We start from the raw sequence: 98,887 nt of genomic DNA, 5'->3' as shown, positions 1-98,887 counted from the left end.
CGCTGCTGTTGACCATGAGACATCAGCTCAAATTTGTACGCTTGCAATCGCTTCATGCTGTGATTATATACAGCAGTCTGTGTATTCACAAGATAGCAACATCTAGGACAGCTACGCTGTCCGTGCTATTCATCCTCGCCCTGAACGCCGAGGTTTTCCGCACAATTTGATAATTGAAAATATTTAAAAGCAACAGCACTTTCGGTCATTTGCTTCACTTATTGCACTTATTGCACTTGTGAGATTATAGTAATGGCGTGCCTACGTAAATTACTAAACACGTTAAAACAGAACATCACAAGAGAGCACCATGAGCACAATCATCGACAGGGACAGACTTGTCCCGCCTACTTTAAATGATAGCGAAACTGAAATGGTGAAGACCGCAGAGAGAATGATCATGGCTTGCCTTGATCACTCTCGAGCAGCAACTATCACGATAGAAAGTGATGATGGCTCTTGCCCGAGCGTCCAAGTACCAACTCAAATTTTGCGAGTTCTTGGTCAAACGCTTGGGCTTATGGCTCGCAACCACCCAGTCATGCTTGTCCCAGAAAAGCAGGAGCTAAGCACGGTTGAAGCAGCTAACTTCTTGAATGTCTCTCGACCATTTGTCATCAAAGAGATCGAAGCGGGCAGATTAATGCATCGGATGGTTGGTACGCACCGTCGTATCAGATTTGCAGACCTGATGGACTACGCAAAAACGATGCGCATCACACAACAAAAAGCCCTCGACATGAAGGCAGACAACGCACGCGAGCTCGGCCTCGAATATTGACAAGAATAAATAATGGCTGGGCACAATCGATACACCGCACTTCTGGACGCAAACGTTTTGTATTCGGTTGCTATTTCTGATGCCTTAATGGAAGTCGCGGCAACAGGAATTTATGCAGCGAAATGGTCTAAAGCGATTGATGATGAGTGGGTTAGAAATCTGGCTAAAAACAAAAACAGAGCAGAGGCTGACTTTCATGCGCGTCGAGATTTGATGCATGACGCTTGTCCTGACTGGGAAGTACTGGAAGAAGCCTGGAAGCTAATTGAGCCTTGCCTTTCGCTTTCCGATATAAACGATCGGCATGTCCTAGCAGCCGCAATTGCAGGACACGCCGACTCAATCGTGACGATCAACATCAAGGACTTTCCATCATCAATACTGCATCCACTGGGTATTACTGCCCTACATCCAGACGAATTCTTGCTTCAGCAACTACAACTGGAACCCTTGGTTGTCCTGCCCGCATTTAAAGCGATGCGTGCTCGCCTCAAAAACCCTGCCTTCACGCCCGAAAAGTTTGTTGATGCAATGGAGCGTAACGGGTTGATACAGACCGCAAGTTTTTTGGAACAAGCATTGCAATTGATTTAAATGCGAACCATCATGCAACAGCGACACCCGCCGCATGGGCCTGCTCATCGGCGTGATATGACGATCTCACCATCGCCCCCACTGCCGCGTGCTGAAAGCCCATGGCGTACGCTTCTTTTTCGAACATCTTGAACGTATCAGGATGGACATAACGAAGTACAGGCAGATGATGCTGCGACGGCTGTAAATATTGCCCGATCGTCAACATATCCACATCATGTGCGCGCATGTCGCGCATCACCTGAAGGATCTCTTCATCGGTCTCACCTAAACCAAGCATCAGACCTGATTTAGTTGGTGTCTCAGGATGGCGTGCTTTAAATTCTTTTAATAGTTTCAACGAGTGTGCGTAATCAGACCCAGGCCGAGCTTGCTTGTATAACCGTGGCACCGTCTCAAGATTATGGTTCATCACATCAGGTGGGCCACCATCAAGGATTTCGAGGGCGCGATCAAGACGGCCTCGAAAATCAGGCACCAGCACCTCAATACGCGTGAGGGGCGATAACGCCCGAACCTGATTAATGCATTCAACAAAATGGGCTGCACCACCATCGCGCAGATCATCACGATCAACCGAGGTGATCACCACATAATTCAATTTCAGCGCCGCGATGGTTTTTGCAAGATTGACCGGTTCGTCCACATCAAGCGGATCGGGCCGACCGTGGCCCACATCACAAAACGGGCAACGGCGCGTGCACTTGTCGCCCATGATCATGAAGGTCGCCGTGCCTTTGCCAAAGCACTCGCCGATGTTGGGGCATGAAGCCTCTTCGCACACCGTGTGTAAATTGTGCTCACGCAAAATCTGTTTAATGCTGTTGAAGCGCGACCCCGCTGGCGCGACTTTCACACGAATCCAATCAGGTTTTTTTAAACGCTCGGCGGCCACCACTTTGATGGGGATACGAGAAGTCTTGGCCTCTGATTTCTGTTTTTTGGTTGCATCGTACCCAGCATCGGGCTGCGCATCGTACGTGCTCGAAGCAATGGGAGATTTAACCGCGGAATCTGTCTGATCTGTCGACATAGTGTTTCAACGCCTTAATTGTTTATTTTACCCGCAGCCCGCAGTGCTGGACGATCTGTTGCGACAAGGCCTCTGCAACCTCGTCCCAACTCGCCACGACCCCACACGAGGCCATGCTTACCGTCTGCAAACCCTCGTAACCACAGGGGTTAATCCCCAAAAAAGGGGTCAAATCCATATCGACGTTCAGGGCAACCCCGTGATACGTGCAGCCATGGCGAACTTTCAGACCCAAAGCCGCAATTTTGGCAAACTCAACGGGATGAGGCACATAGATACCTGGCGCACCCGCCCTACGACTGGCAGTACTCAAACCAAACTGCTCAAGCGTATCAATCACCGCTTGTTCTAGTTGATTAACCATGTCTTTGACATAGCGTTTTGAGCGTCTCAGATCAGCCAGAACATAAACAACGACCTGCCCCGGCCCGTGATAAGTGACCTGACCACCCCGGTCGGTCTGAACCACCGGTATGTTCGCCGCATTCAGAATATGTTCTGGTTTACCGGCCTGCCCCAGGGTGTAGACGGGGTTGTGCTCGACGATCCAGGTTTCGTCAAAAGTGTCTTGATCCCGTTTGGCCGTGAAATCCTTCATGGCATCCCACACCGTCACATAATCAACTGGGCGGGGCCACCGCACTTAAAGCACCACCTTCACCATGTGATGGCCGTGCACAGCACGGTAGAGCGCATCGAGCTGCTCACGCGACGTCGCTTTGACCGTGAAGGTAAGGCCCATGTAATTGCCGCTTTTGCTTGGCCGAAACTCTATCGTCACCGGATCAAAATCGGGATCAAATTGCTTCACGACCTCAGTTAAGGTCTGAGCAAAATCAGCGTGGTGTTTCCCCATCACCTTGATGGGAAAATCGCACGGATAGCTGATCAAGGAGTCCTGGGCCTCGGGTGCACCGACCTCCTTGGGCGCGTCAGCAGGATGCAGCGCTTTAAAAGCAGTCGGTGCTTTGGGCGCTTGGGTCATTTCAATGCGGCGATCTGTTCGTCGTACGCGGTTCGCAACAGTTTATAGACGGGGCCCGGTTTGCCATCAGCAACTGGCTTGCCGTCGTATTCGACCACTGGCAGCACTTCGCGGGTTGCCGACGAAACGATGAGTTCGTCAGCTGCTTCAACTTCAGCCTGCGTAATGGGACGCAACTCAAAAGGGATATTCGCAGCTTTGGTGAGTTCTTCAAGCAAACCGTAACGAATGCCTTCGAGCACCAGATTGTTTTTAGGTGCTGCCAACAACTTGCCGTTTTGTACCAGCCAGATATTGCATGAGCCGCCTTCAGTCAGGAAACCATCCCTGAACTGCGCCACTTCATCCACACCTGCATCAACTGCAGCTTGTTTAGCCAAGCAATTGCCCAGCAAGGATACGGATTTGATATCGCAGTGCAACCATCGCATATCGGGCATGCTGATGAGCTTCAACCCTTTCTCGCGCACGGCGGCACTGGGTACCGACATGGGTGAGGCCATACCAAATACCGTCGGCGTCACCTCAGGCACGGGGAAAACATGATCCCGCTTAGCCACGCCACGCGTGATTTGTAAATAAACCATGCACATTTCATCAGGCGACTGGGCGATGAGTGTCTCAATCAGTTCTATCCATTGCGCACGTGTTTTGGGTGGCGTGATCCGCAATTTAGCCAAACTGCGATCCAGTCGATCCAGATGTTGAGACATCCGAAATGGCTTGCGGTAATAAACCGGCACGACTTCGTAGATGCCGTCACCAAAAATAAAGCCGCGATCCAGCACCGATACTTTCGCCCCTGACAACGGGCCGAAGGCGCCATTGAGGTATACGGTCGGATCACCCGAAACGCCTTGGATCAACAGATTCTCAACCATACTTATCCCTTTGCCGCGCAGTTATTGCGCAAGTTGTTAATGTCTATTTGCCGATTAATAGAACCACAATTTAACGGCATCAACCATACGGCCAAAAAATCCAGCGCGTGGCACTGCAGTCAAGACTTCAAGTGGCTGGGCACGTAAAACTTTGCCATCCAGCATCAACGTCAAGTGACCTACCTTCTGACCCTCTTCAAGCGGTGCAAGCAAGGGATCGGGACGAGTTGCCATCGGTTTGATGTCGCCTACCTTACCCTTAGGAACCGTCACAACAATCGGTTCAAGGCTACCCAGTTTGGTGCTTTCTGCATCGCCTTTCCAAACCCGCGCTTCAACTACAGGCTGACTCTTGCCGAACAACTTCACCGTATCAAAATTCTGGAAAGACCAGTTCAAAAGCTTCAAACTTTCTTCAGTGCGCGCCGTCCTCGTCTCGGCACCAACCAGCACCGTTAAGACTCGACGATCACCACGCAAGGCCGTCGCGACCAAGCAATAACCTGCTGCATTAGTAAAACCAGTTTTCATGCCATCGACAGTTGGGTCAGTCCACAACAAGCGATTGCGGTTCGTCTGCTTGATCTTGTTGTAGACAAACTCTTTCATCGAGTAGTACTTGAAGTAGTCTGGGTGATCAACAATGAGGGCGCGTGCCAGGATAGACAAATCGCGCACAGTGGTCACGTGCGACGGGTCGGGCAACCCATCCGGGTTGGTGAAATTCGAATTCACCATCCCTAAGCGTCTTGCCTCTTTGTTCATCGACTCGGCAAAGGTTGCAACGCTACCCCCGGTGGCTTCAGCGAGCGCGACAGCGGCGTCGTTGCCAGATTGAATAATCAAGCCTTTCAGTAATTCATCAATCGTCACGGGCTTGCGTGGCTCGATAAACATGCGTGAGCCACCAGTCTTCCAAGCCAGCTGGGATACGGGCACATCTTGCTCGAGCGTCAGTCGCTTTTCTTTGAGCGCATTAAAAACAAGATAAGCCGTCATGATCTTGGTCAACGACGCTGGCTCGACCTTTTGATCTGGGTTGGACATGGCGATGATCTGACCCGTGACCACATCAACTGACACCCAAGCCCGAGCAGAGAGTGCCGGAACCGGGATGGCGGACAATTCACTCACGCTTGCAATTGGCGCTGCTGGTGCTGGCGTCACCGGTGCTGCCGCCTTGACGTTGGTTACCGCGTTTGGATTGACGGTCAGCGCCATCAAAAACGCCGCACAAACTAAAAATCTGGCCAGTGGCTTTTCGCTCTGGACACGCGCAACCAATGATTGAAAAGAATTCGATTCGAACTGTTTATTGGTTGTCATGATGCCTATCCAAACTAAAACGTCATTATAGGCAAGCCTTGATCCGGTTCAGGATAATTTGCCTCAGCACAAGTAACTTGCCATGAAAAAAATGACCTGCCTCTGGGATCACGACGATGGGCATCGCTACTGTACGAGCCCACTCCATGACCTCTGACAGTGGGACGACGTCGTCGTCTTCACCGTGAATGACCAAAGCATCTTCAGGAGCGCGTGCCTCTGCATGCCTGAAACGCAGCGCAGCCGAGCCTGTCAAAATGACCAGATCCGGCAGGTTTTTTGCTTCTGCCGTCCATTTTGCATAGAGTTGCAAGCCGATTGACGTGCCAAACGAGAAGCCGCCTAAAATCCATTTGCCCGCAGCAATATCGGGGTAACGGACCCGAAACTGCTCAACGAGTGCCGCCATATCCAGAAGCTCGCCCTTGCCATGATCAAACTCGCCAGCTGAGCCGCCAATACCCCGGAAATTAGGCCTCACTGCCACCAAGCCCAGCTGGACGCAGGCTCGTGAAATCGTGGTCACCACTTTGTTGTCACGCGTGCCACCTTGGGACGGATTAGGGTGCAAGACCAAGGCCCAGCCCAAGGGCGTGTCGTCAGGCCAATCGAGTGCGCAATCGATAACGCCGGCTAAGCCATCAAACGTTGTTAATTCAGTATGTGCGGGCATTGTATTAAGGCTTTAGTTGATCAGACGCCCATTTTGCCACTTGTTCGGTCGCCTGATCGGTCGCTTGCCGCAAAGCATCTGCACCGCCCGGGGCATCCTGTGTGGCAGCAGGCACTTGAATATCGACCAGGCGCTGATCCAGTACCTTGCCGTCTTTGACCAGAACGGCTTGCAGAGTGAGTGCACCAACGCTAGATGAACCATCTGCTGCAAAAAACTGCTCGAAACGTTGCAAGTTTAAGCGGATCTGAGGCAAATCGCCCCCGACATTCTGAGGCAAAACAGCCCCCTGCAAGGATAGCCGCTCAATAAGGCGCTGGTTTAAGAGTCTGGCTGGCGGCGCAGCCCACTGATAAGTCGCGTACGCTTGCGGCTGCCCTGCATGGCCGACACGCCAGATCACTGCTGTGTCGACGAGCAAGGCAGAGGCTGTCGCTTCTGGGACGACAACCGGTGCGTTTCTCGGCAAGGCCATCTTGTTCATCACGCCGGGGCCAGTACCCAGATCCAGTTGACGAGCGGCCTGACCCAGTTTGCCTGCCGTGCAAGCACAGAGCAAACAGGTCATCGCACACGCTAATCCGACGCAAAACCGACGCCCATATTGTTTAACCAAACTCATCATTTTTAATGTCCTTTTGCTCAACGAGAATTGCCGCCGAATCCAGAAAACCCTGGTTCGCCAGGGCCGGGCAAGGCAGCAGGCGCACCAAACAGTAACGACTGCGGCGATTGCCCCAACTGTCGGGTAGTTGCGGCAAAGCTGCGTGCGGCGTCACCCACGCTCACCGACAATACTGCTAAATCTGGCAGGGTCGAGCTCTGTACTTGGGCCACACTTTGTCTCAACGCGAGCAAACTGCGCGCAGCCTCGTGCAAAGGGCCGTTTGGTGCATTGATTACATTGATCGATTGTTGAGCGCTAGCAGTCAAGGTACTAACTCGATCCACTGTCGTGGTTACCGACTCAATCAACCCGGGCAGCTTTTTAAGGCTCGGGTCAAGGGCTCGCAAGGTGTCATTGAGCGTGCCTGTGGCCACCGCTATGTTTTGCATGGTTTTCTGAAACGCCAAGGCGTTCTCCGAACTTGTGAATTTCTCGAATTGACTAAGTACTCGCTCAGCCGAACTGATCATGCCACTGCCTTGAGACTGCAGTCTTTCCCAGAAGCTTGGGCGCATCGGGATGGTCTGAATATCCTCCGCTGAGGACATCAACCGGGTCGGGACATCCCCATTGTCACGCAGTTCAATGTTCGAGATCCCCGTGACACCTGAGGTCACGAGTTCAGCCCAAGTGCCCAGGGTAATGGGCGCAGCGGGATCGACGCCAATTTTGATACGAACCTGGCCAGGCTTGTTGGGGATAAAGCGCATCGAATCGACCCTTCCGACGGGCACGCCCTGATAGCGCACCTGAGAGGAGGTCGATAAGCCAGTCACCGGCGAAGTCGACACCAGTTCATAGGGGCTAAGCGGGATGTTCTTTTTGCTGATCCAGATGGCGGCAGCAATACCGCCTATCGTGAGGATCAAAGCAAACAAGCCGGCCATCAGCGCGTGGCTACGGTTTTCCATTTATACCTTCCTTGGCGTCCAATCGCCCCAACGTGCGTTCGCCGCGTTCACTATGAAAAAATGCTTTGATAAACGGATGATCAAGTTGCATCACATCCTCGAGACTACCCTGCACCAGCACTTTTTTTTCTGCCAGCACAGCCACCCGCGTTGATAAGTCGCGAATGGTATCCAAATCATGCGTGACCATAATCACCGTAAATCCGAGCTGACGATGCAAGGTGTTGATCAGCTTGACGAACTCGTCCGAGCGCTGTGGATCCAGGCCTGCTGTCGGTTCATCTAAAAACAATAGTTCTGGGTCGAGCGCCAGCGCACGCGCCAGGGCGACTCGTTTAACCATCCCCCCCGACAGGTTGGACGGCATCAAGAGCGCATCTCGCTCTTTCAAACCCATCCAGCTCAGCCGCATCATGACGACATCGCGAATCAGATCTTCGGGCAGATAATGTAGCTCGCGCAAGGGCAGCGCCACGTTATCAAAAACCGATAGCGCAGAAAACAAAGCACCCGACTGAAAGAGCATCCCCCAACGATGCGTCAGGGCAACTCGCTTTGCCCCTTGGTAATCGTGGATTGGTTGACCAAACACGTTGACCGAACCTGACTTGGGACTATCCAAGCCCAGTATTTGCCGCAAGAGCGTTGTTTTACCCGAACCTGAGCCACCGACGAGCGCCAGGATCTCGCCCTGAAAAATTTGCAGAGCCAGATGTTCATGCACCACATGATCACCAAACGCCGTGGTCAAGTCTTTGACGTCAATGACAAGCTTGCCAGCGGGCTTAGCTTCGGCTGCCCGCGTTGGCGTTGGCGTTGGCGTTGGCGTTGGCGTTAGCGTGATCGTATTTGCAGCTGCCGTTGCGGCTGCCGTTGTGGCTGTGGTTGTAGTTGTAGTTGTAGTTGTAGTTGTAGCAACCATGATCACAGATCCAGCTCGTTGATAATGATGGCATAAACAGCATCGATCAGAATAACACCCGTAATCGACGTCACCACTGAAGTCGTCGTGCCACGTCCCAAGCTCTCGGTATTCGGTTCAATTCTCAAACCAAAATGGCAGGCCACCAGTGCGATCCAGATACCAAACGTCACGCCTTTGACATTACCGATCCAGAAGTTGCTGATCCCGATCGCGTCAGGCAGTCGTTGCAGAGACCAAACTATCGATAGCCCGAGCTCGTATTGGGCTGCGAGGATACCGCCGAGCAACGCCATGGTGTCGGTCCACATAATAAGCAAGGGCATGGTGATAGCTAAGGCAATGACACGCGGCATAATCAGACGCTGACCATGCGAAATCCCCATGACCTCCATCGCATCAAGCTCTTGTGTGACTCGCATCACACCGATTTGCGCCGTGATGGCAGAACCTGAGCGCCCTGCGACGATGATGGCGGCCAGAACGGGCCCCAACTCTTTAACGATCGACACGCCGAGCAACTTGATGACGTATTGACCCGCGCCAAACGCGTTGAGCTGCTGCGCCGACAGATACGATAAGACGATCCCGATAAGAAAGCCCACCAGAGCGGTAATGGCGACGGCCTGCGTGCCCGTGCGAAAAACCTGGGCAGAAATTTCACGCCAGGGCCCGTGTTTGGGTCGTAGCAGCATCCCCCAGGCGTTTAAGAGCAAACCACCGAGAAGCGTCAACAACTCGCGACCATTATCGACCGCAACAAATATCGTCTGACCGATATCTCTGATCCAGTCCAACCAATCCAGCCTTGGGATTGGAGGGGGATTCGCAATCGGGTTGGCACTCAACACTTCAAATAAGTCTAGTTGATCCTGGCTCGCCGTCAACTGCGAGGGTAGTTTGCGCTGCCAAGCCTCCCAGATCAACTGGGCTCCAACGGCGTCCATCTGCTCGATTTGAGATAAATCCCAAGCGGTCGAACCCTTGGCTTTGGTCAAGGCACGCTGACGGGTAACGACCTCTTTACGATGCGCAAGCGCTTGAACGTTCCAGTTGCCTGACAAGCGGCAGGCGTCACCGTCGCAAGTAACAGGCGTGGATGGTTTAGGGCTGACGGATATAGCGGTCATTGAATCCTGAGGTTGGGCAGTCACTACCTGATCATAAAACACAAGCTGAGCGATTGTGTGCTCGACCCTACATTAAGTCCCTAAAAGGCATTTGAGGCCTAAAATCGTGACATGCAAATGACATTTCCTACCCCTGCAGCCTTTGAGTCCGAACTTAAAAACCAGCTTAACGGTTTCAGCGAGATTCAATGGGTTCACGCGACAGGATCTACCAACACTGATTTGGTCGAGTGTGTCAAAGCAAGCCGGGGCAACGCACCACAGTCCGACACACCAGGCCGCGGTGCCCTGCTACGTGGATCGCATCAGCAAACAGCAGGCAGAGGCCGTGCTGGGCGCCCTTGGGCCGCAGCTGAAGGTGCCAGCTTGCTGTTTTCGTGTGCGTTTGAAGTGAATCGGCGAATTACTGAACTCGCGGGGCTTTCGCCGGCCATTGGAGTCGCTACCTGCGAAGTGTTGCGAGCGCTCATCAGCCACCCCAAGCAAGCTTCTGAGCAACGTATTGAGCAACCTACCGAGCAACCACCTCTCCCGCAAACAGACGATACCCTGACCAAAGCGAACCGCCTCAAGCTGAAGTGGCCAAATGATATCCAATGGGGCGACGCAAAGCTTGCTGGGATCCTGATTGAAAGTGCAGGGCTTCGCGCCGCATCCGGCGATACTGCACAGTCCAGCCAAGTCGTGATCGGGATAGGTTTGAATTTACGCAATGGGGCGATACTTTCTGCCGCACTTGACCGACCCGTTGCGGACTGGACAGAGATTGCCGGCTCAGCACACGATCCCATCGTACTGGTGAGCCAAATTGCGCACGCGTGGTTACACACAGTTAACACATACGCTGTGCGAGGTTTTAGCGCATTTCAGGCACGCTTTGCTGCGGTCGATGTGCTGGCAGGGCAAGGTGTCAACACCTTTGACCAAGGGCGACTATTATTGACTGGCACCGCTCAGGGTGTCGATGAGCAAGGTCAACTGCTGGTTAATACGCCAACCGGCATCGTGCCGGTATTCGTCGGTGACGTTTCGGTCAGATCTCAAACCGCACAAGGACGTAAACAAAACACATGATTATTCTGCTTGATGTAGGTAATAGCCGGGTCAAACTGGGATGGCAACACCCTTCCATGGGCCGTGAACCAACCGTGCACGCCATTAGCCTGCAGCCTCTGGATGCCTTGACCGGCGCGCTCACCAAATGGCTTGATCGCTTACCGATGCAGCCTACTGCCGCCATGGGCGTCAATGTCGCGGGTAACGTCGTGGCTCAAGCCATTGGCACTGCACTTGCGTCGGTCGGCTGCAAAATCCAATGGATACTGCCAAGTGCCGCTGCGCTCGATGTGCAAAATGGCTACACACCACCCACACAACTCGGTGCAGATCGCTGGGCGGCTTTACTGGGCTTGGCAGGGCATTTTCCTGGGGCACATGCGCCCTTGATTCTGGCTACTTTCGGCACGGCGACAACGATAGATACATTGTCACCCGACAATATTTTCCAGGGGGGGCTCATTTTGCCAGGGCCTGCGCTGATGCGACAATCGCTTGCGCAGGGCACTGCCAACCTGCCGCTGGCTGATAGCGCCAGTAACGACTATCCAAAACACACGCTGCAAGCGATCGCTTCAGGGGTCGTAGCGGCGCAGGCAGGTGCTGTGCTTCGTCAATGTCAGATCGCCCGCAAACACTTTGGCGCAGATCCTATCTTGTGCGTCAGTGGTGGGGGCTGGCTTGAGGTCGAGGTTGAAGTGCGTCGGATGATGCCTGACCTTAACCCTGTTTTCCTGATTAACCCCGTTCTTGACGGCGTAGCCAGACTCGCCAATCAACCAGGCTAACACTCAAACGAGCGGTTCGAGTTGACGCGTCAGTGACCGCGCCCTAAGATAGCTTATGCGTATCGTATTTGTTCTTATTCTGCTGGTTAATTTAGGCGTCTTTGCCTTGGGGCAAGGCGTGTTTGGTGCGGCGCCAGCCGATAAAGGGCGCTCAACCAAAGGTGCACCCGAAGCTCAGTTGAATCCTGAAGCGGTTGTTATTGCCCCAGGGCGTTTTCAAACTCGGTAATCTGCTCGAGCGTTCGCTTCGTCGCACCCTTATGCTGGGCTACCCAAGCCTTGGCTTTTTGACCTCGTTGCTCGAGGCTAACAGGATCGCCCAACCACTCAAAGGCCTGAATCAAGGCTAAGGCTGTGGTTGACTGTGCTGTCTTTTCAGCAGAGTTCGCATCATCACTGTGACCTGTGATTTGCACAGCAACACCTTGCGCAACAGCATCATGCACGGCGTCTTTAAAGTTATAGGTGTGAGGGCCCACTATCACTGGGGCGCCTACAGCACAAGGTTCAATAAGATTTTGCCCGCCAAACGGCGCGAAGCTACCGGCAACAATGGCAATATCGCTGGCGGCGTAAAAGAAGGGCATTTCACCCACAGTATCGGCCAAAATCACCTGTAAATCAGCAATATACGGCACTGATGGACTATCGCGCCGAATCACAGACCATCGCGCATAACGAAGACCTGCCTCATCCAGATGACTAGCTGCCTCGTCAAAGCGCTGCGGATGGCGTGGGATCAAGAAAAACAAGGCTCGGGTCTGTTTCGTCAGCAAGCGTTTCAAGGCTTGGGCAAACAACACGTCTTCACCGTCTCTCGTGCTGGCGATCGCGATCACTGGCCGATCAAGCGCAATACGCCAGTGGCGTCCAGTCTCAATGGCAACCTCAGGCAGTTGAAGATCAAACTTCATATTGCCAAGCACCAGGACATTGCGAACCCCGATTTCGAACAAACGGGCTGCATCTTCTGCTGTCTGCGCCAGGACTAAGTCGAGGCTGGTATAGGCATCCCGCAGGAGCGATCCAAAAAAGCGTTCGATCTGATGAACGTGCTCAAGCGCTTGCTGACTAAAGCGTGCGTTCACCATCAACATCGGGATGCCACACAGCTTGGCCTGAGCGATGAGGTTGGGCCACACTTCACGCTCAACCAACAGGCCTAAGCGCGGGTGGTAACGTTCAAAAAAATCACGGGTTGCCCCCGGGAAGTCATAGGGCACCCATTGCTGTCGCAATTGTCCTGCAGCGATTTCATCAGCAAACAGTCGCGCCCCTTCGGCCCGACCGGTTGGAGTCATATGCGTCAACAAGACGCGGTCACCTTGTGCCAGCAAGCCACGGATGAGAGTCGCTGCGCCGCGAGTCTCGCCCAGACTGACTGCGTGTACCCAAACAGGACGAGGCCCATCCCACGGTTGCGTGTAATGGCCAAACCGCTCAGCGCAAAGGATTTCCCAGTTAGCCCCTGCCCGACGGGCGCGCCAAAACATGCCTGCCCACACAAAAGGGGCAACCAACCACAATACCGCCGAATAAATCGCAAGCAACATAGTTCAATACTAATCGAGGATCTGTGACAAAGCGCCCAGTACCGCCTCACGAGTGGGAGGGCACCCTCTGTCACCCAGACTCGCGGTAAACCCAGCGCCGACCAGAGGAGTGCGCACGGGCGTTGAGGCCTTGTAAATCGCGATAGTCGGTCGCCCTAGCGCGGCAGAGAGATGGGTCAAACCACTATCCAAGCCCACCATCAAAGTCGATGCCGCCAAGCAGCGAGCGACGGCGTTCAAATCCATTCGTGGCAAAACTTCTGCCTGGCTACGGCCAGCAATCAGCGCTTGCGCCCGCTGCGTCTCAGCCTCGTTGCCCGCCAAAACTTTAAGCGACATCCCGGCAACTGCCAAGCGATCGAACACAGCATGCCAATCTTCGACCGGCCACAATTTGTCCTCGCGGCTGGCAGAGGGCATGATGACCGCGTAAGAGGCCTGCTTGCTACGGTCAAGCGCACCCTGCTGCTCAAACGACTGCAAACCAAAATTCGGGGGGCCCTCGAACTCATAGCCAAACGTCGCAGCCGCCAACAGGCGCTGACGGGTCACCGCTGGTTGCCAAAACTTAACCCGATGTCTGACATCGTAAAACAAAGATGCCAAGGGTTCGCGCGCTGAGCTGAAATCCAGTCCGTGACGAACACCAGTGGTCATCCGTACAAGCCAGATCGATTTCAGCAAGGCCTGCATATCGAGCACCAAGTCATAATGCTTAGCGCGCAACTTCTCTCTGAGTGCTTTGCGTTCTTGCCTGACTTCTGCCGACCACCACGACTTGCGCCAGCGGCGATGAGAAACCGCAATGACCTCATGCACGGCAGGATGCCAACTGGGTATCAGCGCCAGGGCTTCTTCAGCCAACCAATCAATCTGAGCCTCGGGCAGCTGTTTCGCGATATCAGAAATCGCTGGCAACATATGCACCAGGTCCCCCAGCGACGAGGTTCTGACAATCAGAATTCTCTTTACCATCAAGGTTTGCCTTGTTGCACCACGACAGGGGTCGTCAAAGGCATCGTTGCCAACACTTGTTTCAAAACCATATCCACACCCATCTGCCAGTTTGGCAACACAATCCCAAAATTCTGACGAATTTTATCGGTGTTCAGCTGCGAATTGAGCGGACGAATCGCGGCAACGGGATAATCTTTTGTGTTGATCGGGCTTATCGCTTGCGGATTTATCTTGATCGCAAGCCCTGCCTCTCTGGCCTTGCTTATCACATAGTGAGCATACTGATGCCACGTGACTGCTCCCGCAGCGACCAAATGATAAATACCCCAGCGCGAGTCATCCGCCGGCGCAGCAAGCATTTCTGTCAACACTTGCGTGGTCGTCTGTGCAATCAGGGCAGCGCTCGTCGGCGCGCCCCACTGATCGGATACCACTTGTAATTGATCCCGGTCTTGCGCCAGACGCAACATGGTTTTTAAAAAATTGCCGCCATGCTGACCCAGCACCCAACTGGTTCTAAAAATAAGATGCTTCGGGCAATATTGGGCGATCAGCTGTTCACCCAAAAGCTTGCTTCTACCGTATACCGATTGGGGATTCGTTGTGTCTGTCTCGACGTATTGATGCGTCAGTGGTTTATCACCCGCAAACACGTAGTCGGTCGAATAATGAACCAGGCAAGCACCGCTGGCGTTGGCCGCTTCTGCCAAATACTGAAGGGCATGCGCATTGATCTGCACGGCGAGCTCAGGTTCGGACTCAGCCTTATCCACTGCGGTATAGGCGGCTGCATTGACGATGACCTCAGGGTGATGCGTTTCAAGCACTTGCTCAATATTCGCTTGAAGGTGCGAGGCGTCGCTCAGATCGAGATCCGGGCGAGTCAGGGCAGTCACCTCGCCCAGGGAAGCCAGCGCAAACCTCAGTTCATGACCGAGCTGCCCGTTTGCGCCGATCAACAGGATGCGTGACGTGGCGATTTACTTGCCTCGGAAAACCGGTGCACGTTTTTCGGCAAAGGCGCGTTTACCCTCTTGATAATCATCGCTGGCAAAACAGCCCAAGACCATCGCATTGATCTTTTCAACATCGATATGCGGAGCAATTCTCTGAAACTCGCGAATCGAGGCTTTCGCGGTTTGCAGAGTCAAAGGCGCATTGGCCGCGACCTTAGCCAAATAGGCATCAAGCGTTGCGTCAAGCTCACCGGGAGCCGCCATATACTGAATCAACTTCATGTCCAGTGCTTCAGCTGCAGTAAAGCGAGCAGCCGACAACATAATATTGATCGCTGTTGGGCCACCAACCGTATTGATCAGATTGCGAATCGCGGTGAGGCGGTAACCCAGACCTAATTTGCCGGCAGGAATAGCAAACGAGCTATCGGGCGATGCAATGCGCACATCGCAGCACAAAGAAATATTCAAACCGCCACCAATGCAGTAGCCCTGAATCCGGGCGATCGTGGGTTTGACGAAGTCATAAATCGCCGCTTGGGCGGCTTCACCTACGCGCTCATATTCGGCCACTGCATCGGCTGCTGTGCGAAGTTTTTCAAACTGAGAGATATTGGCGCCGCTAACGAACGCTTTTTCGCCAGCGCCTGTGAGTACCACGGCACGGATATCCTCATCCGCGGCGAAAGCTGCCAGAGCAATCGGGATACCGACCCACATGTCGTACGAGACCGCATTGTGACGGCCTGGATCGTTAAAGGTAATCCAGCCGATCTGACCGCGTTTTTCGACGATGAGGTTTTCGGTAATGACTTTGTCCAGCAATCTAACAGTTGACATTAAAGCGCTCCAAATAGTGTGCGATATCGCGAGATGCCGTTTTCAAGGTGAGTACGCATGATTTGGCGGGCAGCCGCTGCGTCACGCCTAACGATAGCATCCACGATCTGATGGTGCTCGGCTTCAACCTCGTCGGCCCGGTTGGTGCCCACATTGCCGAAGCGAGTCGTGCGCACCGCATTGTGGATCACGTGACTCAAATGACCCATGATTCGGACCACGTAAGGGTTATTCGACGCCTGGGTCACGGCCAAATGAAAATCCAGCGCTGCCTGCGCGGCCAACTCCCAGTCACCCGATGCCTGATCCACCCTTTTCAGGGCAGTTTGTATCTTTTCAAGTTGTTGGCTCGTGCGATTGGTGGCAGCAAGTGCCGCTGCGCCAGACTCGATCTCGACGCGTAATTGATGCACGTGGATCAACTGTGACATTTCGAGAAAATCATCCTGCGATACATCAAAAGGACGCACAGCCAGATCAGCACAAACAAAGGTTCCCACGCCATGACGGGTCTCGACCAGACCCATCAACTTCAGGCGGGCAATCGCTTCGCGGATGACATTACGGCTCACACTGAATTGAGCCCCAAGCTCTTGCTCAGTAGGCAAGCGCTGACCTGCGGCCAGGCTCTCATTGAGAATTCGTGATCTGAGTTGCTCGGCGATTTCATCCGGCAGATTTTCAGGTCGCCCAACGCTATCAAAAGCAGTTGCGGCTTTTGCCTGAACCGAGCCGAAAGCAGCTTTGGATTGAGTTGTGCGTCGTCCAACCGGCGCTTCGCGTCTTGAAGTGTAGACAGTCGATGTAATCGACCCTTTCGTACTGTACATGTACTTTCCCTCTAATTTTTTCAAGTAATCAGTGGCGCCTTCTCTGCTTCTCGTGAGAAATATTATTTTTTTATTTCTGCTTCTTTTTGTCGCATTATTTTCACTATTCGAGAATTTCTGTCAAAAAATGACAGATGTCGGACATCTTACAAGAAAAAACTAAGTTGTTTCAAGTTCATTAACCATATGACTTTAAGGGAAAAATAAAAAATCAACATGCTCGCTAACATAAAACGATTGCTGAGTCTGTGCGACAAGTGTTGATAACCTGCTTAGAAAGATAGTCGCGGACTAGGTCGCGGCAACTCTCACTCACGATCCACAGGGCTAGCCCAACGCTCGGGCTGGCAGCGCTGTGATGTCTGTATTTGCCGAGATCCGCCCCGAGATCTCTGCAGCGGCAGCCATCACTTGCGGGGCGTAATTTTTGAACTGCGCGGGTTGCACGACCGTACTGGAGGCAGCTAGTGCCAAGCTGCCCAGCACCTCACCTTGGTGATTAAACAGGGGAGCTGCGATCGACACAATGCCAGGGTTGTAATCGCCCATCGTCATGCTGTACCCATTTTGACGGATCACTTTTAAACTGGCTTTAAAGTCATCCCAAGCGTGACCTAAGCCAACCGCCGCGATCGCATCGGTATGGCGCGCATAGAGAATCCGCAACTGATGCAGAGGCAGATAGGCAAGAATTGCCTTAGCGGATGCGCCAGCAACAAGTGGGCGACGTTGGCCGCGTGTGAACAAGCCATTGGGCACGTCCCGCCCGCGTGTCTGTTGAACACACATAATTGAATCGCTGTACAGAATGCAAAGCAAAGCGCTTTGACCGGTGTCATAGGTCAAGCGCAAACCAATCGGTGAACCTGCAATATAGACAGGATCGCTCTCGCGAGTGACGCGATCGAGCTCCATGATGCGGGGACCCAACATATAGGATCCGTTGGCAACCCGGGCCAGATAGCCCGAGGTATGCAAGACCTTGAGATAGCGATAGCACGTAGACGCGGGCGCACCAAGATGCTGTATCAAATCCTCGGAAGACCACACCGCGCGCTCGGTCGTAAAGACATCCAGCATACTCAACATCTTCTCGAGACTACTCATGTTTGATCATCCGAGTGAACTCCTTGCACAGCCAAATAGCGTAGTAAACATTTCATTGCTCTAGTTTAGCGCTCACTCAAAGGTCCATTTCGACAGGGTTGGCTACAGATCAATGACTGGCGTGAGGTCGTTTTCAAGTCCGTTAAACTGCGAGATCCAGGACATTACCCCTTCATCATCCCTTCATCATGATTCTAGTTACCGGTTGTGCGGGTTTTATCGGCAGTAATTTTGTCCATACTTGGCTGAGTCGACACGACGAAACAGTCGTCAATCTCGACAAGCTGACGTATGCGGGCAATCTGGACAATCTTGCCGCCTTTAAACAGGACGCACGACATGTATTCGTTCGAGGCGATATTGCAGATCGGGCGTTAGTCGCGCAGCTGCTTGAACAATATCAACCTCGCGCAGTCCTCAACTTTGCGGCCGAGTCTCACGTTGATCGTTCGATACACGGACCCGGCGAGTTTATTGAAACCAATGTGACCGGCACCTTCAATTTGCTTGAGTCGGTTAGAGCTTATTGGTCTGACTTAAGCGCACAGCACAAACAAGCGTTTCGGTTTTTGCATGTGTCAACGGATGAAGTCTACGGCACGCTTGGGGCAACAGACCCCGCGTTTACCGAAGACCATCCCTTCGCACCCAATAGCCCCTACGCAGCCAGTAAAGCATCGTCAGATCATCTCGTACGCGCCTGGCACCATACCTACGGTCTACCTGTACTGACCACCAATTGCAGCAACAATTACGGCCCCTACCATTTCCCCGAAAAGCTCATCCCATTGATTATTTCGAACGCACTCGCCGGCAGACCCCTGCCCATTTATGGCGATGGGCAACAAGTGCGCGACTGGTTATTTGTCGAAGATCACTGCCTGGCTATTGAAACAGTGCTTGAAGCAGGTCGGCCAGGTGAAACCTATAACGTGGGTGGCTGGAACGAAATGACCAATCTCGAGGTTGTCAACACGATTTGCGCGCGTCTAAATACCCTGCGTCCCCGTGAGGACGGCAAATCCTATGCAGACCAAATCACCTTCGTGAAAGATCGTCCCGGTCACGACCGTCGCTACGCGATCGATGCCCGCAAAATCGAACGTGAGCTGGGCTGGAAGCCTCAAAACACGTTCGAAACCGGTATCGAGAAAACCGTGCAATGGTATCTTGACCATCCGCAATGGGTCGCCAACGTGACGAGTGGTGCTTATCGTCTGTGGGTTGATCAGCAATATGGTCAATCTTGAGTAGGCTGTATGTCGGGTAAACATTTGCTGGTCGCCGTGTCATCCCACGGCTTTGGGCATCTTTCGCAAGTCGCGCCGGCAGTCAATTCGCTAAAGCGTCTGATACCGGATTTGAAAATCACCGTGCGAGGCGCCTTCGATGCCGCTCGCATCCGCGGCCGAATCCCTGATGTCGCTTCAATCGAAGCCTTGGCAGACGATATCGGCATGAGCATGATCAATGCCGTCACGACCGACATTGACGCCAGCACTGTCGCCTTGCGCGAGCTTCACCTTGACTGGGATCGCAAAGTCGATGCCTTAGCCGAGCATCTTGTTAGACAGCAAGTGGATCTGGTTTTAGCCGATGTTCCTTATCTGACCCTGGCAGCGGCCGAGCGCGCAGGCATCCCGACAGTTGCTTTGTCATCACTGAACTGGGCAGATATTTTCGAGGATAGCTTAGGGCATCGAATTGACCCGGCACTCCTGAACCAGATTCGCGGGTGTTATCAATCAGCGCAGTATTTTTTCCAGTGCGCCCCTGCCATGCCTATGCCTTGGTTAAAGAACAAACAAGCCGTTGGCCCGGTTTGCTCACCAGGTCAATCACAGCGCGAGCGTTTGCTTCGCGAGCGACAGCTGCCCGCGGATACCTGGCTGGTTTTGGTCAGTATGGGCGGTGTGCAGTTAGACCTTAATCTTCAAGCCTGGCCCATGCACATCCATGGGCGTCCTGTCCACTACCTCACACAAGCCAATCTTTGCTGGACTCACCCGCACGCAATCTCTGTCGACTTACTCGACTTTCATTACAGCGATCTGATTGCCAGCGCTGATCTGGTCGTGACCAAACCGGGCTATGGCACCTTTGCCGAAGTCGCCTGCTCAGGCATCCCAGTGATTTATCTTGAACGCAATGATTGGCCAGAGACTGCGGCTCTGACTGAATGGCTGCACTCGGTTGCTCACTGTCACAGCGTGACGTATCCGCAGCTCAATAGCGCTGCAATCGGAGCGGTCATGGCTGGCTTATTAAGCGGCGGTCGCTACCCACCCGTTAAGCCCAGCGGCAACGACGAGGTCGCTGCGGTTTTGGCAAAGTTGCTGGGCTCCCTATAATCACTCAATGAACATCTTACTCACCGGCGGGGCGGGATACCTTGGCAGCCACACTGCCATTGTGTTGATCGAGGCAGGTCATCACGTCGTCTTGCTGGACAACTTCAGCAATGCCGACAAAGACGCCGTGACACGTTTAGAACGCTTGGCGGGTCAGCGGCTTTCTTTAATCGAAACCGATGTCAGAGACACTGAGCTGGTACAACAAGCCCTGGTTGATCACAGCATCAATGCGGTGATTCACTTTGCAGGGCTCAAGGCAGTAGGCGAATCCTTTGCAGAGCCAATTGCCTATTACTCAAATAACGTTGGCGGCACACTTAGCTTGCTCGCGGCGATGGTTAATGCCCGGGTCAAGACCTTAATCTTTAGCTCAAGCGCGACGGTATATGGCATCCCGCAATACCTTCCGATAGACGAGCATCATTCTATCTTGCCTATCAACCCCTACGGTCGCACCAAAGCGCAAGTTGAGCAAATACTAGAGGATACGGCGCGTGCGGATGAGTCTTGGCGCATCGCCAATCTGCGCTACTTCAATCCTGCAGGCGCTCACCCGTCAGGTCTGATTGGTGAAGATCCCGACGGCAAACCGAATAATTTGTTTCCATTTGTCAGTCGCACCGCGTCGGGCGAGTATCCCAGAGTGAACATCTTTGGCAGCGATTACCCCACACCCGACGGCACGGCGATTCGTGACTATATCCATGTGATGGATCTGGCAGACGGTCACGTCGCTGCGCTGGATTTTCTGCTGCGCGACGAGCAAGGATTTCACACCTTCAACCTCGGCACGGGACGCGGCTATAGCGTGCATGAGGTCATCGCTGCGTTCGAAGCGGCCGTTGGTCGCCCTATCCCCCAACAACTCTCCCCCAGAAGAGTCGGCGACGTCGCCGAATACTGCGCAGACGTCAGTCGCGCCATACAGGTGTTGGGCTGGCAGGCACAACGGTCATTAAAAGACATGTGCGAGACAGCCTGGAAGTTTCAAAGTCAGCGAAATCAGAGCTAACTTTTAATGCCGGTACCACAAAACCTTAACCCCCTTACCAACGCCTGCTTGTTAACAGTTCGTCACTTGTAGGTAGCTTAAGTTTTTGCGTTAGACTATCTTCGACAAGGCTATCTCTCAAAATAATTCATAAGACCTGTTCGGAGACTTCTCATGCGTCGAGTGCATCGGTTATTTGCTATGGCTGCGGGTGTTGCCGCAATTGCCAGTCTTACAGGTTGCAACACAGCACCCACAACTGTTGCGTCAACAGATCCCTATCCACGTACGACACAGATCTGCGCCGAACTCACTAGCACCATGATCCCCGCAGCAGCAATTGGTTTACCAACGAGCGGGGCAAAGGTGACCTCTGCCGAACTGATTGCCGCAACTGGCACTGGTGCAGCCGCTGTCGGCGCGTATTGCAAGGTCAACGCAGACATCCTGCCGGTTGACAGCAAAGCACCCAACATCAAACTCACGCTTAACCTGCCTGGTAATTACAACGGCAAAGGTCTCATGCTGGGCGGCGGTGGATACAACGGCACAATCCCGGCCACTAACGGCAACATTCCCGCTGGGCCAGCCAACACGCCAGTGCCATTGGCACGAGGTTATGCCACGTTCTCAAGTGACTCGGGGCATCAGGCTGGCGCCTTGGTCAGTCAAGACGGATCGTTCGGTGTTAACGACGAGGCTGCGAAGAATTTCTCCGGTGACGCATTAAAGAAAACACGCGACGTATCGATCTATCTGATCGAGCAACATTACAAAGCCGGTAAACCAGCAAAGATGTATTTTGTTGGTGGCTCAACTGGGGGGCGCGAAGCCCTGGCTGTTGCACAACGCTGGCCACAAGACTGGGATGGTGTTGTGGCACTCTACCCCGCCTGGAACGCAGCCAGTCTGGACCTGCAATTTGGTCGTATCACCCGTGCGCTCGCTGTCGAAGGGGCACATCTGGATCAGGGCAAACGCAAACTGCTCTACGACGCTGCCATGCAGACCTGCGACGCTCTTGATGGTGTCAAAGACGGCTTGATCAGCAACGTGCAAGCCTGTAATGCCAAATTCAACCCCAGCACAGCCAAACTCAATGGCAAACCCCTGCGTTGCGCCGGCGGCGAGGGCTCGTTAGAGGATGCCTGCCTCAACGATGCGCAAATCAACGCGCTTAAGGTTTACAACACGCCGATCACATTTAAGTACAAATTGGGTAGCGGCGAAACTCAATACCCAGGCTTTAACGTCTGGGGTGCCGACTTAGGCCTGGCAGGCGCACACCCTATGCAATCGCGCGTCACGTTTTTGGCAATGAACCTGGGCCAACCTGCAAACCCTATGCCCAACAACGCGCCTTATATGAGTATTTTCTGGGATCAGTGGGTGCGTTTCTTTGTCACAAAAGATACCTCGTTTGATTCGCTTAGTCTGGATCCGCAGCAGCCTGGCAAGTGGCAAGCTCGCATCAGTGAACTGACAGCGATGCAAGATGTCAACAAAACTGACCTGTCAGCGTTTCAGGCACGCGGTGGCAAACTGCTGATCGCACACGGCACAGCCGATGTGCTGGTCAGCACGCGTGCAACCGAGCAATACGTGGCGCGCTTGCAAACCACCATGGGCAAAGACCAAGTCAAACAATTTGTGCGTTACTACGAGATCCCTGGTTATGGGCATGCTTTAAGCACCGTGTACAACGCTGCCTGGGATTCGTTGGCCACTCTTGAGGGCTGGGTTGAAAAAGGCCAAGCCCCGCAAAACCAGATTGTTGCCGATACGATTGGCGTACCGGGTCGCACGCGGCCTTTATGCGAATACCCCACCTGGCCTCAATACAAAGGCGCAGGCGACGTTAATCAGGCTAGTAGCTTCGAGTGCCGTCTTAAGTAACCGACCACGGGTTTAACGCTAATCCAAATTCGCTGCTTTAATCAGGTCTTTTGACGTCTCAATGCGGAGATCTATCTCAGCCCCTTCCGCTGGCATTGCCAAAAGATCTGATATACACATTTCGATTTTCCTTGCCTGCGCATTTTCTTGCCACTCAGGTGACATTCGTGACCGTAGCTCAGAGAATTTTTTACTCATTAATTAAGCCCTGTTTTTTCATTTGATCTGGCTTTTCGACATGCCAACTCATGACAAGTTTATAGTTTTTATAAATTAATTGGCTGACTGAACCGGTCCGATGATGAGATCAAATTGATCGATGCTGCTTTTGAAACAACCTTCACGGTCTTCCTCATGGGTACTAAGTCAAATACAGGGGATACGTCTTTTAACAGATGAGGGTCACGCCTTTAAGCTATTGCTTGTCACCATTGCAGACCAAGATGATGTTTGCGGCACGGTCGCTTGTCCAAGGGTCGAGGTTTTGCTCCGTTTGCTTCAAGTTTTTTGTCAAGACGTCGAGGCAGGCTGTCACCCAGGTTTGATTGGTTTTCAGACCACGCTCTGCTCTGATTTTTACCTTTGTCATCACGTCATCTTGGCTGGTGCAATCCACGTTGACGTCACAGCGCAGTTTGGCGCTGCCGTTATACCGATCATCAGCGTCAGTGTCTGACGAGAACGTCGTGCCTTCACACGCGACAAGCTCTGTCGGATCAGTCAATTCGTTTTTGTATTTTTTAACGCCATCCATCGCTGAGCGAGCGTCCATCAAAACTGCACGTTCAGTCTCGGTGATCTTGCCCTGCCGGTCACGCTCAAGCGTCAACTCAAGTTGCGTGGCGAAGACTTTGGATTCATGAAGCGCTTTTTCGATCAAAGGGGTCGCCCAGTAATTGATCAAAAACACGACGTGATCCGCATCGACTGCTTTGATATCCACCTCAGGCTGTCGGGCAGCTTTATCGACCAAACCGTTATTGACAAAATAGCGGCCTTCAGCCTTGTCATAGACGCTATACGACCCGCCGCCTTGTTGGCAATCCAGGGTGGGGCTGAGTTTCCAGCGTTTGGTGAGCAGTTCATCCAGCAAGGACTGTCGCTCACGCAGTATTAAGGTCGCCTCGGAGACAGAGGTGGCGGGCGCAGGCTCTGTTACGGTGTCCGCTTTTAGTTCGGCTTTAAGTTCAGTCTTGGGTTCGGTTTTGGGTTCTGTTTTAGGTTCAACCGGGGCGCTCGGTTTTTCTTCTGTGAGCTTTGCGGGCTCTTTCTGTAAAACACCCTTTGCCCAGGTGCCAGTGACCCGAACAGTGCCATCAGGCCGGTACTCAGTACCTGCACCATCACGCCGACCGTTCTTGTATTCACCGACATACTTAGTGCCGCTGGGGAAGCTGTATGTCCCCTTGCCGTGCGCCACCCCATTCAAAAAGTCACCAACGTACACTTCGCCATTGGGATTGACTCGCTTGCCGAAACACTTGGTCCAGGTCGCCAGATCGTAATCGCCCTGGCATGCAGGCAGATTGCCAGTTTGAGCGACAACGGCTGTGTGCCCAAGGATTAATCCGCATAGCAGTAACGAGCAAGAGACAGAGAGTGCGTTTGTATTTTTTTGCATTACTTTTTTTGTGCCCGCACGAATATTTTCGCTTGTGTTGATTTTATCGGTACCTACAAACAAATATTTCTTTGCTTCAACAACTCATTTTGCAGCAAGACGCCCAGGATGGATGACAGATCCTCAAGCCGTAGTCCTGTCTTAAAGGCAAAATCCTTGGCGCGGTTCAATTCAGCATCGGTGAGTAGCTGGGTGAAGCATTTGTCTGCAACACGCATCGACTCAGTCTGAATATCGTATGACGTTGTTGGTATGTTTTTACCGACTAGACCTTCCAACTTCGAAAACTCTCTTTGCAAAACTGCATCAAGGCCAATAACACCGTTTGCCTGGATACCAGTCTCAGTAAGACTGACAGGGCTTCTAGCCATGACAACTGGGTTTTTTAGTGTGTTGCAATAAATTAAATCTACTTTCGCTGTGATGTGCGCAATACTTTGATAGAGACTTTGATGGTTGATCTCTGACGATTCGATTTTCTTGGAGTGATTTGAAAAGGTTTCTGTCCACTTACCAACGCGATAAACAATCCAAAAAGAAACACACAAAATAGCTATCAGCACAAACACACTACTGTTTAACTGTTCAATCATTTTTCCAACTACTGCATCCATCATTATTTGCAACCCTGAAGCCAACTTAGAAGTGCGCAGGAATATATCAGAGACTTCCTCAGATTTATTCAACTGTAAAAGGCGGGTGGATCAGATTGTCACGCTACCTTTGGCACCTAAACGAGGAGCTCACTAGACACACTACTTTTTAATTCTCGTAATTTTATTACCCTGCACGCCCAACCCAGCCATCAGGCCTTTTTGGCCAAAAACGAAAGCATAAATATCATCCTGCAGATTCATCGTCGTCTTTTGCATCGCCATGCCCTGATCCATCACGACCACGCTGGGGCCGACACCCACTTCGAAACCTTCAGTCGAATCAAGGGCTTTTAGGGCGGACTCTTTGGTAAAGAACATCACGTAACCGTACTCTTGGGCACCTGCCTGTAAACCAAACGAGGCACCGCCGGTGTTGTAGTAGGCGACGGTCTTGCCGCCACGCATCAACACCCCTTCGCCGTATTGGCCACCTACAACCAAACCGGCCTTCTTGATAGCAGGGAAAACAAGCACTGCGATAGCTGTTTCATTTAATTGCTGCGCTGCAGGCGTTGTACGCACTAATTTATCCAGCGCCGCACGACATGTCCGGTTCAGTTCTGCCGCGGTTTCTGCAACCGCAGTCTGACAAAACAAACCACTGACCATGAGGGCCAACAGTACGAGAGACTGCCGAGAAAATAAAGATTTCATTTTTTTCCTAGATTGATCCAGTTTGGCGATGACTTAGAATAACGCATTGCTTACCGAGTTACCGCCCATTTTATGAAAATCCTAGTCGTCTTTGGGACTCGTCCCGAGGCCATCAAAATGGCGCCGCTCGTTCATGCGCTGAAGGCCACGCCTGCGTTGCAGACCGTCGTCTGCGTCACCGCACAACACAGACAAATGCTGGATCAAGTGCTGGAGCTGTTTCAGATCGCCCCTGACATAGACCTGAACCTCATGCAAGCCGGACAAGACTTGTCGGACGTCACCAGTCGGGTGTTGACCGGGATGCGCGATGTTCTTAAAGCGCAAAAGCCCGATGCAGTACTTGTGCATGGCGACACGACAACCGCACTCGCCACCGCGATGGCGGGTTTTTACGCGGGGATCCCTGTTGGGCATGTGGAAGCGGGGCTCAGAACCCACGATATTCACGCCCCCTTCCCCGAAGAGTTCAATCGGCAAGTCATCAGCAAAATCGCCCAGTGGCATTTTGCGCCAACCGCCTTAAGCAAACAGAATCTGCTGGCAGAAGGTATTAAGGATGCGGCGATTATAGTGACGGGCAACACCGTCATCGATGCCCTGCAGTGGGTGACTCAACGTATCGATCAAGACTCGGCACGACAAGCGCAGCTTGAAGAGACGCTGAATCAGGCGCTCGATTTCAACTGGAAGTCGACGGTAGGCTCTTTACAAGCGGCATCGGTTCAAGAGAAGTCACCGCAGCGCTTTATTCTGATAACCGGCCACCGGCGCGAAAACTTCGGCGAAGGGTTCTTAAACATTTGCCAGGCAATTCATACCCTTGCGCAAACGCACCCCGACGTGCACTTTGTTTACCCCGTGCACCTCAATCCCAACGTGCAAGAGCCCGTCTACCGGTTGCTTAAAGGCCTCGCCAACGTGCACTTGATCGCACCCCAGGATTACGAACCTTTCGCCTATTTGCTTAGGCACGCTTATCTGGTGCTGACCGATAGCGGCGGCATACAAGAAGAAGCGCCCAGCCTTGGTAAGCCGGTATTGGTGATGAGAGAAACCACAGAAAGACCAGAGGCCGTTGAAGCTGGTACCGTCAGACTGGTCGGGTCAAGTACCGCGTCGATTGTTGAGAATGTGAACGATTTGCTGACCCATGCCGGGCACTACGAGGCGATGGCCAAGGCGCACAATCCTTATGGGGATGGGAAAGCTTGTGAGCGGATTGTGGCGGTGTTTAGTTGAACCGCGCACAACTCGTGAAGGGAAGTATTACAGATTGATAGAATATGCCTCTGCAATCCTGCGCATAGCTTGAACCTGATTTGGTTTTTTTAGTTCGACAACCGTCTTTGCAAAGGCTTGCAAATCAGCTTTGAGTTTGTCACCCATTTGTATAGTTTGACCCGGTTGGAGCAACCCCGACAATTGAACAACATCAGCTAGATGTTTATTGATTTTTTTCGAATCAATCGCCTCGCCCCTAGCTTCGCGTTCGGTCATTTCCATCCAAGCAACAGCTTTTAGTGGAATCAGTCTGTCTTCACCTACCCAGGACGGCATTCCGTACTTACTCTTCCGCCCAGTTATGACGAACTGGTAGTACTCGTCATCTAGCAAGATAGCTGAGAGACTAGAGATCTGCTCGTCCATCGGGATAGGTGTCAAGTGACCAGGTGAGATAAAGTTCAATCTGTCGGGAACCCTTGAGAACAGCTCCAACATATGGGGAAACTCATTATCGAGCGGCTTCTGAAATCGATATAAACAAGGCTTTTGCTCTGTATTCCCCTCTTTTTGCTGATAACCGCCAGCTTGCACGAACTCCCAGAATTTTTGGCCAAACTCCCACGTCAGGACCTCCACGTGCAAGACAATGTCCAAATCTTTCGTACCCCTAAATGGCAAGCCCGCCTCGGTCATCGCAATGCTAGCGGCCGTGCCGCCAATTAGGACGTACTGATTTTCAAAATCCTTGAACCAATCCCGAAAAATCGACAACCCTTTCACCATACAAACTTCTCCTCAATTTCATCAAGCGCAATCTGAATCCTATCGTCCTGGTTAGCCCTCAAGCTCAGCCAAAGAGACAAAACATCCACAGTTTTTTCTTTCACTTGCATCCCAGGTGTATAACGCCACAACTGAACGGCAACGCCATCAGCAAGCTCTCGAGGCTCGAAAAAAATTCCCGCGTGTTTAGCTTGTTCTAAAATATCAGCCGTCAGGGCAAGCATCGGTTGCTGTGGCTCGCTAAGCATAGTCATTAGTGCGAGCGCGCTCTCACCAGCCCAACGCACACCACTGAGATCAAAAATCCGACGATCGTAGGTCCACAAGGTTCGAAGTACAGGCGTACGCAGGTGCGGTTTGGCCTTCTCCCAGAGTTCCCGACGAGATCCGCTCAGTTTCAGGTATTTGGCGCGTCCTCGAACTTCTAGCTTAAACAGATCGAGCTGCAGCAACTCCCTTATCCCTCGAGTCGCTGTCATGCCGGTATAGCCCAGCCCAGCAGCCTCCTCGAACGGATGCCAAATCTCGCTTATTGGCTGATGGTGTAGAAACCAAATTACGAGCGCCTGTGTGGCAGGGCTTACCAGTTCTTGTTCACGACGCGATTCGGTCCTGAATCGCTCGCTTAGAATCATTCCCAGCTGCGGAGCGAAAAACTGCCTGTTCGGCACCACAAAGGCTACACCATGCTTGATCAGTTGCTTGCGCTCCCCAGGCCCAATCTCTGGCAACGCCACGATCACTGGATTTTTCAAAAGTTCACGCAACTGTTTTGTATGTTGGTCGATTTGCTGGGCAGCTAACGGCTGCCCTCCTTTGACAAAGGCAAACGTGACCAAGTGCCCTAGCAACTTTCCAGGAAGCACATCATAGAGATCTCGAAGAAAGTAAGGCAATTCGTCTGATTTCTCTCTGGCTGCCAAGCGCATAGCTTCGCCCCCAAGTATCTGGTTCAGATACTTAACAGTCAGTTGGCTTAAGTTTTTTTCTAACATATATTGATAATATAACATTATCGATGTTAGTATTGAAATAATATGTTATATTATTTGATAGCGGACCCAATGCCAAGTAGATATAGCGTTCAACCCTACCGGACTAAGCCGTATGGTTCAAATAGTAGGTGGATCTATTTGTCACACTCCTACCGACAGGTTCATTCAATATCGTTGAATGCTGCATCAAACCTCCAACCCAGCCAACCACTTCGAAGCATCCCTAACCTGCAAACGACCAATATCGGCCTCGACCTTGCAATCACGAACCAGCTGAATCGCTTGTGCTTGCGGCCACTGTTTTGAGAATCGCACTAAAGCTGTATGCGGTCGCGTATCAGTCAGCTTACACTCGACCAGATGGGTCAACGTATCGCCCTCGCTCAAACAAAAATCCACTTCAGCATCATCTTTCGTACGGATGTAATGCAAGTCAACCGAAGCGCCTCGCGTGTCTTGCTGCCACTGCGCATTTTTAAGCAAATGGCACGCAACCAAGTTTTCGAACTGAAGGGCCTCATTACCCACAACCAAACCAGTGTCGTAAAAATAAACTTTAGGCGCTTGTAAGGTGGCACGTGCAATGTTGCGATGCCACGGGCGAACCACAAACACAATGAATAGGGCTTCTAAAACATCGAGATATTTGTTTAAAGTCGCCGGTGACAAATTCAAATCTCGCGCCAGCGATGCAATCGACAAAGGTGAGCCCACGCGCGAACGAAGCATATCAGCGAATATCCGCATGGCATTCACCTCGTGCAAACGCGAAAATTCAATTACGTCCTCGCGTACCAGACCGGCAAAATAATCGGCTCGCCAACGTTGCGCGTCGGTGTCGTTGTCTGCCAATACAGGCTCGGGGAAGCCCCCTCTGGACAACAGGTGAGTAAGCGCGCTGTCGGGCGATACGTCATTGGCTTCGCACCATTCGCGCACTGATATCGGATGCAATCTGAGCCGAAAGTAACGGCCAGCCAAAGACTCGCCCGTTTGTCTACAGGTATCCATGCGCGCACTACCAGTGACTAAGATCGACTGATTCGGCGAACGCCCGTCGTAGACCCCCTTGAGCCAGGTTTTCCAGTCGCGCATTTTGTGGATTTCATCGAACACCAGCAAAGGCGCGTTGTGTCGCCAACTTTGCGCTTGGATTACAGCCCGGTGAGGCATCACATCAAAGTTCAGGTATTGGCCCCCGGAGAATTCATTGAGGAGTTGCTGACTCAAAGTCGTTTTGCCCACTTGGCGGGGACCAGTGAGCACAACCATTTTCTTTTGAAGATCTTGGCGGACTTTATCGTCTAAATAGCGTTTCATTCGACTATTTTATAGCATATTGGCAAAAAGTCGCGACTTTTTATCAATATACTGACGATTAGTCGCAATATTGAGCAAACAAGGTAGACAAGTTAAACATCAGGCGACGCCTTTAAACAACCACCTTAGGCATCAGACTCACGCGCCCGTCTGAGTTTTTCTTCTTGTTCAAGTCGCGTTTCTTCGAGTTCATACATCAACGCATCCATATCCACCACACGATTATCGGCTGCGACTTTGCCAGTCAGTGGTACCCCAACCTTGAGCTCCCCTGCCTCATAGAGCTTCCAGATCTCTTTGCCGTACTGGGTACCCAATAACTGAGGGGCAAACTCACCAAAGTAGGTGGCCAGATTATTCACATCCCGCTCAAGCATGACTGGCGCCTCGTTATTACCCGCCGCATTGACTGCTTGAGGCAAGTCGATAATCACCGGGCCATCTGCCGCAAGCAAGATGTTGAATTCAGACAGATCCCCATGCACCATGCCTTCGCAAAGCATGCGCACGACTTCATTCAGCAGGGATTGATGCAGCTCAAGTGCAAGCGCTTCGGTCATTTCAACATCGTTGAGCCGAGGCGCGGCATTGCCGTCGGCATCTTGCACGAGATCCATCAACAACACGCCGTCAGTGCAGATGTAGGGGGTCGGCACGCGAACACCCGCATTGGCCAATCTAAACAAGGCATCGACTTCAGCCGTTTGCCAGAGCTTTTCCTGGACTTCGCGGCCGTAGCGGCTGCCTTTCTCCATTGCGCGTTGCTGGCGACTGTTTTGCACCTTGCGGCCTTCCATATAGGATGCGGCCTGGCGAAAGCTTCTTTGCTTGACGTCTTTATAGACCTTGGCACAGCGGATATGCTGACCGCAACGGACAATGTAGACCGTGGCTTCTTTGCCGCTCATGAGCTGGGACAAGACCTCGTCGATGAGGCCTTCTTCTAGCAAGGGGGCTAGGCGTTTGGGGACTTTCAAAGCGACGCGCCTTGAGGAAAAACGATAATGGAGTTAGAACTATTCATCGTGTCATTATAGGTCTGGCCTTTAAGCCGCTATATACGCCCCCAATTATTCTATTAAGCGGACTTAGGCGGCGGATAAGACAAATAGGCAAGTCGCTTCACCTCTTGCCGGCCTCGAACGACATTATCAAGAATCAAGCCAGCGAAAAACGATAACGCGGCACATATCATCAACGACGCGCACAAGACAGCCGTTGGAAATCTGGGCACCAAACCAACTGCCAAAAACTCAGTAATTAACGGAATAGCCAAACCGATCGCAAAAGCCGCAAGCAACACGGCCACCATGCCAAAAAAGCTTAACGGGCGTTCATGCGTAAACAATCTGCCTATCGCCCACAAAATCCTGAAACCATCCCGATAAGTTGACAGCTTGCTTTCAGACCCTTCCAACCTTGCACCATAAGGCGTCATGACCTCGCCATAAGGCACTCGCAGTTCGAGAGCGTTCACCGTTAGCTCGGTCTCGATTTCAAAGCCACGCGACATCAGAGGTGTTGATTTTAAAAATCGCCGAGAAAATACCCGATAACCGGACAACATATCCGTGAAGCTACCACCAAAAATTCTCAAAACCGTTTGCGTAAAAAGACGATTACCCCACTGGTGGCCATGACGGTATGCAGCACCACTTAGCTCTGGCGAAGTTTCTCTGCAGCCCACAACCATATCGAGATGTTCATCAATCAGCTTATCCACCATCGGACCAACCGATGGTGCGTCATAGGTCGCATCACCATCCACCATGACATAAATATCAGCATCAACGTCAGCAGCCATGCGTCTTACCACATTACCTTTACCGGGTAGTGCCACATGCAAAACATTGGCCCCTTCAAGCAACGCAATTTCTTTAGTTCGATCGCTGGAGTTGTTATCGAAAACATAAATTTGTAACTCGGGCATAGCGATACGAAAGTCTCTAATGACTTTAGCGATCGCGGCTTCTTCGTTGTAGCAAGGTACAATCAAGGCAACACTTAGACCACGGTAGAACACGGGTTTTTCTCCAACACGCCAATTGGCTAGATGTTTTTTACTGGCTTTATTTACTGGATTTAGATAGATATTATCGTCGTATAACGCCTCAAGACTATGCCTTTCAACACCATCATAAAAAAAATTGGCAATACGACGTGGCATAACACTTACGCACTTTCGTTTTTACTCATTGTCTTTCTCGTTTTTAACTACATTACTCCCCCCCTGCAGTCACCCGACGAGTTTGATCACGTCAAGCGTGCTTATGCGCTGGGTGAGGGCACGATTCTATTTAAACCACTCGGCAACCAATCTTCAGGCACAGAGATTGACGACGGGCTGCTTCAATACATCGCCCTATTTGATCCGATCGGCCTGAATCCTGACAAAAAAATCACTGCTACCGACGTACACAAAGCCAACGAACTTCAATGGCAGAACGCCAAGACCTTCAGTGCTACGGTTGCAACTGCCTATTATTTTCCCCTAATTTATGCCCCCCAAGCTTTGGCGCTGCGCGTTAGCCGAGCAATCAGCCTCTCAATCAATCATTCTTATTATTTGACTCGGCTTACCGCCAGTCTTGTCGTATTGCTGATCCTTGGTTATGCATTTAGCCTAACGACACCGTCCCCTGTCACCCTTGCGTTGATCGCCATACCGATGAGTACCTATCAACTGTCGTCAACAAGTCTGGATGGCATTGCCACGGCATTATCGGTGTTATTAATTTCGATTTTTTTAAAACTGATGCGAGAGCCACCAGGCAACAATAAATTGTTCTGGTTCGCGGTCATCATTTTCTGGCTTCTTGCCTCAAGCCGGCTTCAGTTGCTTCCGCTATTTCTATTATTCGTCGTTCTTTTTGCGCGGGACAAAAACAAGCTGCACCTCTTCGGCTCTTTTATTGCTCTGGGCTTAGTTCTTGTTTGGATAGCGATTGCGAGCGCCCACACGGTTGATCATCGGGTACCAAGCAGTATCTCAAGCGGGCAAATCGCGCTTGCGTATGTAAGCGACCCGGGCAGCCTTATTCAGGTAATTTGGTCGACCTTGACTGATTCAACAACGTTAAGGGGTTGGTTCAGTTCATTTTTGGGAATGCTGGGCTGGCTGACGGCGCCGTTTCCCGGTCGCACTTACGTCTATTTGTTTACAACGATTTTAGTGATTGTTGCCCTATCGTTTTCTTTTGAGCATCTCAAAAGCCACTGGTATCTCAATCTATTATTTGTCTTTATTACTGGCTGTTCAGTGTTTTTAATTCTGTTCGCCATGTTGACAACCTGGACACCGTACCCAAGCCGAGTGATCATCGGTGTTCAAGGCAGATATTTTCTAATCCCGGCAATCTTGCTTAGTTATGGGCTGTTTCCGTCCATATCCAAACTGTCAAATCAAAAATTAGTGCCAACTATCTTTTGCCTGGCTGGCTTCGGTGTTTATTGCCTGTGTATCACCATCAATCTTCTGCTCGTTCGCTATTACATCGCAGCAAACTGAGCAGCCCAATCTGGATCAATTTCAGGCTGGTTTCGTCACCAAACCACAACGATTGCCAATCACCGTTGGTTTGATATTGCGCTCTTCACAAAACTCCATATATGCCTGATAGGCCCCATCGTAGGTCGTATTATTAAGCACATCGTCGATCACGATTGACCCGCCAGCAACCAGTACGTCATACAGCATAGGCAAGGTCTTTTTAATTGGCAAATAAAGATCAACATCTAAAAAGGCCAATTTGACCGGACCTAAGCTGGTGTAATCAAACGTAGAACAATCCGATTTGATCGCGCGCACGAAGGGAAAATTCACAAAGTGCTTTTTCCAGACCTCGAAGTCGTTGTACTCGAACCCTCTGAGATCCAGCAGATTTTTGCCTCGCGATTGCACCTCATAATCGAGATCCGCCTTGGTAAACGATTCGAAGGTATCGATTGCGTAATAAGGCGTTTCATCAGCAAGCTTCTGGTTCTTAATGTGTTCAGCCAAAAATCGTGACGTCATCCCTCTGGCCACACCAATCTCAACGACACAGCCTTCAACATCCTTTACACGCTCAAATTCGTTAATCAAAGTTGCTAGCTGGATTGGCTCAATGCAATAGGGGTAAACCGGCGCCCCAAGACCAAGGTGTTTAAATGCAATGGACTTGAGCGCTTCTTTAACGGGCTTCAACAATGAGGGCATAGGATTTAGTTAGGATAAATGTTTAATTGAGTTAGATTGTAAGAGTCGATGAATAGCATGCCGTGGGACCGAAGCAATGTCGTGCCCGATGAATGACAGGATCAGCTGCATGCCAAGCAAAATTGGCATTGCAGCGATCATCACCGTGCCGGCCGTAGCCAATACAAGTGTTTGAGACGACAAAATCCAGCCATGCAGGCCGAACAACACGCCAAAGAGCATCATCGGCACCCCAAATAGTAATTCGATCGAGCCAATAGACATATCGCGCAAAAAATAGTTATAGCCAATTCTTTTGCAAAAGTTGCGTACATGTTTCACGAGAAACTCACCTGCAATATGCGACACTTTCAGATTGCTGATTTCAGTCTCGTAATGCGCGTCCATGGGGATATCCATCACCATTGCCCTCAGCGTATTCAGCCGAAACAACATGTCTGTTTCAAAAAAATATCGACTGCTGATCTTTGAGAACGGCAGACGACGACAAACATTGGCATGAACCGCTGTATAGCCGTTGGTCGGATCAAAAATAGTCCAATACCCAGACGACAACTTATTAAGCAAAGACAACACGGCATTACCGAAAATTCTAATTCGGGGCATGCTTTTCAAGCTCGCCAAATCATAAAAGCGATTGCCCTTTGTGTAATCCGCCAGACCGGACACGATAGGCTGAACAAAGTACTGAATCAGCGAAGCATCCATCTGGCCGTCACCATCGATTTTGACAATGATATCTGCACCATCATCCAGCGCTGCCTGGTACCCGGACATGACAGCCCCCCCGACGCCTTGGTTCTGTTCGTGAAATAGAACCTTTAAGCGTGGGTCAGTCGCATTTTCGAGAACAATTTGCCCTGACCGCTCGGGGCAGGCATCATCAACCACATAGATCAGCTCAACGATCTCTGGGATAGATTGGCAAACGCCCAAAATGTGCTTAGCCACCCGGAAACACGGGATCACGACAGCGATACGATGGTGTTGTGCGGCGTCGTACATGTAGCCCCTGTATTGAAGCGGGTATGATACAAGTTTATCCGCTTTCGTATCTAGAGCATGACCCGTCACTGTATTTGCTGCTACACCGTCATGGGGGTTGGTCTGCGAGACTGGCACATGACGTGTCCTGCCTGTCATTACGAAAGCGCATCGCTTACGCCGACAATTAACGATTCAAGTCACTCGACTGGCCTAGACGAAACTGCAAGAGCGTCCGGTTTAGTGCGCGTCAGACAACTTAACTTTCGTCAGCTCATCCAGCACATTCTTCAGTACAAGCCCCCAGGATCGACATTACTGGACGTCGGCTGCGCTCACGGATGGTTTCTAGAGGTCGCCGGCGAAGCACTCAAAGTAGAGGGTCTTGAGCCCGATCAGACTATTTACGAGCAAACGGCAAAAAGAGGGTTACCGGTTAGGTTGGGGTTTTTCCCGGAGGCGCTCAAGGCTGGCGATCAATACGATGTCATCACGTTCAACGACGTGATTGAACACATCCCCGACATCCACGCTGCGCTTCAAGCCGTGCAAGGGCATCTCAATACAAATGGGATCCTGTTGCTCAATGTCCCCAACCGGGATGGGATTTTCTATCAACTATCCAAACTGCTGTGCCGATTTGGTTTGAGTTCATTTTTCGAGCGACTTTGGCAAACTGGGCTACCCTCGCCACACGTTCATTACTTTAATAAGAAGACACTCGCCGCACTGTTGAAGCGTGCTGGTTTCAAGGTGCAAACCCACGGCAGATTAGAGACTGTTGTTTTAAGCGGCTTGTATCAGCGAATTTCGTACGTAGGTAAAAGTCACCGGGTGACGAATGGTTTGTTGTTTTTGGCCGTTGCTGCTTCGCTGCCTTTACTCAAATTACTGCCTAGCGATATTTTGTACATCATTGCAACGCCAGATCCCCAGGCGGGTAATTAATCACTCACTTTAGTCAACAATGTCTGGCCGTCATGGCGGTCAATCTTATACAAGCCGCTGGCGGCTCCCACAGACGTCGGATCAAAAATCGCCTGGTTGTTATCCCAGAATTGCTCGTCACCGCGATACAGGGCTAGATAATCAAACCCCTTTAGCAGGCCCTCAAGGGCTTGATTACACGTCCAAACATCACCTTCATCGTACTTCTGTCCGAGGCTCCAGCACCAGGACATAGAGATTGTGTTCGGTAGCATCGCGTAATAAAACATGACGCGTTCGAGGCCGTTCGAGCGCTGAGCAATGAAATAAACCTTGTCGCTGGGCAGGATATGTTGCTTCACCTGGTCTGCGAAACTCTCAATTTGTTGCCTTAAGGCTTTATCAGGGCCTGCAGATTTGATCCCGCCGAGCTCAGTTAAAAACTGACCATGGGTCATCGCTGTCAATACAGTCAAGCAAATCACTGCAATCAAGGTATTTATTTTACGAACCCAGGAATCCGTGCTGTCAAATAACATCACCAACACAAAACTAGCCCAGGCAAGCAAATAGGTCGAAAGATATCGCTCAAACGATGCGAGCCGGATACCTTCATATTCAGTAAAAATGATCAGATAGCTTAAAAGCAGAGCTGCTGCATAGCCCCAAAATCCAACAAATAGGGCACCTATTGTGATCCCGCAAAACAAGCGTTGACCAGGCCTCGCTCGATAAAAGACCAGCAGCGACAATAAGCTCAGGGTCGCGACAATCATCAGAAGGGTCGGATGCCAGGGCGTGAACGGTATTGAGATGGTGTGATAGGCTGTCTCGGTCATGCGGTGCATAAACTCGCCAAGGGTCGTCAGCAATCTTCGCTGATGAGGCTCGTCACGCCACTCGGCCAGGGTTGGGATGGCAAGGGCTCGCGATGCCCCGATGCTTCTTACATACCACGCCCAGGACTGCATCACCACGAACATACAGATAAAGATTGACACAATCTTTAACAAATTTGAGCGCAGCCTGCCAGAGAACGCAACACGCACATCACCCAGTGACTGTCTTTGAGAACGATTCGCGAGCAACAGATTGGTCGCGTAGACAAAGCAGGCCACCAGAGCAAGCAAAATGCCTATTTCCTTTAATAGAAGCAACACGCCCACCGACAAAGCTAAGGCAGCCCAAGTCGCAGCGCTCTGGTCCTCTTTAACTGCGAAACTCAAGGCAGCGACGAAACACATGCCCAACAGCGCGTCAGAGTAGAGACTCGAGAATGAGTAGCCAAACGCGTACATAAGCGTGGCAACGAGAAAAAACAGGGCAATCTTGGTCATCGCCCCAGCCCGCGCCAAGGACGCTATACACAGCACGCCCGACAGCAACCAAATGTCTTGAGCGAATAAGGCGGTTTTCTCAGACCAAGAAAAGAACTGCAGCACGTAATATTGAAACAGCTGCTGAATGGGTGGGTAAGACTTGAGAAAAATCGGCGAATTTTCTTTAAATAACGAGTCGGTCGTGTAAATCAGTTTTGTACTGGCGGCCCAAAAAGAGAACTCATCCCAAAGCAAAAATCTGAAGTCGCCATCAATCGCCCAATAAAACCAGCCAAGCAGCGACAACAAGACGAAAGCCAGACTAACGGGCTGCGCAAAATCAAAAAATCGCTGTCTTGAGCCCACGACCCCAACAGCGAGTAGTCCTAACCCTATTGCGGTGGCGAGCCGGTATCCCCAGGGGAGCAAATCACCAATACCGAAAAAATACAACAAAAGGGCAACAAAACAGCAGTAAATAAAGGGTGCAGCGCCAAAGCCAAGCCTAAGCTTTTCAGCAATAAATTTGAGATAACCCAGACAAGACAGGATTAGCAGCGCAACGTTGAAATACATCATTTTTTGAATTGTACACAGCATAAATTGAGCAAAATCGCCCGCTTAAACGTCACACCACGTATTCACAACCCTGTTTACCGGAAATCAATCGAAAAAGGTAAGTTGGTCAGCTTTCACCGACACCGTTACAATCCAAGCAATTCGCACCAGTTTGAGGTATTTCGCGTGAGCGCACAGCAACCCTACCTAGATAAAACCATTCTGATTACCGGCGGTGCTGGTGCCATCGGAAGCAACCTCGCCCGAGCGTTGGCAGAGGCTGGTGCAGCCAAAGTCATTATCCTCGACGACCTGTCTGCGTCTTACGAATGGAGCATCCCCAATTTGCCAAACGTCCTGTTTGTGCACGGGAGCATTACTAACGATATTGATTTAAAACGTGTTTTTCACGAAAAGCCAGAATATGTGTTTCATCTGGCGGCCTTTTTTGCCAACCAGAACTCAGTAGACTTCCCTGAAAAAGACCTGCTGGTCAGTCAACTCGGCACCGTCAAAATGCTTGAGTATTCAGTCTTGCAAGGCAATCTCAAGCGCTTTGTCTATGCAGGCTCAGGTTGTGCGATTTACGGTGCTCAAGCGCCTTTGCCGCTGAAAGAAGAGTTCATGTCCATGCACTTGACCACCCCTTATCAGATCTCAAAGATGGCGGGCGAGCTCTATTGCAATTTTTACTGGCACCACTACAACCTACCGATCGTTAAGACGCGGTTTTTTAACTCTTATGGCCCGGGCGAAGTGCCAGGCCAGTACCGTAATGTGATTCCCAATTTCATTTACTGGGCGATGAAAGGTCAACCATTGCCCATTACCGGCGACGGCAAAATGACTCGCGATTTCACTTACGTCATGGATATCGTCGATGCACTGCTCAAGGCAGGCATTGAAGAAAAGGCGATCGGTGCTGAGATGAATATTGCGTCAGCTAGCGAAACAGCAATTGTCGATATGGCAGAGATGGTTAACGAGCTAACCGGCAACACTGCAGGCTTGCTGTACACAGACCGTCGCAAATGGGATACAAAATCGCGCTTGCTGGCAAGCGTCGATCGTGCCAAAGACATTCTCGGTTACAACCCTCAAACTACCTTTGAAGACGGGCTTCGCACCACCATCGACTGGTTCAAAGCGAATTGGGACAATATCAGCAGAGATGCTGAATTCCCCCCAGGTATGTCTTCAGCTGTAAAAAATTACGTGTTGCGTCAGGGAACCGATCGTTAATGAAGCAGGTCGTCCAGAGTTACAAGACAGGTGAGGTGGCTCTTCGTGACGTACCGGTGCCTCAATGCGGCACCAAGCGCATTCTGGTGCGCAACCAGCACTCACTGATTAGCCTCGGCACTGAGCGCTCAACGATTGAGCTCGGTCGTAAATCCTTGCTTGGCAAGGCTGCGGCGCGCCCAGATTTGGTCAGACGGGCCTGGGATAAAGCCAAGAAAGAAGGCTTGTTAAAGACCTGGCAAGAAGCCATGGGTAGACTAGATACGCCCACCCCTCTTGGCTATAGCGGCGCTGGCGTCGTTGAACAATGCGGTCTTGCTGCAACCGAATTCTCGCCGGGAGATCGCGTCGCTTGTGTCGGTCAGGGCTTCGCCTCGCACGCTGATTTTGTAGCTATCCCTGTCAATCTTGCCTGCAAAATCCCCAAAGAAGTCTCTTCTGAAGAAGCGGCCTTCGGCATGCTGGGCATTATTGCTCTGCACGGGATTCGAAGCGCTAATTTGACGTTCGGTTCGCGTATCGTTGTCATGGGTCTCGGTTTACTTGGCCTGCTCACGATTCAAATGCTGCGTGCCTATGGGTGCGAAGTGATTGCAATTGACCCCGCCCAAGACAAAGCTGACTTGGCTAGGCGCTTGGGGTTTGCCCACATCACCACCGACTCTGCCGAACTTGATACACTGTGCAATCACGTCACGGGTGGGGTGGGTGCGGATGCTGTCATCATCACTGCATCCACCAAAGATCGGGGCCCGGTAGATCAAGCAGTTCAGTTGTCGCGGCCCAAAGGGCGTATCGTGGTGGTTGGTGTGGCTGATATTCACCCCGATCGCAACGAGCTCTGGCAGAAAGAAGTCGACCTCGTCGTGTCTAAGGCGGCTGGGCCCGGATCCGTTGATCCCGTGTATGAAATCGAAGGCGTCGATCTGCCGATTGGCGAGGTTCGTTGGACTCAAAAGCGCAACCTACAAGAGTTTTTACGCCTTGTCGCTGATAAGAAAGTAGATGTTCAGTCGCTGATTACCCATCGATTTGATATCGCTCAGGCCGAGAGCGTTTATACACAATTCGTTGCTGGTGAGCTTGTGCAGCCCATCGGGGTTTTGCTGACTTATCCTGACCAGGCACTTATCGAGCGGCACTTACCAATCACGTCAGTACTTGCCAACAAAAAGAGCCCAAGCGCCAGCGTGTCAGTCGGTGTGATTGGTGCTGGGTTATTTGGTAAGGCGCTGCTATTACCCGCCTTGCAGTCCCAAACTGATGTCGCGTTACACACCCTCGTGACAGGATCTGGCGCAAGCGTTGAACACAGCGCGAGAAAATTCGGTTTTGCTAACCAAGCCACTGAATCGTCAGCCGTTTGGCAAAATCCCGAGATCGATGCGGTGGTGGGGCTTACCCCACACAGCAATCACGCCAAACTCGTCAGCCAAGCCATCGAACATGGCAAGGCGCTGTTTCTTGAAAAGCCGCTTTGCACGACTGAAGATGAACTCGCTCAATTGCGCGAACAAGCTGCAGCAGCTGAGGCACTGCCCATCATCTTTGTCGGTCATAATCGCCGCTACTCACCCCACACCGTACAGATGCTGAAATGGCTTGCAACGCGTCAAGCACCGCTGGTTTTGCAGATGCGAATCAATACTGGATTTGTGCCGGCATCGCATTGGGTACACAGCGAGGATGAAGGCAGAAGTCGTGTGGTTGGTGAAATGTCGCACTTCATTGACTTGATTCAATGCTTGGCGCGTGCGAGCATCGTCAGGGTTGCCGCCGAACGGATCTCAGGCGACAACAGCAGTACCGTCAACAATGACAACATCGCCCTCAGCTTCAAACTCGACGATGGCTCAGTCGGGTCTATGATTTATTCAGCCTCTGGCGATAAAGCGTATTCACGCGAAATGACTGAAATGTTTTTCGACGGCAAAACCATCGTTTCAAGAGATTTTCGGGTGAGCGAATTGCACAAAGGTGGCAAAACCGAAACCTTTAAAACCAGCAGTCAAGAAATGGGCTACGCGCAAGAGCTAAAAGCCTTTGTTGATTGTGTGCGTGGTAGGACCGTGGCTGATGTGTCGACAACAGAAATGTTTAGCACCATGGATGTCATCTTCGCTATCGAATATGCGCTTGCCACTGGCCAAAGCGTCTCGCCTTCAGCCACGAGGGTGATGTCGGCGTGAACATTCTGCTGGTCACAGACTCTTACCCCCCTGAGATCCGCTCAGCGTCACACTTGATGCTTGAATTGGCGCAAGAGCTTTCGGCTCGCGGGCACAAGGTCACCGTGATCACCACCTGGCCTGAATACAATCTCGATCAAAACGTCACGCTGCGCACCTTTGACGAGTCAGAACTTGAAGGCGACATTCGCGTCATTCGGGTCAAGACGCTGCCACACCATAACGTCAATTACATCCTGCGAGGCTTAGCGCAGTTGATCATGCCCTGGCAGTTTCTGCGTAAACTTAAACAGTACAGAATCAAGCCAGACGCAGTTGTGGTCTACAGCCCCCCTCTGCCGCTAGCTCTGGTCGGTAGTGCGCTGAGAAAGCGGGGTGTTCGCTATCTGCTAAACGTTCAGGATTTGTTCCCGCAAAATGCGATTGACTTGGGCATTTTGCGCAGTCCTCTTCAAATCAAATTATTCAAAGCGCTTGAGAAGCACGCCTATCAAACTGCAGACGTCGTTACGGTGCATTCTGAAGGTAATCGGGCTGTCCTCGAAAACGAGCATCCTGGCATCAGCGGTCACCTTAAGATCTTGCACAACTGGGTCGATATTGATCATCACACCAACGCAAGCGGTGAAACGAATGATCCGACACACGACTATCGAACTAAATGGGGAATCACCCATCGCAATGTCGCCGTGTTTGCGGGGGTGATGGGGCCGTCGCAGTATCTTGATTTGATTTTGAATATTGCCGAGCAAATGCAAGATCAAACCGACTTGCTGTTTTTGTTAGTCGGGGATGGTAAAGAAAAGCAACGATTGCAAGCCTTGGCACAAAGCAAAGGCTTGAGCAACGTACGGTTTGAAGGCTTTGTGTCGCGCGAGGCTTATCCGAAGTTACTGGATGCCTGCACGATTGGTTTGGTGTGCCTTAGCCCGCAAAACAAAACACCAGTGGTGCCCGGTAAGGTTTTAGGGCATATGGCCGCTGGGTTACCCGTTGCTGCGTTCTTGCAATTGGCAAGTGACGGGCATCAGTTGATCATTGATGCTCAGTGCGGGGTGTCTGCAGACTCATCAAATACTCAAGCGTGTATCGACGCCATGAAAACGCTCATTTCGAGCGACAATAATTTGCAACAACTAGGACAATCAGGGCAAAATTATGCCATGACGCACTTCGCAAAAGAGGTTTGCGTCACCCAACTGGAGAAAATGCTAGCCGCTTAGCTTGGATTAGAACTGTGAGTAAATCAAAACAACTTCCCGAGAAGAAGGAAGCTTATTTATTTTTTTTGTGCAGCGGCCTTACTGTTTTATGTGGACTACTTTTGCTCAGCAAAATGTACCCCTTACACATAAACAGTCATACCGCGCACGGTCAAGATCCAGCCTATCAATATTTATTCGCTGGCATCGACATCTTGCGGGGACACGCACCCTACCATACCGATCATCCTGGGACACCATTACAGTCACTAATCGCGTGCACGACTGCTACCCTATGGGCGTTAATGCAAGTTGCCGGGCTTGAAACCTATGGGATATTTGATTCAGCACTCTTGCATCCAGAGCTTTACTTAGGATCAGTCAGTTTTGTTTTGCTGCTACTGTCTGGTGCAGCTATTTACTATCTCGGTACACGAGTTTATCGAGTCACTGGTAGTTACCTGCTCTCAATCGGCTGCCAGTTATCACCACTTTTGTTTCCAGCTGTCGTGCCAAATCTGGTTTTTCCAACACCAGAGGCACTGCTAATACCCATTGTGATTACCCTTCTGGGGGTAATGACGCCCATCATCTTCTGCAAGGACAAGTCGACAGAAAAGGACTCTCTGGAAAGTTACCCAGCTGCAGGCCTGCTGTGCGGCATCGGAGTCGCAACAAAAATTACCTTTTTGCCGATCCTCGCCATACTGTTTTTATTCAAACCGTCCTCAGTCATTTTGAGGGCCTTTATTTTTGCAGTGATCGGCTGGCTCATAGGTGTCGCACCTATATTTGAACGCTTGCCATCAATGTTTTCATGGTTTTATCAAGTGCTTAGCCACTCTGGCGCTCATGGAGAAGGGTCGCGCGGCTTGATAGACTCACATCAGTTCAGTATGGCGCTCAGCTGGTTAGCACGCAATTTTGAACTTTACTATTACACACTCATTTTTTTAGTCACTATCGTGGTTCTCAGTCTAGCTAGACATTGGCTCGTTCAAGATCGGCAAAACATTAGCGCGAACTTACCTGAAAGCACAGACCGCATAGATTTAAGAGTGCCCGTTGTCTTGGTGCTGATTATGTCGGCACAGACAGTCATGGTCGCAAAACACCCTGGTGTAACTTACATGATCCCTGCTTTACCCTTCGCTATCTTGGGTGGCGCCTGGGTCATCAACAATCTAGCTTTCTTTCGGATACAAGGTGAGACGAAACACTGGATCAGCGTCATTTGGTTTGTCTGCGTCTTAACCATATCGCTCGTGTCCTTTACAGAAGCAACTTCTACGCTCGCAAAAAACCAAAACAAAGGTCAGCGTTCTTATGAAGCAATCAATAACGAGTTAAAAAAATACAAAAATCCAGTCCTTGTTGGCGCATTCAACTGCAACTTTATTGAATGTGCAGAATGGTTCGGCATGTTGTTGGTGCCAGAAATGGAATTAAGAATGAAGCAAGTTACCCCAAATTTTCTGCATTTCGATATTTTTAATAAAAGACTGCACGTACCCGGTATCGGTGAGTTGACCGAAGATGGGCTGCGCACGACCATTAATGAGCTCATCGCACAAAATAGGGATGTTCTTTTGATTTCCCCCGAGTTTGATCAACTACATAAATTTGAGCTCGAAAAACTGTTGAGCACAGAAATACAAAACTTGTATCGAATCAAAGGGCTCGTCCGCCAATAAGTTCGCTAAAGTGCGGGTCTGACCGTACCATTGCTATTGATTAGGCTGCCCAACAATATCAGCAAACTTTGAGACTAAGTACTGGGACGCGCCATTCGTTAGGTGCCCGTAGTCCCATGTCATCAATGTATCAAGCGATTCGCCATATCTAGTCAAACACCCTTGCTCATCACACAGAAGTTGTCGAGGTGATATGTAGTCAATACTCAAGGATGCGGCAGTCATGGCGATTTGCTCATCTACTTGGACAACCTGTGGATTTAATCCCAGTGACATTTTCCGCGGTACCGCAGGCTGTTGAGACTCTCTATAGTGTCGATAGATTTGTTTAAGCAAACTGTCGTGCCACTGGGGAACCGGCCCGACGACAACAATCTTCTCTACGCCGCTAGACCGAAGCGAAGCGACAGTTTGACTGAGATCTCTCGATTCATAAAATAACCAATTCGCCGAAAGAATAACAATCTGCGGTTTATTTTGAGAGACCCACCGTTTTGCATATTGAATAACCTCGTCGCAAAGACGGCCCCCCATTGACCTTGATTCCACGTCAAATATCGGAGGGCAGCCCCCGGCAGTCCTCTGAATAATATTCACTTTTTCACCAAAACGCTTACGTAACCCTGGATATAAATGTGACGCGTGCGAGTCTCCGATTAACAAAGCAAATTGCCTGCCTTCGACGGGATTGTCGTTGCACTTAGAAAAGTCCTGTGCTGTCTGACCATCCACGAGAAAGCAAGTACCGACTCGGGTTTGAATGCTGTGATCAAACTCAATCGCTGATAACTGCTGAATGATGGGTGGCATTCGCGACGGAATCCCTTGCAACAAATAGATGATGAGGCCTGCCAATCCAATTGACGCAATTGCGGTCAGCAGCGTGGTCGTTAGGCCGACTGACAGCTGCCGTCGTCGTATAGGTTGTTCAACATACTTGTATGTGACCCATGCCGCAACCATCGAAATCAAAACGATCGCTACTCGGATACTTCGACTGAGCGGCTCACTGGCGTCGATTTGTGCAAAAGTTAATAGCGGCCAATGCCAAAGATATAAGGGATAGCTAAGCAACCCGACCAGAACAAGCGCACGATGAGATAAAAGGTGCTTATTAATAATCGCATCCGAACCGGCCCAGAGCAGTGCGGCTGTCCCGCCAACAGGCAATATCGCCCACCACCCGGGGAAAACAGAGTTAGGTGATAAAAGTACCAGGGACAGAACAATGGCTGCGAGCCCGATAATCGACATACTGTTTTTAACGAGCCGAGACAGTGAGCATTTCGCCAAGTCGTGATGACTTTGGGCAAGCACAAGCAACCCTCCAACGCTCAGCTCCCAAAATCTAGTCAAAGGCGAATAGAAAGCCGCAGACGTATCTGCACCAATCTGAAAAACACTCAGGACAAAAGAAGCCAATGTCAGCAACAATAAGGGCCGTCCTCGAGCTTTGCTCAAGTGACCTATCAGATACAGTACTAAAGGATAAAAAATATAGAACTGCTCTTCGATACCCAGACTCCAAAGGTGAAGTAGTGGCTTGGAGTGGCTGACTGGATCAAAGTACCCTGCCTCTTGCCAAAGGGTTAAGTTAGACACAAACGCCGCGCCCGTCGACACATGTTTGCCCAATTGTGCGTATTCCTTAGGTAACTCGAGAAACCAGCCGGCGACAAGGCAAGACAAAAGAATCAGCGACAGTGCTGGGAATAATCGTCGGACACGACGAGAATAAAAATCGATGAAGTTGAAACTTTTTTGATCTAGAGCTTTAAAAATAAATTTTGAAATCAGAAAGCCTGAAATCACAAAAAAGATATCAACACCGACGAAGCCGCCCTGTATTCGTCCGGGAAATGCGTGAAATCCTACTACAGCTAAAACAGCGATAGCGCGCAAACCGTCGATGTCAGCTCGATAGCTTTCTGGGATATCAGCTTCGCTTAAATACGGGCGAGGTTCGGACATGATTCAAACATATCGAGCTATTTGAGGAATACTTGTTATTTTGAAAGCTTGGTTACTTTTTTATACATACGCTTTGATCAATCGTGCGATTGACCCAAACAAGGCCGTCAACGCCCTCGTATACTCTCTCGAAATCAAGCGACGAGTCCAAGGTTGCGACGAGCGGATCGTCTCGCTTTTCTATTAATACGATTTGCGCATCACCCTTCATTGCTTGTACCTCAGACTCATACGCTGAGTTTACAAACCCGGTGCCAAATAGAATTTGTCTTGGCAACCACCGAACCTTAGTATCGAAGTACAAAACAATGTTCCAAGGTTCATCTGCATAAACTTGGCAGGTTGGAGGATACGCTTTCGTCTTTGCGTACACTGCTTTATTGATATTTGATCTTGAGTTTATTTCGACGCCATCGAAATAGTTGATGAGTAACCATGCCCTCAGATAAAAATATGTACAACTAAGAATAATGATACTCAAGAATATCAATGAGTTCTTTAGCCATTTCCAACTCAGGCTTGGAATAGATCCCAAAACAATTAGCAAAGTCGGGATAAATATTGGTGACAAAAACCTATTATCAAAAAAAACTTTTTTGTCGTAACAACACATAATGAAAGCAAGAAACGACAAATAGAAAATAATGAAAACTCCTGCGCAGCCTCTTAATATTTTCGATCTGTTAGAACGAGTATTAAGGCACTGCTCTTTTAAGCTATTTGGCAGCAACAGTCGTACGAACGGCGCGACCGATAACAAAATAGCGAGCAATAGCGCCAAGCCAGTAGCCATCAAAAGCCCATCTGGAATTAACCCTGGAAACTTACTCGACGATGGATACAGCCATCGACCAAAATTCTCCAGGCCGATGACGAATTTAGCCGTGTTGATTTCAGGATATTGCAAAGTTCGTACGATTGCGCTGTTGTCATCGATCGCCTGATGGCCCGATAGCCACAACATCATTAAGATCGCTGGGACAACGACCTGACACCCTGAGCGTATTAACTTTATCCAGATATTTGATGATTTCGTCAATGCGAACACAACGACCATATTGATCAAAGCGACATTGATACCGATGTATCGGGTCATCACAGCCATGATGGCAAGACCAATCAAACCTAATTCGATCACGTCGATTTTACTTGACTGCTTCACCAGCAAAACGCGTATTAGAAGCAAGTCCAATAAAACAAAGATGATAAGAAGAGGTTCACTCCAGACGTAAAAGTCAACCCACAGAAGCACCTCATGCAGACTAATTAAAAATGCCAGCACGTATGACACAAGGGGCCTGAACGTAGCATATTGCATCAGTAGTCGAGCGATTAAAATAAAATTAATTGCTATCAAAAGGGCATGTAACAACCGTGCGCCAAAGAAGACATTACCCCCAAACGGAAAGCCAAAAATGGCCAGAACAAGTGAATAAAGGGGTGGCCATTGGACGCTGGCAAAGGCCCAACCGTAGCCTTTCAACAAGCCATCAGCTGCTTTGACATATGCAGTAGAGTCTGGGCTTAAGCCCAACCCGTATCGCGTTGCCGTAAACAACATTGCAAATAAAGCGATACTGCCGCTCAGTGGAACAATGAAAGAAAATCTCGACTGAATGTTACGTAGCATGGGGATTCTTAAAATTTTGAGGCTGACCCTGAACAGATATTAAAATGGTTGTGAGGTTTCATCGAGCACTTATTCAAACCTTATCCGATCAGTCACGCAGTCAACCGCCCGTTAAGAGAGAGTTCGCAGTGGCCATGAATACCAATGAACAAAGACCAGTTGCCGCACATGATGAGATTGTACCTACGGGTTTTCCACCTGATCATGAGTTAGCCAAACTCGACGTTTACCAAAGTTATAAAAAATCACCATACCTTTCTCTGAAGCATTCCTCCTACTTCCAGGTGTATGCTGACCTTTTTGAACGATATCGAGGTAAGGAGATAACGTTCGTCGAAGTCGGTGTTTTAAATGGTGGTTCGCTCTTTATGTGGCGTGACTATTTTGGGCCAAAAGCCCGAATCATTGGCGTTGAGCTCAACCCATTAGCAAAAAAATGGGAAAGTCACGGTTTTGAAATACACATTGGCAGTCAGAGTGACCCCGTTTTCTGGGATGATTTTTTTAAAAAAGTCGGCACGGTAGACGTGGTCTTGGACGATGGTGGCCATACCTACGAGCAACAAATCGTTACTGCTCACTACTGCATCCCAAATGTTAAAAATGGCGGGTTACTAGTCGTTGAAGATACCCACACGAGCTACATGAAACCATTCGGCTATCCAACAAAATATTCATTTGTAGAATGGGCTAAAAAACTGGCCGACAATATCAATGCTCGCTTTCCAAACTTAGATCATTCAAGTTTGATCTACAAAAAGTATATTTATTCGATCAGCTTTTTTGAATCAATCGTCAGCTTTACGATCGATCGCAGCAAATGCTTTGACAGTTCACCGACTTCAAATGGGGGGGTGACGTCCAATGCGGTCGACTATTGGAGTAAAGATACGCCAATTGAAACAATCACCTCAATCGCAACGGCTGAGCGACGATTGTCTACCTCGCTAAATATATTGAAATATATCCCGTTCGCGCGGCGCGTAAAGCGGTTTGTGTTTGAAACCCCTAAGTTACTGCTTATGCAAAACAGTTTGCGCAAATTGAAGCGTTATTTCTAACTAATAATCATTGCGGCATCGAAATCACTAAATATTCATCTTATTGAATATGAACTTAGGCAAATGTCGAATAATCATCATAATTACCCTCCACTTTTGGGGCGCGTAAATAAGGTCTGACCCTTTCGCAACGCTCGATACAATCGCGGCAGCGACTTCCTCGACAGGGGCGAGTTTTGCTCCTTTTTCTTTCAAGACCAACGTCATGGGGGTATCGGTCGGGCCCGGCTTTATCAGGACGGCTCTCACCTCACTGCCCACCAGTCTATGTTGTAGACCCTGCATATATCTCGTCACCAAACCTTTCGCTGCGCCGTATACATAATTTGATCGCCGACCCCGGTCACCAGCAACAGATCCAATGACCGCAACCGTACCGTGATTGTTCGCAAGCATCTTGGAAGCAAACGCTTCAGCGTACAGAACCGGCGAAACACCGTTTAACATCAGCTCGCTTTGGCATAGCGTCAAATCATTTTGGCAGCGTTCTTGGTCGCTTAGTGACCCGTGCGCAATCAATGCAATGTCAAGACGTTCGTCGCTGGATATCTTGTCAACAGTCAATTGAATGCCAGCAGGCGTTTCAAAATCCCCAAGCCGAACAGAAATCTGCGAGCTTTGACTGCGCACGCGCAAATCTTGCGCTAGGCGCTCAAGCTTTTCGAGATCTCGACCGACTAGCGTCATATCTACTTCACTACCCTCTAACCATTGCCTTGCGCAATGGGTAGCAATGGCTGAGGTAGCACCGATAATGACAATTCGTTTCTTTTGACTCATTGTTATATTCCAAATAGGCGTCGCGACATGTCTGAACTGATGCCAGGATCTCGATACTTGATAAGCTCTTGAAACCTTGGGTAACCACTTTCAAATAACGACTTAGGCATTCGAGCATCTTTAGCAAGATAAATCCGACCCTTAGCCTCACTTATGATCTGATCTAGCCGCTCAAACAATTTAAGCGTTTTTACGCCCTTGTTCGGGAAATCTAATGCCAAAGTCACACCGGGTTGCGCGAAACTCAAGAGGCCGACTGACTCTCGATCACCGAAGGTCTTTAACACTGCTAGAAATGAGCCTTCACCAGATTGGCCAATTTGCTTAAGCATTTCAGTGATTGCGTCCTGGCCCACATCTCGGGGTACCACGCTTTGATACTGGTAGAACCCTTGAGGACCATACATTTTGTTCCAGTCTTGCAGATTATCCAGGGGATAAAAGAATGGCTGATAGTGCACGGTCGTTTGTTCACCCGCTTTACGCTTGTTCAACCAATAATATGCTTCGTTAAATGGCCTCAGGGTAAGTTTATTGACCAATGAGATCGGTGGAACAAAGGGGATGCGAGACTGCTTTTTCTTAAGGCGTGCTTCAGCAATGACAGGGCGATGGTTTCCTCGCATGAACAAACCTCTACCGCCATTTCCAGCAAGACAATCTATCCACGAGACCGTATGTTCCCAATCGGCTTCAGAGTCATCCGCAAGTTTGAAAAACTCGACAATATTGGCGTAAGGGATTGTTTCAGTCGTCAACCACGGGCCAGGAACTCTCTTGAGCTGTATTTCAGCCTCAACAATCAAACCGGTTAAGCCAATGCCACCAACGATCGCAACAAACCAGTCGTGGTTTAGCTGAGGCCCGCATTCGATCACTTCGCCATCGGTTCTCAACAGCGTTAGGCGAGTGATATGGTCCGAGAAGGATCCCTGTCGGTGATGATTCTTGCCATGGACATCATTGGCAATTGCGCCACCAACGGTAATCAACTGCGTACCCGGCGTGACAGGCAACATCCAGCCATTTGGCACGACCAAGGCTTGAATATCCTTGAGTAAGACGCCAGCCTCGCACCTTAAAAGACCCGTTTGCTGATCAAACGAGCTGAAATAATCGAGGGCTCTCGTGGCCCAAAGATAACCGTCCTGATTTAAACAAGCGTCACCGTAGCTTCGACCGTTACCAAATGGGATACCCGGCTTGGCCAACTTGATCGCATTCGCTGCGTGAGAAATACTTGAGCAATATTTCACTTCGTAAGAGGCTCGGCTTAATCGCCCCCAAGATGAAACGGGTCTCACGACACACCACCCATTACTCGATTCCTTATTGTTTTACGCGCCCGCGGATTAATGCGAAAATAGATCGTTATTTCAACGACTGCGGATTTTAACCCCCATGCACGTCAACGACTCAAAAAAACCAGCAGGGGCGCTTGTTAAAGATCTCTTCAAGCTTATTCGAATTAAACAATGGGTCAAAAACGGGTTTGTATTGGCTCCGTTGCTCTTTACGGGACGGTTCACCAACCCTGCATCACTTAAAAGCGCAGTCTTAGCTGCTGTGCTTTTTTGCCTAGCGTCATCCGCAACCTACATTGTTAATGATCTCAAAGATATCAATCGAGATCGCCTGCATCCAACCAAGTCTAAGTCTCGGCCTCTAGCTGCTGGGACCATCCCCATATCACTGGCACTTTGTGTACTTGTCTGTCTTTATGGTGGCCTGATCGCTGGCTATATCGTTGAGCCCAAAGTTATCATGGTGATCGTGGGATATAGCTGTCTGAATTTAGCTTATACGTTTATTCTTAAGCACCAGCCTGTGGTTGATATTTTCACGATCGCAATCGGGTTCGTTCTTAGGGTTCTTGCAGGTGCAGTCGCACTGAATGCGCCCGTCTCTGGCTGGATGTTTGTGACCACACTTTGCCTAGCCTTATATTTGGCCGCGATTAAGCGTAGCCAAGAACTCAGTCTTAGTGGCACTGAGGGCCGAGCAGTCTTATCCAAATACACAAAACCGCTTGTTGACAAATACGCAGAGATGTCCGCCACTTGTGCGCTGGTGTTCTACAGTATGTTCGTGATGTCCAGCCGCCCTGAGTTGATCGTGACTGTACCCCTCGTACTATTCGGGCTCTTTCGCTATTGGTATGTCGTGGATGTACTGGATGCGGGTGAATCACCAACAGACGCTTTTTTGGCAGATTGGCCACTATTGATAACGATCGTCGTGTGGTGCGCCGCCTGCGCATGGGCACTTTGGCCAGCCTGAAAATGGATCTTTCATACATTCTGACCCCATTTATCGCCTGGCTGGTCGCTGGTTGTCTAAAATTTCTTGTCAATAGCTTAAGAGCCAGGCGATTAGCGTTCAACTTGATTGGCTATGGCGGGCTTCCCAGTAACCATAGTGCCATTGTCTGCAGCATGGTTACACTGATCGCCCTCAAAGAAGGGATTCAGCATCCCGCGTTTGGGGTCGCAGTTACCTTAGCTTTTATCGTTATGCTTGACGCCTCAAGTTTAAGAAAGCAGGTTGGTAAGCAAGCTGCTGCAATCAACAAACTATCTCAACCCTTTGACGACGGTCAGTCTCGTTTAAGAGAACGCATGGGGCACACTCGTATCGAGATCCTGGCAGGTGCCATCACTGGCGCGGGTGTCGCCAGTTTAATCGTGGCATTGCAAATGGGGATTGTTTGATTGCAAAGGCAAAGAGAATGGCAAAGAGAACCCACGCAGAGAATTCTTTAATAAATTGTTGAAATAATTCAATCGAAAATGTTGATCGACCAATATTAAAAAACACATTGATATTGACCAAGCCGAAAACACCAGATGCCCTGAAGGCCTCCATCCACATGGTTAGTGACGCACAAATTAGCCCAATAGTCGCTACTCGACTTGCAAACGAATCTGAAGCGTTCGCTTTTTGAATATCAAAAAGTAAAGGCATGGCAAATATAAAAAACACCCAGCGATAGTCATAATTGCTATTGAGTGCGTAGGTGGCAAATAATATCGACAGCCCAAAAATGAAGATTACGTAGTTGAACCTCGAACTGCTGGGTTGTATGTCAGCGGATTTCAAACGAGATGCAAGGGCTATGGCACCAACTGCGACGACTGCGATAAAGCCACTAAACAACCACAGTGTGGGGATCGATAATATCCAAGGGTAAGGGCGCCCAACATACGCTAGCAAAGCTCTCGCCCCGGTTGCATAAAAGTCCAGGGGTTTAGGGGCAATATCCTTAATCAATAAGAGCTCATTTAGATTGGTCGTCAACCAAATCGCAAATAGACTGATCGTGACGAGTTTGAAGACTATCAACTCTTTTATATTGCGCTTAAGAATAATCAAAGATGAAGCGAGCAACACGGATGGATAAAATTTTAAAAGTGCTGATAAATAAATAATCACCAGGCTAGACACTTGGGCAAATCCATCTCTCTTCGCATAGAGAAGCGCACTAACAGCTAATAAGCTAAAAACAATTAAGTCGTTGTTGGCGCGTTCAATCCCCAAAGTAACGGCTGGTGAAAATAAAATTAGGCAACTCTTTGCAAACTCACGCTTAGACGATGGCTTAAGCAACATGACCGCGATAGCCATGAAAACAATATCGACAATAAAGCCCTTTGAAAATAAATGGGCTGACCCAAGCCCCAACTGGCCTAGAGAAAGCCAGAGACTCCCGTACACGTGGACTCGACCCGCCACGTCACAGGGGTTGGTCTCAAAGACGTTAATGCCACGCCCGTTGCAGTCTATGGCGCTCAAGATCGCGTGAAGATCTGCAAACAGGGGCTCCATATGCGAAACCCCGACATGCGACCAAAGCGCATATCGAGTCAATACAAAGAGGTAAAGAAACCAGAACACGAATAGCCCTATTGATAAGCGATAGCCTTGATAAAACCCGCGAAGCTTGATTCTATTCATGTGTATACTTTGGGGCTAAATATCGGGTAGCGGTACGGTCAACTTCAGCGCCGAATATACGCTACTCGCCTCGGGTGCTTGGATATCTAATGAAAAAAGCTTCAATTAGATCACTGCTACTAATTGTGCCAGTTGTTATTTTTATAATTCAATATTGTTTTATAAAAAAAATATATCCACTCTATTTAGATTCAGATCCAGCTTACCAGTATTTATTAAATGGCTTGCTGATACTAAATGGCCACTCGCCCTACCATATTGATCATCCAGGCACGCCCGTTCAGACGCTAATTGCTGGCGTTTTATACGTCAGCTGGTCAATTGCCAAGCTAATGGGTTGGTCTAACGATGCACTGGATATCTCTGTGGGGAGTCATCCAGAGCGCTATTTACAAATTATCTCTTACGTCTTGGTGGTGCTGAACTGCACCGCGTCTTATATTCTCGGTGACCGGGTGCTTAAAAGCACAAATCGGATGGGCCTTGGGATTTTTGTTCAGGCATGCGCGGTCGCTTTTGGCGTTGTATTCGCAAGAATGGCCTACCCTGAGCCAGAAAGCCTGTTGATGTTTGGCTCCATGCTGCTAGTCGCGGTGCTTGCCCCCTCAATTTTTAGCAAAGACGCCAACAGTAAAAAAGATAGCGTTACCCCCATTTTGACGGGATTGCTCTGCGGCTTTGGGGTTGCAGTCAAGCTGACGTTTATCCCGATGGTTGCCTTAGTGTTGTTACTCAAATCGCCTAGAGCGATCCTGTTGAGTTTTGGTGCCGCGCTCGTGTCGTGGTTTTTTTGCGTGCTGCCCATGATCAAAGCACTGCCGCGATTTTTTAACTGGGTGGGTGGTATTGCAACCCACTCTGGTCATTATGGATCGGGTAAAGCTGAGTTTATCGACCTCAGCACAATACGACCCGCGCTTCGCTCACTTACAAATGTCTTTGACCTATGGTTTTTGGTTGCTCTATGTTTGGGTGGTGTGGTGCTGGGCATTTTATTGTTGAGATTGGTCAAGAAAAGCAGCTCAATCAGGGCAAACTCGTCCAACACACTCTTGAACCTCATCTACACCCCAAGCGTATTGCTAATCGTCATGCTTGGGCAGACGATGCTCGTGCTCAAGCATCCCGGGGCGCACTACATGGTGCCTGCGCTCATCATTGAAGCAACTGGGGCGGCGTGGATGCTGAACAGCCTATTTAAACTAAGCCTGGGAGCGAAGCTGCAACGAATAGCCTTTTCGTTACTTAGTGTTGTCGGGGTCTTATTAATGTTGGGTGCCGCGAATAGCTCTTACAAGCAACTTGCAGAAGAGCGCGAGCTGTTTAAGTCGGACATGGTTCAAGTGCAGACGGCTATCGCCAAGTTTGACAACCCAATTTTGATCGGGACTTACGGCTGTCGACTACCACAGTGCGCCATGTCTTTCGGCCTGGGCTATGCACCTGCCACTGATCCGAAAGTGGGTGCTCTACTTACCAATTTTTACGACTTCAATATCTGGATTAGTAAACTCGTCATTCGCGGTCACGGTTTTTACAACCTTGATATCGTTGAACACGACCTAAGTGAAAAACGAAATGTATTGCTTGTTACCAATCAGGCATACGAGCAATTAAAAGTCTTTAAGCTTGTGCCTATTTTTATCGGTCAAGCACAATCTATTTATCAAATCACAGGCTTGAACACACAATAATATGCAAGAGACTTTTCAAACAGAAGCTAAAGCGTATCGCGAAGCACGCCAGCATGCCTGGAGCCAGAGCGCTGATCAACCAAGCCAATCCCTCGGTGGTTATTACCATCAAGCCTTGGCTAACATCTACGGGCATTTAGTAACCACGGGCGCGAGTATTTTAGAGATCGGTTGTGCGCAAGGTGATTTACTGGCTTTATTAAAGCCCGCCCTAGGGGTCGGTATTGATTTCTGTGAGTCCATCATCGATCAGGCGCGCGTTTCGCACCCAAATCTTGAATTCATTTGTGCAGATGCGCATGACTTTTCTCTTGACGGACGTAAGTTCGACTTCATCATCATCTCTGAGCTAGTCAACGATCTATGGGATGTCCAGGCTGTCTTAAGTCAGCTCAAAAAATGCTGCCATCCCAAAACGCGCGTCATTTTTAATTTCTATAGCCACCTCTGGAACATCCCACTCTCTATAGCGCGAAATATGGAGTGGGCGACACGCGTTCTGCCACAAAACTGGCTGACTACGCACGATATGAAAAATTTGCTTGAGATTGCCGGCTTTGAGCCCTTGCGACACTGGAGCGAAGTGCTTCTACCGTTTCAAGTCCCCGTGCTCACCACCCTTTGCAACCGCTATCTTGCAAAGGTTTGGCCGTTTAGGCACCTTGATCTGGCCAACTTCATTGTTGCGCGACCCTTAAGCGTAAAAAAAAATACTGAGATGTCTGTGTCAGTAGTCGTCGCTGCTCGTAATGAATCAGGTCATATTGATGAGCTTATGGCACGAATCCCTGAGATGGGTTCAGGCACTGAAATCATCTTTGTCGAGGGCAACTCCACTGACGACACTTATGCAGCAATTGAACGAGCGATCGAAAAGAACCCACAAAGAAATTGCCGCCTTCTGAAACAACCAGGTAAAGGCAAGGGGGATGCCGTTCGCACCGGATTTGAGGCTGCAACCGGCGATATCCTAATGATCTTGGATGCTGATATTACCGTGCCCCCAGAGGATTTACCTCGGTTTTATGACCTTATTGTCAACGATGAGGCTGAGTTCGTTAACGGTGTCCGACTCGTTTATCCCATGGATGCCGACGCGATGCGCTTTGCTAATTTAATCGGCAATAAGTTTTTTTCGTGGGCATTTAGCTGGTTACTGGGACAACCAATTCGCGACACGCTTTGCGGAACAAAAGTGCTGACGCGTGCCGATTATCATCGGATTGCTGCGAACCGAGCCTACTTCGGTGATTTTGATCCGTTCGGCGACTTTGACTTGTTATTTGGTGCAGCGCGTCTGAATCTTAAGATTCTTGAAGTGCCGATTCGTTACCGGGCTAGGCGCTATGGCGAGACCAATATTTCACGCTGGAAGCACGGGGTTCTGCTTCTGCGCATGGTGGTCTTCGCGGCTCGGCGGATTAAGTTTATCTAACCTAACTTAGAGACTATCTTTTAAGGATCCTTTTCAAGGTGTTCTTCGCTTTGAGTCGGTAAAGGCTGAACAACTGACTGAAATTGTTTTTGTATGGCACGCAGTCGCTGCGCCAAGAAAACGGCATGTCTTCGAAGCATTGATAGTCTTGCAGGGGAAACGGATCGCTACCGACCCAGCTCTTTCTCATTGCGACCCAGTGCTCGTCAAATTCGTCCTTGGGTCCATGCGAGCTTCCCTCGCCCCAGCCGATATCTAGAGATCGGCTGCAATAAGGCATCACAACAAAACCCTCGCGCGTCCATTCTTCGATTAGGTAGTCAAAGTGTTGATCGACGCCAGGGATCCAATATTTTTGTACCGCTTCCCATTGCTTTCGGCTGATAGACCATCCTTTGCCGACACCATAGCGAAACTGACCGTACGACCACAGCAGACTTTCACTGTATCCTTCTTTAGAAAATGCGTTTATTCCCTTGAATTTCGGATCATCACGATATCGCTCATGCATGACATTACAGAAATGCAGGAAATCAAAGCCGAGCAAAATATCATCTTCTAAGATTAGTGCGTATTCACAAGCCGGTTCAGCGAAGGCCGATTCAAGCCCCTTCCTCACATTGCTATTGATACGATATTTGACGCTCGTGCATTCCGGATACTGAGTTAAGTGATGTGTGGTTTCTATCCATGAAATATCGTTAACTAGCTTGGTCACCTCTTCAGAGCCAATCTGCTGCACAACAAGAAGGTTGCACTGATCAACAGTCTTCGCTCTTTTTAACGCCTCGAGCGTTTGCTGTGTTTTATCCGCCCTGTTGTAGACGATTAGAACCACAGTCATTTTTTTTTTAGACATCAAATTGATTCACACCTATTTTTCAGCCACACGTGGGTGTGGAGATTGCTCCAGATCGTCAATATACGTTTTAAACTCTAGCGGTCAAACGAGATATTTAACTTATTTAAATCACTTGGGTATCGATCCTACATCATCAAGAAAAACTTACTCGAAGAGTTTAGTCTGATGAGTGAATCTACAATTGAAACGAATTTTTTCTTTCTGAATATTGACCATCACGCAGACTTAATCGACCGAGTTTCATCGTAGCCTCGAACAAGTAAAATTGGCCCATTGAGCTCAACTGGTGTTTCAGTGGTATCGCCACTCACACTTTACGAGTCTTCATCTTTTTGATCGTAGTATTCAACCGTTTGATCAAATTCTATATAGCTTGACGCAAAAGCTGTATACCCAGTTGCTGCACGAAAATACTCGGCTAAATTTCTCCCGATAAAACCGTCAGCGCCTGTTATTCACAAATTAATCATAGAAAATATTCAGCGTATATTTCATGCCAGGATAGGATGTCAGCAGGTTTGGCTTGAAAGAATCTGATATTTTGATCTTTTGTTTCAATCAAACAGTCAAGTGACTCTGTTGTTAACTCACATTGGTATAGTAGCGAAATGAAGTGAGAACGATTTGTTTTTTCTTCAGCAATAATTTCATTAATAGCAAGAGGTCCTTTGAAACTAGTTACCTCCGCATTGAGTTCCGTTAATGCGACTTTTATTATTCGAGTTTCAATTTTCTCTTTTAGTCGGATTATCCCTCCTGGGACATGCCATCCCTTACCACTGTGCTCGTCATCGCGCCAAGTCATTAATACACCGTGCTCGGGATGTCGAATTAACAGATCTACATTTACATAAGGAGTTAGTCGTCCCACAAAATAGAACAGATCATCGACCAGACCATCCCTAGGGTCTGAAATTTTGTTTTCAATCGATCTTATGTGGTCAATGATCATTCAGCAATCTAATCACTTTTGGCGCTGACTTGCTGCCGACGTCGTTTAGAGTCTTTGACTGAGCCAATTTCAGCCATTCGGCTCTGTTGTAACCCATATTGTATTCAGGCAATTTAAGTGATGTACATTTTGTGCACAACTCGACTTTAGACTTCGCCGACGCGATTTCGCTGAGGCTAGCATTCAAAAAATTCTGAGCAACAACATTTTCACCACGTTCAAATACAGTACAACATACTGGCACCGTTAAATCCGCATTGATATTGATTTGATTTTCGCGAAAAGGACATTCCGTCGAAGCTGTTGCTCCGATTGAAGAAACGGCAATACCCTCATCAATTGTGACTAAAAGATTGCTTTCCAATCTCTTAGTTTGAAAATCTGGCGCTCCCTCGAGGTGAGATAGGACCCTTTCCAATGGCATCACGAGCGCATATGTTTCTGAGAAAATGAAGTTAAGCTCTTGGGCCAGTTCTTTAAATTTAAGAAGATTTTGGCCCGAGTTATCCCTGTACAGATGGTAATTGATATCGACGACTGTGTTAGACGAATATTTGTCTAACAGATATCTCAATCGGTACAGATTTGACTTAACAAGATTAATGTCCCCACCTGCGTGAGTATTATTGTAGGCAGTCGGATAATAGCCAGACACTGAAATTTTTAAATAGTCTGGGGACATCGATATTAGACGTTCTATTCGATCTTCAAATTTTATCGATAAATTACTTGATAAAGCTACAGCAACATTTTTAGCGTGCACATACTCCACAATTTCAGCGACATGCGGATGGATTAGTGGTTCGCCCCAGCTGTATAAACTGATGTGCGATATAGAGGGTGCATCCGCGAGTATCTTGTCAAAAACCTCTTTAAACGTCTCTAGTGACATTGAACCGCGCGGGACGTCATGGTCTTCAATGCTGTGGGGGCAGGAAGCGCACCTCAAATTACAGGAGCTCAAAATATCTACTGTGAAGTAAGGGTTCTCATTGTCTCTGAAGCTAATTACTTCGACTACACCATCCAGCCCCAGTTTATCGATGATGCGTTTTATCTCTTCTTCTTTCAATGATACTGCTACAAGAATAACGTACTGAGCGTTGGAATCTAGTTTTTCTTTGACATCGGTTGGTACAACTACTTCTAAATTTAGTACCTTATTGTTTTGAAATGCGAGGTCTGAATCAATGAAAAATTCGATGGGTATATTGTGGGCTGCCAAGAAACGGTGCGCCCCAATCCCCGTCATTCGTGCACCCCAAATGATCACTTTTTTATTCTTTAATTTGGGTAGAATTTGATGCTTATTACTCACTATATGGATCCCAAATAAGATATGGACTATGACGCCAAAGTTACCGATTAATTCCTACTTCCATTTCTCGCGCAGTGCTTTTAACTCACCCGACCCCATGCATTGCGTGTAGTATTTGATCAACTTATCTATTGACACGTCCATGGGTTCAAACTGCACATGACCTACTTCCTTAAAGTACTTATCGGGGCACCCCGAGTACTCAGGATTTCTCCCGGGTGTTCGGACAATAACTTCTGACTCAACACTCAGTTTACGATGGATCAACTCGGCTATGTCTAACAAAGAGTCTGAAGCACTTCTGCAAAAGTTATAACTTTTCGAGTGTAAAGGTAACTTTGGCAATATGAGGGCTATAGCCTTCGCAAGATCATCCACATAGATATAATTAAAGAGCATGTCGCGGTTAACTGATATTGGTAAACCACACAGGACTCTGCATATATTGTTGGATATGAATCGACGATTGATATCTTCGTGCGGACCAAATATACCAAACACCCTTAAATTCAAAACGTTAGAGTTGCGACCGTTTTCAATCTCTCGCGCGATTAGGTATTTAGCAAGCCCATAGGTATCTATCGGCACGCTGATACCCAACCGTTCTTCGGTCATATTAGGGGTGTAACATCGCTTATCGTATTCTGCGCCAGATCCCAGTGTGATCAACTGACCAAAAGAAGCCTTTTGATTGTAGATGTTGAAAAACATCGCAAGCGTCTTTTCAACTGAGGTAATATCGACAGCACAATGAATAACAAATTCGGGCAAGTGTGCCCCAAGATAATCAGTGCAGGCCGCATCGTCCAACAAATTTAGTTCATGCCTAGTCGGAGCCAAAACATCATAATCTGTTGTTTTTAAAAAAAACTCTTTTAAGTTTTTCCCGATAAAACCGTTAGCTCCGAGTATTAATAGCCTTGCCATCGACCTAACGCTCAACCGACTGGAAGTTAATCACTTGGTCAACCGTTTTTAGCCAACGATTAGAAGCCAGATCTCCCATCTCTTTTTGGGCGCTAATTGACCGAATAACCTTGTCCAAATGCGGATCAAGGTTTTCTTCTACGCAAACCATCGGGGCCGAACAAGAGCCGCAGAAGTTTACGCACTTCCGCTTACCCGCAATCATCGCAACTTGCAGTTCTTTTAGAAGTGCACCCGTCCATATCTCTGAAACCGATTGTTCGCTCACATTGCCAATCACCACTTTTCTCGGCCAATCTAATGTGCAAGGACTTACAGTGCCATCACAATTGAAATGCATATACATGAATATGAAAGGGCAAACTTCTTTCCAAGCTTTTATTTCCTGATCGTACATGCCTCTGTCAGAGACTTCATTTTGTTTGTCAAGCTGGGTTTCTGCCCATTGTGGGACAACTTTTTCGATGAAAATCTCATCGCAGATAGGACTAAAAGTATCCAAGAAATACTTGCGCTCTTGTTCTGAGAGTAAAAATATTTCTGTAGACTCTTTTTTCAACGCATGCGCTTGATCTGCAATTTTCACGTATATTTTCAGATCGCTATTTGCTCTCTGTTTTTGTTCATATAAGTCTCTAACGCCATCAATTATTTCCTGAAAATTTTGACGAACACCTGCGACTTGGTAATACCGCTCATCCGTCAAGCCTTCCAATGAAATATTGATGCGCTGCAATCCAGCACTAATCAAGCCCGAATTGATTTCAGGAGTTAGCTTAGATCCATTGGTAAAGACTTCGATGATGTCCGCAGAGTCACTCGCCCGCGCGTAAGCGATCATGTCAACAAAATTAGGATTCAGCGATGGTTCACCGTGGTTGCCTATTTTTATTTTCTTTATCTTGTCAGGGAAGGCATCAAAATCATCGACTATTTTTTTAAATAGCTCAAGACTCATAAAGCCGCGTTTGAGGCCAGCCTTCTTCATTCCGACTGTGTCGGCTTGAAAACAAAAACTGCATTTATAGTTACAAACGCTAGAGATATCAATATGCGCTGATATAGGTGTCGCAATTGGCAAAAGATCTTCCAATGGTCGCTTATTAGCAGAATGAATACGCGGCTGTAGCACAGCAAGTTGCTGTTCGCTCATGTTCTTACTCCAACTTGTTATTACTGTTAAACAGTGAGTTTTTTATCTTCAAAAAATATCACTTCACAACTTAAATTGTTATCGACGATAAAAGTCTCTATGTGCTTTGCAAAGTTCCCAGGCAGCATGACGATTAACAAGTCACACCCATTTTTTATCAACTCCGCAGGGCTTACTATCCTCTTTCGCAGCAAAGGTGTGAAATTGCCTTGTTTGAAAGTTGCAGAGTCTACGATGAAATCAATTTCTATTAAATCTGAAATAGCCATCAGTGCCAGCGCACGATGGCCAGCGCCCCAAACAGCGATAGTTTTACCAGCTTCCTTTGCTCGGACGACACACTGTTTAAGCGACCGACTTATCTCATCAACAATTTTTATGCTGTCAGTGAGGCACAGAGGCTTTCTCTTGGCTGCAATCAAGACAAGATCATTATCATTATTTTTCTGATATTGATCGATCACCACTAATCCGCTTATCTCGCAGGCAAGCCGCAAAGTATCCCGAGTGAAATAAACCAAATGATCAGCAACAAACTCGTATAAACAGGACTTTCTTAGCAAATACTCAAGGTTTGGGACCGATAAATATAATATCCCGTCGTCTTCTAATAAGCTCGCTAGTGTTTTCAGAAAAGTGCCTGTTTGCGGCTGATGCTCTAAGTAATTGTTACAAACAACGAGAGCGAACTTACCCAATGGCTGGTTATCTAAGAGATATCCTTTTTGTACATTAAGTGATTTGGCTTGACCTGAGTGAACATTAGTCTGCGAGTGCTCCAACCCTATAGCTACAAGCCCTAAATGTTTAAGGACTTCCAGAAAATCACCTGTTCCTGAACCTATTTCAATAGCAGGTTTCCCTTGGAGGCTGTGTTTTGTAATGATCGGTTGCCATTCTTGCTTCAATTGATCCTTGGATTTAGGCGAAAGCGCGGCAGCAGTAATAACGTCTTGGTAATAATCAACCGGTGCATTTGTTAACTGCACTAGTCCGCAATCGATACACTGCACCACTTCAAGACTCACTGATTTGTCCGCATCTACGTTGGACAGATCTGGCAAAAAGTACTGAGCCCCTCGCGGGAACCCAGACAGAGAAGACAAAAGCTCCAGCCGTTTACCGAGGCAAACCCTGCACACCCGCTTCGCGATTTCTAATTGAGGCAACAAATTCACCTTACTGGCTTAAGAGTTTCCAGCGCTTATCGAGCATCTCAATTCTTTTGTCATCTTCATTGGTAATGATGGAGTAGTACTCACGCTTGTTGAGCAACCAAAGCAACTCGAAATGGACCGCATTGAGCAAACCTTGTTTCAGAGCTGGCTTATCGAGCGCAGAGCCGGAAAAAATTATTTTTCTAGTTTCAAAGCGAGATAGGTGAGCATCCTTAATCGATTTGAGAACATCAACTGCATCTATCGAAATACCACCTCCGACAACAAAGTCTAAACCATGAGCTTTGCAATCTAAAGCAACTTTTCGGCAGGCAGCAAGGACCTCAGGCGAATTAACGGAATCACGTGGCATTGCAAGAGAGCCCACATAATCCACACGACCAAACACTAGGCCCTGAATTCCATTCTCAGACGCGGCTAATTCGGCCATTTCAGCTGAATGTTGGAACCCAGAATCGGTTTCAATATTTACCAAAAACCCAATGTCACCTCTTTCATCAGGGGTAAAAACCTTGTTCTTCGCTTCTATATATTTTTGTAACGCGTACGGAGTCTCTACCATTGGAGCAATAATATATTCGACACCAAACTGTTTCGCCTCGATCAAGTCTCGTATCGCCTCACAGCCACCAATTTTTAAGCCTATTTTTACATCAGCCCTGCGTGCAATCTCTAGCAATCGTAGTAATTCTTCAGTCCGTGTACCTTCAGCTTCAAATTCAGCTTTTACCGCAACAGCTTCGGAATTTTCAGCCATATCCTTTAGGATGCTGAGCATTTTTCTTTCAGTGCTATTCATTGAATAATCTCGTTAGTTCATGGTAATGGTTAAACTGCAGACTGGTTTTTCGCTCATCTACCCCGTCATCATAGCCCGATCGGTGATGAAAAAAAGCCACCTTGGAACGCAGAGCGGCTTCTTGATCATTTTTGCTATCACCAATCATAATAGCCTCACTGGACGAAACATCCGCGAGTGCCAAGATTTTTAGGATACCCTCTGGATCAGGTTTTGTAGCGGTAACGTCGGATGCCCCTATCACCATATCGAAGTTATCACTTAAACCGTGATGGTTAAGTACCTTTTCTATCAGGAAAGTTGGCTTGTTTGAACAGATAGCAACCGCTCGATTCGCTCGTTGTAAAGTCTCAATAAACTCCCTTGCCCCGACATACACGCTCTCAGTATCTAGTGGGTGCTCCCTGTATCGCAGTCTAAACTGGCTCAATACAGTTTCAACAGGCTCTTCGCGCGACACGAATTGTTCAATTAACTGCCCACCGCCATTACTCAGATAGGGGTACACCTCATCAGTCGCAAGCGTTGGCAATTGACGCTCTGCTCGTAGCTGATTCAGAATTCCGATCACAGTCGAGCTTGAGTCAACCAGCGTTCCATCCAAGTCGAATATGAATAGTTGTTTTGACATCACGTTATCCACCTAGCGATGCGCCTTACGACAGTCTATTCTGACTTAGTTCAGTTTCCGATAGAAACGGCGCCATATCATCCAGTTCTGGTGAGGACATAGTGCCGTCTGCGTTGATACGGGAGGCCAATTTTGGTTCGAAGGCTTGTGCCGGATCTACAAATACCTCGATCAGCATCGGTTTCAGACTATTAAACTCGTCACTTTTAAGGAAATCCTCAAGTTCGATAATATTATTAATTGACTGATAGGCGAGCCCAAAACCAATCGCAACATTTCTAAATGATGGCAGAGACAGCCCATTTGAAGCATCCGTTCCAAATTTGTTGTCAGAAAAATAAGCCTGCTGCGTCATTTTTATGGATAGGTAGCCGTCATTGTTTAATAGGAAGATCTTGACGGGTAGTTGCTTACCAACTAACGTTTGTAACTCTTGCAGATTCATCATGATGCTACCGTCGCCAGCAATACATATGACAGCGCGTTCACGCTTGAGTGCTAATGCAGCGCCAATTGCAGCAGGCAGCTCATATCCCATAGATGCGCAGCCAGAGTTTGTAAAAATTCTTTGCCCATTCTTGGTTTCAAACGCCTGAAAAGTCATCACGCAAGCGGCACCGTTACCTGCTACGACAGTAGCGTCCGAGGACAATCCCCTGGAGAGCGCATAAAGAAAAATATAAGGATTTAACGGACCATTTGAGTGGACCGTGTCTTTCACAACTGGGTATCGTTGTACTTTGGTGCGACACCAGTCCCTATATTCCCTATGAAGCTCAGGGGATTTGTCAGGAATAGTTTTGAGCGCGTAATCTAGGAAGTGTTTAACGTCCGTCTTAATTTTCAAATCGATTGTAAGGGTGGGCTTGTCTAGTTCCGCTTGGTCAATGTCGACCATTACTTTGAAAGCGTTCTTGGCGAAGTTACGCCATCCATAGCTGATTTGCCGGATATTCAAGCGACAACCCAAAATCAGTATGAAATCGGCGTTTTGAACAGCAAAATTACCTGCTCTATCACCGACGGTACCAGGTCTTCCTGCAAAGTTCTTATGGTCTGAAGGGATTAAATCCATCGCGTTCCAACCCGGCACAACAGGCAAGTCGACCCTATTAATTAACCGACTAAATTCTGCTCTTGCACTGCTCATAACGCCGGTACCAACGAATATGAGTGGTCTCTTAGCTTCCGAGAGCTTTTCAATAGCTTGCCTGAACTGATCTTGTGGTTCGTCAAACCTGGCTTTAGCCTGCTGCAGCTCTAGGATGGTGTTAGGTGTACATCCTTCATCACGAAGCAAATCATCTATAACTGCATCAAAGTCCAAGCTGTATTCCTTACGAGCTGCAATCTGACTATCAGGCAACCGTGCTGCCTGAATATCAATAGGTATATCGAGCCAGACTGGGCCCGGTCGCCCAAAAGTCATCAGAAAAATTGCCCGGTCAATGGCATCAAAGACGTCGGCGCTCGTGTTTACTGCTCTGACATACTTGACTATGGGTCGAATCATAGAGGTGATATCAACTTCCTGATCGCCCAATTGTCTAAGTGGCACTTGCGGGTACGTAGCTGCGAGTGTTTCAACTTTAACTTGACCTGATGCAACGAACATAGGCACCGAGTCAACATATGCTCCATAAACCCCAACCAAAGCATTTAACGCGCCAGGGCCTGTCGTGACATTGAGTATGCATGGCTTCTGTATTGCTCGGGCATATCCCTCGGCAGCAATTGCTGCGGCTTGCTCGTGATGAAAACAATGCACTTCAAGCTGAGGATGCCGAGCGAATGCATCATTCAAGTGCATCGCACCACCACCAGTGACTAAATAAACACTGGATAGGCCGTGATGCGATAACTTGGCTGCAAGATAGTCAGATACTTTCAATTGGTGTGCTCGGCGCAATAGAAAATTAAATATAATACAGTGTTGATTTTCCTCGAATCTAGTCTCTAGCTTTAAAACCCGAGTCCAAGATACGTCTCGATACTCGTTGCAACATACTCGAGCATGTCTTTAGTCAACGAAGGTTGCACTCCTATCCAAAATGTGTTGTTCATCACGATATCGGTATTGGTTAAATCACCGCTGATTCTATATTCGAGATCAACCATGTACGGTTGACGCGTGAGATTGCCAGCAAACAACAATCGCGTGCCAATTTTCTTTTGATCGAGATAAGTCAAAAGATCTAAGCGCGTGACAGGTGCGTTGGCTTTCAAAGTTATTGGAAATCCGAACCATGACGGCTGTGAATTTCTGGTGGCTACAGGCAGTTGTAAAAACTCTGCGCAAGACTGCAAGCGTTCAAATAAAAACGAGAAATTTTCTATCCTAGCTTGAACGAATGATGGGAGTTTATCCAGTTGGGCTAAAGCACAGGCAGCTTGCATATCTGTAATTTTTAAGTTGTAGCCTAGGTGACTGTACGTGTATTTGTGGTCGTAACCCTCTGGCAAGTCACCTAATTTCCAGCAGAAGCGCCTACCACAAGTATTGTCCTTCCCTGGCGCGCAATAACAATCACGCCCCCAGTCCCTAAAACTTTCTGCTATTACCTTGAGTTCAGTGTTGTTGGTAAAAACCGCACCGCCTTCACCCATGGTGATATGGTGCGCAGGATAAAAGCTCAATGTGCCAATATCCCCGAAGGTCCCAACCTTCTGCCCCCCATACGTGGAGCCAAGTGCGTCGCAGCAGTCCTCAATTAGCCAAAGGCCATATTTCTGGCAAATAGCTAAGACCTCCGCAACGTCAAAGGGGTTTCCAAGTGAGTGCGCAAGCATAATAGCTTTTGTCTTGGATGTGATCGCTGCTTCAATTTTGCTTACATCAATGTTGTGTGTAAACGGATCAACGTCTACAAAAACTGGTATCGCTCCAAATTGAATAATTGGGTTAACGGTTGTTGGGAAGCCCGCGGCAACCCCGATGACCTCATCACCTCTCTTGATGGCACGGTGACCCAACTTAGGGGAAGTCAGAGTCGAAAAACCAATCAAATTTGCTGAGGAACCAGAATTGACTGTGAGCAGGTGCTTGACACCGATGTACGCAGCCAGTCGGTTTTGAAAAAGCTCATTAAACCGCCCTGTGGTGAGCCAACCATCTAGGGCAGCGTCAACCATATTTTTAATTTCACTGCCATCGATCAACTTTCCAGATGGTGGTATCGCGCTTGCTCCTGGGACAAAAGGCTTTTTTGCAAACTCGATAGCTGCGTATCGATCAACCAGATCTGCGATCTGTTTACGTATTTGAGTTTGTTCCGTCGTGCCGGATAGAGTAATAGGATTGTTCATCTGGATGCTTCAGTGGTGTGTGTACCTAATTGCTTGAGTGGCTCAATCTGTATTCAGCAATTTGGGAATTACTGAACTCCCTCATATTTTTGCTGGCACTCGCAGCAAGATGCCATTCGACGGTCTTTTGCAAAGCAATTTCAAGGGGATACTGTGGGCGCCAATCAAGTTGGGAGTGCGCTTTAGAGCAATCCAGTTTGAGAAAGCGAGCCTCATGCGCATGTATTGCCTCGTCATAACGCCACTTAGCCGAAGGTCCCCAGGCAGATGCGAGAGACGAAATTACATCCACCACCCGCTTTTCGTTTTCTGGATCTGGGCCAAAGTTCCAAGCACCATTATAGGTCACTCCAGATTTGAACAGTTTTTTCGCAAGCACCAAATAGCCAGCAAGTGGATCAAGTACATGCTGCCACGGCCTGATTGCGTTTGGGTTCCGAATTGATAGGTATTGTCCGGTTTGAAAGGCGGCAAGAGCATCTGGAACAAGACGATCAACCGACCAGTCACCACCGCCTATGACATTCCCGGCCCTAGCTGTGGCAATAGCCACACCATGGGCGGGATATGTATCCCGCGAAAAAAAAGAACGTTGATAGGCCGAAACTACGATTTCTGCACAACCTTTACTACTGCTATAAGGATCGTGGCCGCCCATAGGATCGTCTTCGCTGAAAGCGACTGATTGCTCGGTATTTTCGTAGCACTTATCTGTCGTGACAATGATTGCTGCTCGGATTGTGCGGATCTGACGCATTGCTTCAAGCAGATTGACCGTCCCCATTACATTAGTTTGGTAAGTTTCAACTGGGTGAACATAAGAATGCCGGACTAAAGGTTGCGCAGCTAAATGGAACACTATGTCAGGCGCAGCATCCTTCATTGCCCGTTCTAGTTGTTGATATTCACGAATATCACCAAATAAGGAGCATTCAGCGACATCCTGAACACCGCAAACAGCAAACATGGAAGGTTTAGTATTTGGCGGGAGCGAATAACCCGTAACCTTCGCACCCATTAAAGTGAGCCATAAGGTCAGCCAGCCCCCTTTAAATCCCGAATGGCCGGTTAAAAATACTTTCTTACCCCGCCAGAAAGGGTCGTCAGGTAAGGCACTTGACTCCATTGTTACCAAACCTTCCAGGGAGCGTCACCAGAAGCCCAAAGCGCATCCAAATGCCTTTTATCCCTCAATGTATCCATCGGCTGCCAGAATTCTTTGTGAAAATAACATTGCAACTGACCTGATTTTGCTAAAGTCTGAAGCGGCTTATCTTCCCACAGGGTCGTATCATCCTCTAGCAAATCAAGCACTTTCGTATTTAGTACAAAAAATCCACCATTGATCCAACCACCGTCCCCCAATGGTTTTTCAACGAAGGCACTGACTGCATTACCATCAAAACTTATGGCCCCAAACCGGCCAGGGGCTTGAACTGCAGTCATAGTCGCAAGTTTGCCGTGAGTACGGTGGAACTCCAGAAGTTTTGTGATGTCAACCGAGCCTACACCGTCGCCGTAAGTTAAACAAAAATCATCATCGAGATATTCTGCGATGCGCTTAATTCGCCCACCTGTTTGAGTTTCCTCTCCAGTGTCGACCAAAGTTACGCGCCAAGGCTCTGCTTTTTTATGATGAACTTCAATCGCGTTCGCCGATAAATCTATAGTGATATCAGACGAGTGAAGGAAATAGTTTGCAAAGTACTCTTTAATCACGTAGCCCTTGTAGCCACAGCAAACAATGAAATCATTGATGCCATGAGCAGAATAGATCTTCATGATGTGCCAGAGTATTGGTTTCCCGCCAATTTCTATCATCGGCTTAGGCCTCGAACCCGTTTCTTCAGAAATACGTGTGCCCAACCCACCCGCTAACAAAACTAATTTCATCTTATAGGTTCTCTATCAGCATTTTGCCAGTTGGTCGGGTGTAATCGCCCCATCATGACTATGGTCCCTGCCCATAGGAGTTTAATGCAACTTTGTTTTTCCTACGGACCTCGACACCGATTGTGCAATCAAATCAAGATTTTCAAGCAAATAAGCCGGAAATGATATCACCTCGGCTGTCAGCGAATCTTGGGGGTAACCGTTTAAGTTCTTTGAATTTTAATATTTGGATAGAAGCTTGTCGCTCAACATCCTCAACCATCGCCCAGCGTAATAAAAATAGATCTTTTTTAATGCAATCCACGCCCCCTCTTTTTTGAGAATATTTTTTAAATCACTTACCACTCTGAACTGATCGCTTCGACGAAGAACGACTTTAATTTTTGACTCTGGTTCTTCAATATTTCTGTTTGCGGCATCCTCTATACATATTTTAGCCATTCTCTTAAAAACATTAAATTTAGTCAAAATAAGGTTTTTTGCTTTGACGATCTCTACCAACTTCTCGGCATATTGATCACGAGCTAGAATATCTTCTATTATCCGTATCGACCCGTTTAGATCCGCAATATCTATAATCGCTAATGATTGAGAATCAAAATAATTAGTAACGTTGGGTGCTCCATAATAAATCGGAAAAGACAACCCCAAGAATGCATCATATAGCTTTTCGGTAACGACATTATTTTTAGATTGATTTTCCAAAACTATATGATATTTGTAAGGTGCAATACCATCCCATTTAGCCTCAAGAGGATTAACACCATTACCGTACCAATCTAATTTGTCGCCGAAATGTAGTTTTAGTGCTTTAACAAAATTTATTCTAAGCTGATGGTCTTCAGTCATATTTTGACTCGAACAAAATACTGAAATTAACTTTGTTTTTTGCAGACTTTTCAATTGTTCAAAATAAATCACATCTCGCTCATTTGGAAAATGGATGCTTGGACCGTGATTTGCGTTAATCATCCAAGGTAGAAATGGCAGATCATATTGAACAGTCGGCAGATATATTGCGTGGCAAGTGAATATTTTTGCAAACTGCTCAAGAAAACTCAGTTTCTTAGCGCTTTGATAATACATCTTAGGCCAAGTTGCCTCGGCAGTAACAAAATAAACATTATGTGGTGAGACTAAACAACTTTCTACCGGAGCCGACAGATCTTCGTTGCAAAACCAATAATCAGCCTCTTCGACTTTCAGATTATTGAAAAAAAATTGGCATCCATCAACACAGCTGTCTTGATTTCCAACGTACTGACTGATATCGTAAGTTGGGTGATTTCCAGGCGAAGATATTTTGATTTTTAACATTGAGCGTTTAAATTTTTAACCTTCTATTGCCTTTTTATAGATATCTAACAAAACAGTATTAGAGCGCTCGAGATTTTGTTCTGCTACTGCTTTAAGCGTATTTTGTGAATGTTGAAGTAATAACTCTGGATTTTCAATGTACGCAACGATAGCGCGCTGAAGCTCAATTTTGGAACGATCGTAATTACCAGCTTTTTTGCCTTGTTCAACAATATCGAGATATTCTTCTACGCTGTCGTATTCGACACCATAATGCCCACATTTATAAAATTCGTGCGGAAAATTGACAATTAGTCCGTTTTCAGTATTGACAATATATTTAGAGCGATGACTCGTATTGACTATAACCGCATGGCCGTATTCCATACCCTCCGTAAGATTTGCTCCTCCATCAATATGTGTTAAAAAAATAGATACATCTCCCGCTGATAGCAACTGACTTTTTATCGAAGCTTTAAGCGGTGCAGCTTGAATAAGTTTAATACTTTTAGTAGCTTTGATACGCCTGAGATACTCCTCTGGAATATTTGGACAAGCAAGCGTTAGTGTGGCGCCATTCAAGTGATTTATGGCCAACCATGCATCTATCAAAATATCGACAGCTTTAATCTCATGATCACTTGCTAGACATAGAAAATTAACTGGTTCGCTTACCTTTTTATTATTATCACACCTATTTGCTAAAACATCGACCGTTGGGATAAATCGGCGTTGTGAAAAAAATAGCATTTTACATTCATGATCATTACCAAAATAATATCTGAACTGATCTTCTAGGCCATCTGGTGCAAGCAAAAATCCTTTAAAGTTATTAGACGCGATCGTTTCTTGTATATCCGGGATTCGATTTATTAATTCTGATGGTTTAGTTGCACCAAACATATGACCAATTGTTAAGATGTGATCGTTTGGTTCAATAAGATAAGGTTTAACAACCTTTTCTGGCATTTGCAAAAAGTGAGCAAGGGCAGCGTCCTCATAATTTTTCCATTGAACCGGTGCCGAGTGATCGTAAAACCGTTCTCGTATGTGAGGATGGGTATACCTACTATAATAATGATAATAAACACTCGGCTCTGTCTTGTTGAAGCTCCGCTTGAGCCTTTGGTTCGTTGTGGACGCCCAATCTAGGACTGCACCAAGATTGGATTTGTCTAAAATTTTGTTTCGAAACTTCCTAGCTACCAGAAGCTGGATAGACATTTTTTGAGTGCTTTTTGATCGTCGAACAAGGTTAATAGAAACGTATTAATACTCTCCGCCTCTGAGCGGTTATGTTTTTACCCAATAATCTCGGCGTATGATCCCACTCGCTCAATCTGACCATGTGCTAATTCAACGACTGAAACGCATTTTTTTAGCGTTGTAACCCGATGCGCGACCATCAATATAGTCAGGTCCTTCGAAAGCCCTTCAATGGCATCCATTACCGCGCTCTCTGTCTCGTTATCAAGTGCGCTTGTTGCTTCATCAAATACAATCACGTCTGCCTGTTTATATAAAGCTCTCGCAATTCCGATTCGCTGCCGTTGCCCGCCCGACAGCCTGATTCCCCTCTCGCCTACTACTGTCTTTAAACCTTGTGGCAATTTTTCTATGGTTTCAGCTAACTGAGCAAGCTCTGCCGCATGGATGACCCGACTTTCATCAATTTGATCACGCGGGACACCGAAAGCGATGTTTTCAGCAATCGTTGAATCAGCTAGAAAAATAGCCTGTGGCACGTGCGCAATATGCTTTTGCCATTCGCGATGATTGGCCTCGGTCACGCTGACGCCGTCGACCAGCAAACTCCCAGAGGTGGGAGTTAGCAATCCCATAACTATGTCTAAGAGCGTGCTTTTACCGCTACCAGTAGTGCCAATAAAACCAATCCTACCGCCTTTAGGGATGATTAAATTAAGGTCACAAAGCGCGTACCGATCGGCACCTGTGTAAGAGAAGCTCATCCCATTTAAATGTATAGCGTGTTTGAACGGCAACAACGAACCGTTGGGTTTGTCCGCATGATCCGGCTTAGGTTGAGTCAGTAAACCAAGGGCCTCTGACAAAGTCACTTGAGACCCTGTAACGCCAGACCAAGTCTGAAAGGACTGTTGCAAGATTGGCAGTAACCGCTGAGCACCGAGTGCTAGGGCCCCTAACAATGGGATTGCGTTCGACAAACCCTCGGCACGGCGAGAGAGCCCGTAGGCGAGGATAGCAACAAGCACCATCCCCAATGCCTCAATTACAAAACGAGGACTGTTTGCGATCACTTGAATATTGGCTTTTGCCCGACGCAAAGGATTATCTGCTTGTTTGTATACATCACAGTAAACTTCCTGAGCACCATCTATCAGGACATCCCTAATCCCGCCCAAACCTTCTTGCAAGGCCTTAATTACAAGAACAGACTCGCGATTAACGATCTTCCCATTTTCTTGCAGAATTGACTTAGTAAAGAATGCAACTAAACCGTAAATCAGGCCAAATCCCAAAAAACTAAGAATAGCTACGGCTGGCGCAAGCGCAATCAAAGTTGAAATGATGACCAATGCTATGAGCCCGGAGCTCGCAAGTACCATCATCGGCAGAATTGCGTTGTTAACAATCACGTCGGCTTTATTTGAAATCGAGGCGATCAGCTCGCTGCTATTTCGCCCTAAGTGCACAGCGTACGGTTGATAAAGTGTAAGACGATAGATGCTTAAACTAAGGTCTGCCCCAATGGCATAACTAATTCTGATTTGTAACCACAAAAGTAGCACTCTGACAACGCCAGCAAACAGGACAAAGAAAACAAATACGGCAGTGATAGGAAACAACAGCTCGCCAGATGCAGACAAAGATAAAGCATTGCAAACGAACCTCACGACTTCATTTTCTAGTAGTTTCTCTGGTGCAAGCAATACCCCAAGAAAAGGCACGAGTGCTCCAATGGTCAGCATCTCTGAAAATGAAGCAACAACCATCAGAACAAATACGAAGCCGAGCTGCTGTCTCCGACGCAATTCAATGTGTGGCCAGAGCTCCTTTAAAAACGAAAACCACGACTGATTTGCCTTAGCAAACACGCTCATCACGCTAACCCAATCAAATGATCTAGTGTATCTCAGGTGATAATAGGACATAAAAACTTATCCCTTAATTGCTATTGTTAACGGGAATGCCCTTTATCAAATAAAATCAAAGTGGGTTATGGCCTAACAGGCCTCGACGAATCCGTTTTAACTCATTGTCGAAATGCGTACAATAAAGGAAGATTTTGAGGAAGTACGTTTTTCAAGTCGAATATGGTGGCTTGGGTGATCATCTTTTCTACAGCCCATTACCAAGGCTACTTAAAGAATACGGGATGGCTGACCGAGTCTATCTTTCGAGCCAGAGCACGTTTCGAGGGCCGGAAACATATAAAGTAGTGTGGCAGGCGAACCCATATCTTGATGGGATTTCCGATGACCCACCAGTTCATTCTCCTCAACCAAAATCTCGCGTCAATAAGGCCGTGAATATAGCTATGGCATCTCACGGAATTGATCTACCCGATGAGATCAGTCCTGAGTTATACCTGCCAAAAATATGTAGCAAAGCATACGCCAACAAACACTTCATTGATTTGAACTACACGTCTTATGTAGGCGCGTTTACCCTTTTTGATGCGATGGCGATTCTCGACCAACATCCGGATTATTTGCTGGTAAACCCAAGCAAGCATCTGCTGAGATTTTGTAAAAACGACTGGATCCGCACCAAGTCGCTCGAAGATTATGCTTCATTGATCAACTCTTCTCTGTCATTCACCGCTCTTGCTTCAGGCGGAGCAACTCTTGCTCTGGCACTAGGACGACCGTCGACCGTTTACTATGGTTTCGGTCAAAATCAAATATTTCATCATTCAAAAAATACTAATTTGATGATTGGCGGTTCTGGCCTGTTCAGAAAGTTCTTGGCTCGCTACCTGAGTAAACGTAATGCCTGGCGCATTAGCCAATCGACGAACCGTTAACAGCGAAAGTCGCCTGAAGATATAATTAAAGCTGGCTGGACACCAGAGCCAAGCTTTATTACGCCGACACCATATAAACCTTAAAAGATGCTTGTTATGACTCCCGTGGCTGAAAGTTTACTAACTCGTATAAAGCTACAGTTGAAAACAGTACCCTTTTTGGTTGCGGCAAAGCGGGCACTCTATCGGCATACATATTTGACTTCAAAATTTGTTTTTGGCCTGGTCAGAAAGCCACTTTTCCCCTCACTGATGCGATTCGGGGCTATCCGCCAGCTGGTATTTGACACTACACCAAACCCCACGTTAGTGGTTGCACAATGTCAAACTGAAACCTTTATTGTTTCATCTCGTGACTCGGGTATCGGTCGAATGCTCGCATGTCATGGGCTCTTAGATTATCAGTCGCTCGAGACTGTAGTTTCACTTCTGGGCCCTAATTTTTCGAGAGACTTACTAGTGGATGTCGGTGCAAACATAGGTTCAATATGCGTGCCAGCCGTTTCAAGAGGTGCGTTCAAACGCGCAATCGCTATTGAACCCGAGCCTCATAATTTTTCACTTCTATCAGCCAACGTGTTCATAAATCAAGTATCGGGTCAAATCACCACTCATAATCTTGCGCTAGGACCCACTAGCGGTGACAGTCTCACTTTCGAACTCTCTGACTCTAATTTTGGCGATCATCGCATAAGAACAAGTTCAGATGCTGGTTTGTATGGCGAGGACAGACGGAAAACGTTGACGGTGCGATCAGACACGCTTGATTCGGTAGTGCCAGACTTAAAGCCTGAAGGCACTCTCATCTGGATGGACACGCAGGGTTTTGAAGGACACATTCTAACGGGTGCGTCGAAAGCACTGGCCAAGGGGCCTCCACTGGTAATTGAGTTCTGGCCGTATGGTATGAAAAGAACAGGTTCGTTCAGTTCGTTAAAAGCTGCTCTACTTCAAACAAATTACGAATCGTTTTATGATCTGAGCAAACCAAACGAAAAACTTGCCTTAACGCATGACGCTCTAGACGCAATTTATGCGAGCTTGGGGGAATTTGGCAACTTTACCGATTTGTTAATTTTATAAACCAATCCCCATAGTTGGTCGTGTCGATGTCAAATTGATTTCCGAACGGGCACGCCAACAAAACCTCACAAAGTTTATCAATAATGGCATACGAATTTTCTGGGTGGAAGCCGAATTTCACTGTTAAGGCAATTGATGAATTTATAGTTAAAGAGGATCATCGCTTTAACGGTGCTTTAAGCCGTGTTTTTAGCTACCCAAGAGTGGTGTCACTACACGACTTCTTTCAGTGTATTAATCATTTTAATCTGTCGTTACAAGAAAGCGTTGGCATTTTCTCAGGCTCTTTAAACGAGCCCGAACTGAAATTCATTGATACAACTAATATCACTTTGCTCAATTTTGAAGAAAGTGACGCATTTGATTTAGATCGCTCTTGGGCAGATCAAGAACCAAGAAATTTTTCATTTTCACTTTGCAATCAAGTGCTGGAACACATTTTTAGCCCTCATACTGCGCTGAAAAACATAACTCATCACACTCGCTCCGGTGGTTATATTTTCATCTCTATTCCAACAATAAATTGCATACACTCTGATCCTTATTTTTATTCATCAGGGTATCACCCTCGCTTCTTAGAGCGCCTCGCGACAGAGAATAATTTAACCCCGATTTCTATAAACAACTGGGGCTCATACAAATATATGATGAATGCAGTAAGCGGAAAATGGTTAACTTCCAAACAGCTACAACCTGGCGTGCACGGGCTGAGGGACTTATTGATCCCTTTCTCTATTTTGCAGGATGGCAGAAAAAAATCTGAAACATACATTACCGATTGCTGGGGTCTGTTCCAAAAGTGCTAGTTTTAAACACCTCAACAGTATCGGAGCAGTTTGTAGGCCTCGTTTTTTTACAATCAGGATAAATCGTGGCAAAACTTGTATTTGTATGGCTAGGCTCTAGCTTGCCCGCTTGGGGGAGGGCAGCACTACAACTCTCTAAACGCTTGAGTGGCGCAGAAATAATTTTAATCTCGAATAGGATTGCAGGGCCCTGCATCGAGGCGGATGTTCAGCACTATGTCGAGGATTTCTATCAAACACCTAAATCTTGGCAAGAAGCGAACCAAACCTTTGACGTCAAGTTTAGAGATGGTTTCTGGGTAAAAACTACTGAACGCTTCTTTGTCCTCGAACAGTTCACTCAAACTTTTGCAATAGATTCTTTGTTTCACGCGGAGCTAGATAACCTAATTTTTAATCTAGATGGGCTATCCACAAAGCTGGATAAGCTTGGTCGGGGGATATTTTGTCCGCGTGATGCAGTAAATCGGGGCATGGCATCATTAATCTACATCAATGATACCTCTGCGCTGTCAGAGCTAAATGTGTTAGCGGCTAATAACAAATTAGCTGAGAAAAACGACATGAATTTACTAGGTGACTTGCTCAATAATTCTAATAAATTTTTTTCGCTTCCTACGGAACACCAAGTGCATAGTACAAATTTAGCCCAGTGGGACGCAGTATCCCCTGATGACTCGCAGGGTATCTTTGACGCCGCCGCACTCGGCCAGTTTCTTTTGGGCATCGATCCCAGGAATGGCGGAGTTCTGCTGTTTAACGGTTTCGAAAATGAGAATAAAGGCTGTGATCTTTGGCAGTTAAACTACAGCATAAACATTAACGATCGCAAGTTTACGATTAGAAATCGCCTCAATGGTCAGACATTTAACCTATTCAACATACACGTTCACAGCAAGCTTTTCAGTCAGTTGACAAACCAGAACCGATTTAACCGTATTTTAGGAAGAATCAATAATGGAAAGACGACTTTGATGAATATCGATCTAATGCAGAATAGGATCTGCAGGAGCATAAAAGCGCGTCTCGCGCGTGGCTCCTTATGACTTGCCTAATATAAGAGACGGGATAAAGGTATGACACTAGTAAATCCGATAGGCTGGAGACTGCTTAAACGTCTCGGACTCACCGCAGCGCTAGGAAGACTAACGCGCGGCAGTTTAAGATTCGACGGGGCGGGAAAACGAGCAAAGACCGAAAATTTGCAACGGTTAGTTACTGAGCATTTCCGTGCATATTCAGATCCAAATCATCCGTGTTGTCCAACTTTATTCATGGCGCTAGATGCCTTGAACAACAAATCTGCGGTAATTGTTGAGACAGGTTCGTCGGCATGGGGTACGAATAGCACAATTCTATTTGATGCTTACTGCAATAGCTTCGGCGGTCATTGCTACAGTGTAGACATCCGGCCAGACCCCATGCTGCAGCTACGTAGATTAGTATCGAATCGTACAAGCCTTTACTGCGATGACTCAGTATCATTTTTGAGTACGCTTACAGTCCCCGAAAACAAAATTGATCTACTTTATTTGGACTCATGGGATGTTGACTGGAATGACCCCATACCAAGTGCAATTCATGGTCTAAATGAGTATCTGACTGCCACGAGAAATCTACAGTCTGGGTCGCTGGTGTTAATCGACGATACACCTGTGGACCTCGACTCGATTAGATTCGTCCAGCCACATGCAATTGAGTCGTTCAGGAATTTTCAAGAAAAATTTGGCTTCGAACCGGGCAAAGGCTCGCTTGTAAAAAGATTAATCGAATCAACCGGTCGCGGTACGATTCTCGCTCACAAGTATCAACTGCTCATTCGTATATGAAGGTAATACTGCGTATTCGTGGTGGACTAGGCAACCAACTCTTTGCCTATGCTGCGGCCAAGCGAGTGGCGCTAAAAAATGATGGCAAATTGCATATCGATAGCATAAGTGGTTTTCAATTTGACACTACATATCAACAAAAATACCAACTCGAACACTTCAATATCAACTGCAGTTTGGCGTCATCATCCGATCGTCTTGAGCCTTTCGCCCGAATCCGACGCTATGTAAAACGTTGGATTAACAACCGAGTGCCCTTCGAAAAGCGTAACTATATTCAACAAGTAGGTAACGCTTTTGATCCGCGGCTATTGAAAATCAAACCTCGCAACTACCTGTACATTGAAGGCTATTGGCAAAGTGAGCAATACTTTAAGGACATCGAAGAGGTAATTCGAGAGGATTTACAAATTAAACCGCCGGCGGATTTGCTGAATGTAAAAGTTTCGCAATTCATTCAAAGCTGCACCGCGGTTGCTGTGCATGTTCGCTTCTTCGATAAGCCTGATGCAGTTGGCGACAATAACGCTACCGCAGATTATTATGCGAATGCGTTAGCGGCTATGCAGCAATACGCCCCAGACGCCCACTACTTCTTGTTTTCAGATGACGTAATTGCTGCGCGATCGTTAATTCAAGTACCGGATATCAATGTCACTCTCGTTTCGCACAATCAAGGGACCGAAAACGCCTACGCTGATTTGTGGCTGATGACGCAATGTAAGCACTTCATAATCGCTAACAGTACCTTTAGTTGGTGGGGTGCGTGGTTGTCGCAGCACAAAAATAAAATAGTCATAGCGCCGGGATTCACCAGACAAAGTAGTCAGACCGCTTGGGGCTTTGACGGCTTGCTTCCTGATAGCTGGATAAAAATATAAACTAATTACGTTTGGTTCGACGATTTTGGCACAAAATGTCTAGGGACTGCGTTGGTTTGAATCAAGAAAAGGGCTGTCAACCTCTCTGGTAACCCGAACTATTTAAAGACTATTCGGGAGCAACAATAATCCTCATAGTTTGATTCCCAAACTTGTCTAGTATAAATTTTGCCCCTGCCAGTCCCATACCATTGCTGACCATGTCAGCATCGGGAAAGTAATAGCGTATGGCAAAATGATCAAAGGGAATTAAATTTCGATCGGCACTGTTTTGACCAACTAACGATATTGTGTCCGACCGCAGTTTTATTGTACTAAGCCCTGGCACTGATGTGATAGATTCGCGATGCAAATAAGATTGCGCTAGGGACAGTCCGTTAATCATTAGGCCAATGAGCAAAATAGCGGCCAGAAAAACGTCCTTATTTCTTTTTGTTTCCCTCAGTACTATTAGCAAAAAAGGTAGTAAGGATATCACTGAAGGAATAAAGTATCTTGGGAACCCGTCCCCAATCCAACCACTATTGAGAAATCCAGTAAACATCCCAATACCAGAGCCTAGCCAAATGAATATGATAGGGCCGTATTCGAAATTTTTCTTGAATCGAATAATATACAAAAACAAAGCGAATCCAACCAGTGCGGCAACTGGGTATAGGAAAGACCACGTAGCTCGAACCAATCCCAATATTGGTAGGTGTGAGCCGTTCATATTCCTCATTAATAAATAGCCGTCTACGTAATCTTTAGGGGACAGCAAATAACAAAATAAAATACCCGCGAGTAGCCCGAAAACATAAGTTAATGCAGTGGAAAATTGACGTTTTCTTACTAAACTACAAGCCGCATCTCGATAGAGAAATTGAAGCACCAATATATAGAAGAACGAAGTGAACAAGGCGATTAATGGCCATTCATTTTTGCCCAAACTAATTAAAAAGCCAGCAATGAAAATATAAACGCTTACATTTTTCCTTAGTTCATAAACACCCAAGTAGGCAATCAAAGACGAAAGCCCAAACAGCGCAACCCCAATTGAACCTTCCAGATTTGCTTGAATAGATCCGCCAACTAACAGGGGAGTTGTAAAAGCGTATAAAACAAGCAAGTTCAAAACTGTAAAGCGAGAGATTGTCACATCTTTAGTGGATTGAACAAGCAAAATTAATATAGATAAAAATCCAACCACTGTTATCAGAAGGAATACCAACCTCACATGAAAAGTTTTTTGATCAAACGTTAGTTTTTCTGAGTAAAAGATTTTAGTGGCAGGATTTACTACCATCGATAAAAAACAATAGGGAAAAATATTTCTATCCGTTGTAGCCATGTAATCAACGCCTGCCAATTTAGCCACGTACAGTTGACAACGACTCCTTAAGCCCGAGTCAGGAAGGTCAACCACCGAAACGGTGGGGTGCTTAGTCTCCGTTAGTAACATTGCAAAGGTACCCTCTTCACCAACCAATGGTTGAGTTAGAAACGGAATGCGCACGATTATGATGAGCAGCAGCGTTACGATAGAAATCAACCACGTTCGGTACTTTAGAAGCATTAATATTCCTTCATTGCTAATTAAGAGTCGTTCGTGAACAAAAGCGCAGCCTAGTAATACCCAGCCAAACGTTGCATCACCATATGACCAAACATGAAATGTATGTCCTCGGATATCTGCATATCGTCGATATCTGCCCAAACCACATGTTGTGCAATCTCTTTTAACTTGCCACCTCGATATCCGCACAAGCCGAGTGTCACTGCACCATTTTGATTTGCATAATCAACCGCGCGGATGACATTCTCAGAATTACCACTGCCAGAGATCGCCAGCACCAGATCGCCAGGTAGCAAAACATGTTTCAGTTGCTCAACAAACACATCCTCAAAAGAAATATCATTGGCATAGCTCATCAGCAGCCCCACGTTATCAACGAGAGACCGTCCCCTAAAACTGCGTTGCGTCTGCATAGAAATCGTTTTATTCCAATCATTGATAAAGTGCAACGCTGTCAAAGCGCTGCCACCGTTACCCAGCGTAATGATCTGCTTTCCGGCAAGCCAGGCATTAGCAACGACTTGAACCCCATGATCGATCTGCTCACGATCAAGCGCTGAAACCAAACGTGTTAACTTGTTCAAATACAAATCGGCAATACCTTGGCTGAATGACATTGTGTTTTCTCGTTCTATTCTGATCTAGCGGTGTCGAAGACAATACGGCTGCCGAGCGGTTCAAGCTCGACGGGGACGTGTTTGAGCATGGATAACGCTGCTTTAATGGCAGTATGCTTCTCGGGCGGCGCAGTCATCAACAGAAAGCCACCAGCACCAGCGCCGAGGATTTTCCCGCCTTGTGCACCGGCATTCATCGCCAATTCATACCAACGGTCGATTTCTTGATTGCTGATGCTTGCGACCAGGCTCTTTTTGAGTAGCCAGTTTTCGTGCAAGATTTCGCCCATTGCTTCAAGATTATTAGCCTGTAGCTCGTCTCTCAAACTGTAAGCAAGCTTAACCATTTGTCGCAGTGCTTGAAGCTTGACCGGGTTGTTCGCCAGAGAATCTGACTGTTCTTGCAAAATGCTTGAGGCATTTCTTGTGGTGCCGGTGTAAAACATCAGCAGACTTGATTGCAATGACTTAATCGTGGCTGCTTTGCAAATAAGCGGTGAGACGACAACCGATTCGTCAGGCCTGAACTCAATCAGATTAAACCCCCCGTATGCCGCTGCGTATTGATCTTGTTTGCCGATCGGCTCTTTGCAAAGCTCAATTTCAACTTTGCAGGCATCTTTGCCCAAGACTTCGGCTGAACTGTACTTGCCCATATAGGCATTAAGCGCATGCAACAAACCGACAGTAAACGAACTCGACGACCCTAGCCCTGTGCCTTTAGACGGGATGTCAGCGATGGTGGTAATTTCTACGCCACCATTAAGACCAAGGTATCTCATGCTTTCCCTAACGAGGGGATGCTTGATCTGATCAACGGCAGTGACTTCTTCATTGATCGAATACCCGACCCTAATGCCTTGATCGAACTTTTTATTGACGTTCACGTAAATATATTTGTCGATAGCAGAGCTGATCACTGCACCAACCTCTTCGCTCTTATAGAAAGCAGGAAGGTCACTGCCACCACCCACTAAACTCATTCTCAGCGGCGTTCGACTAATAATCATATTGGGTTAGGGCTTTTATCATGCTGTTAAGGGTAGTTTAACCTTGATGGCGTCGTGCTCAAGCGCAGCAATGACAGGCACTTCGTCCTGAAGACGATCAAGATAAACGGTCTCTGCTTCCTCAGCGGTATAGCCTCTCAGGCAGTACTCATTGATTACTCTTGCTCTGCGCTCGGCCTCATCCGTGTCAACATAAAAGCGCTTGTTTGCATCCTTTGCAGCGTCTGTCGCAAGGGCGACAACGCCCTCAACGATCACAATATCTTCTGGTTGTATTTCAAATTGTTCTGCATTTTTTTGATGTAGTCGCTGGTGTTTCAAATAGCGTGGCAGCGATATCTGCTTAAGCTGAGTCGTCATCGACTGAAGTGACGTCAATGCCTCATTAAGCTCAGTCATGGCGTGCCTGGCCAACACGCCGTCGCCGCGATCCGCTTCAGACAGAATCCAGCGATCTGTCGAGATCACGTGGCTTTGACGTCCTAGCCCTAGCAACGCCAGCTTCAATATATTGGCAAAAGTACTTTTGCCGCTACGCGATTGGCCGCCAATCATGACCAAAGCGCCGGGTTGAAGACTGGCCAATTCATCAAGATATTTGTCCACTACTGAGGGATAAATATCGAGCACTAAGGTTGCTGCCTCTGCTAGGCTTAGAACAACAAAATCTGCGTTGGCTGGGTGCTTTCCGTCTCGACCGGCATACCCCGTTTCTACCAGAATGGACTTCAAGCCGGATCGCTTGGCCAACTCAATGTCTGTAGAGGTGTCACCGATCATCCAAGACTTTTCAAGATCGACGTTTAGATCGACAACAGCCCTCGTTATCATCCCGGTTGCGGGCTTTCTGCACTGACAGACAAGTTTCAAATCGGCTCGCTCACCAGCAAAACCTTTATCCGGATGGTGAGGGCAATAATAGATGCGATCAAGGTAGGCCGCTTCACGACCAAGCAAGGTTTCCATTTTGTAATGGATTTGCGTCAGCTGTTCGACACTGCACTCACCTCTGGCGATCACGGGCTGATTGGTCACGACGCAGGTCTTATAACCTTCTCGGTTAAAGCGACGAATTGCTGTCGCAGCACCATCAAGCAAACTTACTTGATCAAGTGAATTCAACTGATCGACTTGCTCGATAATCGTGCCATCTCTATCCAGAAATATTGCCGCTTGCTTATTAGCTAAAGAGGCGTTCGTAATCTTTCCCTTGCTGAAGTCAATTCTGACCTTGTCGATTCGATCTGGCGTACCGCAATCCTTGATGTACTCTGGACTGTTGTAACCACGCAAAATAATGCCGTCCCTGATCATTTGAGGGAACAAATGCTTACCAAAATCCAGCTCAACCTGTCCCCGATGCCGATAGGGGAGCAATGCGGCCTTGCTCATGCAATAGAGGGCTGCATTGACTAGGTTAGGGTAATACGTGTCAGCTTGATGGGGATAGGGGTGAAATTGGGTAATCACATTCGACCCATTCACCTCAACGAGATCAGAATCCTGGGGATGATCGTTGGGGTGCAAAAATAGCGTGGCGCCTGTGGTTTGACTGCTCGCATGAGCCCGGCAAAAGCGACTCAAATCGACATCCATCATGGTGTCGCCGTACATGACAAGAAACTGGTCTTCGAGTTGCCCAAACACATTAAGCACTGCCCCTGCCGTACCCAGTGGCACTTGATCATCAATGCACTGGACCTCGATACCCCAATTGTCTTTGCTCAAACAAAAATCGACAATTTGCTGGGCTTTGTGATTCACCAACACAAGCACCCTATTAAAGCCGTAACGCTTGGCTAGCAAGATTTGATGCTCAAGTAGTGGGGTGCCGCACACATCGATCAGAGGCTTGGGCAAATCGCCCAGTCTGTCTTTAAGTCGAGTGCCTTTACCACCTGCCAGAATGACAACCTGCCTCATGCGCGGGTGATCTCTTGTTGAATGATTTCTGCGATGGCACGGACGATGGCCTGTCGAGAGTCAAGTTTAGGTGTCCATCCCAGTTTCTTTAGCTTATCAAGACGATATTGAAACTTGGGCACATCACCAACCCAACCACGATTCTCAATGCCATAAACTATTTGCGCGTTCGGTGAAGCGGCTGCGACGACCGCCTCTGCAATGTGACGCACCGACATCCCTGTATCGTCAGCACCTAAATTGTAGACAGCAAGCTTTTCGGTCGCACCATGGCGAACTTGCAGCATACCGTCGATCAGATCATCAACATGAAGATAAGTCTTTTGCTGAGTCCCATCACCAAGCACCTTCAGTTCATCCGGGCTGGTTTTGAGCTTGTTCACAAAATCCAGTAAGACCCCGTGTGTCGCAGGCACGCCAATGACGTTGGGAAACCGGTAAACAAACGCCCGAGCCAGAAAGCTCTCTGCCGCAGCACTGATTGCTGCCTCAGAGGCCAATTTCATCGCCCCATAGTTGGATAGCGGCAAAAGTGGCCCAGAATCCTCTGAAATGCTTTGTTCTCCGTGATCCCCGTAAACCGCCGAACTTGACGCAAAAGCAAGCACTGGGATAGCGAGTTGCTTCATCACCTCGAGCACGTTAAAGGTTGTCATGAAAGTATCTTTGAGGTCAACCTGAGCGTCGGTCACCCCAGCCGGGATATCTGAATTAGCTGCCAGATGCCAAACTTCAATAATGGGCGATTGTTTGTGAAAATTTTCGATGGCCTCAAGGAAACCAACCCGTTCGGCACAATCGGCTTTGACGAAGGTAAAATTTGGGTTGTTTTGCAAATAGGCAAGATTGTTGAGCGTACCGCGGCTAAGGTTGTCCACACCCAATACCTGGTGTCCTTCGTCTGTGAAGCGCTTTGCCAAATTACAGCCAATAAAACCAGCAACCCCTGTAATCAAAATCGACATCTGCGACATCCCAACGTTTGTTAAGGCATACGGATCAATCTGCCTTTAATCTGGCTCATTATATTAGGTGGTCGAAGACGCGTTCACAGCGTTGATCGCCAAAAGTAAGTCATTCATTCTGAAATACAATTGTGCGATGACAGCCAAGAATACCGCCAACCCAGTCATTTCAGTCCTCATGCCGTGCTTTAACGGAGCCCGATGGGTTTCAGAGTCGATTGATAGTGTTTTAAAGCAAACCTTCACCGACTTAGAGCTGATCATCGTTGACGGTGGCAGCACCGACGGTTCTGTCGATATCATCCAAGACTACATAAAAAGGGATGCTCGGATTGTTCTCATCAATAGACCCGGGCTAGGGTTGTCTGCGTCTCTGAACCTGGGCATTGAATCAGCTCGAGGCGAATGGATTGCACGATTGGATGCAGACGATATTGCTGAGCCAGAGCGGCTGGCGCTGCAGCTGCAGGCGACGCTCGAAAATCCACAACTCGTTTTTCTGGGCACTGGTTTGACTGAAATTGACGAACATGGCCGTCTTGGGAAATCGTTTATCTATCCTCAAGAAACTGATCGTTTACTCAATAATCTGGTCCGTTTTAAGCGCTTTCCGCCGCATTCTTCAGCATTTTATCTGACTGACGTTGTAAAAAAAGCCGGAGGCTATCGAACAGAGATTAAACGCGCCGAAGACTTGGATCTCTGGCTGCGCTTATCCGAATTGGGTGCATTAGGATCAATCCCTCAGTGCCTGGTTCGCTATCGCAAACACACAGGTCAGATATCTAATTTTGAAGCCGGTACCCCTCAGGTCATAGACGCACGAGTTGCGGTCGTGGGGTATTGGTTAAGGCAACGCGGTGCGCCAGACGCGAGCCGATTCGATCATCCCAGGTATCTGGATTTTCGAGCGTTTGTGACACAGCAATATCAGTCATATTTTCGGCGACACATTGCGCGCGACCAGCTGACGGCTCGCTTTAGCGGTAAGCGGAGTAAATGGACACTGCTCTGGTCCCTTTTGAAACTATGTTTTACTCAGCCAAGCTTTGTTTTTTGGCTAGTCGACTTTCAATTGTTTGGTGAGCGGATAGCGCCTAAGGTTGCACAACAATGGTTATCAGCTCAAACGGCGCAGGGCGAGGCTAGATGAAAATCCTCGTTTTCAGTCAGTACTTCTGGCCCGAGTCGTTCCGTATCAACGAGGTTGTCGAGTCCTTAATTGACGTTGGGTGCGAGGTTACTGTGTTGACGGGTCAACCAAACTATCCCCACGGTAAAACCTTCGAAGGCTATCGGGCTCTGCAGGTGAGTACCGAAACGCATCCAAGGGGCTACGTCATACATCGGGTGCCCCTACTCCCTCGTGGTAAATCCAACACTCTGGGTCTGATTTTTAACTATTTATCATTTGTTGTGAGCAGCGCAATAGTCGGCCCATTTGTGTTGCGCGGTCAAAAGTTCGATCTGATTTTCGTTTGTGGGATGTCGCCATTTACCCAGTCTGTCAGTGCCATCTGGCTAGGCAAATTAAAAAGCGCCAAAGTAGTCATTTGGGTTCAGGATCTTTGGCCCGAAAGCCTTGAAGCTTCAGGTTTTGTCAAAAATAAAACCGTGCTGCGTAGTGTTGCGGCTGTGGTGAGTTGGATTTACCGTAGCTGTGATCTTCTGTTAGTGCAATCCAAAGGGTTTAGATCGTCGGTCGAAAAGATGTCTGGGGCGACACCAATCGAGTATCACCCGAACCCTGGCGAACTCGCGTTTAATCAACACACTAGCCATGAACAAGCACCCAGTGTGGCCCTCGGCAAAGGCTTCAACGTTGTCTTTGCTGGCAATATGGGCACCGTTCAAGCGCTGGATAAAGTGCTTGATGCGGCAGAGATGTTGTTGGAGCACAATGCCATCAATATCGTACTCATCGGTAGCGGCAGCTTGACCACCTGGATCGAGACCGAGATCAAACGCCGAAACCTTACAAACGTGACGATGCCAGGGAGGTTTCCAGTTGAAGCCATGCCGGGGATACTAGCCCAAGCGTCAGCACTATTGGTTAGCCTGTGTCGTGACCCGATCATCAGCAAAACGATTCCAAGCAAGGTGCAGGTCTATCTTGCCGCTGGTAAACCCATCATCGCGTCATTGGATGGTGAAGGAGCCGCAGTCGTCGAAGAGTCAGGGGCAGGCGTATCTTGCCCTGCCGAAGATGCTGCTGCCTTAGCACAAGGGATACTAAAGCTGTACGGTTTGTCACCCCAGCAACTCGAACTACTCGGCAAACAGGGTGTTGCCTATTACCAAGAACACTTTGAACCTAACATGCTGGCAACCCGACTGCGTGATCATTTCGCTACAGTACTATCCAACCGTGCGAGAAGCGCTACTGAGGACGCCGCCAATTGAAGACAGAGTCGCAAATTAAGATTTTGATTCTTGGCGCGTCTGGCATGCTGGGCAACGCGCTGTACCGCTTTTTTAGTGAAAGCGATGGCTTTATCACTCACGGCACCTGTCGATCACCTAACTTCGTTCAAGCTTTGCCTGTTTCTTTGCGGCACAATATCGTGCAAGATGTTGACGTTGAAAACGAATCAAGCTTGGCTCAGTTGCTGACTCAGCTACGACCCAATATTGTTGTTAATTGTGTGGGGCTGGTCAAACAGCTTGCAGAGGCCAATGACGCAGTGGCGGCAATCAAGATCAACGCGTTACTGCCACACCAACTTGCTAGGCACTGTAAACAAGTTAATGCCCGACTGATTCACGTTAGCACTGACTGCGTCTTTAGTGGCAAAAAAGGCAACTACACAGAGCAAGATATGCCTGATGCACAAGATTTGTACGGGCGCAGCAAGCTCTTGGGTGAGGTTGATTACGATAATGCTATCACCCTAAGAACCTCAATCATAGGCCACGAAATAAACAGTAATCATGGCCTGGTTGATTGGTTTTTATCTCAAACAGGTCAGGTGAAGGGTTTCCGAAAGGCGATTTTCTCGGGGCTGCCAACTGTTGAATTGGCTCGGGTGATTAGGGATTTTGTCATTCCGCATCCTGAACTCCGCGGTACATACCATGTATCAGCCTCGCCGATTAACAAATATGAACTGCTCAAACTTGTTGCCAATGCTTACTGCAAGCAAATCAATGTTGTGGCAGATGATAATCTCGTGATTGATCGATGTTTAGATTCGACTCGCTTTAAACTTGCTACTGGATATCAAACTGTGCCTTGGACAGAACTAATTGGGCAGATGCATAAGTTTAGTCAGTCTTCTTGCAGGCAATAAACCATATGTTTAAAAATAAAGTCCTCTTAATTACCGGTGGTACTGGCTCATTTGGCAACACCGTGCTGACCAGACTGCTTGACTCTGAGCTCGCAGAGATCAGGGTGTTTAGCCGTGATGAGAAAAAGCAAGAGGATATGCGTCTCAAGCACAAAAGCGACAAACTTAAGTTCTACATCGGTGACGTCCGTGAATATGACAGCGTGCACGATGCCTTGCATGGCGTCGATTTTGTTTTTCATGCGGCTGCACTAAAACAGGTCCCCTCCTGCGAGTTTTACCCCATGGAGGCCGTTCGAACCAACGTGCACGGGGCCGAAAACGTCATGCGCGCGGCGATTGCGCAAGGCGTCAGTCGCTGCGTCCTGCTTAGTACAGATAAAGCGGTCTATCCGATCAATGCAATGGGCATCTCTAAAGCCTTGATGGAAAAACTCATGGTCGCCAAGTCCCGGCTCTGTGATCCCAACAAAACGGTGCTCTCGGCAACGCGTTATGGCAACGTCATGGCGTCACGTGGCTCGGTAATCCCATTATTTCTTGAGCAATTACAGCAGGGCAAGCCAATCACAGTGACCGATCCTCACATGACACGGTTCTTGATGTCGCTTGAAGAATCAGTGGATCTGGTTTTATATGCCTTTGAACATGCCAAGCCAGGCGATATTTTTGTACAAAAGGCACCAGCTTCGACGGTAGGGGATCTTGCCCAAGCGATGACTTCTCTCTTTGCAACTAAGAGCGAAATACAAGTGATCGGCACCCGCCATGGCGAGAAGCTTTATGAATCTCTCGTCTCGCGTGAAGAGATGGCTCGAGCGGAAGATCTGGGTAACTATTACCGCATCCCCGCGGATGCCCGCGACTTAAACTACGATAAATACTTCGTCACCGGCGAGACACAAATTTCTAATTACGATGACTATACATCCCACAATACCCGTCGTCTGGATGTTGAACAGGTAAAAGAAGTACTCATGAGCCTCGATCTGATTCGTGGGGCAGTCAATGCGTAAACTGAAAGTCATGACCATTGTCGGGACTCGGCCAGAAATCATCCGCTTATCCCGCACGATCCATAAACTCGACCAGTTTTGCGATCATATTTTGGTTCATACCGGTCAAAATTATGACTATGAATTAAACGGGATTTTTTTTAAGGACTTAGGGATTCGTGCGCCCGATGCCTTTATGGAAGCCGCTGGCGAAACACCCGCAGAAACGATCGGTCGAATCATCATCGCTGCCGATGAAATGATTCAAAAGTACCAGCCTGAGGCACTGCTGTTACTTGGGGATACGAATAGTGCACTATCCGCCATTTCAGCCAAACGCCGTAAAGTACCCATTTTTCATATGGAGGCTGGTAATCGGTGCTTCGATTTTCGAGTGCCTGAAGAGATCAACCGACGTATCGTCGATCACACAGCTGATATCAATTTAACTTACAGCGAGATTGCTCGAGAATATCTATTACGCGAAGGCTTACCGCCAGATCAGATTATCAAGACGGGTAGTCCGTTGCGCGAAGTGATTGATTACTATCGTGAAGGGATAGATAAATCTGAGGTCTTATCCACACTTAACCTTAAACCAAAGCAGTATTTTGTGGTGAGTGCGCACCGGGAAGAGAATGTCGATTCGCCCAGCCAATTAAAGAAACTGTTTCAGTTGTTGAACCACTTAGCGCAAACCTATCGAGAGCCAGTTCTCGTCTCAACACACCCCAGGACAAGAAAGCGGATCACCGACGCCGGTTTGGTCGCTGACCCCTTGATCAGATTTGAGAAACCCTTTGGGTTTACGGACTACGTCAAGCTTCAACTTGACGCACGTGCAGTGCTGTCTGACAGCGGTACGATTACTGAAGAATCATCAATCTTGAATTTTCCCGCCTTGAATTTGCGCGAGGCCCACGAGCGGCCAGAAGGGTTCGAGCAAGCTGCAGTGATGATGGTGGGTATGGATATTGACCGTGTTGAACAAGGCTTGGCTATCCTTGCCGAGCAACCGCGCGGCCAAACGCGGGGATTGCACTTAGTGGCAGACTATGCCCCTGACAATGTGTCTGACAAGGTTTTGCGTATTATTCAAAGCTACACAGACTTCGTCAATCGCAAGGTATGGCGCAAATCTTGAACCATGACGTCACTGGGCGGATAGACTGCCCTTGGCCTGAATCATCATGAAAAGAACGCTTGACTTCACTTTAAGTGCCCTGGGCTTGCTGCTGTTGGCGCTACCGATTCTGTTTGTGAGTATTGCGGTAAAGATCAGCTCTAAAGGGCCTATTTTTTACTGGAGCAACCGAGTGGGGCGCCACAATAAACTCTTCAGCATGCCTAAGTTCAGAAGCATGCTGATCGACACACCGACCGTCGCCACCCATCTACTCGCCAACCCGGCCAGCTACCTCACGCCAATCGGCGGTTTTCTGCGTAAAACCAGTCTGGATGAGCTTCCCCAGTTGTGGAGTATTCTGACAGGCGATATGTCGTTGGTAGGCCCTAGGCCCGCACTGTTCAATCAATATGATTTAATCGCGTTACGGACTGAAAACGGGATACAGCTTCTCGCACCTGGCCTGACTGGTTGGGCGCAAGTCAACGGACGGGATGATCTGCCAATTGACAAAAAAGTTGCTTATGACATCGAATACCGGGATAGGCAATCATTACTGTTTGATCTTCAAATTTTGTGGTTAACCGTTTTAAAAGTCATCCAGCGTGATGGCGTTTCGCATTAAGAACGTTCTTTATGACCAATCCGAGTACCACTGCGACCATTCTTAACCTACCCAGGGTGACCAAGCGTTTGGTCGTTCTGGTCGTCGATGCAAGCATCTGTGTGTTTACGGTTTGGTTCGCCTTTTACTTGCGGCTTGGAGAGTTCGTTTCGCTCTCTGGTCCGGCGGCCAAAGCGGCGTTGGTCTCAATGGGCTTAGCGATACCGATTTTTATGATCGGGGGGCTTTACAGGGCAATTTTTAGATATTCTGGGTGGCCAGCATTTATGGCCATCACCAAAGCAACCGCTATTTATGGCTTGGTTTACGCTGCTTTATTCACAGCATTCAGCTTTGAGGGCATCCCGCGTACAGTCGGTCTGATTCAGCCCATTCTGCTATTACTTGCGATAGGTGGATCACGCGCCTTGGCGGGATATTGGCTGGGTGGTGCTTACAAGAATCTGCTAACAAGATCGACCTTACCGAAAGTCTTGGTTTATGGTGCAGGCTCATCGGGCCAGCAGTTAGCCGCTGCGATGGCTCACAGCCACGAAATGAAGGTAGTTGGTTTTCTCGACGACGACATCAAACTGCAAGGACATGTGATCAACGGATTACCGGTTCACAGCCCAGTTGATTTGAGCAACTTGATCGACTCTCTGCAAGTTACTGATGTTTTGCTCGCTCTACCCTCCATCTCGCGCAAACGCCGTAACGAGATAATCAATGCCATGCTCGACGCAAAGGTATCGGTCAGGACTTTGCCAAGTGTTACTGAGTTAGCTCAGGGAAAAATCAGCACCTCTGATCTACGAGAATTGGATATCGATGACTTGCTCGGCCGAGAAATGGTTCATTCAGATGACTCCCTGCTCGCCCAGCACACAGAAGGCAAAGTCATTCTGGTAACGGGTGCAGGCGGTTCAATTGGCGGAGAGCTTTGCCGTCAATTGCTGCGACTTTCGCCCGCAAGCCTATTGCTGATCGAGCAAAGCGAATTCGCTCTTTACGAAATTCATCAAGATTTACTGCCTCTTGCCGAGAAGTCAGGTACTAGCTTGATACCGCTGCTGTGTTCGGTACAAGACTTTGCCAGAATGCGTGACATCATTTTGATGTGGCGACCCTATTCTGTTTATCATGCGGCTGCTTACAAGCACGTGCCCTTGGTAGAGCACAACCCCGTCGAAGGCATAAAAAATAACGTCTTTGGCACGCTACAAGTTGCGCGCGCCGCCCTAGGCCATGTTTCGAAGTTTGTTTTGATCAGTACCGACAAAGCTGTAAGACCGACCAATATTATGGGTGCCAGCAAACGCCTAGCCGAAATGGTTTTACAAGGACTTGCTGAGCACTCAACGACGGGTTTAGGGTCAGCCTCGACGGCCGCACGAACTGTGTATTCTATGGTTCGCTTCGGAAATGTGCTGGGATCGTCTGGATCAGTCGTACCCAAATTTCGCGAGCAAATCAAAAATGGTGGGCCCATCACCCTCACGCACCCTGACATCACTCGGTACTTCATGACGATCCAAGAAGCCGCTCAGTTGGTTCTGCAAGCAGGGGCGATGTCACAGGGAGGTGATTTATTTGTTCTGGATATGGGTCAACCCGTCAAGATCATCGATCTCGCAAAACGTATGATTGATCTGTCTGGCTTGACGTTAAAGGATCAAGCTGATGAAGATGGCGATATAGAGATTGAAATCACTGGCTTGCGGCCAGGCGAAAAACTTTACGAAGAATTGTTAATTGGTGACAATCCGCAGGCTACCGTTCATCCGCGCATTATGACCGCGAATGAAAGCTGCTTGCCATGGTCTGAATTCGAAATCAAACTCAACGCCTTGCAGATAGCGCTAGATCAGAACAACGTCAGCGAAATCCGATCGTTGCTGCTCGAACTTGTGTCAGGTTATCAGCCTGAGGGTGCCATCGTCGACTGGCTCACCTTGGCTCAAGAGCAGAAAGCTAACTAATTTTCTTCGGTATTACCGCGGTTTTACGCAGCCCCTCGTCAACACTAAAAGGCGGTTCCCAACCCAACAACGATTGTGTCTTTGCTATATCGACTTGTAACGATCCAAGCAGTTGCTGCGCCACTTTAGCCTTGCCTATGAGTTTGGCCGCAGTTTTCAACACAATCACTGGCACGGGTATGAGCAGTGCCCGTTTATTAAAAACTTGCCCCATTTTCTTGAGCAACTGTGTGGTAGACAGGTCCTCGTCATCCGAAACTAAAAATACCTGATTAGTCGCGTTGGGGTGACGAACACAACAACGAATCAAGTCTACAAGGTTATCCAAAAAGACGAAACTTCTTTTGTTATCTACCCAGCCCAGTGGCAAAGGCAACTGTTTATTGACGATCCGCAACAACGAGCCAAAATTACCCGGTGCATTAGGGCCATAGACAAGGGGTGGGCGAATGATAACAATCGACATCGCCGTACTTAGCGCTAAATTCAAAAGCCCAGATTCTGCCTCTAACTTCGACTGAGCATACGGTGAGTGCGGTTCCGGACTGTCGTCTGCAGCAAAAGCCTGATCGAATGTCTCAGCCCCATTTACCCCTAAACTACTCAGAAAAATAAATCGTTTGACTCCTGCTTGAGCAGCTTGACGGGCGAAATGCAATGTCCCTTCAGTGTTAATGCTTCTGAATTCAGCGAGAGGATCGGCTGCCTTATCTTTGAGTAAATGAACTCGCGCAGCACAGTGAATCACGACATCAATATTTTTGAGGGCGACCGTCCAGTCAGTATCGGGAGATAATTCTAAGCGTTCGACTACCTCAACTCGACTTGGCAATTTGACAGTAGTTTTTCTGACCGCTGCTCGAATCACGCCAGCTTCGGTCGCAACCAGTGTCGCAACGACAGCAGATCCGATAAAACCATTAGCGCCAGTAATCAAGATGTTTGTCATATACAGAGGTGTCTTTAACTTAGCGATGACTAGATTGTTGAAACGGCAAACGATCAAATGAAGTCGCAACCTCTAGAAAGGCGAATGGAATAAGTGACATAACAATCGCGATGATCAGCACAATGATCTTGCCAGACAACTTACAGCGTGTAGCGTGGAAATCAACGTTACCAGATGCGACTGGTCGAGGGTAGGCATATGAATAACCGAGCGCCATAAAAGCACAAAGTAGTAAAAGGTTGTCACGAATGATGAACGAATGGGAATAGAGATTACCCAGACAAAGCCCGAGAATTGCTACTGCCGCCGGTATCAATGCTCTGAGATTTTTCGTCCGACAAAGTGGCCAAAGCAAAACGAGCAAATAACAACCTGCACCAACGATCCCGACATCAGCCAAGATTTGTAAGAAATAGTTGTGCGCGTTCTCGCCGCCCGACTGAGACATCCAGACTGAATGACTAAAAGGAACGACGGCTGAGCTAAGTAAGAAATTACCTTGACCTAATCCCATCAAGGGATAGCTTGAAAACATTCGTAAGGCTGCAGCAAACAACTCAAGACGCCGACTGGTTAACAAATTCAGATGCTCAAACGTCAGCAACTTTGGGTCCTGAATTTGTATAAAAGCATCTTGTAACCACGGGCTCAGAGAAATCAACAGCGCAATCAACGCAAATCCAGTCGCCGCGCATGTAAACCCTACTACTTTTGACTTGTTGCGAAGAAAATCCCGTGCAAGCAACAGAATGATCACTGCAAAAACAGCCATACTGAAAACCAACGAAGCCCGAGATTTGCTTAGATAGAGCGCGATCCAACAAAGCACAATCGTTACGTAAGCAAAATAACGCCATCGGTTCGATTTCAATAATTTCAATACACCAAATAAACCGACAGAGCCTAACAACATGTGCCCTGCATAAGCATGGATGTCAGGCTGGAATCCGATGGCGCTGTAACCAAAACTTTCTGGCCGGTATTCGACCGCGGCCTGCGGCAAGCCGATTTTGGTAAAGGCCTGGTAAATCCCGTAACAAGCCGACACAAATAGCGAAGCGATTGCTGGTTTAAATATTAGCTGCTCTCTATCTGCTCGCCTGAGAAGAGAGTCGGCGAGCAGGGCCAAAAACAATAAGGCCAGTGAAATCGCCAACCAATCCCCTATCGGCGAAAAATCGTTACCTCTCACAAATAGTTTGAACCGAACCGTCTCATGCAGAAACGTCGACAGCTCAAAACGCGAGGCACTGCGCCATAGATTGCGCGCAATAGCCAAGGCTGTCGAAAGCGAAATTACCCAGGCTAACAACCCGATCGGCCAAGGGATCGTGCTTGGGTTGAAGCGCAGAGATTGTGGACGATTTAAATGCTTAATAAAAAGCGCGCAGGTCAGGCCGGTTACCAGGTCAATCCCCGCGGCTGTTACAAAATACGGAACTGCTGGGTGATAAAAAAACTGTAATTGCCAATGTAGTGTTGGGACTAACGGTAACAAGAACGTGACCAGCATGACTCCGCGCCGCTCTGAAATCAGCGTAACAATGAATGCCAATTCAAAATAGAACAGGGTCGGCCAACGCACGGGTTGCAAGTAGCCGCATACGTAACTACTCAGAACTAAAAGCACGGCAGCGCTGCCGATACCCAATGCAGACCATGAGAAAAAGCGGGCCAGCTTTGTCTGCAAATTAAACAGCCTCATCTCACGCAACGATCTGGTCCCACTCATTGACCAACCTCTATCTGATACTCATTCGATAGCTTCTGCAAAACACTTTGACACTTTTCACGGACCTGCGACAGGGTAATGTTCGCAACACAAGGCACAGCGGTGTTCGGCTCAGTCTTGTACTGACAGCGCCAGTGACAGCCAAAGCAATCCATTGGCTGAACCGCGACCAAGGGCAGCACACAAGCATCGCTGTTTTCAACGACGTAGGGCATGAATCTGGCAGAATGGCCGCCCCCCAAGATACACACTGAAGGTATCCGCAAGGCCGCCGCCAAATGGATATTGCCCGAATCATTAGAAACCACCAACCGCGCACCAGCCATCAAATCAAGCAGCTCAGTTAAGGTAGTCTTACCAGCTAAGTTTTGTAGGGGCGCTTTTGCAATCTGCACAATACGCTCGCATAGCGCCTGATCCGCCGACGACCCACACAGCACAGCAGGTAAACCATACTGAGTAAATAGCTCATCGGCTAGTTGCGCGAAGTTCGCAGCAGGCCATGCCTTAGGTAACCACGAAGCGCCCGGTGAAATCAAAATATAAGGTGTTTTAGCATCAATTAGCGGTGATGCTAACCTCGGTGACTGTAGTCGTCCCACACTACTGCGAAAGCTCGTCGCGCCCAGGTTACGGACAAAGTGAGCATTTTTCGAGAGCTCCATGGCTGTCGGATCGCCTACACGCATTAGGTCTGTGTACCAAGTGTCCGTGATTGTTTTATCAGCGACGGTGAGGTTATTCGCGTCACCGACTTGCCCAATGCGATGAGCAGCTCCCGTTGCCCTAACCAACCGATCCACCGCGAATTCCCGAGAGAAAGTTGGTTGAATCGCGACACCAAAGCCTCGCCACCGAAGCTTTAGCATCAACCCAAGACAATAGGTCTTATCGAATCGCAAACGATTGACGTCAACGTCCAACACTTCATCCCACCAAGGCTCTTGTTTTGCCAAAGATGACCAGATGCTGTTGGCACACAGTACGATTTTCTGATTAGGATAGATATCGCGATAAGCCCTCGCGCTATCTAACCAAAGCACGTAGTCGCCGATGAGATCCAGACGAACGAGCAACACTGATTTGACATCCGCGCGACCGCTAGGGCAATGATCAATCAGCCATTGTTCGTCAAGCAAGCGGTTAAAGATCAGTCGCAATGTTTCACTAGCGACCCACTTTACAAACCTGAACGGCAGAACCACTATGCCTCGGGCTTTCCGGGCTAAACGTCGAGCGAAAGAGATAAACTGACTCATGGGTGACTCAGGGATGGCTTAACTGCGCGGGTGCAGTCGACGGATTATCTTGCAAGGGAAAACGATAGATTTGGTTCCCTGTAGGATCTGGGTTGGTTTTAGTCGTAAAGTATTTTCGATAAAGACCGAACTCAGCATCAAAAATAGTCCAGGAGGCATCTTTAAAACGAAGATTAGGATGAAAAACAGGGGTACAGGGCAAGGGGTGATCCCAACAGAATCCACCCCCACCAGGAACAAATATATAAAACCCAGAATCCGTTCGTTTGAGTTCGGCGTTGACTTGAGGGACTGCTTGCCATCCCTCTAGAGATATCGCTCTGACACCAGTCAGTTTAAAAGACACCATCAGCACCAACACAACCCCCAGTGCCTGCAAAATAGACCATTTTTCAAAATTACTGTGGCCCAGCGTCGATGGTCTCAACTGGGTCTGTTTAACGGCAAGCCAGAGCGCGGTGGCGATAAAGATTGGCAGGACAGCACCTAAAAATCTCAGATCAGGAGCTGTCAGAAACCAGAAGATCAAACTGCATAGCAACGGCAGATACAGTAGGAGTAACGTTTTAGTGTCAGTTGAGTTTTTTGATTTAATTACACGTGCAAGACTAAACAGCATCGCCAGTAAAGAT

The 98,887-nt window shown here is 48.2% G+C and carries 91 protein-coding genes (1 of these 91 running past the window's edge); 35 read left to right on the top strand and 56 right to left on the bottom strand.

The window, feature by feature from the left end; translation table 11 throughout:
- Positions 1–310 precede the first annotated feature (310 nt).
- Positions 311–781 (top strand): excisionase family DNA-binding protein, encoded by a 471-nt coding sequence (locus BCM14_RS07630; RefSeq protein WP_259673489.1) that lies wholly within the window; start codon positions 311–313, stop codon positions 779–781.
- A 12-nt stretch (positions 782–793) separates the two neighbouring features.
- A complete protein-coding gene (locus tag BCM14_RS07625; protein WP_106227395.1) occupies positions 794–1,375 on the top strand; it encodes a PIN domain-containing protein in 582 nt (193 codons plus the stop codon).
- Positions 1,376–1,385: 10 nt separating this feature from the next.
- Here BCM14_RS07625 and lipA read toward each other — a convergent pair whose 3' ends face one another.
- From lipA to BCM14_RS07575, 10 genes are all read right to left on the bottom strand, one after another.
- Positions 1,386–2,408, bottom strand: coding sequence for a lipoyl synthase (lipA, locus tag BCM14_RS07620; protein WP_106227394.1), 1,023 nt, complete (start codon positions 2,406–2,408; stop codon positions 1,386–1,388).
- A 22-nt stretch (positions 2,409–2,430) separates the two neighbouring features.
- A complete protein-coding gene (gene lipB / locus BCM14_RS07615; protein WP_259673488.1) occupies positions 2,431–3,051 on the bottom strand; it encodes a lipoyl(octanoyl) transferase LipB in 621 nt (206 codons plus the stop codon).
- Positions 3,052–3,393, bottom strand: coding sequence for a DUF493 family protein (locus BCM14_RS07610; protein WP_106227392.1), 342 nt, complete (start codon positions 3,391–3,393; stop codon positions 3,052–3,054).
- Positions 3,390–4,274 carry a D-amino acid aminotransferase gene (locus tag BCM14_RS07605; protein ID WP_106227391.1) on the bottom strand — a complete coding sequence of 295 codons (885 nt, stop codon included), beginning with the start codon at positions 4,272–4,274 and terminating at the stop codon, positions 3,390–3,392. Before BCM14_RS07605 ends, BCM14_RS07610 begins: the two co-directional genes overlap by 4 nt.
- A 54-nt stretch (positions 4,275–4,328) precedes the next feature.
- Complete coding sequence (locus BCM14_RS07600) at positions 4,329–5,495, bottom strand: D-alanyl-D-alanine carboxypeptidase family protein (RefSeq protein WP_106227429.1); 1,167 nt, start codon at positions 5,493–5,495, stop codon at positions 4,329–4,331.
- A gap of 130 nt (positions 5,496–5,625) precedes the next feature.
- The gene (locus tag BCM14_RS07595) at positions 5,626–6,273 is read right to left on the bottom strand and encodes an alpha/beta hydrolase (protein WP_106227390.1); all 648 of its coding nucleotides are present in this window, start codon (positions 6,271–6,273) and stop codon (positions 5,626–5,628) included.
- A gap of 4 nt (positions 6,274–6,277) precedes the next feature.
- On the bottom strand, positions 6,278–6,898 hold the full coding sequence (locus tag BCM14_RS07590; RefSeq protein WP_106227389.1) for an ABC-type transport auxiliary lipoprotein family protein: 621 nt from the start codon (positions 6,896–6,898) through the stop codon (positions 6,278–6,280).
- A gap of 17 nt (positions 6,899–6,915) precedes the next feature.
- A complete protein-coding gene (locus BCM14_RS07585) occupies positions 6,916–7,851 on the bottom strand; it encodes an MlaD family protein (protein WP_106227388.1) in 936 nt (311 codons plus the stop codon).
- Positions 7,838–8,773 (bottom strand): ABC transporter ATP-binding protein, encoded by a 936-nt coding sequence (locus BCM14_RS07580; RefSeq protein WP_106227387.1) that lies wholly within the window; start codon positions 8,771–8,773, stop codon positions 7,838–7,840. The genes BCM14_RS07585 and BCM14_RS07580 overlap by 14 nt, the downstream gene beginning before the upstream one ends.
- 2 nt (positions 8,774–8,775) lie before the next feature.
- Positions 8,776–9,903, bottom strand: coding sequence for an MlaE family ABC transporter permease (locus BCM14_RS07575; RefSeq protein WP_106227386.1), 1,128 nt, complete (start codon positions 9,901–9,903; stop codon positions 8,776–8,778).
- Positions 9,904–10,020: 117 nt separating this feature from the next.
- Between BCM14_RS07575 and BCM14_RS07570 the strand changes: the two genes are divergently transcribed.
- Genes BCM14_RS07570 through BCM14_RS15275 form a run of 3 tightly spaced genes read left to right on the top strand, consistent with a single transcriptional unit; the run spans position 10,021 to position 11,976 of the window.
- A complete protein-coding gene (locus tag BCM14_RS07570; protein ID WP_259673487.1) occupies positions 10,021–10,977 on the top strand; it encodes a biotin--[acetyl-CoA-carboxylase] ligase in 957 nt (318 codons plus the stop codon).
- Positions 10,974–11,747, top strand: a complete 774-nt coding sequence (locus BCM14_RS07565; protein WP_106227384.1) for a type III pantothenate kinase — start codon at positions 10,974–10,976, stop codon at positions 11,745–11,747. The genes BCM14_RS07570 and BCM14_RS07565 overlap by 4 nt, the downstream gene beginning before the upstream one ends.
- 55 nt (positions 11,748–11,802) lie before the next feature.
- Positions 11,803–11,976 (top strand): hypothetical protein, encoded by a 174-nt coding sequence (locus tag BCM14_RS15275; protein ID WP_259673486.1) that lies wholly within the window; start codon positions 11,803–11,805, stop codon positions 11,974–11,976.
- Here the strand turns inward: BCM14_RS15275 and BCM14_RS07560 are convergent.
- The 6 genes from BCM14_RS07560 to BCM14_RS07535 form a co-directional block, all read right to left on the bottom strand.
- Entirely contained in the window at positions 11,945–13,300 is a 1,356-nt protein-coding gene (locus BCM14_RS07560) for a 3-deoxy-D-manno-octulosonic acid transferase (protein WP_106227383.1), read from the bottom strand. The genes BCM14_RS15275 and BCM14_RS07560 overlap by 32 nt on opposite strands.
- Positions 13,301–13,309: 9 nt before the next feature.
- Positions 13,310–14,275, bottom strand: a complete 966-nt coding sequence (waaC, locus tag BCM14_RS07555) for a lipopolysaccharide heptosyltransferase I (RefSeq protein ID WP_106227382.1) — start codon at positions 14,273–14,275, stop codon at positions 13,310–13,312.
- Positions 14,275–15,216 carry a dTDP-4-dehydrorhamnose reductase gene (gene rfbD / locus BCM14_RS07550; RefSeq protein WP_375318473.1) on the bottom strand — a complete coding sequence of 314 codons (942 nt, stop codon included), beginning with the start codon at positions 15,214–15,216 and terminating at the stop codon, positions 14,275–14,277. Before rfbD ends, waaC begins: the two co-directional genes overlap by 1 nt.
- Positions 15,217–15,237: 21 nt before the next feature.
- Positions 15,238–16,053: an enoyl-CoA hydratase gene (locus BCM14_RS07545; RefSeq protein WP_106227380.1), complete on the bottom strand. Its 816-nt coding sequence runs from the start codon at positions 16,051–16,053 to the stop codon at positions 15,238–15,240.
- A complete protein-coding gene (locus BCM14_RS07540) occupies positions 16,053–16,883 on the bottom strand; it encodes a FadR/GntR family transcriptional regulator (protein ID WP_106227379.1) in 831 nt (276 codons plus the stop codon). Before BCM14_RS07540 ends, BCM14_RS07545 begins: the two co-directional genes overlap by 1 nt.
- Before the next feature lie 327 nt (positions 16,884–17,210).
- Positions 17,211–17,990 carry an IclR family transcriptional regulator gene (locus BCM14_RS07535; protein ID WP_106227378.1) on the bottom strand — a complete coding sequence of 260 codons (780 nt, stop codon included), beginning with the start codon at positions 17,988–17,990 and terminating at the stop codon, positions 17,211–17,213.
- 188 nt (positions 17,991–18,178) lie between these two features.
- On the opposite strand from BCM14_RS07535, the gene rfbB reads away from it, so the two are divergent.
- From rfbB to BCM14_RS07515, 4 genes are all read left to right on the top strand, one after another.
- Positions 18,179–19,240: a dTDP-glucose 4,6-dehydratase gene (gene rfbB, locus BCM14_RS07530; protein ID WP_106227377.1), complete on the top strand. Its 1,062-nt coding sequence runs from the start codon at positions 18,179–18,181 to the stop codon at positions 19,238–19,240.
- A 9-nt stretch (positions 19,241–19,249) separates the two neighbouring features.
- The gene (locus tag BCM14_RS07525; protein ID WP_106227376.1) at positions 19,250–20,341 is read left to right on the top strand and encodes a hypothetical protein; all 1,092 of its coding nucleotides are present in this window, start codon (positions 19,250–19,252) and stop codon (positions 20,339–20,341) included.
- Between the two features lie 7 nt (positions 20,342–20,348).
- A complete protein-coding gene (gene galE, locus BCM14_RS07520; protein WP_106227375.1) occupies positions 20,349–21,356 on the top strand; it encodes a UDP-glucose 4-epimerase GalE in 1,008 nt (335 codons plus the stop codon).
- Between the two features lie 153 nt (positions 21,357–21,509).
- Positions 21,510–23,231 (top strand): tannase/feruloyl esterase family alpha/beta hydrolase, encoded by a 1,722-nt coding sequence (locus BCM14_RS07515; protein ID WP_106227374.1) that lies wholly within the window; start codon positions 21,510–21,512, stop codon positions 23,229–23,231.
- A gap of 415 nt (positions 23,232–23,646) precedes the next feature.
- Here the strand turns inward: BCM14_RS07515 and BCM14_RS07510 are convergent, their stop codons facing one another.
- From BCM14_RS07510 to BCM14_RS07500, 3 genes are all read right to left on the bottom strand, one after another.
- Positions 23,647–24,852 (bottom strand): MORN repeat-containing protein, encoded by a 1,206-nt coding sequence (locus BCM14_RS07510; RefSeq protein WP_146129744.1) that lies wholly within the window; start codon positions 24,850–24,852, stop codon positions 23,647–23,649.
- 53 nt (positions 24,853–24,905) lie between these two features.
- Positions 24,906–25,538: a hypothetical protein gene (locus BCM14_RS07505; RefSeq protein WP_146129743.1), complete on the bottom strand. Its 633-nt coding sequence runs from the start codon at positions 25,536–25,538 to the stop codon at positions 24,906–24,908.
- A 69-nt stretch (positions 25,539–25,607) separates the two neighbouring features.
- Positions 25,608–26,162 (bottom strand): lipid-binding SYLF domain-containing protein, encoded by a 555-nt coding sequence (locus tag BCM14_RS07500; protein ID WP_106227371.1) that lies wholly within the window; start codon positions 26,160–26,162, stop codon positions 25,608–25,610.
- A gap of 72 nt (positions 26,163–26,234) precedes the next feature.
- Between BCM14_RS07500 and wecB (BCM14_RS07495) the strand changes: the two genes are divergently transcribed.
- A complete protein-coding gene (gene wecB, locus BCM14_RS07495; RefSeq protein ID WP_106227370.1) occupies positions 26,235–27,404 on the top strand; it encodes a non-hydrolyzing UDP-N-acetylglucosamine 2-epimerase in 1,170 nt (389 codons plus the stop codon).
- A gap of 27 nt (positions 27,405–27,431) precedes the next feature.
- Here wecB (BCM14_RS07495) and BCM14_RS07490 read toward each other — a convergent pair whose 3' ends face one another.
- The 5 genes from BCM14_RS07490 to BCM14_RS07470 form a co-directional block, all read right to left on the bottom strand.
- Positions 27,432–28,172: a hypothetical protein gene (locus BCM14_RS07490; protein WP_259673483.1), complete on the bottom strand. Its 741-nt coding sequence runs from the start codon at positions 28,170–28,172 to the stop codon at positions 27,432–27,434.
- The gene (locus BCM14_RS07485; protein ID WP_146129742.1) at positions 28,166–29,167 is read right to left on the bottom strand and encodes a hypothetical protein; all 1,002 of its coding nucleotides are present in this window, start codon (positions 29,165–29,167) and stop codon (positions 28,166–28,168) included. The genes BCM14_RS07490 and BCM14_RS07485 overlap by 7 nt, the downstream gene beginning before the upstream one ends.
- A 186-nt stretch (positions 29,168–29,353) precedes the next feature.
- Entirely contained in the window at positions 29,354–30,487 is a 1,134-nt protein-coding gene (locus tag BCM14_RS07480) for an ATP-binding protein (RefSeq protein WP_106227368.1), read from the bottom strand.
- Between the two features lie 125 nt (positions 30,488–30,612).
- Entirely contained in the window at positions 30,613–31,464 is an 852-nt protein-coding gene (locus BCM14_RS07475) for a PA4780 family RIO1-like protein kinase (protein ID WP_106227367.1), read from the bottom strand.
- 101 nt (positions 31,465–31,565) lie between these two features.
- Complete coding sequence (locus tag BCM14_RS07470; protein WP_106227366.1) at positions 31,566–32,510, bottom strand: glycosyltransferase family 2 protein; 945 nt, start codon at positions 32,508–32,510, stop codon at positions 31,566–31,568.
- Positions 32,511–32,606: 96 nt separating this feature from the next.
- Here BCM14_RS07470 and BCM14_RS07465 point away from each other — a divergent pair, with 96 nt between their 5' ends.
- Positions 32,607–33,995 (top strand): DUF2142 domain-containing protein, encoded by a 1,389-nt coding sequence (locus BCM14_RS07465; RefSeq protein ID WP_106227365.1) that lies wholly within the window; start codon positions 32,607–32,609, stop codon positions 33,993–33,995.
- Between the two features lie 21 nt (positions 33,996–34,016).
- Here BCM14_RS07465 and BCM14_RS07460 read toward each other — a convergent pair whose 3' ends face one another.
- Positions 34,017–34,685, bottom strand: a complete 669-nt coding sequence (locus BCM14_RS07460; RefSeq protein WP_106227364.1) for a TylF/MycF/NovP-related O-methyltransferase — start codon at positions 34,683–34,685, stop codon at positions 34,017–34,019.
- Positions 34,686–34,694: 9 nt separating this feature from the next.
- The gene (locus BCM14_RS07455; protein WP_106227363.1) at positions 34,695–35,690 is read right to left on the bottom strand and encodes a glycosyltransferase family 2 protein; all 996 of its coding nucleotides are present in this window, start codon (positions 35,688–35,690) and stop codon (positions 34,695–34,697) included.
- A gap of 57 nt (positions 35,691–35,747) precedes the next feature.
- Here BCM14_RS07455 and BCM14_RS07450 point away from each other — a divergent pair, with 57 nt between their 5' ends.
- Complete coding sequence (locus BCM14_RS07450) at positions 35,748–36,617, top strand: class I SAM-dependent methyltransferase (RefSeq protein WP_106227362.1); 870 nt, start codon at positions 35,748–35,750, stop codon at positions 36,615–36,617.
- Here BCM14_RS07450 and BCM14_RS07445 read toward each other — a convergent pair.
- Positions 36,614–38,494 (bottom strand): hypothetical protein, encoded by a 1,881-nt coding sequence (locus tag BCM14_RS07445; RefSeq protein WP_146129741.1) that lies wholly within the window; start codon positions 38,492–38,494, stop codon positions 36,614–36,616. The two genes, BCM14_RS07450 and BCM14_RS07445, sit on opposite strands and share 4 nt — an antisense overlap.
- A 165-nt stretch (positions 38,495–38,659) precedes the next feature.
- Between BCM14_RS07445 and BCM14_RS07440 the strand changes: the two genes are divergently transcribed.
- The 4 genes from BCM14_RS07440 (at position 38,660) to BCM14_RS07425 (ending at position 44,800) form a co-directional block, all read left to right on the top strand.
- Positions 38,660–39,715 (top strand): NAD-dependent epimerase/dehydratase family protein, encoded by a 1,056-nt coding sequence (locus tag BCM14_RS07440; protein ID WP_106227427.1) that lies wholly within the window; start codon positions 38,660–38,662, stop codon positions 39,713–39,715.
- A complete protein-coding gene (locus BCM14_RS07435; protein ID WP_106227360.1) occupies positions 39,715–41,904 on the top strand; it encodes a bi-domain-containing oxidoreductase in 2,190 nt (729 codons plus the stop codon). The genes BCM14_RS07440 and BCM14_RS07435 overlap by 1 nt, the downstream gene beginning before the upstream one ends.
- Entirely contained in the window at positions 41,901–43,127 is a 1,227-nt protein-coding gene (locus BCM14_RS07430; protein ID WP_106227359.1) for a glycosyltransferase family 4 protein, read from the top strand. Before BCM14_RS07435 ends, BCM14_RS07430 begins: the two co-directional genes overlap by 4 nt.
- Before the next feature lie 113 nt (positions 43,128–43,240).
- A complete protein-coding gene (locus BCM14_RS07425) occupies positions 43,241–44,800 on the top strand; it encodes a glycosyltransferase 87 family protein (protein WP_106227358.1) in 1,560 nt (519 codons plus the stop codon).
- A 33-nt stretch (positions 44,801–44,833) separates the two neighbouring features.
- On the opposite strand, the gene BCM14_RS07420 is transcribed toward BCM14_RS07425, so the two are convergent.
- The gene (locus tag BCM14_RS07420) at positions 44,834–46,771 is read right to left on the bottom strand and encodes an acyltransferase family protein (protein ID WP_106227357.1); all 1,938 of its coding nucleotides are present in this window, start codon (positions 46,769–46,771) and stop codon (positions 44,834–44,836) included.
- 52 nt (positions 46,772–46,823) lie between these two features.
- On the bottom strand, positions 46,824–48,401 hold the full coding sequence (locus tag BCM14_RS07415) for a hypothetical protein (protein ID WP_106227356.1): 1,578 nt from the start codon (positions 48,399–48,401) through the stop codon (positions 46,824–46,826).
- 134 nt (positions 48,402–48,535) lie between these two features.
- Here BCM14_RS07415 and BCM14_RS07410 point away from each other — a divergent pair, with 134 nt between their 5' ends.
- Positions 48,536–49,462, top strand: a complete 927-nt coding sequence (locus BCM14_RS07410) for a class I SAM-dependent methyltransferase (protein WP_146129738.1) — start codon at positions 48,536–48,538, stop codon at positions 49,460–49,462.
- 27 nt (positions 49,463–49,489) lie between these two features.
- Here BCM14_RS07410 and BCM14_RS07405 read toward each other — a convergent pair whose 3' ends face one another.
- Entirely contained in the window at positions 49,490–50,242 is a 753-nt protein-coding gene (locus BCM14_RS07405; protein ID WP_106227355.1) for an SDR family NAD(P)-dependent oxidoreductase, read from the bottom strand.
- Positions 50,243–50,244: 2 nt separating this feature from the next.
- On the bottom strand, positions 50,245–51,546 hold the full coding sequence (locus BCM14_RS07400) for an FAD-binding oxidoreductase (RefSeq protein WP_106227354.1): 1,302 nt from the start codon (positions 51,544–51,546) through the stop codon (positions 50,245–50,247).
- Between the two features lie 97 nt (positions 51,547–51,643).
- On the opposite strand from BCM14_RS07400, the gene BCM14_RS07395 reads away from it, so the two are divergent.
- Both BCM14_RS07395 and BCM14_RS07390 read left to right on the top strand, forming a co-directional pair.
- Positions 51,644–52,522 (top strand): decaprenyl-phosphate phosphoribosyltransferase, encoded by an 879-nt coding sequence (locus BCM14_RS07395; protein ID WP_106227353.1) that lies wholly within the window; start codon positions 51,644–51,646, stop codon positions 52,520–52,522.
- A 2-nt stretch (positions 52,523–52,524) separates the two neighbouring features.
- Positions 52,525–52,953, top strand: coding sequence for a divergent PAP2 family protein (locus BCM14_RS07390; protein ID WP_106227425.1), 429 nt, complete (start codon positions 52,525–52,527; stop codon positions 52,951–52,953).
- Here BCM14_RS07390 and BCM14_RS07385 read toward each other — a convergent pair.
- Complete coding sequence (locus BCM14_RS07385; protein ID WP_146129737.1) at positions 52,898–53,956, bottom strand: hypothetical protein; 1,059 nt, start codon at positions 53,954–53,956, stop codon at positions 52,898–52,900. The genes BCM14_RS07390 and BCM14_RS07385 overlap by 56 nt on opposite strands.
- Between BCM14_RS07385 and BCM14_RS15150 the strand changes: the two genes are divergently transcribed.
- From BCM14_RS15150 to BCM14_RS07375, 3 genes are all read left to right on the top strand, one after another.
- Positions 53,957–54,142 carry a hypothetical protein gene (locus BCM14_RS15150; RefSeq protein WP_146129736.1) on the top strand — a complete coding sequence of 62 codons (186 nt, stop codon included), beginning with the start codon at positions 53,957–53,959 and terminating at the stop codon, positions 54,140–54,142. It begins immediately after the preceding gene.
- A 278-nt stretch (positions 54,143–54,420) separates the two neighbouring features.
- Complete coding sequence (locus BCM14_RS07380; RefSeq protein ID WP_146129735.1) at positions 54,421–55,890, top strand: hypothetical protein; 1,470 nt, start codon at positions 54,421–54,423, stop codon at positions 55,888–55,890.
- 1 nt (position 55,891) lies between these two features.
- Positions 55,892–57,325, top strand: a complete 1,434-nt coding sequence (locus BCM14_RS07375) for a glycosyltransferase (RefSeq protein WP_106227350.1) — start codon at positions 55,892–55,894, stop codon at positions 57,323–57,325.
- Positions 57,326–57,338: 13 nt separating this feature from the next.
- On the opposite strand, the gene BCM14_RS07370 is transcribed toward BCM14_RS07375, so the two are convergent.
- From BCM14_RS07370 to BCM14_RS07300, 15 genes are all read right to left on the bottom strand, one after another.
- On the bottom strand, positions 57,339–58,184 hold the full coding sequence (locus tag BCM14_RS07370; RefSeq protein WP_106227349.1) for a glycosyltransferase family protein: 846 nt from the start codon (positions 58,182–58,184) through the stop codon (positions 57,339–57,341).
- A 469-nt stretch (positions 58,185–58,653) separates the two neighbouring features.
- Positions 58,654–59,139, bottom strand: coding sequence for an NUDIX hydrolase (locus BCM14_RS07365; protein ID WP_106227348.1), 486 nt, complete (start codon positions 59,137–59,139; stop codon positions 58,654–58,656).
- Positions 59,129–60,457, bottom strand: coding sequence for a radical SAM protein (locus BCM14_RS07360; protein WP_106227347.1), 1,329 nt, complete (start codon positions 60,455–60,457; stop codon positions 59,129–59,131). The genes BCM14_RS07365 and BCM14_RS07360 overlap by 11 nt, the downstream gene beginning before the upstream one ends.
- Positions 60,458–60,511: 54 nt before the next feature.
- On the bottom strand, positions 60,512–61,384 hold the full coding sequence (locus BCM14_RS07355) for an NAD-dependent epimerase/dehydratase family protein (RefSeq protein WP_106227346.1): 873 nt from the start codon (positions 61,382–61,384) through the stop codon (positions 60,512–60,514).
- Between the two features lie 4 nt (positions 61,385–61,388).
- A complete protein-coding gene (locus tag BCM14_RS07350) occupies positions 61,389–62,537 on the bottom strand; it encodes a radical SAM/SPASM domain-containing protein (protein ID WP_106227345.1) in 1,149 nt (382 codons plus the stop codon).
- Positions 62,538–62,563: 26 nt separating this feature from the next.
- Positions 62,564–63,565, bottom strand: coding sequence for a class I SAM-dependent methyltransferase (locus BCM14_RS07345; RefSeq protein ID WP_259673482.1), 1,002 nt, complete (start codon positions 63,563–63,565; stop codon positions 62,564–62,566).
- Positions 63,566–63,716: 151 nt separating this feature from the next.
- Positions 63,717–64,514: an aldolase/citrate lyase family protein gene (locus BCM14_RS07340; protein ID WP_106227343.1), complete on the bottom strand. Its 798-nt coding sequence runs from the start codon at positions 64,512–64,514 to the stop codon at positions 63,717–63,719.
- Positions 64,507–65,145 (bottom strand): HAD family hydrolase, encoded by a 639-nt coding sequence (locus BCM14_RS07335; RefSeq protein WP_106227342.1) that lies wholly within the window; start codon positions 65,143–65,145, stop codon positions 64,507–64,509. Before BCM14_RS07335 ends, BCM14_RS07340 begins: the two co-directional genes overlap by 8 nt.
- A 25-nt stretch (positions 65,146–65,170) precedes the next feature.
- A complete protein-coding gene (locus BCM14_RS07330) occupies positions 65,171–67,036 on the bottom strand; it encodes a thiamine pyrophosphate-binding protein (RefSeq protein WP_146129734.1) in 1,866 nt (621 codons plus the stop codon).
- Positions 67,037–67,107: 71 nt separating this feature from the next.
- Positions 67,108–68,451 carry a lipopolysaccharide biosynthesis protein RfbH gene (gene rfbH / locus BCM14_RS07325; RefSeq protein ID WP_106227340.1) on the bottom strand — a complete coding sequence of 448 codons (1,344 nt, stop codon included), beginning with the start codon at positions 68,449–68,451 and terminating at the stop codon, positions 67,108–67,110.
- A gap of 25 nt (positions 68,452–68,476) precedes the next feature.
- Positions 68,477–69,577 (bottom strand): CDP-glucose 4,6-dehydratase, encoded by a 1,101-nt coding sequence (gene rfbG / locus BCM14_RS07320; RefSeq protein ID WP_106227339.1) that lies wholly within the window; start codon positions 69,575–69,577, stop codon positions 68,477–68,479.
- Between the two features lie 2 nt (positions 69,578–69,579).
- Positions 69,580–70,344, bottom strand: coding sequence for a glucose-1-phosphate cytidylyltransferase (gene rfbF, locus BCM14_RS07315; protein WP_106227338.1), 765 nt, complete (start codon positions 70,342–70,344; stop codon positions 69,580–69,582).
- Between the two features lie 219 nt (positions 70,345–70,563).
- A complete protein-coding gene (locus BCM14_RS07310) occupies positions 70,564–71,661 on the bottom strand; it encodes a glycosyltransferase family 10 domain-containing protein (RefSeq protein WP_106227337.1) in 1,098 nt (365 codons plus the stop codon).
- A gap of 15 nt (positions 71,662–71,676) precedes the next feature.
- Positions 71,677–72,864: a glycosyltransferase family protein gene (locus BCM14_RS07305; protein ID WP_146129733.1), complete on the bottom strand. Its 1,188-nt coding sequence runs from the start codon at positions 72,862–72,864 to the stop codon at positions 71,677–71,679.
- Between the two features lie 77 nt (positions 72,865–72,941).
- Complete coding sequence (locus BCM14_RS07300) at positions 72,942–74,723, bottom strand: ABC transporter ATP-binding protein (RefSeq protein WP_259673480.1); 1,782 nt, start codon at positions 74,721–74,723, stop codon at positions 72,942–72,944.
- 275 nt (positions 74,724–74,998) lie between these two features.
- Here BCM14_RS07300 and BCM14_RS07295 point away from each other — a divergent pair, with 275 nt between their 5' ends.
- The 6 genes from BCM14_RS07295 to BCM14_RS07270 all read left to right on the top strand — a co-directional run bounded on the left by BCM14_RS07295 (position 74,999) and on the right by BCM14_RS07270 (position 80,248).
- On the top strand, positions 74,999–75,649 hold the full coding sequence (locus BCM14_RS07295) for a hypothetical protein (RefSeq protein ID WP_146129732.1): 651 nt from the start codon (positions 74,999–75,001) through the stop codon (positions 75,647–75,649).
- 96 nt (positions 75,650–75,745) lie between these two features.
- Positions 75,746–76,732, top strand: coding sequence for an FkbM family methyltransferase (locus tag BCM14_RS07290; protein WP_259673479.1), 987 nt, complete (start codon positions 75,746–75,748; stop codon positions 76,730–76,732).
- 83 nt (positions 76,733–76,815) lie between these two features.
- On the top strand, positions 76,816–77,538 hold the full coding sequence (locus tag BCM14_RS07285; protein ID WP_106227333.1) for a class I SAM-dependent methyltransferase: 723 nt from the start codon (positions 76,816–76,818) through the stop codon (positions 77,536–77,538).
- A gap of 65 nt (positions 77,539–77,603) precedes the next feature.
- Positions 77,604–78,584: a hypothetical protein gene (locus BCM14_RS07280; RefSeq protein WP_106227332.1), complete on the top strand. Its 981-nt coding sequence runs from the start codon at positions 77,604–77,606 to the stop codon at positions 78,582–78,584.
- A 30-nt stretch (positions 78,585–78,614) separates the two neighbouring features.
- A complete protein-coding gene (locus tag BCM14_RS07275) occupies positions 78,615–79,367 on the top strand; it encodes a class I SAM-dependent methyltransferase (RefSeq protein ID WP_146129731.1) in 753 nt (250 codons plus the stop codon).
- Positions 79,364–80,248, top strand: a complete 885-nt coding sequence (locus BCM14_RS07270) for an alpha-1,2-fucosyltransferase (protein WP_106227330.1) — start codon at positions 79,364–79,366, stop codon at positions 80,246–80,248. Before BCM14_RS07275 ends, BCM14_RS07270 begins: the two co-directional genes overlap by 4 nt.
- A 109-nt stretch (positions 80,249–80,357) precedes the next feature.
- Here BCM14_RS07270 and BCM14_RS07265 read toward each other — a convergent pair whose 3' ends face one another.
- From BCM14_RS07265 to BCM14_RS07245, 5 genes are all read right to left on the bottom strand, one after another.
- Positions 80,358–81,578 carry a hypothetical protein gene (locus tag BCM14_RS07265; RefSeq protein ID WP_146129730.1) on the bottom strand — a complete coding sequence of 407 codons (1,221 nt, stop codon included), beginning with the start codon at positions 81,576–81,578 and terminating at the stop codon, positions 80,358–80,360.
- A gap of 275 nt (positions 81,579–81,853) precedes the next feature.
- A complete protein-coding gene (locus BCM14_RS07260; RefSeq protein ID WP_106227328.1) occupies positions 81,854–82,420 on the bottom strand; it encodes an SIS domain-containing protein in 567 nt (188 codons plus the stop codon).
- A 14-nt stretch (positions 82,421–82,434) separates the two neighbouring features.
- Positions 82,435–83,430: a GHMP family kinase ATP-binding protein gene (locus tag BCM14_RS07255; protein WP_106227327.1), complete on the bottom strand. Its 996-nt coding sequence runs from the start codon at positions 83,428–83,430 to the stop codon at positions 82,435–82,437.
- 18 nt (positions 83,431–83,448) lie between these two features.
- Complete coding sequence (locus BCM14_RS07250; protein WP_106227326.1) at positions 83,449–85,353, bottom strand: HAD-IIIA family hydrolase; 1,905 nt, start codon at positions 85,351–85,353, stop codon at positions 83,449–83,451.
- Complete coding sequence (locus BCM14_RS07245; protein ID WP_106227423.1) at positions 85,350–86,318, bottom strand: NAD-dependent epimerase/dehydratase family protein; 969 nt, start codon at positions 86,316–86,318, stop codon at positions 85,350–85,352. Before BCM14_RS07245 ends, BCM14_RS07250 begins: the two co-directional genes overlap by 4 nt.
- Positions 86,319–86,454: 136 nt before the next feature.
- On the opposite strand from BCM14_RS07245, the gene BCM14_RS07240 reads away from it, so the two are divergent.
- From BCM14_RS07240 to BCM14_RS07210, 7 genes are read left to right on the top strand one after another with little or no spacing between them, the layout of a single operon-like run.
- On the top strand, positions 86,455–87,471 hold the full coding sequence (locus tag BCM14_RS07240) for a glycosyltransferase (protein WP_146129729.1): 1,017 nt from the start codon (positions 86,455–86,457) through the stop codon (positions 87,469–87,471).
- Positions 87,468–88,721 (top strand): glycosyltransferase family 4 protein, encoded by a 1,254-nt coding sequence (locus BCM14_RS07235; protein WP_106227324.1) that lies wholly within the window; start codon positions 87,468–87,470, stop codon positions 88,719–88,721. The genes BCM14_RS07240 and BCM14_RS07235 overlap by 4 nt, the downstream gene beginning before the upstream one ends.
- Entirely contained in the window at positions 88,718–89,608 is an 891-nt protein-coding gene (locus BCM14_RS07230; protein ID WP_259673477.1) for a dTDP-4-dehydrorhamnose reductase family protein, read from the top strand. Before BCM14_RS07235 ends, BCM14_RS07230 begins: the two co-directional genes overlap by 4 nt.
- A 5-nt stretch (positions 89,609–89,613) precedes the next feature.
- Entirely contained in the window at positions 89,614–90,624 is a 1,011-nt protein-coding gene (locus BCM14_RS07225) for a polysaccharide biosynthesis protein (protein ID WP_106227323.1), read from the top strand.
- Complete coding sequence (gene wecB / locus BCM14_RS07220; RefSeq protein ID WP_106227322.1) at positions 90,617–91,747, top strand: non-hydrolyzing UDP-N-acetylglucosamine 2-epimerase; 1,131 nt, start codon at positions 90,617–90,619, stop codon at positions 91,745–91,747. Before BCM14_RS07225 ends, wecB (BCM14_RS07220) begins: the two co-directional genes overlap by 8 nt.
- A 46-nt stretch (positions 91,748–91,793) precedes the next feature.
- Positions 91,794–92,354 carry a sugar transferase gene (locus BCM14_RS07215; RefSeq protein WP_106227321.1) on the top strand — a complete coding sequence of 187 codons (561 nt, stop codon included), beginning with the start codon at positions 91,794–91,796 and terminating at the stop codon, positions 92,352–92,354.
- 11 nt (positions 92,355–92,365) lie between these two features.
- Positions 92,366–94,315, top strand: coding sequence for a polysaccharide biosynthesis protein (locus BCM14_RS07210; protein WP_106227320.1), 1,950 nt, complete (start codon positions 92,366–92,368; stop codon positions 94,313–94,315).
- Here the strand turns inward: BCM14_RS07210 and BCM14_RS07205 are convergent.
- The 4 genes in view from BCM14_RS07205 to BCM14_RS07190 are tightly spaced (at most 19 nt apart) and all read right to left on the bottom strand, a layout consistent with a single transcriptional unit that may run on beyond the window.
- Positions 94,308–95,264 (bottom strand): UDP-glucose 4-epimerase family protein, encoded by a 957-nt coding sequence (locus tag BCM14_RS07205; protein WP_106227319.1) that lies wholly within the window; start codon positions 95,262–95,264, stop codon positions 94,308–94,310. The two genes, BCM14_RS07210 and BCM14_RS07205, sit on opposite strands and share 8 nt — an antisense overlap.
- A 19-nt stretch (positions 95,265–95,283) precedes the next feature.
- Entirely contained in the window at positions 95,284–96,996 is a 1,713-nt protein-coding gene (locus BCM14_RS07200; protein WP_106227318.1) for an O-antigen ligase family protein, read from the bottom strand.
- Positions 96,993–98,255: a glycosyltransferase family 9 protein gene (locus BCM14_RS07195; RefSeq protein ID WP_106227317.1), complete on the bottom strand. Its 1,263-nt coding sequence runs from the start codon at positions 98,253–98,255 to the stop codon at positions 96,993–96,995. Before BCM14_RS07195 ends, BCM14_RS07200 begins: the two co-directional genes overlap by 4 nt.
- Before the next feature lie 7 nt (positions 98,256–98,262).
- On the bottom strand, positions 98,263–98,887 hold the 3' end of the coding sequence (locus BCM14_RS07190; RefSeq protein WP_106227316.1) for an LIC_10190 family membrane protein. 1,166 nt of this gene lie beyond the right edge of the window; 625 of the gene's 1,791 nt are visible here — the last part of the coding sequence; the start codon falls outside the window, past its right edge; the stop codon is at positions 98,263–98,265.

The organism is Jezberella montanilacus (genome assembly GCF_003003055.1).
In the GTDB taxonomy this organism is placed as follows: Bacteria; Pseudomonadota; Gammaproteobacteria; order Burkholderiales; family Burkholderiaceae_B; genus Zwartia; species Zwartia montanilacus.
The sequence above is the reverse complement of the archived record's forward strand: the minus strand, read 5'-3'. Positions and strand labels throughout refer to the sequence as shown.

Excerpts from the sequence above, each read along its gene's own strand:
- lipA (WP_106227394.1), bottom strand. The coding sequence starts at position 2,408 with ATGTCGACAGATCAGACAGATTCCGCGGTTAAATCTCCCATTGCTTCG.
- BCM14_RS07595 (WP_106227390.1), bottom strand. The coding sequence starts at position 6,273 with ATGCCCGCACATACTGAATTAACAACGTTTGATGGCTTAGCCGGCGTT.
- BCM14_RS07410 (WP_146129738.1), top strand. The coding sequence starts at position 48,536 with ATGAATACCAATGAACAAAGACCAGTTGCCGCACATGATGAGATTGTA.
- BCM14_RS07630 (WP_259673489.1), top strand. The coding sequence starts at position 311 with ATGAGCACAATCATCGACAGGGACAGACTTGTCCCGCCTACTTTAAAT.
- BCM14_RS07365 (WP_106227348.1), bottom strand. The coding sequence starts at position 59,139 with ATGATCATTGACCACATAAGATCGATTGAAAACAAAATTTCAGACCCT.
- wecB (WP_106227322.1), top strand. The coding sequence starts at position 90,617 with ATGCGTAAACTGAAAGTCATGACCATTGTCGGGACTCGGCCAGAAATC.
- BCM14_RS07425 (WP_106227358.1), top strand. The coding sequence starts at position 43,241 with ATGTACCCCTTACACATAAACAGTCATACCGCGCACGGTCAAGATCCA.
- BCM14_RS07310 (WP_106227337.1), bottom strand. The coding sequence starts at position 71,661 with ATGTTAAAAATCAAAATATCTTCGCCTGGAAATCACCCAACTTACGAT.
- rfbH (WP_106227340.1), bottom strand. The coding sequence starts at position 68,451 with ATGAACAATCCTATTACTCTATCCGGCACGACGGAACAAACTCAAATA.
- BCM14_RS07455 (WP_106227363.1), bottom strand. The coding sequence starts at position 35,690 with ATGTACGACGCCGCACAACACCATCGTATCGCTGTCGTGATCCCGTGT.
- BCM14_RS07525 (WP_106227376.1), top strand. The coding sequence starts at position 19,250 with ATGTCGGGTAAACATTTGCTGGTCGCCGTGTCATCCCACGGCTTTGGG.
- BCM14_RS07290 (WP_259673479.1), top strand. The coding sequence starts at position 75,746 with ATGACTCCCGTGGCTGAAAGTTTACTAACTCGTATAAAGCTACAGTTG.
- BCM14_RS07610 (WP_106227392.1), bottom strand. The coding sequence starts at position 3,393 with ATGACCCAAGCGCCCAAAGCACCGACTGCTTTTAAAGCGCTGCATCCT.
- rfbF (WP_106227338.1), bottom strand. The coding sequence starts at position 70,344 with ATGAAATTAGTTTTGTTAGCGGGTGGGTTGGGCACACGTATTTCTGAA.
- BCM14_RS07375 (WP_106227350.1), top strand. The coding sequence starts at position 55,892 with ATGCAAGAGACTTTTCAAACAGAAGCTAAAGCGTATCGCGAAGCACGC.
- BCM14_RS07450 (WP_106227362.1), top strand. The coding sequence starts at position 35,748 with ATGACCCGTCACTGTATTTGCTGCTACACCGTCATGGGGGTTGGTCTG.
- rfbB (WP_106227377.1), top strand. The coding sequence starts at position 18,179 with ATGATTCTAGTTACCGGTTGTGCGGGTTTTATCGGCAGTAATTTTGTC.
- BCM14_RS07535 (WP_106227378.1), bottom strand. The coding sequence starts at position 17,990 with ATGAGTAGTCTCGAGAAGATGTTGAGTATGCTGGATGTCTTTACGACC.
- rfbG (WP_106227339.1), bottom strand. The coding sequence starts at position 69,577 with ATGGAGTCAAGTGCCTTACCTGACGACCCTTTCTGGCGGGGTAAGAAA.
- BCM14_RS07275 (WP_146129731.1), top strand. The coding sequence starts at position 78,615 with ATGACACTAGTAAATCCGATAGGCTGGAGACTGCTTAAACGTCTCGGA.
- BCM14_RS07415 (WP_106227356.1), bottom strand. The coding sequence starts at position 48,401 with ATGCTACGTAACATTCAGTCGAGATTTTCTTTCATTGTTCCACTGAGC.
- BCM14_RS07405 (WP_106227355.1), bottom strand. The coding sequence starts at position 50,242 with ATGAGTCAAAAGAAACGAATTGTCATTATCGGTGCTACCTCAGCCATT.
- BCM14_RS07585 (WP_106227388.1), bottom strand. The coding sequence starts at position 7,851 with ATGGAAAACCGTAGCCACGCGCTGATGGCCGGCTTGTTTGCTTTGATC.
- BCM14_RS07590 (WP_106227389.1), bottom strand. The coding sequence starts at position 6,898 with ATGATGAGTTTGGTTAAACAATATGGGCGTCGGTTTTGCGTCGGATTA.
- BCM14_RS07500 (WP_106227371.1), bottom strand. The coding sequence starts at position 26,162 with ATGAAATCTTTATTTTCTCGGCAGTCTCTCGTACTGTTGGCCCTCATG.
- BCM14_RS07215 (WP_106227321.1), top strand. The coding sequence starts at position 91,794 with ATGAAAAGAACGCTTGACTTCACTTTAAGTGCCCTGGGCTTGCTGCTG.
- BCM14_RS07390 (WP_106227425.1), top strand. The coding sequence starts at position 52,525 with ATGGATCTTTCATACATTCTGACCCCATTTATCGCCTGGCTGGTCGCT.
- wecB (WP_106227370.1), top strand. The coding sequence starts at position 26,235 with ATGAAAATCCTAGTCGTCTTTGGGACTCGTCCCGAGGCCATCAAAATG.
- BCM14_RS07195 (WP_106227317.1), bottom strand. The coding sequence starts at position 98,255 with ATGAGTCAGTTTATCTCTTTCGCTCGACGTTTAGCCCGGAAAGCCCGA.
- BCM14_RS07245 (WP_106227423.1), bottom strand. The coding sequence starts at position 86,318 with ATGTCGATTTTGATTACAGGGGTTGCTGGTTTTATTGGCTGTAATTTG.
- BCM14_RS15275 (WP_259673486.1), top strand. The coding sequence starts at position 11,803 with ATGCGTATCGTATTTGTTCTTATTCTGCTGGTTAATTTAGGCGTCTTT.
- BCM14_RS07435 (WP_106227360.1), top strand. The coding sequence starts at position 39,715 with ATGAAGCAGGTCGTCCAGAGTTACAAGACAGGTGAGGTGGCTCTTCGT.
- BCM14_RS07395 (WP_106227353.1), top strand. The coding sequence starts at position 51,644 with ATGCACGTCAACGACTCAAAAAAACCAGCAGGGGCGCTTGTTAAAGAT.
- BCM14_RS07625 (WP_106227395.1), top strand. The coding sequence starts at position 794 with ATGGCTGGGCACAATCGATACACCGCACTTCTGGACGCAAACGTTTTG.
- BCM14_RS07370 (WP_106227349.1), bottom strand. The coding sequence starts at position 58,184 with ATGTCTAAAAAAAAAATGACTGTGGTTCTAATCGTCTACAACAGGGCG.
- BCM14_RS07305 (WP_146129733.1), bottom strand. The coding sequence starts at position 72,864 with ATGTCTATCCAGCTTCTGGTAGCTAGGAAGTTTCGAAACAAAATTTTA.
- BCM14_RS07285 (WP_106227333.1), top strand. The coding sequence starts at position 76,816 with ATGGCATACGAATTTTCTGGGTGGAAGCCGAATTTCACTGTTAAGGCA.
- BCM14_RS07340 (WP_106227343.1), bottom strand. The coding sequence starts at position 64,514 with ATGAATAGCACTGAAAGAAAAATGCTCAGCATCCTAAAGGATATGGCT.
- BCM14_RS07545 (WP_106227380.1), bottom strand. The coding sequence starts at position 16,053 with ATGTCAACTGTTAGATTGCTGGACAAAGTCATTACCGAAAACCTCATC.
- BCM14_RS07250 (WP_106227326.1), bottom strand. The coding sequence starts at position 85,353 with ATGAGGCAGGTTGTCATTCTGGCAGGTGGTAAAGGCACTCGACTTAAA.
- BCM14_RS07565 (WP_106227384.1), top strand. The coding sequence starts at position 10,974 with ATGATTATTCTGCTTGATGTAGGTAATAGCCGGGTCAAACTGGGATGG.
- BCM14_RS07355 (WP_106227346.1), bottom strand. The coding sequence starts at position 61,384 with ATGGCAAGGCTATTAATACTCGGAGCTAACGGTTTTATCGGGAAAAAC.
- BCM14_RS07575 (WP_106227386.1), bottom strand. The coding sequence starts at position 9,903 with ATGACCGCTATATCCGTCAGCCCTAAACCATCCACGCCTGTTACTTGC.
- BCM14_RS07605 (WP_106227391.1), bottom strand. The coding sequence starts at position 4,274 with ATGGTTGAGAATCTGTTGATCCAAGGCGTTTCGGGTGATCCGACCGTA.
- BCM14_RS07350 (WP_106227345.1), bottom strand. The coding sequence starts at position 62,537 with ATGAGCGAACAGCAACTTGCTGTGCTACAGCCGCGTATTCATTCTGCT.
- BCM14_RS07460 (WP_106227364.1), bottom strand. The coding sequence starts at position 34,685 with ATGCCCTCATTGTTGAAGCCCGTTAAAGAAGCGCTCAAGTCCATTGCA.
- BCM14_RS07515 (WP_106227374.1), top strand. The coding sequence starts at position 21,510 with ATGCGTCGAGTGCATCGGTTATTTGCTATGGCTGCGGGTGTTGCCGCA.
- waaC (WP_106227382.1), bottom strand. The coding sequence starts at position 14,275 with ATGGTAAAGAGAATTCTGATTGTCAGAACCTCGTCGCTGGGGGACCTG.
- BCM14_RS07205 (WP_106227319.1), bottom strand. The coding sequence starts at position 95,264 with ATGACAAACATCTTGATTACTGGCGCTAATGGTTTTATCGGATCTGCT.
- BCM14_RS07490 (WP_259673483.1), bottom strand. The coding sequence starts at position 28,172 with ATGGTGAAAGGGTTGTCGATTTTTCGGGATTGGTTCAAGGATTTTGAA.
- galE (WP_106227375.1), top strand. The coding sequence starts at position 20,349 with ATGAACATCTTACTCACCGGCGGGGCGGGATACCTTGGCAGCCACACT.
- BCM14_RS07540 (WP_106227379.1), bottom strand. The coding sequence starts at position 16,883 with ATGTACAGTACGAAAGGGTCGATTACATCGACTGTCTACACTTCAAGA.
- BCM14_RS07420 (WP_106227357.1), bottom strand. The coding sequence starts at position 46,771 with ATGTCCGAACCTCGCCCGTATTTAAGCGAAGCTGATATCCCAGAAAGC.
- BCM14_RS07260 (WP_106227328.1), bottom strand. The coding sequence starts at position 82,420 with ATGTCATTCAGCCAAGGTATTGCCGATTTGTATTTGAACAAGTTAACA.
- BCM14_RS07210 (WP_106227320.1), top strand. The coding sequence starts at position 92,366 with ATGACCAATCCGAGTACCACTGCGACCATTCTTAACCTACCCAGGGTG.
- BCM14_RS07295 (WP_146129732.1), top strand. The coding sequence starts at position 74,999 with ATGGCTGACCGAGTCTATCTTTCGAGCCAGAGCACGTTTCGAGGGCCG.
- BCM14_RS07235 (WP_106227324.1), top strand. The coding sequence starts at position 87,468 with ATGAAAATCCTCGTTTTCAGTCAGTACTTCTGGCCCGAGTCGTTCCGT.
- BCM14_RS07465 (WP_106227365.1), top strand. The coding sequence starts at position 32,607 with ATGCCTTTCAACACCATCATAAAAAAAATTGGCAATACGACGTGGCAT.
- BCM14_RS07335 (WP_106227342.1), bottom strand. The coding sequence starts at position 65,145 with ATGTCAAAACAACTATTCATATTCGACTTGGATGGAACGCTGGTTGAC.
- BCM14_RS07300 (WP_259673480.1), bottom strand. The coding sequence starts at position 74,723 with ATGAGCGTGTTTGCTAAGGCAAATCAGTCGTGGTTTTCGTTTTTAAAG.
- BCM14_RS07270 (WP_106227330.1), top strand. The coding sequence starts at position 79,364 with ATGAAGGTAATACTGCGTATTCGTGGTGGACTAGGCAACCAACTCTTT.
- BCM14_RS07580 (WP_106227387.1), bottom strand. The coding sequence starts at position 8,773 with ATGGTTGCTACAACTACAACTACAACTACAACTACAACCACAGCCACA.
- BCM14_RS07600 (WP_106227429.1), bottom strand. The coding sequence starts at position 5,495 with ATGGCGCTGACCGTCAATCCAAACGCGGTAACCAACGTCAAGGCGGCA.
- BCM14_RS07225 (WP_106227323.1), top strand. The coding sequence starts at position 89,614 with ATGTTTAAAAATAAAGTCCTCTTAATTACCGGTGGTACTGGCTCATTT.
- BCM14_RS07485 (WP_146129742.1), bottom strand. The coding sequence starts at position 29,167 with ATGTTAGAAAAAAACTTAAGCCAACTGACTGTTAAGTATCTGAACCAG.
- BCM14_RS07480 (WP_106227368.1), bottom strand. The coding sequence starts at position 30,487 with ATGAAACGCTATTTAGACGATAAAGTCCGCCAAGATCTTCAAAAGAAA.
- BCM14_RS07560 (WP_106227383.1), bottom strand. The coding sequence starts at position 13,300 with ATGTTGCTTGCGATTTATTCGGCGGTATTGTGGTTGGTTGCCCCTTTT.
- BCM14_RS07570 (WP_259673487.1), top strand. The coding sequence starts at position 10,021 with ATGACATTTCCTACCCCTGCAGCCTTTGAGTCCGAACTTAAAAACCAG.
- BCM14_RS07445 (WP_146129741.1), bottom strand. The coding sequence starts at position 38,494 with ATGATGTATTTCAACGTTGCGCTGCTAATCCTGTCTTGTCTGGGTTAT.
- BCM14_RS07255 (WP_106227327.1), bottom strand. The coding sequence starts at position 83,430 with ATGATTATTAGTCGAACGCCGCTGAGAATGAGTTTAGTGGGTGGTGGC.
- BCM14_RS07265 (WP_146129730.1), bottom strand. The coding sequence starts at position 81,578 with ATGGCTACAACGGATAGAAATATTTTTCCCTATTGTTTTTTATCGATG.
- BCM14_RS07200 (WP_106227318.1), bottom strand. The coding sequence starts at position 96,996 with ATGAGTGGGACCAGATCGTTGCGTGAGATGAGGCTGTTTAATTTGCAG.
- BCM14_RS07240 (WP_146129729.1), top strand. The coding sequence starts at position 86,455 with ATGACAGCCAAGAATACCGCCAACCCAGTCATTTCAGTCCTCATGCCG.
- BCM14_RS07510 (WP_146129744.1), bottom strand. The coding sequence starts at position 24,852 with ATGCAAAAAAATACAAACGCACTCTCTGTCTCTTGCTCGTTACTGCTA.